101 protein-coding genes (2 of these 101 only partly in view) are annotated in these 111,442 nt (G+C 74.3%); 47 read left to right on the top strand and 54 right to left on the bottom strand.

Going from position 1 to position 111,442, the window contains the following annotated elements; all coding sequences use genetic code 11:
- The 4 genes in view from ACFYXU_RS15815 to ACFYXU_RS15800 are tightly spaced (at most 7 nt apart) and all read left to right on the top strand, a layout consistent with a single transcriptional unit that may run on beyond the window.
- On the top strand, window positions 1–595 hold the 3' portion of the coding sequence (locus tag ACFYXU_RS15815; RefSeq protein WP_329852963.1) for a glycosyltransferase family 2 protein. Its footprint begins 353 nt before the window's first position; 595 of the gene's 948 nt are visible here — the last part of the coding sequence; the start codon falls outside the window, past its left edge; its stop codon occupies window positions 593–595.
- Window positions 592–1,815 (top strand): polysaccharide pyruvyl transferase family protein, encoded by a 1,224-nt coding sequence (locus ACFYXU_RS15810; protein ID WP_376509348.1) that lies wholly within the window; start codon window positions 592–594, stop codon window positions 1,813–1,815. The genes ACFYXU_RS15815 and ACFYXU_RS15810 overlap by 4 nt, the downstream gene beginning before the upstream one ends.
- The gene (gene rfbC, locus ACFYXU_RS15805; RefSeq protein WP_376509350.1) at window positions 1,812–2,363 is read left to right on the top strand and encodes a dTDP-4-dehydrorhamnose 3,5-epimerase; all 552 of its coding nucleotides are present in this window, start codon (window positions 1,812–1,814) and stop codon (window positions 2,361–2,363) included. The genes ACFYXU_RS15810 and rfbC overlap by 4 nt, the downstream gene beginning before the upstream one ends.
- 7 nt (window positions 2,364–2,370) lie before the next feature.
- On the top strand, window positions 2,371–3,696 hold the full coding sequence (locus tag ACFYXU_RS15800) for a glutamate-1-semialdehyde 2,1-aminomutase (protein WP_389406694.1): 1,326 nt from the start codon (window positions 2,371–2,373) through the stop codon (window positions 3,694–3,696).
- Between the two features lie 34 nt (window positions 3,697–3,730).
- Here the strand turns inward: ACFYXU_RS15800 and ACFYXU_RS15795 are convergent, their stop codons facing one another.
- A complete protein-coding gene (locus tag ACFYXU_RS15795; RefSeq protein WP_389407036.1) occupies window positions 3,731–4,420 on the bottom strand; it encodes a phosphatase PAP2 family protein in 690 nt (229 codons plus the stop codon).
- A 120-nt stretch (window positions 4,421–4,540) separates the two neighbouring features.
- Here ACFYXU_RS15795 and ACFYXU_RS15790 point away from each other — a divergent pair, with 120 nt between their 5' ends.
- Complete coding sequence (locus ACFYXU_RS15790) at window positions 4,541–5,308, top strand: class I SAM-dependent methyltransferase (RefSeq protein ID WP_389406693.1); 768 nt, start codon at window positions 4,541–4,543, stop codon at window positions 5,306–5,308.
- 58 nt (window positions 5,309–5,366) lie between these two features.
- Here the strand turns inward: ACFYXU_RS15790 and ACFYXU_RS15785 are convergent, their stop codons facing one another.
- The 3 genes from ACFYXU_RS15785 to ACFYXU_RS15775 all read right to left on the bottom strand — a co-directional run bounded on the left by ACFYXU_RS15785 (window position 5,367) and on the right by ACFYXU_RS15775 (window position 8,778).
- Window positions 5,367–5,903 carry a GNAT family N-acetyltransferase gene (locus ACFYXU_RS15785; RefSeq protein ID WP_376509355.1) on the bottom strand — a complete coding sequence of 179 codons (537 nt, stop codon included), beginning with the start codon at window positions 5,901–5,903 and terminating at the stop codon, window positions 5,367–5,369.
- On the bottom strand, window positions 5,900–7,945 hold the full coding sequence (locus tag ACFYXU_RS15780) for an NAD-binding lipoprotein (protein WP_389406692.1): 2,046 nt from the start codon (window positions 7,943–7,945) through the stop codon (window positions 5,900–5,902). The genes ACFYXU_RS15785 and ACFYXU_RS15780 overlap by 4 nt, the downstream gene beginning before the upstream one ends.
- A 65-nt stretch (window positions 7,946–8,010) precedes the next feature.
- Window positions 8,011–8,778 carry an NPP1 family protein gene (locus tag ACFYXU_RS15775; protein WP_389406691.1) on the bottom strand — a complete coding sequence of 256 codons (768 nt, stop codon included), beginning with the start codon at window positions 8,776–8,778 and terminating at the stop codon, window positions 8,011–8,013.
- A gap of 213 nt (window positions 8,779–8,991) precedes the next feature.
- Here ACFYXU_RS15775 and mgt point away from each other — a divergent pair, with 213 nt between their 5' ends.
- Entirely contained in the window at window positions 8,992–10,194 is a 1,203-nt protein-coding gene (mgt, locus tag ACFYXU_RS15770; protein WP_389406690.1) for a macrolide-inactivating glycosyltransferase, read from the top strand.
- A 163-nt stretch (window positions 10,195–10,357) separates the two neighbouring features.
- Here the strand turns inward: mgt and secD are convergent, their stop codons facing one another.
- Entirely contained in the window at window positions 10,358–12,646 is a 2,289-nt protein-coding gene (gene secD, locus ACFYXU_RS15765; RefSeq protein ID WP_389406689.1) for a protein translocase subunit SecD, read from the bottom strand.
- Between the two features lie 145 nt (window positions 12,647–12,791).
- Window positions 12,792–13,319: a hypothetical protein gene (locus tag ACFYXU_RS15760; protein WP_389406688.1), complete on the bottom strand. Its 528-nt coding sequence runs from the start codon at window positions 13,317–13,319 to the stop codon at window positions 12,792–12,794.
- 172 nt (window positions 13,320–13,491) lie between these two features.
- Here ACFYXU_RS15760 and ACFYXU_RS15755 point away from each other — a divergent pair, with 172 nt between their 5' ends.
- A complete protein-coding gene (locus tag ACFYXU_RS15755) occupies window positions 13,492–14,184 on the top strand; it encodes a lysophospholipid acyltransferase family protein (RefSeq protein WP_376517661.1) in 693 nt (230 codons plus the stop codon).
- 82 nt (window positions 14,185–14,266) lie between these two features.
- Here ACFYXU_RS15755 and ACFYXU_RS15750 read toward each other — a convergent pair whose 3' ends face one another.
- The 6 genes from ACFYXU_RS15750 to ACFYXU_RS15725 form a co-directional block, all read right to left on the bottom strand.
- Complete coding sequence (locus tag ACFYXU_RS15750) at window positions 14,267–15,190, bottom strand: glutaminase (protein WP_329852944.1); 924 nt, start codon at window positions 15,188–15,190, stop codon at window positions 14,267–14,269.
- Window positions 15,187–16,293, bottom strand: coding sequence for an enoyl-CoA hydratase/isomerase family protein (locus ACFYXU_RS15745; RefSeq protein ID WP_389406687.1), 1,107 nt, complete (start codon window positions 16,291–16,293; stop codon window positions 15,187–15,189). The genes ACFYXU_RS15750 and ACFYXU_RS15745 overlap by 4 nt, the downstream gene beginning before the upstream one ends.
- A 305-nt stretch (window positions 16,294–16,598) precedes the next feature.
- A complete protein-coding gene (locus ACFYXU_RS15740; RefSeq protein ID WP_329852940.1) occupies window positions 16,599–17,282 on the bottom strand; it encodes a GNAT family protein in 684 nt (227 codons plus the stop codon).
- A gap of 288 nt (window positions 17,283–17,570) precedes the next feature.
- On the bottom strand, window positions 17,571–18,272 hold the full coding sequence (locus tag ACFYXU_RS15735; RefSeq protein WP_389406686.1) for a ribonuclease H: 702 nt from the start codon (window positions 18,270–18,272) through the stop codon (window positions 17,571–17,573).
- 67 nt (window positions 18,273–18,339) lie between these two features.
- Window positions 18,340–19,257 carry an AAA family ATPase gene (locus ACFYXU_RS15730; RefSeq protein WP_376517496.1) on the bottom strand — a complete coding sequence of 306 codons (918 nt, stop codon included), beginning with the start codon at window positions 19,255–19,257 and terminating at the stop codon, window positions 18,340–18,342.
- A 2-nt stretch (window positions 19,258–19,259) separates the two neighbouring features.
- Entirely contained in the window at window positions 19,260–20,468 is a 1,209-nt protein-coding gene (locus ACFYXU_RS15725; RefSeq protein ID WP_389406685.1) for an RNA ligase, read from the bottom strand.
- A 190-nt stretch (window positions 20,469–20,658) separates the two neighbouring features.
- Between ACFYXU_RS15725 and ACFYXU_RS15720 the strand changes: the two genes are divergently transcribed.
- From ACFYXU_RS15720 to ACFYXU_RS15710, 3 genes are all read left to right on the top strand, one after another.
- The gene (locus ACFYXU_RS15720) at window positions 20,659–20,949 is read left to right on the top strand and encodes a hypothetical protein (protein ID WP_376517501.1); all 291 of its coding nucleotides are present in this window, start codon (window positions 20,659–20,661) and stop codon (window positions 20,947–20,949) included.
- 123 nt (window positions 20,950–21,072) lie between these two features.
- The gene (locus tag ACFYXU_RS15715; RefSeq protein ID WP_376517503.1) at window positions 21,073–21,654 is read left to right on the top strand and encodes a dienelactone hydrolase family protein; all 582 of its coding nucleotides are present in this window, start codon (window positions 21,073–21,075) and stop codon (window positions 21,652–21,654) included.
- A 185-nt stretch (window positions 21,655–21,839) separates the two neighbouring features.
- On the top strand, window positions 21,840–23,036 hold the full coding sequence (locus tag ACFYXU_RS15710; RefSeq protein ID WP_389406684.1) for a hypothetical protein: 1,197 nt from the start codon (window positions 21,840–21,842) through the stop codon (window positions 23,034–23,036).
- Between the two features lie 46 nt (window positions 23,037–23,082).
- On the opposite strand, the gene ACFYXU_RS15705 is transcribed toward ACFYXU_RS15710, so the two are convergent.
- Window positions 23,083–24,663 (bottom strand): aspartate:alanine exchanger family transporter, encoded by a 1,581-nt coding sequence (locus ACFYXU_RS15705; RefSeq protein ID WP_389406683.1) that lies wholly within the window; start codon window positions 24,661–24,663, stop codon window positions 23,083–23,085.
- Between the two features lie 58 nt (window positions 24,664–24,721).
- On the opposite strand from ACFYXU_RS15705, the gene ACFYXU_RS15700 reads away from it, so the two are divergent.
- Entirely contained in the window at window positions 24,722–26,095 is a 1,374-nt protein-coding gene (locus tag ACFYXU_RS15700; RefSeq protein ID WP_376517510.1) for an NAD(P)/FAD-dependent oxidoreductase, read from the top strand.
- 42 nt (window positions 26,096–26,137) lie between these two features.
- On the opposite strand, the gene ACFYXU_RS15695 is transcribed toward ACFYXU_RS15700, so the two are convergent.
- Window positions 26,138–26,932 carry a hypothetical protein gene (locus ACFYXU_RS15695; protein ID WP_389406682.1) on the bottom strand — a complete coding sequence of 265 codons (795 nt, stop codon included), beginning with the start codon at window positions 26,930–26,932 and terminating at the stop codon, window positions 26,138–26,140.
- Window positions 26,933–27,086: 154 nt separating this feature from the next.
- Between ACFYXU_RS15695 and ACFYXU_RS15690 the strand changes: the two genes are divergently transcribed.
- From ACFYXU_RS15690 to ACFYXU_RS15680, 3 genes are all read left to right on the top strand, one after another.
- Entirely contained in the window at window positions 27,087–27,527 is a 441-nt protein-coding gene (locus ACFYXU_RS15690; protein WP_376517764.1) for a GNAT family N-acetyltransferase, read from the top strand.
- Between the two features lie 90 nt (window positions 27,528–27,617).
- Complete coding sequence (locus ACFYXU_RS15685) at window positions 27,618–28,697, top strand: dihydrodipicolinate reductase (RefSeq protein WP_389406681.1); 1,080 nt, start codon at window positions 27,618–27,620, stop codon at window positions 28,695–28,697.
- Entirely contained in the window at window positions 28,694–29,182 is a 489-nt protein-coding gene (locus tag ACFYXU_RS15680; protein WP_376517759.1) for a carboxymuconolactone decarboxylase family protein, read from the top strand. The genes ACFYXU_RS15685 and ACFYXU_RS15680 overlap by 4 nt, the downstream gene beginning before the upstream one ends.
- A gap of 57 nt (window positions 29,183–29,239) precedes the next feature.
- Here the strand turns inward: ACFYXU_RS15680 and ACFYXU_RS15675 are convergent, their stop codons facing one another.
- The 3 genes from ACFYXU_RS15675 to ACFYXU_RS15665 form a co-directional block, all read right to left on the bottom strand.
- The gene (locus ACFYXU_RS15675) at window positions 29,240–30,889 is read right to left on the bottom strand and encodes a GMC oxidoreductase (protein ID WP_389406680.1); all 1,650 of its coding nucleotides are present in this window, start codon (window positions 30,887–30,889) and stop codon (window positions 29,240–29,242) included.
- A 133-nt stretch (window positions 30,890–31,022) separates the two neighbouring features.
- Window positions 31,023–32,456 (bottom strand): aspartate ammonia-lyase, encoded by a 1,434-nt coding sequence (locus ACFYXU_RS15670; RefSeq protein WP_376517227.1) that lies wholly within the window; start codon window positions 32,454–32,456, stop codon window positions 31,023–31,025.
- Window positions 32,457–32,776: 320 nt separating this feature from the next.
- Window positions 32,777–33,898, bottom strand: coding sequence for an asparaginase (locus tag ACFYXU_RS15665; RefSeq protein WP_389406679.1), 1,122 nt, complete (start codon window positions 33,896–33,898; stop codon window positions 32,777–32,779).
- Window positions 33,899–34,016: 118 nt separating this feature from the next.
- Here ACFYXU_RS15665 and ACFYXU_RS15660 point away from each other — a divergent pair, with 118 nt between their 5' ends.
- From ACFYXU_RS15660 to ACFYXU_RS15630, 7 genes are all read left to right on the top strand, one after another.
- Complete coding sequence (locus ACFYXU_RS15660) at window positions 34,017–34,481, top strand: Lrp/AsnC family transcriptional regulator (protein WP_367826392.1); 465 nt, start codon at window positions 34,017–34,019, stop codon at window positions 34,479–34,481.
- A gap of 396 nt (window positions 34,482–34,877) precedes the next feature.
- Window positions 34,878–35,681: an endonuclease I family protein gene (locus ACFYXU_RS15655; protein WP_389406678.1), complete on the top strand. Its 804-nt coding sequence runs from the start codon at window positions 34,878–34,880 to the stop codon at window positions 35,679–35,681.
- Between the two features lie 334 nt (window positions 35,682–36,015).
- On the top strand, window positions 36,016–36,561 hold the full coding sequence (gene ectA, locus ACFYXU_RS15650; RefSeq protein ID WP_329852922.1) for a diaminobutyrate acetyltransferase: 546 nt from the start codon (window positions 36,016–36,018) through the stop codon (window positions 36,559–36,561).
- A 55-nt stretch (window positions 36,562–36,616) separates the two neighbouring features.
- The gene (ectB, locus tag ACFYXU_RS15645; protein ID WP_376517218.1) at window positions 36,617–37,903 is read left to right on the top strand and encodes a diaminobutyrate--2-oxoglutarate transaminase; all 1,287 of its coding nucleotides are present in this window, start codon (window positions 36,617–36,619) and stop codon (window positions 37,901–37,903) included.
- 26 nt (window positions 37,904–37,929) lie between these two features.
- Window positions 37,930–38,334, top strand: a complete 405-nt coding sequence (locus ACFYXU_RS15640; RefSeq protein ID WP_361402871.1) for an ectoine synthase — start codon at window positions 37,930–37,932, stop codon at window positions 38,332–38,334.
- A 49-nt stretch (window positions 38,335–38,383) separates the two neighbouring features.
- Window positions 38,384–39,280: an ectoine hydroxylase gene (gene thpD / locus ACFYXU_RS15635; protein WP_361402874.1), complete on the top strand. Its 897-nt coding sequence runs from the start codon at window positions 38,384–38,386 to the stop codon at window positions 39,278–39,280.
- A gap of 170 nt (window positions 39,281–39,450) precedes the next feature.
- A complete protein-coding gene (locus tag ACFYXU_RS15630; RefSeq protein ID WP_389406677.1) occupies window positions 39,451–39,879 on the top strand; it encodes an ATP-binding protein in 429 nt (142 codons plus the stop codon).
- Window positions 39,880–39,904: 25 nt separating this feature from the next.
- On the opposite strand, the gene ACFYXU_RS15625 is transcribed toward ACFYXU_RS15630, so the two are convergent.
- The gene (locus ACFYXU_RS15625) at window positions 39,905–40,459 is read right to left on the bottom strand and encodes an HPP family protein (protein ID WP_376517212.1); all 555 of its coding nucleotides are present in this window, start codon (window positions 40,457–40,459) and stop codon (window positions 39,905–39,907) included.
- 193 nt (window positions 40,460–40,652) lie between these two features.
- On the opposite strand from ACFYXU_RS15625, the gene ACFYXU_RS15620 reads away from it, so the two are divergent.
- The 5 genes from ACFYXU_RS15620 (at window position 40,653) to ACFYXU_RS15600 (ending at window position 45,128) form a co-directional block, all read left to right on the top strand.
- Complete coding sequence (locus ACFYXU_RS15620; protein WP_389406676.1) at window positions 40,653–41,447, top strand: N-formylglutamate amidohydrolase; 795 nt, start codon at window positions 40,653–40,655, stop codon at window positions 41,445–41,447.
- A gap of 56 nt (window positions 41,448–41,503) precedes the next feature.
- Window positions 41,504–41,758 carry a DUF6296 family protein gene (locus tag ACFYXU_RS15615; RefSeq protein WP_389406675.1) on the top strand — a complete coding sequence of 85 codons (255 nt, stop codon included), beginning with the start codon at window positions 41,504–41,506 and terminating at the stop codon, window positions 41,756–41,758.
- A 169-nt stretch (window positions 41,759–41,927) separates the two neighbouring features.
- Window positions 41,928–42,644, top strand: a complete 717-nt coding sequence (locus tag ACFYXU_RS15610; protein WP_389406674.1) for a flavodoxin family protein — start codon at window positions 41,928–41,930, stop codon at window positions 42,642–42,644.
- Window positions 42,645–43,026: 382 nt separating this feature from the next.
- Window positions 43,027–44,301 carry a VWA domain-containing protein gene (locus ACFYXU_RS15605; RefSeq protein ID WP_329852913.1) on the top strand — a complete coding sequence of 425 codons (1,275 nt, stop codon included), beginning with the start codon at window positions 43,027–43,029 and terminating at the stop codon, window positions 44,299–44,301.
- Window positions 44,301–45,128, top strand: a complete 828-nt coding sequence (locus ACFYXU_RS15600) for a hypothetical protein (protein ID WP_389406673.1) — start codon at window positions 44,301–44,303, stop codon at window positions 45,126–45,128. The genes ACFYXU_RS15605 and ACFYXU_RS15600 overlap by 1 nt, the downstream gene beginning before the upstream one ends.
- An 80-nt stretch (window positions 45,129–45,208) precedes the next feature.
- On the opposite strand, the gene ACFYXU_RS15595 is transcribed toward ACFYXU_RS15600, so the two are convergent.
- Window positions 45,209–46,495 carry an MFS transporter gene (locus ACFYXU_RS15595; protein ID WP_389457979.1) on the bottom strand — a complete coding sequence of 429 codons (1,287 nt, stop codon included), beginning with the start codon at window positions 46,493–46,495 and terminating at the stop codon, window positions 45,209–45,211.
- A gap of 63 nt (window positions 46,496–46,558) precedes the next feature.
- Between ACFYXU_RS15595 and ACFYXU_RS15590 the strand changes: the two genes are divergently transcribed.
- The gene (locus tag ACFYXU_RS15590; RefSeq protein WP_329852911.1) at window positions 46,559–46,939 is read left to right on the top strand and encodes a MerR family transcriptional regulator; all 381 of its coding nucleotides are present in this window, start codon (window positions 46,559–46,561) and stop codon (window positions 46,937–46,939) included.
- Here ACFYXU_RS15590 and ACFYXU_RS15585 read toward each other — a convergent pair.
- Both ACFYXU_RS15585 and leuA read right to left on the bottom strand, forming a co-directional pair.
- Window positions 46,905–47,750: an ABC transporter ATP-binding protein gene (locus ACFYXU_RS15585; RefSeq protein ID WP_376517322.1), complete on the bottom strand. Its 846-nt coding sequence runs from the start codon at window positions 47,748–47,750 to the stop codon at window positions 46,905–46,907. The genes ACFYXU_RS15590 and ACFYXU_RS15585 overlap by 35 nt on opposite strands.
- A 143-nt stretch (window positions 47,751–47,893) precedes the next feature.
- The gene (gene leuA, locus ACFYXU_RS15580; RefSeq protein ID WP_389406671.1) at window positions 47,894–49,627 is read right to left on the bottom strand and encodes a 2-isopropylmalate synthase; all 1,734 of its coding nucleotides are present in this window, start codon (window positions 49,625–49,627) and stop codon (window positions 47,894–47,896) included.
- A gap of 165 nt (window positions 49,628–49,792) precedes the next feature.
- Between leuA and ACFYXU_RS15575 the strand changes: the two genes are divergently transcribed.
- A complete protein-coding gene (locus tag ACFYXU_RS15575) occupies window positions 49,793–50,485 on the top strand; it encodes an FCD domain-containing protein (RefSeq protein ID WP_329852910.1) in 693 nt (230 codons plus the stop codon).
- A gap of 193 nt (window positions 50,486–50,678) precedes the next feature.
- Here ACFYXU_RS15575 and ACFYXU_RS15570 read toward each other — a convergent pair whose 3' ends face one another.
- The gene (locus tag ACFYXU_RS15570) at window positions 50,679–51,002 is read right to left on the bottom strand and encodes a hypothetical protein (protein WP_389406670.1); all 324 of its coding nucleotides are present in this window, start codon (window positions 51,000–51,002) and stop codon (window positions 50,679–50,681) included.
- A 182-nt stretch (window positions 51,003–51,184) separates the two neighbouring features.
- Between ACFYXU_RS15570 and ACFYXU_RS15565 the strand changes: the two genes are divergently transcribed.
- Together ACFYXU_RS15565 and ACFYXU_RS15560 are read left to right on the top strand one after the other, a co-directional pair.
- Window positions 51,185–51,964, top strand: coding sequence for a type 1 glutamine amidotransferase (locus ACFYXU_RS15565; RefSeq protein ID WP_389406669.1), 780 nt, complete (start codon window positions 51,185–51,187; stop codon window positions 51,962–51,964).
- A gap of 60 nt (window positions 51,965–52,024) precedes the next feature.
- On the top strand, window positions 52,025–52,462 hold the full coding sequence (locus ACFYXU_RS15560; protein WP_056564110.1) for an OsmC family protein: 438 nt from the start codon (window positions 52,025–52,027) through the stop codon (window positions 52,460–52,462).
- A 21-nt stretch (window positions 52,463–52,483) separates the two neighbouring features.
- Here ACFYXU_RS15560 and ACFYXU_RS15555 read toward each other — a convergent pair whose 3' ends face one another.
- Window positions 52,484–53,176, bottom strand: coding sequence for an RraA family protein (locus ACFYXU_RS15555; RefSeq protein ID WP_389457977.1), 693 nt, complete (start codon window positions 53,174–53,176; stop codon window positions 52,484–52,486).
- A 163-nt stretch (window positions 53,177–53,339) separates the two neighbouring features.
- Between ACFYXU_RS15555 and ACFYXU_RS15550 the strand changes: the two genes are divergently transcribed.
- Window positions 53,340–53,888 carry a DinB family protein gene (locus tag ACFYXU_RS15550; RefSeq protein WP_389457974.1) on the top strand — a complete coding sequence of 183 codons (549 nt, stop codon included), beginning with the start codon at window positions 53,340–53,342 and terminating at the stop codon, window positions 53,886–53,888.
- Here the strand turns inward: ACFYXU_RS15550 and ACFYXU_RS15545 are convergent.
- The 3 genes from ACFYXU_RS15545 to ACFYXU_RS15535 all read right to left on the bottom strand — a co-directional run bounded on the left by ACFYXU_RS15545 (window position 53,851) and on the right by ACFYXU_RS15535 (window position 58,546).
- A complete protein-coding gene (locus tag ACFYXU_RS15545) occupies window positions 53,851–54,507 on the bottom strand; it encodes a hypothetical protein (RefSeq protein ID WP_389406667.1) in 657 nt (218 codons plus the stop codon). The genes ACFYXU_RS15550 and ACFYXU_RS15545 overlap by 38 nt on opposite strands.
- Window positions 54,508–54,557: 50 nt before the next feature.
- On the bottom strand, window positions 54,558–56,789 hold the full coding sequence (locus ACFYXU_RS15540; RefSeq protein ID WP_389406666.1) for a sulfatase-like hydrolase/transferase: 2,232 nt from the start codon (window positions 56,787–56,789) through the stop codon (window positions 54,558–54,560).
- A gap of 314 nt (window positions 56,790–57,103) precedes the next feature.
- Window positions 57,104–58,546 (bottom strand): carboxylesterase/lipase family protein, encoded by a 1,443-nt coding sequence (locus ACFYXU_RS15535; protein ID WP_389406665.1) that lies wholly within the window; start codon window positions 58,544–58,546, stop codon window positions 57,104–57,106.
- Window positions 58,547–58,699: 153 nt separating this feature from the next.
- Between ACFYXU_RS15535 and ACFYXU_RS15530 the strand changes: the two genes are divergently transcribed.
- Complete coding sequence (locus ACFYXU_RS15530) at window positions 58,700–59,068, top strand: hypothetical protein (RefSeq protein WP_329852902.1); 369 nt, start codon at window positions 58,700–58,702, stop codon at window positions 59,066–59,068.
- Window positions 59,069–59,285: 217 nt separating this feature from the next.
- On the opposite strand, the gene ACFYXU_RS15525 is transcribed toward ACFYXU_RS15530, so the two are convergent.
- From ACFYXU_RS15525 to ACFYXU_RS15490, 8 genes are all read right to left on the bottom strand, one after another.
- A complete protein-coding gene (locus tag ACFYXU_RS15525) occupies window positions 59,286–61,601 on the bottom strand; it encodes an arylsulfatase (RefSeq protein ID WP_389457972.1) in 2,316 nt (771 codons plus the stop codon).
- A complete protein-coding gene (locus ACFYXU_RS15520) occupies window positions 61,598–62,533 on the bottom strand; it encodes a formylglycine-generating enzyme family protein (protein ID WP_389406663.1) in 936 nt (311 codons plus the stop codon). Before ACFYXU_RS15520 ends, ACFYXU_RS15525 begins: the two co-directional genes overlap by 4 nt.
- Entirely contained in the window at window positions 62,530–64,380 is a 1,851-nt protein-coding gene (locus ACFYXU_RS15515) for an ABC transporter ATP-binding protein (RefSeq protein WP_389406662.1), read from the bottom strand. The genes ACFYXU_RS15520 and ACFYXU_RS15515 overlap by 4 nt, the downstream gene beginning before the upstream one ends.
- Window positions 64,377–65,255 carry an ABC transporter permease gene (locus tag ACFYXU_RS15510; RefSeq protein WP_389406661.1) on the bottom strand — a complete coding sequence of 293 codons (879 nt, stop codon included), beginning with the start codon at window positions 65,253–65,255 and terminating at the stop codon, window positions 64,377–64,379. Before ACFYXU_RS15510 ends, ACFYXU_RS15515 begins: the two co-directional genes overlap by 4 nt.
- 5 nt (window positions 65,256–65,260) lie before the next feature.
- On the bottom strand, window positions 65,261–66,205 hold the full coding sequence (locus tag ACFYXU_RS15505) for an ABC transporter permease (RefSeq protein ID WP_389406660.1): 945 nt from the start codon (window positions 66,203–66,205) through the stop codon (window positions 65,261–65,263).
- A 1-nt stretch (window position 66,206) separates the two neighbouring features.
- Complete coding sequence (locus ACFYXU_RS15500; RefSeq protein ID WP_389406659.1) at window positions 66,207–67,799, bottom strand: ABC transporter substrate-binding protein; 1,593 nt, start codon at window positions 67,797–67,799, stop codon at window positions 66,207–66,209.
- Between the two features lie 304 nt (window positions 67,800–68,103).
- Window positions 68,104–68,175, bottom strand: coding sequence for a putative leader peptide (locus ACFYXU_RS15495; protein ID WP_313896399.1), 72 nt, complete (start codon window positions 68,173–68,175; stop codon window positions 68,104–68,106).
- A 76-nt stretch (window positions 68,176–68,251) separates the two neighbouring features.
- The gene (locus ACFYXU_RS15490; protein ID WP_389406658.1) at window positions 68,252–69,484 is read right to left on the bottom strand and encodes an ROK family protein; all 1,233 of its coding nucleotides are present in this window, start codon (window positions 69,482–69,484) and stop codon (window positions 68,252–68,254) included.
- A gap of 748 nt (window positions 69,485–70,232) precedes the next feature.
- On the opposite strand from ACFYXU_RS15490, the gene ACFYXU_RS15485 reads away from it, so the two are divergent.
- The 3 genes from ACFYXU_RS15485 to ACFYXU_RS15475 all read left to right on the top strand — a co-directional run bounded on the left by ACFYXU_RS15485 (window position 70,233) and on the right by ACFYXU_RS15475 (window position 73,453).
- Complete coding sequence (locus tag ACFYXU_RS15485) at window positions 70,233–71,186, top strand: TauD/TfdA dioxygenase family protein (RefSeq protein ID WP_389406657.1); 954 nt, start codon at window positions 70,233–70,235, stop codon at window positions 71,184–71,186.
- Window positions 71,187–71,499: 313 nt separating this feature from the next.
- Entirely contained in the window at window positions 71,500–71,940 is a 441-nt protein-coding gene (locus ACFYXU_RS15480; protein WP_329852894.1) for an SPW repeat protein, read from the top strand.
- 223 nt (window positions 71,941–72,163) lie between these two features.
- Window positions 72,164–73,453 carry an ATP-binding protein gene (locus tag ACFYXU_RS15475; RefSeq protein ID WP_389406656.1) on the top strand — a complete coding sequence of 430 codons (1,290 nt, stop codon included), beginning with the start codon at window positions 72,164–72,166 and terminating at the stop codon, window positions 73,451–73,453.
- Here the strand turns inward: ACFYXU_RS15475 and ACFYXU_RS15470 are convergent.
- From ACFYXU_RS15470 to ACFYXU_RS15460, 3 genes are all read right to left on the bottom strand, one after another.
- Entirely contained in the window at window positions 73,431–74,363 is a 933-nt protein-coding gene (locus ACFYXU_RS15470) for a carbohydrate kinase (protein WP_389406655.1), read from the bottom strand. The two genes, ACFYXU_RS15475 and ACFYXU_RS15470, sit on opposite strands and share 23 nt — an antisense overlap.
- Window positions 74,364–74,406: 43 nt before the next feature.
- Window positions 74,407–74,928, bottom strand: a complete 522-nt coding sequence (locus ACFYXU_RS15465) for a GNAT family N-acetyltransferase (RefSeq protein WP_376515081.1) — start codon at window positions 74,926–74,928, stop codon at window positions 74,407–74,409.
- A gap of 112 nt (window positions 74,929–75,040) precedes the next feature.
- Window positions 75,041–76,363 (bottom strand): hypothetical protein, encoded by a 1,323-nt coding sequence (locus ACFYXU_RS15460; protein WP_376515084.1) that lies wholly within the window; start codon window positions 76,361–76,363, stop codon window positions 75,041–75,043.
- Between the two features lie 455 nt (window positions 76,364–76,818).
- Here ACFYXU_RS15460 and ACFYXU_RS15455 point away from each other — a divergent pair, with 455 nt between their 5' ends.
- The gene (locus ACFYXU_RS15455) at window positions 76,819–78,303 is read left to right on the top strand and encodes a PP2C family protein-serine/threonine phosphatase (protein ID WP_389406654.1); all 1,485 of its coding nucleotides are present in this window, start codon (window positions 76,819–76,821) and stop codon (window positions 78,301–78,303) included.
- Between the two features lie 283 nt (window positions 78,304–78,586).
- Here ACFYXU_RS15455 and ACFYXU_RS15450 read toward each other — a convergent pair whose 3' ends face one another.
- Entirely contained in the window at window positions 78,587–80,080 is a 1,494-nt protein-coding gene (locus tag ACFYXU_RS15450; protein WP_389406653.1) for a hypothetical protein, read from the bottom strand.
- 231 nt (window positions 80,081–80,311) lie between these two features.
- Between ACFYXU_RS15450 and ACFYXU_RS15445 the strand changes: the two genes are divergently transcribed.
- From ACFYXU_RS15445 to ACFYXU_RS15435, 3 genes are all read left to right on the top strand, one after another.
- Window positions 80,312–81,439 (top strand): aminoglycoside phosphotransferase family protein, encoded by a 1,128-nt coding sequence (locus tag ACFYXU_RS15445; RefSeq protein ID WP_376515089.1) that lies wholly within the window; start codon window positions 80,312–80,314, stop codon window positions 81,437–81,439.
- Between the two features lie 365 nt (window positions 81,440–81,804).
- Window positions 81,805–83,730 carry an N-acetylmuramoyl-L-alanine amidase gene (locus ACFYXU_RS15440; RefSeq protein ID WP_389457970.1) on the top strand — a complete coding sequence of 642 codons (1,926 nt, stop codon included), beginning with the start codon at window positions 81,805–81,807 and terminating at the stop codon, window positions 83,728–83,730.
- A gap of 158 nt (window positions 83,731–83,888) precedes the next feature.
- Window positions 83,889–86,087, top strand: a complete 2,199-nt coding sequence (locus tag ACFYXU_RS15435; protein ID WP_389406651.1) for a germacradienol/geosmin synthase — start codon at window positions 83,889–83,891, stop codon at window positions 86,085–86,087.
- A gap of 120 nt (window positions 86,088–86,207) precedes the next feature.
- Here ACFYXU_RS15435 and ACFYXU_RS15430 read toward each other — a convergent pair whose 3' ends face one another.
- From ACFYXU_RS15430 to ACFYXU_RS15400, 7 genes are all read right to left on the bottom strand, one after another.
- Window positions 86,208–86,573, bottom strand: coding sequence for an RNA-binding S4 domain-containing protein (locus ACFYXU_RS15430; RefSeq protein ID WP_329852885.1), 366 nt, complete (start codon window positions 86,571–86,573; stop codon window positions 86,208–86,210).
- 16 nt (window positions 86,574–86,589) lie between these two features.
- Window positions 86,590–87,090: a hypothetical protein gene (locus ACFYXU_RS15425; protein ID WP_329852884.1), complete on the bottom strand. Its 501-nt coding sequence runs from the start codon at window positions 87,088–87,090 to the stop codon at window positions 86,590–86,592.
- Between the two features lie 208 nt (window positions 87,091–87,298).
- Window positions 87,299–87,718 (bottom strand): ACT domain-containing protein, encoded by a 420-nt coding sequence (locus ACFYXU_RS15420; protein WP_376515896.1) that lies wholly within the window; start codon window positions 87,716–87,718, stop codon window positions 87,299–87,301.
- An 83-nt stretch (window positions 87,719–87,801) separates the two neighbouring features.
- Window positions 87,802–88,983, bottom strand: a complete 1,182-nt coding sequence (locus tag ACFYXU_RS15415) for a thiolase domain-containing protein (RefSeq protein WP_389406650.1) — start codon at window positions 88,981–88,983, stop codon at window positions 87,802–87,804.
- Window positions 88,976–90,034 (bottom strand): thiolase domain-containing protein, encoded by a 1,059-nt coding sequence (locus ACFYXU_RS15410; protein ID WP_389406649.1) that lies wholly within the window; start codon window positions 90,032–90,034, stop codon window positions 88,976–88,978. Before ACFYXU_RS15410 ends, ACFYXU_RS15415 begins: the two co-directional genes overlap by 8 nt.
- Complete coding sequence (locus ACFYXU_RS15405) at window positions 90,031–90,993, bottom strand: Zn-ribbon domain-containing OB-fold protein (RefSeq protein WP_384571337.1); 963 nt, start codon at window positions 90,991–90,993, stop codon at window positions 90,031–90,033. The genes ACFYXU_RS15410 and ACFYXU_RS15405 overlap by 4 nt, the downstream gene beginning before the upstream one ends.
- A gap of 51 nt (window positions 90,994–91,044) precedes the next feature.
- On the bottom strand, window positions 91,045–91,845 hold the full coding sequence (locus ACFYXU_RS15400; RefSeq protein WP_389406648.1) for a crotonase/enoyl-CoA hydratase family protein: 801 nt from the start codon (window positions 91,843–91,845) through the stop codon (window positions 91,045–91,047).
- A gap of 174 nt (window positions 91,846–92,019) precedes the next feature.
- Between ACFYXU_RS15400 and ACFYXU_RS15395 the strand changes: the two genes are divergently transcribed.
- The gene (locus tag ACFYXU_RS15395) at window positions 92,020–93,642 is read left to right on the top strand and encodes an acyl-CoA synthetase (RefSeq protein ID WP_376515885.1); all 1,623 of its coding nucleotides are present in this window, start codon (window positions 92,020–92,022) and stop codon (window positions 93,640–93,642) included.
- A 15-nt stretch (window positions 93,643–93,657) separates the two neighbouring features.
- On the opposite strand, the gene ACFYXU_RS15390 is transcribed toward ACFYXU_RS15395, so the two are convergent.
- Window positions 93,658–95,178 carry an alpha/beta fold hydrolase gene (locus tag ACFYXU_RS15390; RefSeq protein ID WP_389406647.1) on the bottom strand — a complete coding sequence of 507 codons (1,521 nt, stop codon included), beginning with the start codon at window positions 95,176–95,178 and terminating at the stop codon, window positions 93,658–93,660.
- Window positions 95,179–95,320: 142 nt separating this feature from the next.
- On the opposite strand from ACFYXU_RS15390, the gene ACFYXU_RS15385 reads away from it, so the two are divergent.
- Window positions 95,321–96,136: a pentapeptide repeat-containing protein gene (locus tag ACFYXU_RS15385; RefSeq protein ID WP_389406646.1), complete on the top strand. Its 816-nt coding sequence runs from the start codon at window positions 95,321–95,323 to the stop codon at window positions 96,134–96,136.
- An 88-nt stretch (window positions 96,137–96,224) separates the two neighbouring features.
- On the opposite strand, the gene ACFYXU_RS15380 is transcribed toward ACFYXU_RS15385, so the two are convergent.
- Window positions 96,225–97,229: a zinc-dependent alcohol dehydrogenase family protein gene (locus ACFYXU_RS15380; protein WP_389406645.1), complete on the bottom strand. Its 1,005-nt coding sequence runs from the start codon at window positions 97,227–97,229 to the stop codon at window positions 96,225–96,227.
- 150 nt (window positions 97,230–97,379) lie between these two features.
- On the opposite strand from ACFYXU_RS15380, the gene ACFYXU_RS15375 reads away from it, so the two are divergent.
- A complete protein-coding gene (locus ACFYXU_RS15375) occupies window positions 97,380–97,721 on the top strand; it encodes an ArsR/SmtB family transcription factor (RefSeq protein ID WP_389407035.1) in 342 nt (113 codons plus the stop codon).
- 10 nt (window positions 97,722–97,731) lie between these two features.
- On the opposite strand, the gene ACFYXU_RS15370 is transcribed toward ACFYXU_RS15375, so the two are convergent.
- Entirely contained in the window at window positions 97,732–98,508 is a 777-nt protein-coding gene (locus ACFYXU_RS15370; protein ID WP_389457968.1) for a GNAT family N-acetyltransferase, read from the bottom strand.
- A gap of 200 nt (window positions 98,509–98,708) precedes the next feature.
- On the opposite strand from ACFYXU_RS15370, the gene paaK reads away from it, so the two are divergent.
- Window positions 98,709–99,995, top strand: a complete 1,287-nt coding sequence (gene paaK, locus ACFYXU_RS15365; RefSeq protein WP_376515878.1) for a phenylacetate--CoA ligase PaaK — start codon at window positions 98,709–98,711, stop codon at window positions 99,993–99,995.
- A 23-nt stretch (window positions 99,996–100,018) separates the two neighbouring features.
- The gene (locus ACFYXU_RS15360; protein WP_376515876.1) at window positions 100,019–100,399 is read left to right on the top strand and encodes a VOC family protein; all 381 of its coding nucleotides are present in this window, start codon (window positions 100,019–100,021) and stop codon (window positions 100,397–100,399) included.
- A gap of 31 nt (window positions 100,400–100,430) precedes the next feature.
- On the opposite strand, the gene ACFYXU_RS15355 is transcribed toward ACFYXU_RS15360, so the two are convergent.
- The gene (locus ACFYXU_RS15355) at window positions 100,431–101,939 is read right to left on the bottom strand and encodes a fatty acyl-CoA synthetase (protein ID WP_389406644.1); all 1,509 of its coding nucleotides are present in this window, start codon (window positions 101,937–101,939) and stop codon (window positions 100,431–100,433) included.
- A 156-nt stretch (window positions 101,940–102,095) separates the two neighbouring features.
- On the opposite strand from ACFYXU_RS15355, the gene ACFYXU_RS15350 reads away from it, so the two are divergent.
- Window positions 102,096–104,510, top strand: a complete 2,415-nt coding sequence (locus ACFYXU_RS15350) for a penicillin acylase family protein (RefSeq protein ID WP_389406643.1) — start codon at window positions 102,096–102,098, stop codon at window positions 104,508–104,510.
- A 66-nt stretch (window positions 104,511–104,576) separates the two neighbouring features.
- Here the strand turns inward: ACFYXU_RS15350 and ACFYXU_RS15345 are convergent, their stop codons facing one another.
- Window positions 104,577–105,674 (bottom strand): ionic transporter y4hA, encoded by a 1,098-nt coding sequence (locus tag ACFYXU_RS15345; protein ID WP_329852869.1) that lies wholly within the window; start codon window positions 105,672–105,674, stop codon window positions 104,577–104,579.
- A 52-nt stretch (window positions 105,675–105,726) separates the two neighbouring features.
- Window positions 105,727–106,131: a MarR family winged helix-turn-helix transcriptional regulator gene (locus tag ACFYXU_RS15340; RefSeq protein WP_384571388.1), complete on the bottom strand. Its 405-nt coding sequence runs from the start codon at window positions 106,129–106,131 to the stop codon at window positions 105,727–105,729.
- 153 nt (window positions 106,132–106,284) lie between these two features.
- On the opposite strand from ACFYXU_RS15340, the gene ACFYXU_RS15335 reads away from it, so the two are divergent.
- Entirely contained in the window at window positions 106,285–107,136 is an 852-nt protein-coding gene (locus tag ACFYXU_RS15335; RefSeq protein ID WP_389406642.1) for a nitroreductase/quinone reductase family protein, read from the top strand.
- Here the strand turns inward: ACFYXU_RS15335 and ACFYXU_RS15330 are convergent, their stop codons facing one another.
- The 3 genes from ACFYXU_RS15330 to ACFYXU_RS15320 all read right to left on the bottom strand — a co-directional run bounded on the left by ACFYXU_RS15330 (window position 107,137) and on the right by ACFYXU_RS15320 (window position 110,626).
- Window positions 107,137–107,790, bottom strand: a complete 654-nt coding sequence (locus ACFYXU_RS15330) for a hypothetical protein (protein WP_389406641.1) — start codon at window positions 107,788–107,790, stop codon at window positions 107,137–107,139.
- A gap of 176 nt (window positions 107,791–107,966) precedes the next feature.
- Complete coding sequence (locus tag ACFYXU_RS15325; protein ID WP_376515866.1) at window positions 107,967–109,517, bottom strand: acyl-CoA synthetase; 1,551 nt, start codon at window positions 109,515–109,517, stop codon at window positions 107,967–107,969.
- Window positions 109,514–110,626 (bottom strand): NAD(P)H-dependent flavin oxidoreductase, encoded by a 1,113-nt coding sequence (locus ACFYXU_RS15320; protein ID WP_389406640.1) that lies wholly within the window; start codon window positions 110,624–110,626, stop codon window positions 109,514–109,516. Before ACFYXU_RS15320 ends, ACFYXU_RS15325 begins: the two co-directional genes overlap by 4 nt.
- A gap of 115 nt (window positions 110,627–110,741) precedes the next feature.
- Here ACFYXU_RS15320 and ACFYXU_RS15315 point away from each other — a divergent pair, with 115 nt between their 5' ends.
- A protein-coding gene (locus tag ACFYXU_RS15315) for a serine hydrolase (protein WP_389457965.1) crosses the window boundary here: on the top strand, window positions 110,742–111,442 show its start. The gene runs 1,123 nt beyond the window's last position; 701 of the gene's 1,824 nt are visible here — the first part of the coding sequence; the start codon lies at window positions 110,742–110,744; its stop codon lies off the right edge, out of view.

Below are 111,442 nucleotides of genomic sequence, written 5' to 3'. Positions count from 1 at the left end.
CGCCCACGCCGACCAGGCGGTCATCGACGAGCACGGCCAGGTGAAGGTCCCGTACGAGTACACGCTGGCGACGGCCTCCCCGTCGGCGCCCGAGCGGTTCCGCAGCATGCTGTTCGAGCCCGGCGGCGACGACTTCTACGGGGTCGTGCGGGCGGACGTGCTGCGCCGGGTGAAGCCGCACGACAGCTACCACCACGCGGACCGCACGTTCGTCTCGGAGATCGGCCTGCACGGGCCGTTCCACCAGGTGCCGGAGCTGCTGTACTTCCGCCGCGACCACCCGACCCGCGCCGAGCGGGCCAACCCGTCCAAGCGGTCGCGGTGCGTCAATCTGGATCCGCGCCGCTCGGGGCTGCTGCACCCGACGCCCCGTCTGCTCGCCGAGTACGTCTGGGGCTTCGTCTCGGCGATCCGGCGGGCGCCGCTGTCCGCCGCCGACCGCCGCGCCTGCTACGGCCACCTCGCCGCGTGGGCGACCAGCCGGTCCAGGCCCGGCGCGGGCGAGCGGGTCGAGGACCGCACGCCGGTCGACCCGGCGCGGCTCGGCGTCTCCGTCGACGACCTGGTGGCGGGGCGGGAGGGGAGGACGGCGTGACTCCGGTACGGGTCGGGGTGTTCGGGCTGCTCGGCTCCGGGAACCTCGGCAACGACGGGTCGCTGGAGGCCGTGCTCGGCCATCTGCGGGCCACGCACCCCGAGGCGGTCGTGGACGCGCTCTGCGGCGGACCGGAGGTCGTGACGGCCCGGTACGGGATCCCCGCGACCCGCCTGCACTGGTACCGCGGGGAGTACCGGACCGCGTCCCGGGCGGGCGCGATCGCCGGGAAGGGCCTGGGCAAGGTCGTCGACGTCTTCCGCACCGCCGCCTGGGTGCGGCGCCACGAGGTCGTGATCGTCCCGGGGATGGGCGTCCTGGAGGCCACGCTGCCGCTGCGGCCGTGGGGCTTCCCGTACGCGCTGTTCCTGCTGTGCGCGTCCGGGCGGCTCTTCGGCACCCGGGTCGCGCTGGCGGGCGTCGGCGCGGGGCCGATCCGGGACCGGGCGACCCGGGCCCTGGTGCGCTGGTCGGCGCGGCTCGCCGCGTACCGCTCGTACCGGGACGTCCAGTCCCGCGACGCGATGCGGGAGATGGGGGTGGACACGGCGCGCGACGAGGTCCACCCGGACCTCGCCTTCGCGCTGCCGGCCCCGGCCCCCGCCGGGCACGCGGCCGCCCCCGGCCTGGTGTGCGTCGGGGTGATGGACTTCCACGGCGGCAACGACGACCGACACCGGGCGGAGGAGATCCACCGGCGGTACCTCGACGGGACGACCCGGTTCGTCCGCGCGCTCGTCGAGGAGGGCAGGCCGGTCCGGCTGCTCACCGGCGACGCGTGCGACGCGCCGGTGGTCGCCGCGATCCTCGACGCGGTGGACTCGCCGCTGGTCGGCGCCGCGGAGGCGGCCTCCCTCGCCGACCTGATGGAGGAGACGGCGGCCGCAGGGACGGTGGTGGCGACCCGCTACCACAATCTCGTCTGCGCCCTGAAGGCCGGCACGCCGACGCTCGCGCTCAGCTACGCGGCGAAGAGCGACGCGCTCATGGCCGGGATGGGTCTCGCCGCGTACTGCCACCCGGCCCGGGAGGTCGATCCCGACCGCCTGATGGAGCAGTTCCGGGAGCTGGAGAAGAACGCCGAGGACCTGCGGCGGACCCTCGCCGAGCGGAACGCGGCCACCGCACGGCTCCTGGAGCACCACCTCACCGCCCTGACCGCCGCGCTGTTCCCGGCGACCACCCCCGCTCACGCCCCCACCCCTCGGGAGACTCCATGAAAGCGACCGAAGTCCCGGAGATCTCCGGCGCCTACCTGTTCGAACCGACGCCGTACGCCGACGAGCGCGGCTTCTTCTGCCGCACCTTCGACGCCGACGTGGTCCGCTCGGTGGGGCTCGACCCGGACTCCTTCGTCCAGGACAGCGTGTCCCGCTCGGTCCGGGGCGTGCTGCGCGGCATGCACCTGCGCTCCGGCGCGGGAGAGGCCAAACTGGTGCGCTGCTCGTACGGGAGGATCTTCGACGTCGTCGTGGACCTGCGGAAGGACTCGCCGACCTACCGGAACGTGGCCACGTTCGAACTGTCCGGCGAGACGCAGGCGACGCTGTACATCCCGGCCGGGTGCGCGCACGGCTTCCAGGCGCTGACCGAGACCGCCGACACCTCGTACCGGATCGACCGCCCGCACGATCCGGCCGAGGACGTGACGATCGCGTTCGACGACCCGGAACTCTCCATTCCCTGGCCGCTGCCGGCCACCTCGATGTCCCAGCGGGACCGGGAGGCGCCGCGCCTCGCCGAGGCCCTGAAGCAAGCGGAGAAGTGAGATCAGCGTGAACACCGAAGACCTCCACCTGCCCCGGTCGCGCGAGGCGAACGAGCGGCTGCACGCCCTGGTCCCCGGGGGCGCGCACACCTACGCCAAGGGCGACGACCAGTATCCCGAGCACCTGGCCCCGGTCATCAGCCACGGCCGGGGCGCCCACGTGTGGGACGTCGACGGCAACGAGTACATCGAGTACGGCTCCGGCCTGCGGTCGGTCAGCCTCGGCCACGCCCACCCGCGCGTGGTCGAGGCGGTGCGCCGGGAGATCGACCGGGGCGGCAACTTCGTCCGGCCGTCCGTCCTGGAGGTCGCGGCCGCCGAGCGCTTCCTGGCGACGGTGCCGACGGCCGACATGGTGAAGTTCACGAAGAACGGCTCGGACGCCACCACCGCCGCCGTCCGGCTCGCCCGCGCGGTCACCGGACGGTCGCGCGTGGCGGTCTGCGGCGACCATCCCTTCTTCTCGGTCGACGACTGGTTCATCGGCACCACGCCGATGTCCGCGGGCATACCCGCCTCGACCACCGAGCTCACCGTGTCGTTCCCCTACGGGGACCTGGCGGCCACGGCGGAGCTGCTCGACCGGTACGCGGGGGAGGTCGCCTGCCTGATCCTCGAACCGGCCGGACACACCGAGCCGCCGGCGGGGTACCTCGCCGGGCTGCGGGAGCTGGCCGACCGGCACGGCTGCGTCCTGGTCTTCGACGAGATGATCTCCGGCTTCCGCTGGTCGGAGGCGGGCGCCCAGGGCCTGTACGGGGTCGTCCCCGACCTCTCCACGTTCGGCAAGGCGCTGGGCAACGGCTTCGCGGTCTCCGCGCTGGCCGGGCGCCGCGAACTGATGGAGCGGGGCGGGCTGCGGCACTCGGGCGACCGGGTGTTCCTGCTGTCGACCACGCACGGGGCCGAGACGCACGCGCTGGCCGCCGCGATGGCCGTGCAGACCACCTATGTCGAGGAGGGCGTCACCGCCCGGCTGCACGCCCTCGGCGAGCGGCTGGCCGCCGGAGTCCGGGAGGCCGCGGCCGGCGCCGGGGTCGGCGACCACGTCCTCGTACGGGGCCGGGCCAGCAACCTGGTCTTCGCGACCCTCGACGAGCACGGGCGGCCCTCGCAGGAGTACCGCACGCTGTTCCTCCGGCAGCTCCTGGCGGGCGGGATCCTCGCCCCGTCGTTCGTGGTGTCCAGCGCGCTCGACGACGCCGACGTCGACCGCACCGTCGACGTCGTGGCCGAGGCGTGCGGGGTGTACCGGAAGGCGCTGGACGCCGGGGATCCGACGCCGTGGCTGGGCGGGAGGCCGGTGAAGCCCGTGTTCCGCCGACTGGCCTGAGGCGAGGCGGGACCGCCCCCGGCGTGACGCGACGTCAGGGGCGGCCCGTACGCGCGGCGACGCGGTCGACGAGCCAGGCGGTCGCCGGTACCGCCGCGAGGGCCGTGCACCAGCCGCCGACGGTGTCCGTCGGGTAGTGCGCGCCCAGGACGACCTGCGCCCAGCCCATCACGGCGCCGGCGGCGAGCGCCGCGGCGAGCAGCAGGGCCGTACCGGACGCCCTGCCCAGGCCGAGCCGGCCCGCCACGAGCAGCGCCACCGCGAGTGCGAAGGCGGTGAGGAAGGCGGTGTGGCCGCTCGGGAAGGACAGGAAGCCGCCGTGGATGGTGCGTCCCACCACCCGTTTGAGCAGGGTCGCCGTGACCACGGCCAGACCCACGGCGGCGACGACGAACACCGCCGCGCGAGGGCGCCGCAGCATCAGGCAGACTGCCGCGGTGGCCGCGACCAGGAGCGCCGCCCCGGCCGGTTCTCCGAGGAAGTCCACGGCGTGCGCGAGGTCGTACCGCCAGGGTCCCGCCCCGTCGGCCGCCGTCTGGAGCCGCGTGTCCACCGCGCCGGGCCCGCCGTGGCCCGCGTACCGGAGCCCCAGCAGGCCGAGCGCGAGCGCGGCGAGCGCCGCGAGCACTCCGCACCAGGCGCGCAGCGCCGCCGGCAGCACCGGCCGCCCCGGGCCCCCGGTCGTCCGCCGGGCCGGGCCCGGTTCCACGTCCGCTTCGGCCAGGCGATCCACCGTGAGCCCCCCGTCATGTCACTGCTCCCCCGTGTCCCGTCACCCTAGCCAACCCCGGGTCGCGGCACGCCGAAGTCGCTCCGGACGGGGACACTCCGCGATCATGAGGGGATGACACGTACCTTCGAAGAGCTCGTCGCCGAAGCGGCCGGCGCCTCGGTCGACGGCTGGGACTTCTCCTGGCTCGACGGCCGGGCGAGCGAGGAGCGGCCCTCCTGGGGCTACCAGCGGCTCCTCGGCGAGCGGCTGGCGACCGTCTCGGCCGGGCTCGACATCCAGACGGGCGGCGGGGAGGTGCTGGGCGGGGTCCCGGTGCTCCCGCCCGCCATGGCGGCGACCGAGTCGTGGCCGCCGAACGTCGCTCGGGCGACCGCGCGGCTCCATCCGCGCGGGGTGGTCGTCGTCGCCGATCCCGACGAGCCGCCGCTCCCCTTCGGCGACGGCGCCTTCGACCTCGTGAGCAGCAGGCACCCGGCGACCGTGTGGTGGGCGGAGATCGCCCGTGTCCTGCGGCCGGGCGGCGCCTACCTCGCCCAGCACGTCGGGCCCGCCAGCGTCTGGGAGCTGGTCGAGTGGTTCCTCGGGCCGCAGCCGGAGGCGGCCCTGCAGCGCCATCCGGACGACGAGACCTCGGCGGCCCGGGCGGCCGGTCTCGACGTCGTGGACGTGCGCACGGAGCGGCTGCGGATGGAGTTCCACGACATCGGCGCGGTCGTCTGGTTCCTGCGCAAGGTGATCTGGATCGTGCCCGGGTTCACGGTCGAGGGCCAGCTGCCCCGGCTGCGCGACCTGGACGCGCGGATCCGGGCGGAGGGGCCGTTCGTGGCCCACTCCGCGCGGACCCTGATCGAGGCACGGAAGCCGGATATCCGGGTCTAGGAGGTGTCGGACCGGCCGGCCGGGTCCAGGGGTGTCGGGTCGGGTGCCCCCAGCGGTGTCAGGCCGGGTGGCGGGCGCCGAACCACTGCTCGGCGCCGTACTCCTCGAACCGTTCCAGCTCGGTGAAGCCGAGCTTCACCGCCAGGCGCACGGCCCGCTCGTTGGCCGTCCGGGTGGTGAGGACCACGGGCTCACCGGGGCGCGCCCCGGCGCACCAGTCGAGGGCCGCCGCGCACGCCTCCGCGGCGTACCCGTGTCCCCACGCCTCCGGCAGGAGCAGGTAGCCGAGTTCGGTCTCGCCGCCCTCCGGGCGGACGTGCCCGCGCCGCTCCGGGGCTCGGCGGTCGAGGGTGATCACGCCGATCATCGCCCCGTCGCGCTCGATCACGAAGAGTCCGGGGCGCCGTCCGGGCACCTCGGGCATGGCCCGTTCGAGTTCCTCGCGCGGCCGGGCCCCGCCGGTGTGGGTGCCGACCTCCGGCGAGGAGAACAGGTCGAGGAACGCGGCGCGGTCCTCGGCGGCGGACGCGCGGAGCACGAGCCGTCCGGTCCGTATCGGGTCGGGCGGCCAGGTCTCGGTCACGGGTCGGTTCATGGCGGCGAACCTACCGCAGGACCGAGCGGCCGGTCGGTCCTGTCGATCACCACGACCCGGTCCTCCTCGTGCCAGTGACGGACGTGCGCCTTCGGCGGGTTGAGGCGCACGCCGTGGCCCGCGACGGTCCGGGCGTGGGAGCGGTAGCCGATGGCGCAGGCGCCCTGGCGGGCGGCCGACGCGACGACGGAGGCGAAGGAGGCGGCGCGTCCGGTCCTGACGTAGTGGGCCGCGGGGCGGAGATGGAGGGAGTTGCCGCCGGGGGCGAGGAGTTCCTCGAAGACGGCGCCGAGGTGGGGGTTCTGGGAGATCTGGGTCATGAGGAGTCCGATGAGCCTGCCGCTGACGACGAAGTCGTCGCCGGGGGCGCGCGGTGCGATGAGCCGGCTGCGGTCGTCGGTCATCTCGGTGACGACCGGGATCCGGTGACCGCTCGTCCGCTCCCGGGCCCTGAGGTGGAGGAGCGTGACGAGGGTCCGGTCGTCGGGGTCGGGGTGGCCCGGCCGGTGGTCGGGGCCGAGCACGATCACGGCGTCGTAGTCGGCGGGTTCGGGGATCCGCGCGGTCCCGGTGAGCGTGGGGTCGCCCGGCCGGTGGAGGACCGTGAGGTGCGGGGCGGCAGCCGTCGCGACGGCGCGGATGTCGGACAGCGTGGCGCCGCGGGGCTCGGCCAGGACGTCGAGGGCCGACCCGGGCGGTGTGCGGCGGGCGAGGTGGGCGGCGATCCGGGGTGCGCGGCGGTTCCAGCCGAGGAGGAGGAAGCGCTCGGGCCGTTCGGGGAGTCGGGGCGGTTCGTGCGGGAACGCCGTCGGGTCGTGGGGTGCGGGGATGACCGAGAGCCGGGTCGACCGTTCGTCCTCGGCGATCACGAGGAGGGCGTCGTCGGCGAGGAGCGGGAGGGCGCGCGGAGGGTTCAGCGCGATCGTGCCGTCGCCGTGGACGATGCCGACGGCGGTCGAGACCGGGCAGGAGCGGGCGGCCTCGGCGAAGGTGCGGCCGGGTGGCGAGGGGGGCCCGACGGTGTGGAACTCGTGCCCGGCGAAGTCGAGGAGTTCCTGGTGGACATGGGAGAGTCCGGGCTGCCGCGCGCAGTCGACGAGGAGCCGCGCGGCGATGTCGTCCATGTCGAGGACGGTGGCCCGGGGTCCTCCGGCGAGCCGGGCCGCGGTCAGGTAGCGGTCGTCGCGCACGGCGGCGACGACCCGCACGGGGTCCTGGTCCCCCACGGCGGCCGAGAGGGACAGCAGGGTCTTGACGACCTCGGCGTCGTGGCGGGGGTCGTCCCGGGGCAGGACGAGGACGCAGTCGGCCGTCGTCGGGCTCACCCGGCCGAGCGCGGCGGGATCGGTGGGGCGGCCGGTGCGGCAGAGGACCCTGGTGCGGCCCGTGGCCCCGACGGTGGCGTGGAGGTCCTCCTCCATGGCGGGCTTCTCCCGGTCGGCGAGGATCGCGACGACCCGGCGGCGCCGGTCGGTGCGGGCGGCGACGAGCTCGGAGACGACCGTCGGGATCTGTTCGGACCAGCCCAGCACGACGGTGTGCCCGCGCTCCAGGAGCCTGGCACGGCCCCGGTTGAGGGCGATGAGGTGGTCGGTGAGGCCTGTGGTGATGAGGCTGACCAGGGTGGAGACGTAGAAGAGCGCGATGAGGGCGAGGAGCACGGTCAGGGCGACGCGGAGCGGCGGGCCGACCTCGCCGCCCAGGCGCATGGTCTGGCCGGTGTTCCGCCAGACCGCCGCGATCCTGGAGCCGAGGGAGGCGGGGGTGCGCTGGTCGGTCCAGGCGAGGGCCGTGCTGACGGGGACGACGAGGGCCAGGCAGACGAGGGCCAGCCAGCCGCAGAGAGCGGCCGTGCCCCGGGTGAGGGTGGTGTCGAACCAGTAGCGGAGGCGTTCCTCCGCGGTGTGGCTCAGGTGCCGGGGGAGGGGAGTCCGGTCCCCCGGTGCGCTCCCGGGGGGCGGGGTGTCCCGGGACCCGACGGGTACGGGGCCCGGTGCGGCCTCGCGCTGCCCGGGAACGACCTTTTTGTCTTCTTTTCGCACGTCAGCAGGGTGCCGCCCCGCCGTCGGCGACGGGGCGGCATCGGGACAGGTTCATCCCTTCGTGATCACGCGTACGGGTCGAAGGGGAGGCCGGCCGGCTCGGCCTTGGCCAGGTGCGCGGCGAAGCTTCCGTCCTTGAGGCCGAAGGTCGCGCTGCCGAAGTCGGCCTGGGTGAGCTTCTCGCGGATGCCCGCGGGGTAGCCCTCCCAGCCGACCAGGCTGGGGAACTGCCAGGTGTGCTGGTGGTTCTCGGGCGGCTCGTCGTTGGTGTTCGCCGGGCGGAAGCAGTGGGTGCCGATGCCGTCCTTGTGGTAGACGACCTTCGGGTGGGTGCCGTCCCAGCGGATCCGGTCGCGGCCGTAGGTGTTGAAGTTGCCGTGGGCGGAGGTGGAGACGTACTGGGCCTGGTCGTTCTGCACCCAGACCACGATGTGCTCCCAGTCGTGCCGGTGCCCGCCGAGGCCGCTGCCGGCGACCGCCTGGTCCTTCTCGAAGTAGAGGCCGTAGAGGATGGCGCACCAGCCGTTGTTGCACTTCGCGCGTGCGTATCCGTTGGTGTTGGCGAGGTCGGGGGCGTCACGGCACTGGCCGTTGAGGGCGCCGGAGGGCTTGAGGCCGCCGTTGAGCGTCCCGTCGGGGCCGATGGCGGGGGTGGGGTAGCAGCCGTCCGTGTCGTAGTCGAACGCCGGCTGGAAGGTCTGTTCCAGGCCGTCGGCGCGAGCGGGCAGGGCGGTGGGCGGTGCGGCGAGCGCGCTGCTCGGCAGGGCGATGATCAGCGCGAGGGCGCCGGCGAGGGCGAGCGCGCCCCTGGTGGCGTACGCGGGTGTCTTCACTGCGTCCCCTGGGTCGGTGGGCGTGGGCCGAAGCACATGGTCGGTGGACGTGGACCGACGCAAATATTGGCATGTACACCTCCGGCACGCGAGGGCCCCGCGCGTCGTCCTGCGCGAACGGGCCACTCCCCCATCGGCCTTCACATCCCCCGCAGGTCGTCAGGACTCGCGAAATCATTAGACGATACGTATCGTCTCGCTTAACCTGACGTCATGACCACCGCCGCATCCCCCGCGCACATCGCCATGTTCTCCATCGCCGCCCACGGCCACGTGAACCCGAGCCTCGAGGTCATCCGCGAGCTCGTCGCCCGGGGCCACCGGGTCAGCTACGCCGTCCCCGCGTCCTTCGCCGAGAAGGTCGCGGCGACGGGGGCGACACCCGTCGTCTACACCTCGACGCTGCCGACCGACGAAGACCCGGACGCCTGGGGGACCGAACTGATCGACCACCTCGAACCGTTCCTCGCCGACGCCACGCAGGCGCTGCCCCAGCTCGCGCGGGCCTTCGAGGAGGACCGGCCGGACCTCGTGCTCCACGACGTCACCTCGTATCCCGCCCCCGTCCTCGCCCACACCTGGGGCGTGCCCGCCGTCTCGCTGTGGCCGAACCTGGTGCCGTGGGAGGGGTACGAGGAGGAGGTCGGCGCGCCGATGACCGCCGGGCTCAGGGCCTCGGCGCGCGGCCGGGCCTACTACGCGCGCTTCACCGACTGGCTCGCCGCCCACGGGATCGACACCGACCCCGACCGGTTCGTCGCCCGGCCGCGCCGCGCGGTCGTGCTCATCCCCCGCGCCCTCCAGCCGCACGCCGACCGGGTCGACGAGTCCGTGTACACCTTCGTCGGCTCCTGCCAGGGCGACCGCGCCGAACAGGGCACGTGGCGGCGGCCGGAGGGGGCGGAGAAGGTGGTCCTGGTCTCGCTGGGCTCCTCCTTCACCAAGCAGCCCGGCTTCTACCGGGACTGCGTGTCGGCCTTCGCCGGACTGCCCGGCTGGCACGTCGTCCTCCAGATCGGCAGGTTCGTCGACCCGGCCGAGCTCGGGGAGCTCCCGCCGAACGTCGAAGCGCACGCCTGGGTCCCCCAGTTGGCGATCCTGCGGCAGGCCGACGTCTTCGTGACCCACGCGGGCGCGGGCGGCAGCCAGGAGGGGCTCGCCACGGCGACCCCGATGGTCGCCGTGCCGCTGGCCACCGACCAGTTCGGCAACGCCGCCATGCTCCAGTCGCTGGGCGTGGCGCGCCAGTTGCCCCTGGACGAGGCCACCCCCGAGCGCCTGCGGGAGGCCGCGCTCGGACTGCTGGGAGACCCGGAAGCGGCGCGCCGCGCGCGGGAGGTCCAGGAGGCGATGGCCCGCGAGGGCGGCACCCCGCGCGCCGCCGACCTGATCGAGGCGGAGCTCGCGAAGGCCTGAGCCGTCCGGGGTCCGCGACGGGGAGCCGTTCGCGGGCGAGGCATCGAGCCGATCCAGCTCGTCCGCCCGCCGGACGGCGACGGCGCATCCCGGCGCTCTCCTGGTCCGACCACGCCCGGTCCGTCGCCCTCCCCCGCTCGGGCGGGCGACGGACCGGCCCCGGTCAGACCACCGCTCCGGCCCCCGCACGCCGGCGCGGCGCGGCGGCCGCCGGGGCCGGGTGGCGGGTCTCCAGCGCCACGGCCAGCGGCATCGCCGTGAACACCGTCGACGCCATACCGAGGACGACGCCCGCGAGCAGCGCCACCGAGAAGTCCGTGAGCGAGTCCCCTCCCAGGACCGCGAGCGCCACCAGGACGAACAGCGCGCCCATGCCGGTGTTGACCGTACGGGGCAGGGTCTGGGCGACGGCCCGGTCGGCGAGCTCGGCGAGCGGCACGCCCCCGCCCCGGCGGCGCAGTTCGCGCAGCCGGTCGAGGACGACCACGGAGTCGTTCACCGAGTACCCGACGACGGTGAGCAGCGCCGCGAGGAAGACGCTGTCCACCGGCTTGCCCAGCCAGGCGAACAGACCGACGACCAGCAGCACGTCCTGCGCCATCGCGGCCACGGCGGCCGTCGCGTACGTCCAGCGGAACCGCACCGTCAGGTACAGGAGCTGTGCGGCCACGGCCAGGCCGAGCGCGAGGAGGGCGTGGGTGCGCAGCTCCCCGCCGAGGCTCGGGCCGATCAGGTCGTCGCGCTCGACCGTCACCGGCCCCGCGACCCGGGTGAGTTCCTCGGCGATCCCCCGCTGTGCGCCGTCCCCCGTCTCCCGGACGCGCACCGAGACGTCGCCGTCCCCGGTCGACTGCACGACGGCGTCGGGGAAGCCGGCCGCGGCGACGGCCGTACGGGCCGCGTCGGCGTCCACGGGGCGCTCGGCCGCGTACTGGACGACCCGGCCTCCGGTGAACTCGACGCCGAACTCCACGCCCCGCACGCCGATTCCGGCCAGCGCCACGAGCAGCAGCCCGGCGCAGGCCGTCAGCCAGCGGCGCCGGTGGGCCATGAGGCGCGGCACCCGCCGGGTGAGACGGGTGCGCAGACGGCCGGGCGTGGCCATGCCGGTGACCGCGGGGCGCCTGCGGACGGCGGGCAGCCGGAGGGTCAGGTCGGCGAGGAGCCGGGTGATGACCATGGCGGTGATCAGCGAGGTGAGGACGCCGGTCGCGAGCGTCACGCCGAAGCCCTTGACGGGGCCCGTGGCGAAGACGAACAGCAGTCCGGCCGCGAGCAGGGTGGTGACGTGGGAGTCCGCGACGGCGCTCCACACCTTGCCGAACGCCGTCGTGACGGGCCTGCGCAGGTCCCGCCCGGCACTCCGGCCGAGCAGGGCGTACTCCTCCCGGGCCCGTTCGAAGACGAGGACGTTGGCGTCGACGGCGATGCCGACGGCGAGGACGAAGCCGGCGAGGCCGGGCAGCGTGAGGGTGGCGCCGAGGGCGACGATCACGGCGTACGAGATCAGTCCGTACAGCAGGAGCGCGACGGTCGCGAGGACTCCGAGGAGCCGGTAGACCGCCATCACGAACAGGCCCGTGCACGCCAGGCCGATGAGGGCGGCGAGGGCACTGGCCCGGATCGCCTCGGCGCCGAGCGTCGGGCCCACGGTGCTCTGTTCGACCGTCGTCACCGGGACGGGCAGCGCGCCGCCCTCGACGAGCGCCGCGAGGTCGCGCGCCTCCGGTCCGGAGAATCCGCCGGTGATCTGCGCGGAGCCGCCGCCGATGCCGGCCCCGCAGGGGACCCCGGCCTCCATGCCGGGAGCGGAGACGACACGGTCGTCGAGGACGATCGCGACGCGCCGCGCCGGGTCCCCCGGGGCGGCGCAGGCCGCGGCGCCGGTGAGCTCGGCCCAGCCGTCCGCGGCGCGGTCGCGGAAGGTCAGGTCGACGGTCCAGCCGCGGACGGTGGTGGTGTCGAGGGCCGCCCGGGCGCCCTTGACGCCGTCTCCGGTGAGGGCGGGCGCGGCGAGGGCGAGGAAGCCGCCGGGGGTGTCGGGGTCCGCCAGGACGCGCGTCCCGTCGGCGGCGGCCGGGCCTGCGGGTCCCGGGGAGGCGCCGGTGACGGCGTGGAAGGTGAGCTGCGCGGTGCGGCCGATCGTCTCGGCCGCCCGGCGGGGATCGCGCAGGCCGGGCAGTTCGACGACGATGCGGCGCTCGCCGGAGCGGGCGAGGGACGGTTCCGTGACGCCGAGTCCGTCCACGCGCTTGCGGAGGACCTCCAGGGCACGGTCGGTGGCCGCGGCGTCGGCGCGGTTGGTGGGTCCGTCCTCGGTCTGGAGGACGATGCGGGTGCCGCCGCGCAGGTCGAGTCCCAGGCGCGGCGGGGTGGTCAGGGTGATCCAGAGGGAGAGCGCGACGACGGCGAGCGCGAGGAGCGCGCGCGTGAGCGAGGCACGAGAGGACATGGGTTCTCCACGGGCGGGCGCACGGGTCCGCGGGCGCCGCCTCCGGGAGGCGGGCGCCCGCGGTCCGTGCGGGAGGTGCGGTCGGATGCGCGTCGGGGACCGGTCCGTGGACATGCCGAGGGCCCGGACGGCGACGCGGTGGACGTCAGCTGTGCCGGGTGGAGGGAGGGCCGCGCGGGACGCGGGGGCCGTGGGCGGCGGCGGGCGGCGCGCGCTCGCGGCGCGGGTCGCCCGCGAGGAGGCCGCGCGCGGGCACGGTGAGGTCGGCGGGCGCGGCGGGCGGGGCCGCGGGCGCGGCCGGGAACCGCGCGGGGTTCTCGACGGCGGCCGGGAGACCGACGGCGGCGGTGGCCGCGAAGTGTGGCTCCGGCGAGGCCGCGCGGGGGACCGTGTGGGATCCGGCCGCGGAGGGAGCGCCCCCGGGCCCGTACCACCGGCCCGAGTCGCTCGGGATCGGGACGGCCGGGCTCTCGGAGCCTCCTGTCCGGAGAGTGACGGCCGGACTCCCGGGCTCTGCCGGGAGGAGAGCGCGGAGCACCGGGTCCGCCCGGACGGCGGCCGCCGCGCGGACGTCCTGCGGCGGTGCCGTGGCGGGCGGGAGGGCCAGCAGGGACCAGAGGGCGCACAGGAGCGCGGGGACCAGGGCGGCGAGACGCCGGGGCGAACTGCCCACCGTGTCCCTCCCCGTCACCTCGTGATCTCGCGTGCGGCCTCAGCCTATGCCGGTGGCGTGCGGGCCAGGCACCGGGGACGCACGACGGTTGAGTACGGATGCTCATGTCCCGGCGGCGGGGCCGCCGGACGATGGTCCCGTCACCGTTCCGCTCGGTTCCTGGGGGTCCTCCGTGCTCAGCCGCATCGCCGCCCGTGTCGTCCCGTTCTTCGGACGGCTGACCGTCACGTCGGACCCCGGGGCCCGGGTCGAGCCGGGCAGCATCCTCGTCGTGAACCACACGTCGCTGGCCGATCCGGCGCTCGTCCTGGCCGCGCTCCGCGGGCGGCTGGCCGTCGAGCCGGTCCTGCTGGCCACCTCCGGTCTCTGGCGGATCCCGGTCCTCGGCCGTGCGCTGACCCGCGAGGGCCACGTGCCGGTCCACCGCGGTTCGGCGCGGGCCGCGGCGGCGCTGGACCACGCGGCGGTCGCGCTCGCCTCCGGTCGGCACGTGATGCTGTACGCGGAGGGGCGCATCCCGCCGCGCCGGGACGCCGCCGAGAACCCGCCGGAGACGTTCCGCACCGGCCTCGCCCGGCTCGCCCGTGCGACGGGTGCGCCGGTCGTGCCGATCGGACAGGCCGGGGCGCGGCGGATCACCTCGGGCGGCCGGGCGAAGCAGCTCGCGGGCGTGCTCACCGCGCCGGTCCGCAGGCCGGGCCTGCACGTGCACATCGGGACGCCGCTGCGGCTGCCCGACGACCTGACCGCCGCGACGGAGCTGGCGCACCGCGCCGTGACCGAGGCGTGGCGGCGGGCGGCCGGGGCGCTGGGCGAGCCGGCCGCGCTCGGCGGCGGGAGCCGGACGGCCGGTCCGCGGGACTGAGCGCCGGAGACTCCGTAAGGCGGGGCCGTCCCACCACGACCGGGGAAGGGGGCTCTCCCGAGCGCTCCCGTGGGAACACGGCTCAGAAGATCGACAGGCCCGTGATGGTCGTGAAGCGGTCGAGGGCGGTCACGCCCGCCACCGAGTTGCCCCGGGTGTCCAGGCCGGGACTCCACACGCACAGGGTGCAGCGGCCCGGGACGACGGCGACGACCGCTCCGCCCACGCCGCTCTTGCCGGGGAGCCCGACCCGGTAGGCGAAGTCACCGGCCGCGTCGTACGTGCCGCAGGTGAGCATCACGGCGTTGACCTGCTTGGCCTGACTGCGGGTCAGCAGACGGCTGCCGTCGGCGCGCAGCCCGTGCCGGGCCAGGAAGCCGGTGGCGAGGGCGAGGTCGGCGCAGGAGGCCTCCACGGAGCACTGCCGGAAGTACTCGGTCAGGAGCGCGGGCACCGGTCCCGTGATGTTGCCGTAGGAGGCCATGAAGTGGGCCAGGGCGGCGTTGCGGTCGCCGTGGGCCGCCTCGGACGCGGCCACCCCGGCGTCGAAGGCGAGGTCCGGGTTGCCGCTCTCGGCGCGCAGGAAGGAGAGCAGGGTGCCGGAGGCGTCGCCGGTCAGACGGTGCAGTCGGTCGGTGACGACCAGGGCGCCGGCGTTGATGAACGGGTTGCGGGGGATGCCGTGCTCGTACTCCAGCTGGACCAGGGAGTTGAACGGGTCGCCGGACGGCTCCCGGCCGACGCGCGCCCACAGCGCGTCGCCCTCCCCGGCGAGGGCGAGGGCCAGGGTGAAGACCTTGGTGACCGACTGCGTGGAGAAGGGGCGGCGCCAGTCCCCCACGCCGTACACGGTGCCGTCGAGCTCCGCCACGGCCATGCCGAAGTCGCGCGGGTCGCCCGCCGCGAGCGCCGGGATGTAGTCGGCCGGTGTGCCCCGGTCGGTGAGCTCCGCGAGCTCCTCGGCGATGCGGTCGAGGACGGGCTGGAAGGAGGTGTTCGTGGTCACGCGCCGCCTCGCGCTCCGTGACCGGCGGGCGCGGGGGACGAGGTGGGCGCGGGGGAACCGGCGGCCAGGCCGAGGTCCCCGCCGTCCGGGACCGCGAAGTAGCGGGCGACGTCGGCCTCCGTGACCTCGGTGAGGGTGGCCGGGGTCCAGTGGGGGTCGCGGTCCTTGTCGACGACCTGGGCCCGGATGCCCTCGACCAGGTCGGGGGTGGTGAGGGCAGCGCAGGAGACCCGGTACTCCAGGTCGAGGACGGCCTCCAGGGAGCCGAGGGCGCGCGAGCGGCGGAGGGTGGCCAGGGTCGCCTTGAGGGCGGCCGGGGAGCGCCCGAGGAGGGTCTCCGCCGTCTCCTTCGCGGCGGACACACCGCTCCCGAAGAGGCGCTCGACGATCTCCTCGACGGTCGGGGCGGTGTAGCAGGCGTCGATCCACGCGCGCTGCTCGGCGAGGACGCAGGCCGGCGGGGCGGCGGTGTGCCGGGCGAGGGCCTCCTCGGGGGCCAGGTCCGTCAGGTCACGGGACAGGGCGGGCAGTTCGGCCGAGGGGACGAAGGCGTCGGCGAGGCCCGTGAGGATGGCGTCGGCGGCGCCGACGACGGCACCGGTGAGGGCCATGTGGGTGCCGAGCTCGCCGGGGGCTTGGCCGAGGAGGTGGGTGCCGCCGACGTCGGGGACGAAGCCGATGCCGGTCTCGGGCATGGCGACCCGGGAGCGTTCGGTGACGACGCGGACGGAGCCGTGGGCGGAGACGCCGACGCCGCCGCCCATCACGATGCCGTCCATGAGGGCGACATAGGGCTTGGGGTAGCGGGAGATGCGGGCGTTGAGGCGGTATTCGTCGCGCCAGAAGGCCGCGGACGCGGTGCCCCGGGCGCGGGCGTCGTCGTGGATGGCGCGGATGTCGCCGCCGGCGCAGAGGCCCCGCTCCCCGGCGCCCTCGACGACGACGGTGGTGACGGCCGGGTCGTGCTCCCAGTCGGTGAGCGCGCCGTCGACGGCGCGGACCATGGCGTGGGTGAGCGCGTTGATGGCGCGGGGCCGGTTGAGGGTGATGAACCCGGCGCGGCCCTCCGTCCGGAGGAGCACGTCGGGAGTTCCGGTCGGCACGATCACTCGGTCCCTTCGGGTGGCACGGCTGTGTGTCCCGGTCACCGTACCGGGGCATGCCGCGTCTCCCGGGACAGGGTGCCGGGGCTCGGGGGGGGCGGGGCGCGGAAGGGCGCGGTGCTACGGGGGCGCGGTGCGGGACGGGCGGGAAGGACCCACCCGCTTCTCGCGGATCCTGATGGCGCGGTGCGCGGTCCGGTGACGGCCGCTCCTCCGCGTCCCGACGCCGAGTCCTTCCCGTCACCTCCATGGAACCACCGGCGGGACGGGGCGCGAACGCCGCCGTCCCGCCGGTCCGCACGCGCTCAGGCGGGCAGCAGGTCCTGGGGGATCCGGACCTGCCGGGGGGTGGAGAGGCGCAGCTCGATGATGTCCCGGACGGTGGGCCACTCCTCGTCGAGGATCGAGTAGAACGCCGTGTCGCGGACGGCGCCGTCGAGGCCGCGCGCGTGGGCCCGGCGGATGCCCTCGCAGGTCGCCCCGAGACGTTCGATGGCGATTCTGGACCGGGTGTTGCGGGCGTCGGCGCGCATCGTGATCCGGCGGACGCCCCAGGCGTCGAAGGCGTGCCGGAGCATGAGGAGCTTGGCCTCGGTGTTGATCCCGGTGCCCCGGGCGTCGCCGGCGATCCAGGTGTTGCCGATCTCGGCGGCGTCCGGGACGGCGGTCAGCGGATCCCCGTGGGGCAGGCCGGGGACGGGCGGCCAGACCAGCGGACCGCGCCAGTAGTCGAGTTCGAGGAAACGGGTCGAGCCGATGACTCGCCCGTCGGCCGTACTGACCAGGGCGAAGGGCAGGCAACGGCCTGCCGCCTGATCGGAGAGGGCACGGGCGATGTAGTCGAGGGCCGATTCGAGGCCGTCGGGTACGGGGGTGAAGGCGTAGGCCGATCGGTCCGCCCCGCCGGCCCGGGCGAGGGCTTCGGCGTGCCGCATCGCCAGCGGCTCCAGGCGCACGGAGCGCCCGGTCAGGAGAACAGGTACTGGCACGGGTCCTCGGGTCTTTCACGGGCAGGGACGACCACCACCGAGGAGAGGCCGCGGCGGCAGTCAGGAGGGGGTTCTCGTCCGGTGCCGACAGCGTCGTGAGAACGACAAATGAGCAGGTAAAACGGTTCGCCACCGGGTGCGAGGAGGATCAGTATGCAGCCACAACCGCTCCGAGAACAGAACCCCGGGACAACCCGTGCCCACGCGTGGGTGAAGCCTGCCGAAAGCCCGGCCCGGACGGTCTCACGGGCCGGACGGGGCCGCCCGCCAGTCGGACGGCCCGTGGGCTCAGACGCAGGTGGGATGGCCCCAGCCGTCGGAGTTCTTGGCGATGGTCTCGCCCTTGTCGTAGGCACGACCACAGCGGCAGCGGCCCGGGAATTTGGCGTTCAGGGTGCCGCCGGACGGGCGACTCCGGCGGGCCCGGCCCTCCCCGGCGCTCGTGGAGCCCGAGCGGGGCGCAGAGGAGCGCGTCCGGGGCGTGGAGGGGCGTGCGGAAGGCTCGGCCGGGGGCAGTTCGGCGCCCTCCCCGGAGACCAGGGGCTCCTGGGTCCGGGCCGAGTGGCTGGCGGCGCGGTCGGCGGCGTCGTTGAGGGGGTCGCCGTCGACCTGGTGCGCGGGGACGTACACGAAGTCGACGTCCCGGCCGGTGAGCAGGGCGTCGATCCGTACGACCAGGTCCTTGTTGGCGACCGGGGTGCCCGCGGCGGTCTTCCAGCCCTTGCGGCGCCAGCCGGGGAGCCAGGTCGTGACGGCCTTCATGGCGTACTGCGAGTCCATGCGGACCTCGGCGGGCACGCCGGGGTCGAGGGCCTCCAGGAGCCGCTCCAGGGCCGTGAGTTCGGCCACGTTGTTGGTCGCCCGGCCGAGCGGGCCCGCCTCCCAGCGGTCGATCGTTCCGTCGTCGTCGCCGATGACCCATGCCCAGGCCGCGGGGCCGGGGTTTCCCTTCGACGCGCCGTCGCACGCCGCGATGATCTTGTTCGCCATCCCACGATCCTGACACGGCGGCGGGGGTGGGCCGTCCCACCCCCGCCGCCGGCCGGCCGGGGCCGGATCAGAAGGCGCCGTAGTTGACCTGCCAGGTGGGCAGGCCCATCCGGCGCCACAGGGCGACGACCCGGTCGCGGTCGTCCAGGGAGACCCGGACCGCGTACCGGTGGCGCACATGGGCCTCGAAGAGCTCCGCCTTCACGAGGTCGTCGCCCCGGCCGTCGCCGGAGGCCCGCATCCACAGCTCGTCGTACGGCACCTCGTGCTGGGCGAGCCAGCTCTCGGTGAGGGCCCGGTGGTCCTCGCTGCGCCCGGAGAGCAGGACGATCCGGTCCCGCTCGGTGTGCCGGAAGGCCCGCAGGGCGTCGCGCACGGACACGTTGAGGAGGTCGCGGTCGCAGCGGCTGAAGTCGTACGGGCCCCGGTCGACGCGCAGCGCGAGGGTGCCGTCGATGTCGCACATGACGGCGGTGGGGAGCGCCGGGTCGGGGACGTAGGGCTCGCCGACGGTCGGGCGGTCGTTGAGCCAGTCCGCGGTGAGCCGCCAGCCGCCCCGGGTGGCCTTGGTGTGCTTCTGGGCGAGGATGCGGATGATCTCCTCGCCGACGGGCCGGTCGCGGGCGGCGTCGCGGCGGACGCACTCGTCGGCGGTGACGTCGGTGAAGTCGTGGACGGCGAAGGTGGCCAGGCCGCCCACGGCGTCCTTCAGCCGCTTGGGGATGTACGGCGTGAGGTGCGTGTTGTCGACGACGACGTCGAAGCCGTCGTCGACGGCGGCGCGGACCGCCGCGTCCTGGATGCCGAGCACGGTCTGCTCGTGCTGGTGGGACCGGCCCCGGTCCGGGGCGGGCACGTCCAGCATGGCGCGGAGGTCGTCGAGGTTGACGCGGCGCATCCGGCCCTCGGCGGCGGCCTGCAGGGCGCGGGCCGCCGTCGTCTTTCCGGAGGCCGGGAGGCCGGTCATGAGGTGGACGACGGGCACGGTCAGTTCTCCTCGTCGTGGGCGAAGGGGTCGGTGGCCTCGGGGCGCAGCTGCCGCCATACGAGGAGGTCGGTCGGGCGGCCGTCGAGGCGCAGGAAGAGCAGGGCGCGCAGGGCGGGGTCGGTGAGGCCCGCGGCGGCTCGGGCGAAGGCCGCCCGGTCGCCGGCGAGGTGGGCGAGGCGGGCGTAGGCCTCGTCGACGGCGCGCTCGCGGTCCGCCGCGGCCGTCTCCAGCCGGGCGATCACCTCGCGCACCCAGGCGTCGAACTCGTCCGGGACCTGTTCGAGGAGGGCGTCCAGGGGCTTGCCGCCGGAGGCCTCGACGTCGGTGACGGCGCAGCCGAGGCCCTTGGCCAGCTCGCCGGCCGGGAGGCCGGCGAAGCGCTGGATGCCGTGGCCGCGCCAGATGTCCCGCTCGGTGACGCCGGTGAGGACCTTGTGGAGGCGCACGTACTCGCTGAGCTTGGCCTTGGCGCGCAGGCCGGAGGCGAAGCGCAGGACGAAGCCCTCGGCGTCGGTGCCGGTGGCCCGCTCGCCGCCGGGGAGCGTGTTGGACTCGGTCAGGGCGACGAGTTCCGCCACGCCCATGGCGGGCCAGGTGCGGACGACGGAGCCGAGCGGCTGCCAGCCCTCGGCGGCCTGCGCGAGGGGCAGTTCGGTGCCGTCCGCGCGGAAGGCGGCGAGCAGCACGAGGTCGCGGCGCTCGCCGTAGTTCACGACGATGCGGTTGCCCGGGTAGAGCATCTCGGCGAGGTAGGTGACGCCGGGCGTCAGGCCCGAGGTGTCGGCGGCGTCGAGCCTGCGCCGGGCCCAGGCGGCCTGGCCGCTGGTGAAGGAGCCCTTGGAGGCGACGTGCCAGCGGTCGGCGTAGTGGAAGACCACGGCGAGGCTGCCGTCGACCTTGTCGTACACCTCGAAGGGCTCGTCGGGGAGCGGCGGCGCGTAGGGGCGGCCGCCGGAGTGTTCGGAGAGGTTGAAGAACTTGGGGAGGGGGAGCGCCACGATCCGCCCGGTGGTGTCGTCGGCGACGAGCCCGCGGCAGCGGGTGGTGGCCCGGTTCCAGATCTGGGCGTACTGGCACGCGCGCGTGTACGTGTAGATCGACAGCGGCAGCTCGGGGTGGCGCTTGCGCGTGACGTGCCCGTCGGCGAGTGCCGCCGCGAGCTCGTCGGGCGGTATCAGGTCGTGCAGAGTCAGGGTCGCCTGGCTCATGGGGTCCCTCCCGTGTGGTCCGATGATCCATTCTGGGGCGCAAGGACGCCGGTGGACAGCCGTTTTCCCGGGAGGGAGCGGGGGCGGGGTGCCGATGCGGCTCCCGAACCCGGGCGTGTCGGTGGTGCCCCGTAGACTCGCCGTCTGCCCGTCGGTGACGGATCCGGCGCAGACAGAGGAAGCGAGCCCCATGAACCACGCGGACGGCACGGCACCGATCTACGCCGAGCTCATACGGGAGCGGGGGGACGTTCCCGGTGACGTTCGTCAGGTCGCCGAGGAGGTCATGCGCGATCTGAGCCGCGTCATCCAGATGCCTCCGCAGGGGATCCCCGGCCCGCAGGGCGCCGTCGCGCACGCCGGTGCGCCGCACCCCGGCGTCGGCGGCACGATGGGCGTCGGCGGTCCCATGGGCGTCGGCGGTCCCGCGGGCATGGTGGGCCAGGCGGGCGCCGTCGTCCCGCACCGCCCCATGCGCTGAGCCCGTCGCGCGTCTCCGGCGGGATCGCCGGGCCGTTGTCGGTGGCGTACGGCATGCTGCCTCCCGAGGTGGCCCGGGCCGCGCGGCGGCCGGGTCTCGGACGGCGAGGCAGGGGATGACGACATGGCCGAGGTAGTGCTCTTCCACCATGTGCTGGGGCTGACGGAGGGCGTCGTCGCGTTCGCCGACGGGCTGCGGCGGGCCGGGCACACGGTGCACCTGCCCGATCTGTACGAGGGCCGGACGTTCCGGGATCTCGAGGCCGGCGCCGGGTACGCGCAGGAGGTCGGATTCGGCACGATCGTCGCGCGGGGCGAGGAGGCGGCCGGAGGCCTGCCCGGGGCCGTCGTGTACGCGGGGTTCTCGCTGGGTGTGCTGCCCGCCCAGAAGCTGGCGCAGACCCGGCCCGGAGCCCTCGGAGCGCTGTTGTTCAGCGCCTGTGTGCCGCCGGGCGAGTTCGGCGCGGCCTGGCCGGAGGGGGTTCCCGCCCAGGTGCACGCCATGGACGCCGATCCGTTCTTCGTCGGCGACGGGGACCTGGAGGCGGCGCGCGCCCTGGTGGCGGATGCCCCGGACCGCGAGCTGTTCCTGTATCCGGGGACGGCCCATCTGTTCGCGGAGGCCGGCACGGCCGACCACGTGCCGGAGGCGACGGCGCTGTGCGCCGAGCGGGTCCTCCGCTTCCTGGACGCCGTCGACCGCTGAGGCGCGCACGCGGGTCCGCGCGGCGGGCCGGGGTCAGCCGATCGGTGGACCCCGGGGTCGGCCGTCCCGCCGTGCGGGAGGCGCCGGGCGGCGGACCCGGACGAGCGGGGCGCGGGCGGAGGATCGGGGCAGGGCGCGGGCCCGCTCGGGGCGGTCCGCGCGGTCGCCGCAGCGAGGAGTGCGTCATGCCGAGGTTCCACCGTCCGTCCCGTGCCGTCCGGGTGCTGCTGCCCGGCGCGGTGGCCGTGGTCCTGCTCGCGGGCTGTGCCCAGGGCTCCGGAGGGACCGCGTCGGCCCCCGGCGCGACGGCGTCCGCCGGGGTCTCCCCCGGCGCGGGCTCGCCGTCCCCCGGCTCCCCCGCCACCGGGACGCCCGCACCGGACGGACGGGCCGCAGCGGACGGCAGGCCCGCGCCGGGCACGCTGCTCGTCACCGACTTCGGCTCCGACACGGTCACCTTCGTGGACCCGGCGCGCGGCGCCACCGGTTCCGTGCGGGTCGGCACCGCTCCGTACGGTCTGGCCGTCGGCCGGGACGGACGGGCCTGGGTCGCGACCGCCGAGGGCGTGGCCGTCGTGGACACGGCGAGCCGCGAGCGGCTCGCGCTGATCCCGTACCGGACGGACAGCGGGCCGGTGACCACGGGCGAGTACCGGGGCGGCGGCATGGGCATCGCGCTCGCCCCGGACGGGCGGCGGGTGTACGTGGGGGTCAACGTGCCCGGCGGGAAGGGCTCCCTGGAGGTCGTCGACACGGCGGCGCTGGAGGTCACGGACGTCGTCCCGGTCGGCCGGCGCCCGTTCGACGTGGACGTGTCCCGGGACGGCTCGGAGGTGTACGCGACGAACCACGACTCCTTCGACGTGACGGTCGTCGCGGCGGGGACGCTGGAACCGCGCCGGATCGAGGTCGCCCCGTACGGCACGGAGGGCGGGCTCGGCTCCTGGCTCAAGCCGCACTACACCGCCGTGCGCCCCTCGGACGGAAAGCTGCTGCTGCCCTTCGAGGGCGAGCGGCTCGCGGTGGTCGACCCCCGGACGGGCCGGACGACGGTCGAGCGGATGACCGCGAACACCCATCAGCACGGCACCACCGTGACCGCCGACGGCACGCTGCTCACGGTGGGCACCGGACCGATCGACCCAGACGCGGACGCGGGACCGTCCCTGACGGTGCGCGCGCCCGGCGGGACCGAGCGGGTCCACCCGCTGGAGGGCCCGCACGAGAGCGTGGCGGTCTCCGCGGACGGCCGCACCGCCTATGTGACGGGCGGTTTCACCCGGGACGGGTACTGGGACGGGCTGAGCGTCGTCGACCTCGCCACGGGCGACACCCGCCGGCTTCCGGCGGGCTCGCGACCGCTGGGCATCGCGGTGCTCTGACGCCCGCCTCCCCGCGTCGCCCCGCGACCGGGGTCCGGCCGGGCCGTCAGAGGCCCACGATCAGCTGGATGCAGACGATCTTGACGAGGATCGCGAGGGCGAACAGGGTGGCGTAGCCGGTGTTGACCCGGCTGTCGGAGACACGGCTGTTGGCGTACGCGGTGATGGCGGGGTTTCCCACGTACCCCGCGAGGAGCCCCATCGTGCGCGGCCTGCTCTGCCCGAGCAGCCGGGCGACGAGGACCATCAGGGCGTAGCTGAGGACGGCGGAGACGAGGAGCACGGCGAGGAGCTTCAGGCCGAAGAGGGAGAAGGCCTCACGGCGGAACGCGTAGCCCGAGCCGAGGCCGACGCAGGCGAGGAAGAGCAGCAGGCCGATCTGGCGCAGTGTGAGGTTGGCGCGGGTCGGCAGGACCCACACCAGCGGCCCGGTGCGCCGCAGCCGGCCGAGGACCATCGCCGTCACGAGCGGTCCGGCGGCGGTGCCGAGGGACAGCACCGTGGAGCCGATCGTCACCTTGGGGATGCCGATGAGGAAGCCGGCCGCGAGGCCGAGGCCCATGGACACGGCGCTGACCTCGCTGACCCTGGCCTCGGTGTCGCCGAGGAAACGCGTCACCTCGGCGGTGCGGTCCCGGGGCATGACGACCCGGACCCGGTCGTCGAGCTGGAGCAGCAGGTCGTCGTGGGCCAGGAGGTCCCGGTCGCCGCGGCGGACCCGGGTGGCCTTGGCCCCGTAGCGGTCCCCCAGGCCCAGCTCGGCGACGGTGCGGCCGGCCAGGTCGGGGTTGGTGAGGAGGATGCGGCGGTAGTCGACCACGTCACGCCGGTCGAGGAGGTGGACGGGCGCCAGGCCGCCGAGTGCCGCCGTCCCGGCGGCGACGGCCTCGGGGCCGCCGACGAGCACGACCTCGTCGCCGGGGGCGAGGGCGTCGAGGCCGAGGGCGACGCGGGGCCGGCCGTCGGCGGTCCGGTGCACGCTGGCGAGGAGCTGCCCGTCCGCGGCCCCGGGCACCTCGGACCAGACCGCCGGGCGGGTGACGTCGACGGTGCGGGTGACGAGTGCGTCGGGGAGTCCGGTGCCGGGGTCGCGGCGGCCGGGCCAGTTCCGGGCGGCGGCGACCGCGGCGACGAAGAGGATCGTGAGGACGACGGCGAGGGGGTAGCCGATCGCGTAGCCGGTGGCGGCCTGGGCGGGGTCCTCCGAGGCCGCCTGGGCGGCGGCGAGGCCGGGGGTGGTGGTGCCGATGCCCGCGTACCCGCCCGCGAGGTAGGTGCCGTCGATGCCGAGGACGGTGTTGCCGAGCAGGCCGACGGCGAGGGCGGTGAGGACGAGCGCGACGACCGCGCCGGTCATCACGGCCAGCTGGGGGCGGAGTTCGCGGAAGAAGGCCGGGCCCGCTTCGAGGCCGACGGTGTACACGTAGAGCGCGAGGCCGAGGACGGGGAGCCCGGCGGGGACCGCGGGGCCGATGTCCGGGTCGAGCGCGCCGAGCAGCAGTCCGACGAAGAGGACTCCGGCGGCGCCGAGCCTCACGGGACCGAAGCGGACCATGCCGAAGAGCGATCCGGCGGCAATGACGATAAAAAGGGTGAACCACGGATAGTCAGCGAAAAATTGCCACATGGGCTTACTGAGCCACACCTGGTGGCTCCTTGCACGCTCATACGGAAGGGCGGACAGCGTGACGCGACCGAGGATCCTCGTGGTGGGCGCCGGTTTCGCCGGAGTGGGCTGTGTCCGGCGGCTCGAACGGCGGCTCACGGAGCGGGAGGCACTGATCACGCTCCTCTCGCCCTTCTCGTACCAGCTCTATCTGCCGCTGCTCCCCCAGGTGGCGGCGGGCGTGCTGACCCCGCAGTCGGTGGCCCTGTCGCTGCGGCGCAGCCAGCGGCACCGGACCAGGATCGTCCCGGGCGGTGTGGTCGGGATCGACACGGCGGCGAAGGTCTGCGTGGTGCGGACGATCTCCGGCGAGTACGTGACGGAGCCCTACGACCATCTGGTGCTCGCGCCCGGCAGCGTGACCCGCAGCTTCGACATCCCGGGACTCGCCGAGCACGCGCGCGGGATGAAGACGCTCGCGGAGGCCGTGTACATCCGGGACCACGTCATCGCCCAGCTCGACCTGGCGGACGCCAGCAACGACGACGAGGAGCGGGCCGCGCGGCTGCGGTTCGTCGTGGTCGGCGGCGGTTACGCGGGGACGGAGACGGCGGCCTGCCTCCAGCTGCTCACGTACAACGCGGTCAAGCGGTACCCCCGGCTCGACCCCTCCCTCATCAAGTGGCACCTGGTGGACATCGCGCCGAGGCTCATGCCCGAGCTGGGCGACAAGCTGGGCGCGGCCGCCCTGGAGATCCTCACGAAGCGCGGCATCGAGGTGTCGCTGGGCGTGTCGGTCGCCTCGGTCGACGACGAGAACGTGACGCTCACGGACGGGCGGGTGCTGCCCAGCCGGACGCTGATCTGGACGGCCGGGGTGGCCGCGAGCCCGCTGATCGGGACCCTCGGCGCCGAGACCGTGCGGGGCCGGCTGGCGGTCTCGGCCGAGATGGACGTGCCGGGGCTCGACGGGGTGTGGGCGCTGGGCGACGCGGCGGCGGTCCCCGACCTGGCCAAGGGCGAGGAGGGGGCGATCTGCCCGCCGACCGCGCAGCACGCGATGCGGCAGGGCAAGGCCGTCGCCGACAACCTGGTCTCGCGGCTGCGGGGCGAGCCGACCCACCCGTACACGCACAAGGACCTGGGGCTCGTGGTGGACCTGGGCGGGATGGACGGCGTGTCGAAGCCGCTCGGCGTGGAGCTGCACGGGGCGCCCGCCCAGGCGGTGGCGCGCGGCTACCACTGGGCGGCGCTGCGGACCAATGTGGCCAAGACCCGGGTGATGACGAACTGGCTGCTGAACGCGGTCGCGGGTGACGACTACGTACGGACCGGCTTCCTGGCCTCGAAGGCGGGGACGCTGCGGGACTTCGAGTACACCGACGCCTATCTGACCCCGGAGCAGGTCCGCGAGCACACGGGCTCGTTCCGCGGGGCGGTCGGCGGGAAGTGACCGCGCGGCGCCGGGGTCACGGCCCCGGCGCCGCGGAGCCGGTCACCGCGCCAGCACTCCCGCCGGGCCCATGACGATGACGGGGCCCGCGGCCGGGTCGAGGGCGCGCAGGAGCGTGCGCAGGGCCTCACGGTCCAGGGCCACGCAGGCCTGCGTGGGGCCGCCGTGGTCGGCGTGGATCCAGACGCCGCCGCCCTTCTCCTCGCCGAGGGGGCGTTCCCTGTCGAGCGGGGTGCGGCCGGGCACCCGGTTGTAGTCGATGGCGATCACGTGGTCGAAGGAGCCTTCGAGCGGTTCGCCGGAGAGGCCGGTGCCGCTGATGGCGAAGTCCACGTCCTCGTCGTACGGGAGCCGGGTGCCGGGGTCGGGCAGCAGGCCGCCCGCGTCGCCGAGGCCGAAGACCCCGATGGGGCTGCGCAGGTCGCCGGCGTAGTGGTCGTCGGTCCAGCCCTCCAGCGCGTTGTGCGCGGGCCAGGGCCCCGCGGCCTCGGTCCACCGGCCGGAGGGGTCGCGCCGGTAGAGGGTGGCGGTGGCCCTGCTGGAGTCGGCGGTGGCGCCGGTGACGACGAAGGCCTGGGTGGTGCCGTCGGGCAGGAGGGCCTGGGTGGCGGGGCCGAGGCCGGGGATCCGGGGTGCGGGGACCGGGGCGGAGGCGAGGTCGTTGGCGCCCGCAGCCGGCGGGGCCGGGACGGGAGCGCCGCCGCGCTGGCCGGGCGCGTGCGTGGGGGTGGGTGCGGCGGGCGTGGGTGCGGTGGGGCTCGCGCAGCCGGTGAGCAACAGGGCCGCGCACAGTGTGCCGGCGGTCAGCAGCGCGGGGGCGCCCTTGCGGACGGGCATGGGACGGCATCCTCCTGGCCGGGGGCAGTGGCAGGCGATCCGTACCCGTTCGGCGCGCGGTGCTGCCCTCGCGCCCCCGCCCTCACCCGGACGGACGCGTTTCCCCGGAGGGAAAGCGGTTGACCGGGCGGTCGGGGCGGGATTTCCTGCGGGAATGAGTGATCTTCGTATCGAACAGGCCCGGACCGAGGAGCAGCTCGCCGACTGGCGGGCCGTGCACAACTTGATCATCCCCACGGCGGTGCTCTCCCCCGAGGACGTGCGGGAGCGCGCGGGCCGGAACCGGCTGGACGTGGCGTACCTCGGGGACGTGGTGGTGGGGTGTTCGACGGTGCGCCCGCCGGACGAGGAGACCCCGGCGGCGACGGTGATCGCGCGGACGCTGCCCGGGTACCGGGGGCGGGGTTTCGGGACGGCGCTGTACGAGCGGGGCCTGGAGCACGCGCGGACGCTGAGCGACGAGGGCGTGGAGACGGTGGTGCTCGCCTCGAACGAGGAGGGGCTGCGGTTCGCGCTCGCGCGCGGCTTCGTGGAGGTGGAGCGGTACGTGCTGCCGGGTGACACGATTGCGTTCGTGGCGCTGCGCCTGGGGTGAGGCGGCCTGACACGGAAGCGTCCTGACGCTTCGTCAGAACATCGCGTCGCGGGTCTGGGAACCTCCGGCGCCCGGCGCTACCCTCCGCGCATGATTCGGACGGTGGTGTGGGGTACCGGAAATGTCGGGCGCGCGGCCCTTCGGGCCGTGGACGCCCATCCGCGGCTGGAGCTCGCGGCCGTGCTCGTGTCCGACCCGGCCAAGGTGGGCCGTGACGCGGGGCGGCTCGCGGGGCTCGGACGCGATCTCGGGGTGGCGGCCGTCGACGACGTCGGCGCCGTGCTGGACGGGCGGCCGGGGGCGGTGGTGTACGCGGGCTCCGGCGACACCCGGCCCGACGGGGCGCTCGCCGACGTGGCCCGGGCGGTGGCGGCGGGCGCGGTGGTGGTGACGCCCGCCCTGTATCCGCTCTACGACCAGCGCAACGCGCCGCCCGAGTTCCGGAATCCGGTGCTCGCGGCGGTCGCCTCGGGCGGTGGTTCGCTCTTCGTGTCGGGCGTCGACCCGGGCTGGGGCAACGACGTGCTGCCGCTCCTGGTGAGCGGGCTCGCCGCCACGGTGGACGTGATCCGCTGCCAGGAGATCTTCGACTACTCCACGTACGAGCAGGAGGAGTCGGTCCGCGAGCTGGTCGGCATGGGCAAGCCACTGGACTACGACCCGCCGATGCTCTGGCCCTCGGTGCCGACCATGGTCTGGGGCGGGCAGATACGCCTGATGGCCCGGGCGCTCGGGGCCGAACTCGACGAGATCCGGGAGACCCTGGAGCGCCGTCCCCTGGAGTCCACGGTGAAGACGCGCACGATGGGCGTCTTCGAGGAGGGCACGCAGGGCGCGGTCCGCTTCGAGGTGCAGGGGATCGTCGGCGGGGAGCCCCGCATCGTGATCGAGCACGTCACCCGGATCCATCCCTCGTGCGCGCCGGACTGGCCGGTGCCGCCGGACGGGGTGGGCGCGCACCGCGTGATCGTCGAGGGCACACCCCGCATCGAGGTGACGGTGGCGGCGACCGACGAGGGCGAGAACCGGTCGGCGGGCGGGAACGCCACGGCGGTGGGGCGGCTCGTCGGGGCGATCGAGTGGCTGGCGGCCGCGGAGCCGGGACTGTACGACGCACTGGACGTACCGCTGCTGCCGGCGGTCGGGAAGCTGGGAAGGAGAGCAGGATGATCATCGACATTCCCGAGGGCCAGGAGCCGATCGGGTACGTGTGGGGCGACATGGTCCCGGAGATCGGCACGGCGGCGGCGAACTTCTCGCTGTCGGTGTACGCGCACACGACCCTGGGGCTGCGCGAGTTCGAGGCCGCCCGGCTGAGGATCGCGCAGATCAACGGCTGCGGCTTCTGCCTGGACTGGCGCACCGACCGGGACGGGGTGAAGGTCGAGGAGGGGTTCGACGCGCTCGTCGCGGCGTGGCGGGAGACGGAGGTCTCGGAGGCCTTCGACGAGCGGACGCGGCTCGCGGCCGAGTACGCGGAGCGGTACGCGCTCGACCACCACGGTCTCGACGAGGAGTTCTGGGCGCGGATGACGGCGCGGTACAGCCAGGCGGAGATCGTGGAGCTGACGATGAGCCTGGGGTCGTGGCTGGCGTTCGGGCGGCTCAACCGGGTGCTCGGGCTCGACGCGGTGTGCGTGCTGCCGACGCACTGACGCGCGCGAGGAGGGGCCGGCCGGATCTTCGGCCGGCCCCTCCTCGCGCGCGGGCGCTCAGAAGTCCTCGGCGAGGATCGTCTCGATGTTGCGTTCGGCGAGGGCCGTGATGGTGACGAAGGGGTTGACGCTGGTGTTCCCGGGGATCAGGGAGCCGTCCATGACGTAGAGGCCCTGGTAGCCGCGGAGGCGTCCGTGGTTGTCGGTGGCCCGGTCGAGGACGGCGCCGCCGAGCGGGTGGTAGGTGAGGTGGTCGCCCCAGATCTTGTAGGCGCCGAAGAGGTCGGTCCGGTAGATCGTCCCCTCCTTGCTGTTGATCCTGTCGAAGATGGACTTGGCCATGTCGATGGACGTCTGCTTCCAGGCGCGGTCCCAGCTCAGGTCGACCTTGCCGGTGGCCGGGTTCCAGGTGAACTCGGCGCGGCGCGGGGTGCGCGTGATGGAGAGGTAGAAGGAGGCGTAGGTCTCGATGCCGGTGGGCAGCGGGGCGACCTCGGCGAAGGCGCCGCCGGCGTCCCAGTTGTCGATGCCCGCGGTGGGCATGGAGGACTGGAGCTTTCCGGTGGGGTCCCACAGGTGGTTGGCGCGCCCGCACATGACGTTGCCGTTGTCACCCCAGCCCTTGCCGATGTGCTCGTTCAGGGCGGGCAGGGCGCCGGTCGCCTTGAGGCGGGTGAGCAGCTTGCTGGTGCCGACGCTGCCCGCGGCGAAGAAGACCCGGTCGGCGCGGACGGTCTTGGTGACGAGGGTGGCGCCGGTGGTGTCGATCTGGTCGATGACGACGGTGTAGCCGCCGGCGGCGGCGGGGCTGACGGAGGTCACCCGGTGGAGGGGCGAGACGTTCACCCGGCCGGTGGCGGCGGCCTGGGCGAGGTAGGTCTTCTGGAGGCTCTTCTTGCCGACGTTGTTGCCGTAGATGACCTCGCCCGCCAGGGCGGACTTCTGGACGGTCCCGGCGGCCTCCTGCTTCATGTAGTCCCAGTCGTAGACGTTGGGCACGAAGACGAAGGGGAAGCCGGAGCGCTGGGCGTGCTTGCGGCCGACCCTGGCGTACTGGTAGCAGTCCTGGCTCTCCCACCAGTTGACGTCCACCGAACTGACGCCCAGGCCCGCGTTGGCGCGCGGGTAGTAGGTGGAGTACATCTCGGCCGGGTCGACGGTGGGCAGGATCGCCGGGAAGCGCTCCCGGAGCGGGGTGACGGCCATGCCGCCGTTGACGAGGGAGCCGCCGCCGACGCCACGGCCCTGGTAGACGGTGATGCCGGCGAAGTCCTCGGCGTCGAGGATGCCGGTGTGGACCGGTACGTCTTTGTCGAGGGGGAAGCCGAGGAACTGGCTGAGCGGCTGCTTGGTCCGGGTGCGCAGCCAGAAGGACCGGTAGTCGGGCTTGGTGGTGTTGGCGAAGATCTTGCCGTCCGGGCCGGGGGCGTCCCAGGCCATGCCCATCTCGATCATGTGGACGTCGACTCCGGCGCGGGCGAGCCGCAGGGCGGCCACGGAGCCGCCGTAGCCGGTGCCGATGACGAGGGCCCGCACCTGGGAACCGTCCGGGATGGGGGTGCAGTTCAGGCCGGGGACCTCGGCGCGGGCCGGGGCCGTGACCGTACCGGCCAGGGCGGCGGCGCCGAGAACAGAACCTGTTCCTGCGAGGAATCTACGGCGGCTGACACCATGATCTCCCTGGGCGGACAGGGGATTTACGCTCATGTGATCCTCCTCACTCGCGAGTGAATGGGAACACGTTCTACGACCGCCCGCCGAGGAAGTCACGAGAAACTCCCGGGTAACTTCAGGCCGGAGAGGCCCTCTTGATCGCCTGTGCTACGCCCCGGACGCCCTGTCAGGCGAGGGCCGGGCCGGGGGCGCCGGTGAGGCGCTCGGGGGTGAGCAGTTCGGCCAGCCGCTCGGCGGGCAGCAGGCCCTTCTCCACGGTGAGCTCCACCACCCCCCGGCCGGTGGCGAGCGCCTCCTGCGCGATGGCGGTGGCGGCGGTGTAGCCGAGGTGGGGGTTGAGCGCGGTGGCGAGGCCGATGGAGTTCTCCACGGCGGCCCGGAGCGCCTCGGTGTTGGCGGTGATGCCGCTGACGCAGCGCTCGGCGAGGGTCACGCAGGCCGCGCGGAGGGAGAGGAGGCTCTTCGACAGGGCGTGGAAGATGATCGGCTCGAAGGCGTTGAGCTGTAGCTGTCCCGCCTCGGCGGCCATGGTGATGGTGATGTCGTTGCCGATCACCTCGAAGGCCACCTGGTTGACGACCTCGGGGATCACCGGGTTCACCTTGCCGGGCATGATGCTGGAACCGGCCTGCACCGGCGGCAGGTTGATCTCGCCGAGCCCGGCCCTCGGCCCGGAGGAGAGCAGCCGCAGGTCGTTGCAGGTCTTGGACAGCTTGACCGCGATGCGCTTGAGGACGCCGGAGAGCTGGACGAAGGCGCCGCAGTCCTGGGTGGCCTCGATCAGGTTGGCGGAGGTCACCAGCGGCAGGCCGGTCAGGCCCGCCAGGTGGCGGCGGGCTGTCTCGGCGTAGCCGGGGGCGGCGTTGAGGCCGGTGCCGATCGCGGTGGCCCCGAGGTTGATCTCGTGGATGAGCTCGATCGCCTCGGCGAGCCGGCCCCGGTCCTCCTCCAGCATCACGGCGTACGTGGAGAACTCCTGCCCCAGTGTCATGGGCACCGCGTCCTGGAGCTGGGTGCGGCCCATCTTCACGACCTCGCGGAACTCCAGGGCCTTGGCCGCGAAGGCGTCCTGGAGGACGGCCATGGCCTTCAGGAGCTCGCGGGCGGCGCCGATCGCCGCGATGCGGATCGCGGTGGGGTAGACGTCGTTCGTGGACTGGCCGAGGTTGACGTCCTCGTTGGGGTGGAGGCGGCCGTAGTCGCCCTTCGCGTGACCGAGGAGCTCCAGCCCCCGGTTGGCGACGACCTCGTTGGCGTTCATGTTGGTGGAGGTGCCCGCCCCGCCCTGGACGACGTCCACCACGAACTGGTCGTGGAGTCGTCCCGTACGGATCTCCCGGCAGGCCTCCGCGATGGCGGCGGCCTTGTCGGCGGGGAGGAGGCCGAGCTCCTCGTTGGCCCGGGCGGCGGCCTCCTTCACGGCGGCGAGCGCGTCGATCAGGAGGGGGTAGACCGAGAGGGGCGTGCCGGTGATGGCGAAGTTCTCGGTGGCGCGCAGGGTGTGGACGCCCCAGTAGGCGTCTGCGGGAACGTCCCGGTCGCCGAGCAGGTCGTGCTCGGTGCGGACGGGGACGTCGTACGGGGCCGGTGCGGGAACCATGAGGGGCCGTCCTTGGGGAGGGGAGGGAGGGGTGTGCCGAGGGAGGGCGGTGGTACGGGGGAGGCCCAGGGGCGCGCGGGACGGCCGCGCACGCGGTATTCCGTACGCGGGCGCGCGGGAGGGGCCGTGCACGGCGACGGGCCTGCGGGCGCTGGGGCCGGACGGGAGGGCCGACGCTCCGGCGCCGGCTTGCGGCCGACGGCGGGCACGGCGGAGCGGCCGGGCAGGCGCGGGACGCCGACGAGGGGGTGGAGTCCGGCTCGCGGGCAGGAGGGGGGGGGTTCCGCCCGCGAGCCGGGGTTCTGGGGGTGCCGCGGGCGCTACGCGCGGGCGGCGACCGCCGAGGCGGACCGGGAGCCGCCGGTCGCGAGGGCCGGCTCGACGCGGACCGGTCCCTCGAGGAGGCGCCGCAGCAGCGCGGTGGCGCGGGCCGGGTCGCCCGCGCCGACGGAGTCCTCGGCGAGGAGCGTGGCGAGGAGGGCGACGCGGGCCTGTCCGGCGCGGAGGGTGCCGGTGAGCAGGGCCCCGGAGGCGACGAGGTCGACCGCGCCGCCACCGGTGTAGATCTCGGCCAGCGGTCCCGAGGGGACGCGGGTCGTCACGGCGACGAGGACGCCCCGGGCGACCGCTCCGGCGACGGCGTCGGCGATCTCGGGGGTGGCGTTGCCCGCTCCGGTGGCGACGAGGACGATGCCCCGGGCGCCGGCGGCGACGGCGGCGTTCAGGAGCAGCGGGTCGCCGTCGGAGTGGTGCGTGACGATGTCGACCCGGGGCAGCGGGGCGGCGTCGGGGCCGGTGGCGCCGGGGTTCGCGGTCCGCGCGGCGGCGGGCAGGGGCAGCGGGGCGGGGCGCTCCGGCTGCCGCTCGATGGTGACACGGGAGAACCCGACGCGGCCGAGGCGATCGGCTGAGGGGTCGGAGAAGGCGTCGGCGGCGAGCGTCCGGGTCTTCACGGTGCCGCGCGCCGCGTGCACCCGGCCGTCGAAGACGACGAGGACGCCGAGGTCGCGGACGGAGGCGGCGACCTGGAGCGCGTCGTAGAGATTCCCGGGTCCGTCGCCGTCGCCGGTGCCGAAGGGCCGCTGGGCACCGGTGAGGACGACGGGGCGGGAGTCGGCGTGGTGCAGGTCCAGGAGGAAGGCGGTCTCCTCCAGGGTGTCCGTGCCGTGGGTGACGACGATGCCGTCGACGCCGGGGTCGGCGAGGGTCTCGTGGACGGTGCGCAGCAGGGCGAGCTGATGGGCCGAGGTCATGCGCGAGCTGTTCACGTTGAACAGGTCGACGACCTCGACGGAGACGCCCTCGGGAAGGGGCGCGGTGGCCAGCACGTCGTCGCCTGAGGCGTCGGCCGCGTAGCCGGTGCCCTGCCAGCGGCTGGCGATCGTGCCGCCGGTGCTGATGACGACGATCCGGCGCGCTCCCCCGTCGTTGGTCCGCTTCATGCCTGCCGTCCTCACTCCGTACTCATGTCTGCTGCGGTCGCAACGATAGGACAGGGGGCGCGCAAGGCGATTGCGAAATCAGCCGCTGGTTTGTTTCATCGTGGTAGATAATTGCGCCATGGACCGGATTGATCTCCACATCTTGCGCGAGCTTCAGAACGACGGCCGGCTGAGCAACCAGGAGCTGGCCCAGCGGGTCGGGCTCAGCCCCTCCCCCTGCCTGCGCCGGGTGCGCCAGCTGGAGCAGGACGGGGTGATCCAGGGCTACCGGGCGATCATCGATCCGGCGGCGGTGGGGCGCGGCTTCGAGGTCCTCGTCTCGGTGGAGGTGCGGCGGGACCGGGAGACGGTGGAGGCCTTCGAGGAGGCGCTCCAGGACGTGCCGGACGTCATCGAGGCGTACCGGCTGTTCGGGAGCCCCGGCTGCCTGCTGCGGATCGCGGTGGCGGACCTCGCGGCGTACGAGCGGCTGTGGATCGAGCGGCTGACGACCCTGGCCGGGGTGACCGAGGTCAACTCGCAGATCATCATGAAGCGGATCAAGGAGCCGAAGGGGATGCCGGTGGACGTCCGGGGCACCTGAGGCACCGGGCCGCGCGGCGGGGGCGGTGGACGCGACCGCGTGTCGGAGGCGGGCATGGCTGCTCGTCGGGGCGGACACGATCCCACGTCCGGGCCGCGCGGCAGGGCGGGGGCGACTGCGCGTCGGGGGCGGACGCGATCGCACGTCCGGCGCGGACACGACTGGACGGGCGGGGCGGACACGGCTGGACGTGTGGCGCGGACACCGCCGGACGTGCGGGGCGGGCGCGGTTGCGCCCTATGCCAGAACGTCATGGAACAGCCTTCTCCTCGTTACATGACAGGTACCTGACGTGTGCCACCCTCCCGGTGACACGAAGTCAACACGCGTAGACAGCAGCGGTGTCGAGCCGCCGCCCGCCGTCCCGCGCGTGCCGTCCCCGGGAAAGGGCCCCCCATGTCCGTTGTGCGGATCGGCAGATGGAAGGTGTGGGCGGCGGCGGTCGCCGCCACCCTCGTCGGCATCACGCTCCCCGCGGTCACCGCGACTCCCGCGAGCGCCACGACCACCGCGTACGACGCCACGTACTACAAGAACGCGATGGGCAAGACCGGCACGAGCCTCAAGTCCTCGCTGCACACCATCATCAGCAGCCAGAGCAAGATCTCGTACGACGCCGTCTGGAACGCGCTCAAGAACACCGACCAGGACCCGAACAACACCAACAACGTGATCCTGCTCTACAGCGGCACCTCCCGCAGCAAGTCCCTGAACGGGGGCGCCGTGGGCGACTGGAACCGCGAGCACACCTGGGCCCAGTCGCACGGCAACTTCGGCACCTCGGCCGGCCCCGGCACCGACCTGCACCACCTGCGCGCCTGCGACGTCCAGGTCAACAGCACCCGCGGCAACAAGGACTGGGACAAGGGCGGCAGCGCGGTGAGCGGCGCGCCCGGCAGCTACACCGACAGCGACTCCTTCGAGCCGCGCGACGCCGACAAGGGCGACGTGGCCCGCATGATCCTCTACATGGCGGTCCGCTACGAGGGCGGCGACGGCTTCCCCGACCTGGAGCCCAACGAGTCGTCCACCAACGGCAGCGTCGCCTTCCACGGGCGCCTGTCGGTCCTGAAGCAGTGGAACGAGCAGGACCCGCCGAGCGCCTTCGAGGAGCGCCGCAACGACGTCATCTACTCCACCTACCAGGGCAACCGGAACCCCTTCATCGACCACCCCGAGTGGGTCGAGGCGATCTGGTAGCCACCGCGCGGCGGACGTGACGGAACCGGGCCGGATGCGACGCATCCGGCCCGGCCCCGTCCGTGCGACAGGCCGCTACGCCTGACCGCTTCAGGCACCTTCAAACGCAAAATCGGGGATCGTCTCACGTTTCTGACAGGCCCGTCAGGCGAACGCGAAGCCGTTATCCGTCCGTTATAAACGGTCACTTTGGGGCTCTATGCCCCCCTTTTCCGCACCCCGAGCGACGCTTTCTCGCCACAGAACACGTCGGTGCACCTATCACACCTCCCGGGCGCCGATCAAGATCCCTGACCGAGGAAGTTCCGCGATCCGGTCGGTAACTTCGGCGCCCATGACCACTGCCTCCCTGACAACCACGACCAGGACAACCACGACCAGCGGCGTCTCCGTCGGACCCGCCGAGATCGCGGACGGCGCCGACCTCTGGCGGATCGCCCGCGGTTCGGGAGACCTCGACCTCAACTCGCCGTACAGCTACCTGCTGTGGTGCCGCGACTTCGCCGACACGACCGCCGTCGCCCGTGACGACTCCGGACGGCCCGTCGGCTTCGTCACCGGCTACCTGCGACCCGACGCGCCGGGGACGCTCTTCGTCTGGCAGGTCGCCGTGCAGGATTCGCACCGCGGAAGCGGGGTAGCCGGGACCCTGCTCGACGCTCTGTCCGCCCGAGTGGCGGCCGAGCACGGACTCGACCGGGTGGAGGCGACCGTCACTCCGGGGAACGAGGCGTCCGACCGGCTCTTCCGGTCGTACGCCCGACGGCACGGGGCGGACCTGACACGCGAGGTCCTCTTCCCCGCCACCGCCTTCCCCGGATCAGGCCACGAGGCAGAGGTGCTCTACGGCATCGGCCCCCTCGCGCCTCCGGCGTCCTGAGCCGCCCCCACCCCCTCGTCACTCCACCCGCACCGCATCCAGGAGAAGAGACTTCGTGACCCTGACCGACATCGCCGCCCCCTCCGTCTTCGAGACCGTCGAATCCGAGGTCCGCAGCTACTGCCGCGCCTGGCCCGTCGTCTTCGAACGCGCCTCCGGAAGCCGCCTCTACGACGAGGACGGCCGCCCGTACCTGGACTTCTTCGCCGGAGCCGGCTCGCTCAACTACGGTCACAACAACCCGGCGCTCAAGCGCGCCCTCCTCGACTACCTCGCCGACGACGGCATCACCCACGGCCTCGACATGTCGACGACGGCCAAACGCGACTTCCTGGAGACCTTCCGCAGCACCGTCCTGGAGCCCCGCGCCCTGCCCTACAAGGTGATGTTCCCCGGCCCCACGGGGACCAACGCGGTGGAGGCGGCCCTCAAACTGGCCCGCAAGGTCACCGGACGCCAGACGGTCGTCTCCTTCACCAACGCCTTCCACGGCATGTCCCTCGGCTCGCTGGCCGTCACCGGCAACGCCGCCAAGCGCGCCGGAGCGGGCGTCCCGCTGCACCACGCCGCCCGGATGCCCTTCGACGACTACCTGGACGGCCAGGTCACCGACTTCCTCTGGTTCGAGCGGCTCCTGGACGACGCCGGATCCGGCCTCGACCAGCCGGCGGCCGTGATCGTCGAGACCGTCCAGGGCGAGGGCGGCATCAACGTCGCGCGGGCCGAGTGGCTGCGCGGCCTGGCGGAACTCTGCCGCCGGCACGGGATGCTCCTCATCGTCGACGACATCCAGATGGGCTGCGGACGCACCGGCGACTTCTTCTCCTTCGAGGAGGCGGGCATCACGCCCGACATCGTCACGCTGTCCAAGTCGATCAGCGGCTACGGACTGCCCATGTCCCTCTGCCTCTTCCGGCCGGAGCTCGACGTGTGGGAGCCCGGCGAGCACAACGGCACCTTCCGCGGGAACAACCCCGCCTTCGTGACCGCCACCGCGGCCCTCGACACCTACTGGCGCGACGACGCCCTGCGGCGGCGCACCCTCGACCGCGCCGAGCGGGTGGAGCGCGCCCTGCTCGACCTGTGCGGCGGCGACGAGGACACCGGCCTGACCGTGCGCGGCCGGGGCCTCGTCTGGGGGCTGGAGTTCGCCGACGGGGAGCGCGCCGGAGCCGTGTGCCGGCGGGCCTTCGAGACCGGCCTGCTGCTGGAGACCTCCGGGCCGCGCAGCGAGGTGGTCAAGCTGCTGCCGCCGCTGACCGCGACCGACGACGAGCTGGACGAGGGCCTCGGCATCCTGGCCCGGGCCGTCCGCCACGCCGCCCTCCGCCGCGCCGCCTGATCACCCTCACGGAAAGGTCACCGAACATGATCGTCCGCTCCTTCGACGAACTCGAGAACACCGACCGGCACGTGAAGTCCGCGTCCGGGACCTGGGAGAGCAAGCGCATCGTCCTCGCCCGCGAGCAGGTCGGCTTCTCCCTCCACGAAACCGTGCTCTACGCCGGGACAGAGACCTCCATGTGGTACGCCCACCACGTCGAGGCGGTCGTCTGCACCGCCGGCGAGGCCGAGCTCACCGACCACGAGTCAGGACGCACGTACACGATCCTGCCCGGAACGATGTACCTGCTCGACGGACACGAACGCCACACGCTCAAGGTCAAGCAGGACTTCCGCTGCCTGTGCGTCTTCAATCCGCCCGTCACCGGCCGCGAGGACCACGACGAGAACGGCGTCTACCCGCTCCTGACGGAACCCGGTCAGGCCTGACGGCCGGCTCCCCACCCGATCCGTACGCGCAAGAAAGGCATCCCACCGCATGGTCTCCGCACCCACCCGTCCCGTCGACCTCTACCCCACCCGTGGCGCCCGCGAGGAGCTCATCGGCCGCAAGGACCCCGTGGTGTGGTCCGAGCCCGGCACTCCAGGCCCCTTCTGGGCCCGGGAGCTGGAGGAGTACGACCGCGACGGCTTCGTCACGGTGGACGAGCTCGTCACCCCGGACGAGGTCGACGCGCTCCGCGCCGAGCTGGACCGGCTCGTCGCGGACCCGGCCGTACGGGCGGACGAGCGGGCCGTCGTCGAGCCCCGCTCGCAGGAGATACGTTCCGTCTTCGAGGTGCACCGGATGAGCGAGGTCTTCGCCCGGCTGGCCGAGGACCCCCGGATCGCCGGGCGGGCCCGCCAGATCCTCGGCTCCGACGTCTACGTCCACCAGTCACGGGTCAACGTCAAGCCCGGCTTCGGCGCCAGCGGGTTCTACTGGCACTCCGACTTCGAGACCTGGCACGCCGAGGACGGCCTGCCCCGGATGCGGACCGTCTCGGTCTCGATCGCGCTGACCCCGAACCACACCACCAACGGCAGCCTCATGATCATGCCGGGCTCGCACCGCACCTTCCTGGGCTGCGCCGGCGAGACGCCCGACGACAACTACAAGAAGTCGCTGCGGATGCAGGACGCCGGGACGCCGTCCCAGGAGGCGCTCACCACCTTCGCCGACGCCTGTGGCATCCGGCACTTCACGGGTCCGGCGGGATCGGCCACCTGGTTCGACTGCAACGCCCTGCACGGTTCGGGCGACAACATCACCCCGTACCCCCGGAGCAACGTCTTCCTGGTCTTCAACAGCGTCGAGAACGCGCCGGAGGCGCCCTTCGCCGCCCCGGTCCGCCGCCCCTCCTTCGTCGCCGCGCGCCCGGGTGACCTGGACTGACCGGCGACGGCGCCCACGGGCGCACCCGCTCCGGGCTTCGGCTCCGGAGCCCGTACCCCGATGCCTGTACCCCGGAGCCGACACCGGCTCCGGGGTACAGGCATCACTGCGCCCTGACCGGGCAGGTGAATCCCATCACCCCAGACACATCGGGAAGAAAGGGACTCGTGATGAACCACCCGAGCGAAACCAGGACCCGCACGTCCGTCGCGGTCCCCCGCATCATCGAGAGGCACCCCGGACCTGCGCGGCTGCTCACTCCGGCCCAGGCCCGGCAGCTGGTCCGCCGCACGCTCGCGGCCCTCGGCTCCCTGCGGACCTCCCAGGTCGAGGACCTGCTGCTGGTCACGTCCGAGCTGGTCACGAACGCGCACCGGCACGGCGGCGGACTCACCTCGTTCGGGATAGCCGTCGGCCGCGACCGGGTGACCGTCTCCGTGGCCGACGCCAGCGACGAGCCGCCGAGCCACGACCTCAGTGACGCCCTGCGGCCGGGCGGCTTCGGCTGGCCGATCGTGCTGCGCCTGTGCCGAGAGGTGACGGTGGACACCCGGCCGGACGGCAAGACGGTGCACGCGGCGGTGGCGGTCGACCGCTGAGCGGCACGGCCGGACGCCGGCGCGCTCACCACCAGTAGGCGGGGTACCTCGGTGCCGCGCGGCGGATGCGGGAGGCGGCGTACGCGGTGAGGACGAGCAGCACCGTGGCGCCGAAGAGCAGGGGGACGAACCGGCCGGGCGCGGGGGCCTGGAGCACGATCACGACGGAGGTCGCGCAGGCCGGCGAGTGCGGGGTGCGGGCCAGGGTCGTCAGGGCCAGGGTGACCCCGGCGGCGACCGCCGCGGCCCAGGCGCTGCCGTGGGAGGCGACGGCCGCCACGGTGTACCCGGCGGCGGCGCCCAGGAGATGGCCGATGATCACGCTGCGGGGCTGGGCCAGGGGCAGCGCGGGGGCGCAGTGCACGAGCGCGGCGCTGGCGGCCAGCGGCGGTATGAGCACCGGCTCGTGGATGAGGGCCCCGAGGGCGACGAGCCCGAGCAGGGCGGCGGTCGCGGCGCTGACGCTGTGGAAGGCGGCGCCGGGCGTGGGCCGGGCCGGGGCGCGCCCGGCGATCCAGGGCGGGCGCGGCCCCCGGGAGGCGGGGGCGGTGTCGGGGCGCGGTGCGGCGTCGGTGCTCATGGGGGCGCGATTTTCCGGGGCGGGCGGCCGTGGGCCGGGCGGGACAGGGACGGGAAGGAGGCGGCCGTTCGGGTCCCTGTGGTCGACAGTCGGCCCGTTCTCACGCCTGGTCCTGGTGCGGCGGCGCGACCTCGCACCACTTTAACCAGCGGTTTCGCCACGGGGACGGCGGGGTCGGGGGCAGGATCGACCCATGACCGACACCACGCCACCGTTCCGTCTGCTGCCCGGGGCGCCGGACTCCCCCGTCCTGCTGCACGTCCCGCACTCCTCGCGCGAGATACCTCGGGACGTCCGCGAGGGGATCCTCCTCGACGACGGGGAGCTGGCCCGCGAGCTGGACCACCTCACGGACGCCCACACGGCGGAGATCGCCGCCGTGGCCTCGGCGGCGGCCGGCTCGACACCCTGGCGGTTCGTGAACCGGCTCTCCCGGCTCGTGGTCGACCCGGAGCGGTTCCCGGACGAGCGCGAGGAGATGCTGTCCGTGGGGATGGGCGCGGTGTACACCCGCACCGCGCACCGGGCGCCGCTGCGGCCCGAGGGCTTCGATCCGGGCCCGCTGCTCGACCGGTACTTCGCGCCGTACGCGCGGGCCATGACCGACGTCGTGGCGGAGCGCCTGGCCGTCGCGGGACGGGTGGTGATCGTCGACGTCCATTCGTATCCGAGCGGGCGGCTGCCGTACGAGCTGCACGGCGACGGCCCGCGGCCGCCCGTCTGTCTCGGCACGGACGCGTTCCACACGCCGCCCGCGCTGCTCGAAGCGGCCCGGCGGGCGTTCGGCGGCTTCGGCGGTGTCGGGACGGACAGCCCCTTCGCCGGGACGTACGTGCCGCTGGAGCACTACGGCCGGGACCCCCGGGTGAGCGCCCTGATGGTGGAGATCCGCCGCGACCTGTACATGGGCGAGCCCGGCGGCCCCGCGGGTCCGGGCGCCGAGGCCCTGGGGCTGGCCCTGGCGGCTCTGGTCGACGCGGTGGCCTGAGCGGGCCCGCCCGGCCCGAAAAGGTATGGATGCCCGATCAGCGTAAAATAGGCCAGATGAACCCACTCCGTTACGAACTGGTGTTCTCCGGCGGCACGGATTCGGCCGAGGACGTCGTGATCGTGGAGCGCACCCAGCTCAAGGGGTCCGGTGGCCATCCGGTCTACTCCGACGCCACCGGCATCATCCGGGCCGAGATCAGCGACCGGGACGAGGTGCGCGTGCTCGCCTCGGGCGGCCACCAGCAGCCCTCCCAGAGCGTACGGGCCCGCCCGCTCCCCGAGGCGGGCCCGGAGGAGCCGGCGGGCTGAGGCCGCGCGGGCCCCCACGGACCGGTCGGACGGTCCCGGCGCTCCGGGACCGTCCGACCGGTCCGTCAGGCGACCGGCCCAGCTCCACGAGCGCCCGGGGCCCGGTCCTGCTGAGCTGTCCCGGAGGCCTCCGGTGCGCCCGTGTCCGGAGCGTAGCGAGGAGGATTCCGTGCCGGACCCGACGACGTCGTACGCCGACCTGCGCGCGCTGGTGATCAACTGCACCCTGAAGCGCTCTCCGGAACGCAGCCACACCCAGGGGCTGATCGACATCAGCACCGGGATCATGGAGCGCCAGGGCGTGCGGGTCGAGGTGCTCAGGGCGGTGGACCTGGACATCGCGACCGGTGTCTGGCCAGACATGACGGAGCACGGGTGGGAGACGGACGAGTGGCCGGTGATCTACTCGCAGGTGATGGCCGCCGACATCCTGACCCTGGCGGGACCCGTCTGGCTGGGCGACAACTCCTCGGTGATGAAGAAGGTGATCGAGCGGCTGTACGCCTGCTCGTCGATCCTGAACGAGCAGGGCCAGTACGCCTATTACGGCCGCGTGGGCGGCTGCCTGATCACCGGCAACGAGGACGGCGCGAAGCACTGCGCGATGAACGTCCTCTACAGCCTCCAGCACCTCGGCTACGTGATCCCACCGCAGGCCGACGCCGGCTGGGTGGGCCCGGCCGGCCCCGGGCCGTCGTATCTGGACCCCGGCTCCGGCGGCCCGGACAACGACTTCACCAACCGCAACACCACCTTCATGACCTGGAACCAGCTCCACCTGGCGAGGATGCTCAAGGACGCCGGCGGCGTCCCGGCCCACGGCAACCAGCGCTCCGAATGGGACGCCGGCTGCCGCTTCGACTTCGAGAACCCCGAGCACCGCTAGACACGCACCGGAGCGGACGAACCACCCCGGCGCCCGCGCGTCGCCGGCCCCCGACGGTGGGTGGATGACGTGCGTCCCCGATCCGCTCCCCGCTGACCCTGGTCAAGAGGGGCCTCGTCGTCGCCGTCACCCTCAACGGCCTCTGGGCGCACCGTCTCGGCCGGCTCCTGGAACCCCACCGCGGCGGCGCCGTCCCACGGCGGCTGCTCGTCCTCTCGGGCGTGGCCGCGACGGTGAGCCAGACCGGCTGGTGGGGCGCCTGTCTCATCGGTTTCGTCAACAGCCGGGGGGCGTGACCCGGCCCGTCCTCGCCGACCCTCCCTCAGGTCCCGGCCCCCACCCCCGTTTTGGTTTGTCGCACGATCATCAATACGATCCGGCGATGATCACGAGAAAACGGCTGGCGACCGGGGCCTGCGCGCTGCTCGCCGCCCTGAGCGTCGCGCTCCTGCCGACGGGCGCGGCCGCCGACGAGCCGGCGGCGAAGGAATCCCCCAAGGTCGAGCTGGTCCTCGACGTCAGCGGCTCCATGCGGGCCAAGGACATCGACGGCAAGTCCCGCATGAGCGCCGCCAAGCAGGCCTTCAACGAGGTCCTGGACGCGGTGCCCGAGGAGGTGCGGCTCGGCATCCGCACGCTCGGCGCCGACTACCCCGGCAACGACCGCAAGCGCGGCTGCAAGGACACCCGCTCGCTGTACCCGGTCGGGCCGCTCGACCGGACCGAGGCCAAGACCGCCGTCGCCACCCTCGCCCCGACCGGCTGGACGCCGATCGGCCCGGCGCTGCTCGGCGCCGCCGACGACCTCGGCGAGGACGGGGCGACCAAGCGGATCGTCCTCATCACCGACGGCGAGGACACCTGCGCCCCGCTCGACCCGTGCCAGGTGGCGCGGGAGATCGCGGCCAAGGGCATCCACCTCGTGATCGACACCCTGGGTCTGGTGCCGGACGCCAAGACCCGGCAGCAGCTGACCTGCATCGCGGAGGCCACCGGAGGCACGTACACCTCCGTCCACCGCACCGAGGAACTCTCCCGCAGGGTCAAGCAGTTGGTGGACCGTGCGGCCGACCCGGTCGTCACCCCCGTGGCCACCCGGGGCGCGGAGCGCTGTGAGAAGGCTCCGCAGCTGAAGCCCGGCCTGTACACGGACCGCGAGTCCTTCGGCGAGCACCGCTGGTACCGGGTGGACCTTCTGCCCGGCCAGGAACTCCGCGCCTCCGTCAGCGTGTCGGCCGACCGCGCCGTCAACGACGACTACGGCGTGCTGCTGCGCGCCGTCACGCTCCACGGCCGGGAGATCGTCCGCGGCTCCGAGGCCGGCGACGGACGCACGGACGTCATATCGACCGGGCTGCGCTACCCCAAGCCTGAGCTCGACGACGGCCCCGGGGACGCCAAGCCGGCGGCCGAGACCGTCTGCCTCCAGGTCAGCAACTCCTTCTCCGCGCCCCCGTCGGTCAAGACGACGCCGGGCATGCCGGTCGAGCTGACGGTGGACGTCGTCGACGGCCCCTCCTCGGCCTCGGACATCGCCTCCTTCGGTCTCGGCCGCGGCTGGTGGCTGCTCGGGACGCTGGTGCTCGTGGGCTTCCTGGCCGGTCTGCTCTGGGGCTGGCTGTCCCGCTGGCGCTTCGCTGTCTGGAGGACCCACTGATGCGTACTGTTCGGATGCTCGCCACGGCCGCGCTCGCCGGCGCCGCCCTGCTCGGTCTCGCCGCCCCGGCCGCCCTGGCCGACTCCCCCAGCGCCTCGGCCTCCCCCTCCGAGGGAGCGGGCCCCACCGAGGCCGGCACCACCTTCCGTACCGCCGCCCGCTTCCTCCCCGGGCAGCAGGCCACCGCGCAGGCCGCCGCGGGCGACTACCTGTACTGGGTGTTCCCCGCGGACACCGGGGAGCGGCCGACGGTCAGGGCCACGGTCACGCTGCCCGACGCGGCGCTGCGGCACGGTCCCGCCACCTGGCGCGTCGACGTGTACGACGGACTGCGGCGGCGCCAGCCCTGCATGTACGGGATGCAGTCCCGTACGGCGGCGAAGGAGGCCGCGACCGTGGAGCTGGCCTGTGTGCTGCGCCCGGTCCGCGCCTCGGCCGACGCCTGGGCGAACGACCCGCTGCCCGGCAGCTACTACGTCCGGCTGACCGTCTCCGGGCTTCCGGAGGAGGACCTCGGCCAGCCGTTCACCGCGCGGATCGGTGCCGACGTCCTCGACAAGGGCGGCGCCTACGCCACGGACGGCTCGCTCGCCGCGCCGCTGGTGCCGGGGGCGACCACCGCCGATCAGGCGAAGGCCGACGAGGACGCGGGCCGGACCACGGCCGTCAAGGCGGCGGCCCCGGAGGACGGCTGGTCCTCCGGCTGGTGGTCCGACCGCTGGGTCTGGACCCTGGCCGGCGGCGTCCTGGCGGCGCTCGCCGGCATCGGTGGCTACGTCCTGACGCGCGGCTCCGGCCGCCCGTCCCGGGTGCCGCCGACCGTCTGACCCGCTAGCGCCCCGAGACGTACGGAGGCCCCCACCGCGCGCGGTGGGGGCCTCGGTGCGTCCGGCGGGACAGGCGGGGGTCATCCCCGGGCCGGGAAGCCGTGGGCGCGCGCTCCGGTCACCAGGGCCACGACCGGGACGAGCAGCAGGAGGACGCTCCAGGGCAGGGCCCCGGCACCGAGCCCGTCGAGGAGCAGGCCGCCGGCGACGCCGCCCGCCGCCATGGCCGCGTTCCAGAGGCTGACCAGCATCGTCTGCGCGGTGTCCGCGTCGTCCCCGCCCGCCTCGGCGACGGCCGTCTGGAGCAGGGTGGGCGCGCCGCCCCAGCCGAAGCCCCAGAGGGCGGCCGCGACGAGCACCGGTGCGGTGCCCGCCGCGGGGACGGCGAGCACGGCGACGGCGACCGCGAAGAGGAGCGATCCGGCGAGGGTCAGCGTCCGCAGCCTGCGGTCGATGTGACGGCCCGTGAACCAGATGCCCACGAGCGAGGCCCCGCCGAAGACCAGCAGCACGAGGCCGGTGGCGCCGCCGAGCCCGCGGTGGTCCAGGTAGGCGGCGACGTAGGTGTAGAGCACCGTGTGCGCGAGCACCAGGGTGAAGGTGACGGCGAGGACCGGGAGGACCCCGGGGACCCTCAAGGTGCGGGCGACCGGGGCGCGTCCGCCGCGCGGCTCGCCCGGCAGGTCGGGGACGGCGACCGCGATCCAGCCGAGGAGCACGACGGCGATCACGGTCATGGCGGTGAAGGCCGTCCGCCAGCCGGCGGCCTCGCCGAGGAAGGTGCCGGCCGGGACGCCGAGGGAGAGCGCGAGCGGGATGCCCGTCATCGCCACGGCGACGGCGCGGCCCTGGAGATGCGGCGGAGCGAGGCGGCGGGCGTAACCGGCGAGCAGGGCCCAGGCGACGCCCGCGGCGACGCCGGCGAGGAACCGGGCGCCCATGGTGAGGGCGTACGAGGAGGAGACGGCGGTCACGGTGTTGGCGGCGGCGAAGCCGGCCATGGAGGTGAGCAGCAGCCGCTTGCGGGGCCAGGCCGCGGTGCGGGCGGCCAGCGGGACGGCGGTGAGGGCCGTCCCGAGGGCGTAGCCGGTGACGGACTGCCCCATGGCGGCCTCGCCGACGCCGAGGTCGGCGCTCATGGCGGGCAGGACCCCCGCGGGGAGGGTCTCGGTGAGGCTGGTGACGAAGACGGCGGTGGCGAGGGCGAGGAGCGCGGGGAGGGGCAACCGCCCGGAGGCGGGGCGGGGTTCGGAGTGCGCGGGCGTCGAGGCGGGGTGGGGTTCGGGGTGATCGGCTGTCGCGGCGGCGCGGGATTCGGGGTGTGCGGGGGTGGCGGGACCGGCCGCCCCTGTCGGGTCGTGGGTCATGTCCGTATGCTCGAACCCTCACATTGGTGTGAGGGTCAAGCGATTCCCTGGAGGGGGCTTTCCATGCGGATCGGCGAGCTGTCCGAGCGCACCGGAACACCGCGCAGGCTGCTGCGCTACTACGAGGAGCAGGCTCTCATCGTCGCGGACCGGCTGCCCAACGGCTACCGGGTCTACGACGAGTCGAACGTGGACCGGGTGATGCAGATCCGGGGCCTGCTCGACGCGGGTCTGCCGACCCGGATCATCAAGCAGATCCTGCCGTGTCTGAACAAGCCCCGGACGATCCACTTCCCCGACGCGACCCCGGAGATGCTGGCCACTCTGGAGGGCGAGCGGGACCGGATGACCGACCGGATCCGGTGTCTGACCCGGAACCGGGACGCGGTGGCGGAGTATCTGGACGCGGTCAGGGAGAAGCCGGCGGCGGGGACGCCGGCGTAGCCCGCCGGGGGCGTACGGTCCGTACGGCGTACCGGCCGCCGTGCCGCTCCACGGCGAGCGGGAGGCCGAAGCAGGCGCCGAGGAGCTCCCCGGTGAGCACCTCGTCGACGGCCCCCCGCGCCAGGGCCCGGCCCCCGCGCAGGAGCAGGGCGTGGGTGGTGCCGGAGGGCAGCTCCTCCAGGTGATGGGTGACCAGGACCGTGGCGAGGTCGGGGTGTTCCTCGCCCAGCGTGTCGAGTGCGTCGAGGAGCTGTTCGCGGCCGGGCAGGTCGAGTCCGGTGGCGGGCTCGTCGAGCAGCAGGAGCCTCGGCTCGGGCATCAGGGCGCGGGCGATCAGGGCCCGGCCGCGCTCGCCCTGCGAGAGCGTGGGCCAGCGGGCGGTGCTCCGCCCGGCGAGCCCGAGGGTGGCGATCAGCCGGTCCGCCCGCGCCTCCTGGGCGGGGCTCGGCGTCCAGCGGGGCGGCCGTTCGACGGAACCGACGGCTCCGGTGAGGACGACGTCGCGGACGGCGAGGGCGGAGCGCAGCGGGTGGCGGGGCGTGACGTGACCGAGGGCGGTGCGCAGTTCCCGCAGGTCCACGCTGCCGAGCCGGCGACCCAGGACCTCCACCCGGCCGCGCGTCGGATGGGTCTGCGCGCCGAGCAGCCCCAGGAGCGTGGTCTTCCCGGCGCCGTTGGCCCCGAGGAGCGCCCAGTGCTCGCCGGGCCGGACGGTGAGCGTGATGTCGCTCAGGAGGGGGTTCCCCTCACGGACGACGGTGACGGACTCGGCATGGAGCACGGGCGGCGCGAGCGGGCGCGGGGGCTCCACCACGTACTCCGCGGCGCGCGGGGGCTGCACGGCGAGCGGCGCCTCACCGGCGTACAGTGCCTCCTCGGCGCGCGGAGGCTCCACCGCGCCCAGGGCGGTTCGTACGGACGTGGGCGTCGGCGCGGGCGTGCGCGGGGGCCGGCTCACGTCTCGTACACCCGGTTCACGGCGGAGAGCACGGCCTGCACGGAGGCGGTGAGGACGGAGGTGTCCACGCCCGCGCCCCAGGCGGTGCGGTCCCCCACCCGGCACTCGGCGTAGGCGGCGGCCTCGCCCGCGCTGCCCGTGGTGACCGCGTGCTCGGCGAAGTCGACCACGTCGACGGGGACGTCGGCGCGCGTGAGGGCGTCGGCCAGGGCGGAGAGGGGTCCGTTGCCCCGGCCCTCCGCCGGAGCGGTGCGGTCGCCGACGCGCAGGACGCAGCTGAAGCGGTGGCCGCCGTCCGCGTCGCGGTCGGTGCTCCAGGACTCCAGGGCGACGGGGCCGGCGCCCCGGCCGGGCGCGAGGTAGACCGCGCGGAACAGGGCGTGGAGGTCGTCGGGCGTGGCCTCGCGGCCGCTGCCGTCGGTGACCGCCTGGACGGCGCGGGAGACGTCCGGGCGCATCCGCTCCGGCAGGTCCAGACCGTGGTGGGTGCGCAGCAGGTGGGCGACACCGCCCTTGCCGGACTGAGAGTTGACCCGGATGACGGCCTCGTAGCCACGGCCGAGGTCGGCGGGGTCGAGCGGCAGGTAGGGGACGTTCCAGGGGGCGAGCTCCGGGGGGATCCCCGCCTCGGCGGCGTCCTTGGCGTGCCGGGCGAGGCCCTTGCTGATGGCGTCCTGGTGGGTGCCGGAGAAAGCCGTGTGGACGAGGTCGCCCGCGTAGGGGTGGCGGGGGTGCACGGGCAGCCGGTTGCAGTGCTCGACGACGTCGCGGACGGCGTCGATGTCGGAGAGGTCGAGCATGGGGTCGACGCCCTGGGCGTAGAGGTTGAGGGCGAGGGTCACCAGGTCGACGTTGCCGGTGCGTTCGCCGTTGCCGAAGAGGCAGCCCTCGACGCGCTGGGCGCCGGCGAGGACGGCGAGTTCCGCGCAGGCCACGCCGGTGCCCCGGTCGTTGTGGGGGTGGACGGAGAGGATCACGGAGTCGCGGCGGGCCAGGTGACGGTGCATGTACTCGATCTGGTCGGCGTACACGTTGGGGGTGGCGATCTCGACGGTCGCGGGCAGGTTGTGGGTGACGGGCCGGTCGGGGCTCGCGTCCCAGAGGGCGGTGAGGCCGTCGCAGAGCTCCAGGACGTAGTCCGGCTCGGTCAGGTTGAAGGTCTCCGGGGAGAACTGGAAGCGGATGTCGGCGCCCGGTCGGGCCTCGGCGAGCCGGGCCATGAGCGTGGCGGCCTCGTGGACGGTGCGGCGGACCTCGGCGCGGTCGCGGCCGAGGACGGTCTCGCGCCAGACGGGCGAGGTCGCGATGTAGAGGTGGACGACGGCGCGGGGCAGGCCGTCGACGGCCTCGAAGGTGCGCTCGATGAGATCGGGCCTGGCCGGGGTGAAGACGACCGGGGTGACGTCCTCGGGGACGGCGCCGGAGGCGACGAGCCCGGCGAGGTGGCGGACGAAGTCGAAGTCGGTGCGGCTGGCGGAGGGGTATCCGACCTCGATCTCCTTGAAGCCCGTGCGGACGAGCAGGTCGAAGAAGCGGTGCTTGCGGTCGGTGTCCATGGGCTCGGCGAGGGCCTGGTTGCCGTCGCGGAGGTCGACGGGCACCCACAGCGGGGCGCGCTCCAGGCGGGCGGACGGCCAGCGGCGGTCGAACTCGGGGACGTGGACGCGGTCCTGGTAGGGGCGGTAGCGGTGGTACGGCATGGGTCCGGGGCGCTGTGGATTGCGGATCATGGCCGGTACCGTATCCACTCCTCAGCTCCTCAGACAAGTGCTCCTCAGACAAGTTCGGGTAGATTCCCCCCGCGGAGTTCCCCGCCGCGTTCCCGTGATCCGGAGGACGCGCCCCCGCTCCGGACCGGCCACGACGCTCCGGACATCAGAGAATCAGGTGACCCCATGCCGCTCGGTGCCCTGCGCCCCAGCCCCCTGGTCGAACAGGCCGCCGAGCGGCTGCGCGAACAGATCGTCGGGGGTCACTGGCCGGTCGGCACCAGGCTCCCCGGCGAGACCACGCTCGCCAAGGAGCTGGGCGTGGGCCGCTCCACGGTCCGCGAGGCGCTGCGGGCCCTGGCGGGCGCGGGGCTCGTCCAGCCCCGGCAGGGGGCCGGCGTCTTCGTGATCGCGACCCGCCCGACGGAGGACTGGCCGGCCCGGCTGCGCAGGGCGGCCGTGACGGACGTGTACGAGGTGCGGATGCTGGTCGAGGTGGAGGCGGCGCGGCTGGCGGCGCGGCGCCGTACCGAGGAGGACGTGACGGCGATGCGCGAGGCGCTGGCCGGGCGGCGGGCGGCGGCCGCGCTCGACGACGCCGGTTTCGTCGACGCCGACATCGCCCTGCACGCGACGATCGTCGCCTCGGCGCGCAACCCCGTCCTGACCGACCTGTTCGGGGAGTTCGCGCCGGTGCTCCGTGAGGGCCTGATCGAGCTGCTCGACCTGCTGGGGCTGCGCGGCACCGACCTCCGGCACGGCGAGGACGCCCACGCCGACGTGGTGCGCGCGGTGGAGGCGGGCGACGCGGACGAGGCCGCCCGGCTGACCCGCCAGGAGCTGGAGTCCACGCTCGCCCTGCTCCAGTCGGCGCCGTGATGCGCGACCGCCGAAGTCCCTGAGGCGGGGCCGCCGCCCAGCCCGTCGCTCCGCCGCGTCTCGGGCCATCCGGCGGGCGCCCTCCAGGACGGCCTGCCGGATGCGGTGGCAGGTGTCGCACCGGCAGATGTTGCGGAGGGCCCGTGCAGCCGGGCCGTTACTCCCGGGTACTCCCAGTGGCGATGATCATCACTCATGTGCGGGGCGTGCGGGAGCCGTTCGCCGGGGACATCTCGCGGCGACGGACCACCCGCAGACGGCCGCGGCCGCGCGGCCGGGCGCCGGGCCGCAGCCGGGCGCCGGGGCTCAGTCGGGCGCCCGAGCGGAGGTGTGCGCGGGAGATCCGGGCGCGCTGGCCGCCGCCCGCGATCAGGGCGTTGACGGAGACCATCGGGTCCCCGCCGACCGACCGGGCGATCAGCGCGCCGACGACCAGCGGGCCGAGGGCCACCGCGAGGGCCGTGCCGGTGGCGGTGACGTGCTGGAGACGGCGGGCGCGCCGGGCGTCGAAGGTCATGACCCCATTCCACCGGCGGGCGGCGGCGGGCGCATCGGTCGGCGTACTCATGACTCCGTCGCGCGCTACTCAGATGTGATCGGGAACCGGTCCCCGAGGGCTCCCGCACCCGCTCCCCTTCGGAGATCCTCGGGGGGTGCGAACGCGCCTGTGCGTTCCCGGGGCGGAATGGGGAGGCGGGGGTGACCGTGACGACGGAGCCGAGCAGGACCGGTACGGCGGCGGGCGGCGGGCTCGCCGTCCTCGTGGTGCAGCACGAGGAGGACGCGGGACCCGGGCTGGTCGGCGAGCATCTCGCGCGGGTCGGGCTCCGTCTCGACGTCAGGCGCGCCTGGGAGGGCGCACCGCTCCCGGAGACCCTGGGCGGCCACGCGGGGCTGCTGGTCCTCGGCGGGTCCGTCAACTGCGAGGAGGACGGGGCCGCGCCCTGGCTGCCCCGGGTCCGCGCGCTCGTCCGCGAGGCCGTGGCCGGTGAGGTGCCGCTGCTCGGGATATGCCTGGGCGGCCAGCTCATCGCCCACGCCCTGGGCGGTGCGGTGGCACGGCGGACGCGGGGGCCCGAGGTGGGCGCCGTACCGCTGCGCAGGCTGCCGGCCGCCGAAGGCGATCCGGTGCTCGGCGGGGTGCCGGAGGGCACCCCCGCGGCGCAGTGGCACTGGGACGAGGTGGACCGTCTCCCGGCGGGCGCCGTTCCGCTGCTGGGCGGCGACGACTGCCCGTACCAGGCCTTCCGGGTCGGGTCCGCCTGCTGGGCGGTGCAGTTCCATCCGGAGGCGGACGGGGACACGGTCGCCGGCTGGGCGGCCGGCGACGCCGAGGCCCTGCGCACGGCGGGCGTCGACGCCGGGGCGACGGTCGCGTCGGTGCGGAGGGCCGAGCCGGAGCTCCGCGCCGTCTGGGGGGCGGTGTCCGAGGCCTGGGGCGCGGTCGTCCGTGCCCACGCGGGCGCGCGCGGCGTCTGAGCCGGGGCCCCGGCGCGTACGGTACGGGGACACGCACGTGACCGAAGGAGCCTCACCGTCATGGCCGACTACCGGATCGAGACCGTCCGCACCGGGTACCGGAACTGGACCGCCCGCAACGACCGGGGCGCGGAGGTCCGGATGGCCGCCGCCGACGACGCGGACGCGCAGCCGTCGTTCACCCCGGTCGAGCTGCTGCTCGCGGCGATGGGCGGCTGTGGCGGCCTCGTCGTCGACCGGACGGCCCGCGCGGTGGACCACGACGACCTGCGGATCGTGGTGGAGTCGGTGTCCGGGCCCGAGGACGACGGCCGGGTGGGCCGGATCCGGGTGAGCTACGAGTTCGAGCTGCCCGACAACAACCCCAAGGCGGCGGAGGTGTTCGCCCGGGGGGTGCGCCTGACGCACGAGAAGTTCTGCACGGTCAGCCGGACCGTGGAGCACGGCGCGCGCGTGGAGGCGATCCTGCCGGACGGCACGGTCGGCTTCGAGGGCTGACCGCCCGGCGGGGCGTCCCGGTCACTCCTCGATCGCGCCGCCGATCGTCCGCAGGTGGCGGCGGAAGGTGTACGAGGGGTCCTCGGCCCGGGCCGCGAGGTAGTCGTCGAAGCGGGTCTGGGCGCGCAGGGTCTCCCCCGCCCTGATCCGGCGCGCCTGGTCCCGCTCGGCGCGGAGGAGGGCCCGGGCGGTCTCCAGGACGGCGTCGGCGCGGTCGGCGGCCACGAAGACCACGCCGTCGTCGTCGCCGAACACCACGTCGGCGGCGGTCACCCGGTGGTCGCCGCACCGCGCGGCGGTCAGCGCGTCGCCGTCCCGCTCGTCGACGCGCACGGGGCCGGGCGCGTGGCGTCCGTACGAGAAGACGGGCAGGCCGATGTCGACCAGGTCCGGGGTGTCCCGGTGCAGCCCCCAGACGACGACCCCGGCGATGCCCGCCGCCCGCGCCTCCAGGACGGCGAGGTCGCCGACGCAGGCCTCGTCGCGGCGGCCCGCGTTGTCGACGACGAGGACGTCACCGGGCGCGGCGTGGGTGAAGGCCTCCAGGAAGACGTCGACGCTCCCGTAGTGCCGGGCGGGCAGCACCCGCCCGGCGACCCGCTGCCCGGCGACGACGGGCAGGATCCCGGCGGGCGCCGCCCGCAGCGGTTCCCCGAGCCGTACGCAGGCGTCGGCGACGAGCGGGGTGGAGAGGTCGGCGAAGTCCTTGAGCATCCGGCGGGTCCGTTCCGTCCGTGGCGGGGGCGACGGGACCGATGCTAGGGGGCGGTGGCGCCCGGACCGGGCGGATCGACGAGACACGTGCCGTCCGTGGCTGCCCCGCGCGGCGCCCTAAATGCCTCGACACCGGGCGTGGTGATCGGGGACGCTTCGCGCGATGACCAGAACCGAAGACACACCGCCCGCGTGGGACGAGCGCACCCAGCTCACCACGTTCCTCGACTACGCCCGTGACACCGCCCGCGCCAAGTGCGAGGGCGTCTCCGCCGAGAACGCCCGCAGGTCGCTGCTGCCGGGCTCGCCGCTGATGACCCTGAGCGGACTGATCAACCATCTGCGCTGGGTCGAGTATTACTGGTTCCAGGTGATCTTCCTCGGCGAGGAGGACCAGGGGCCCTGGACCGACGAGGATCCCGACCGCGAGATGCGCGTCGCCGTCGACTTCCCGCTCCCCCAACTGCTCGACGAGTACGCCGAACAGAGCGCCCGGCACCGCGAGCTGGTCGCCGCACACGACCTGGACACCAAGGCCGAGCGCCCGGTCCGCGACGGCCTCCACGTCGACCTGCGCTGGATCCTCCTCCACCTCACCGAGGAGATCTCCCGCCACAACGGCCACCTGGACATCCTGCGCGAGCTGCTGGACGACACGCCCTGGAGGACACCCCTCAGGGCCGGGGCGTGCTGTCCGAGCGCCACGTGGTGAGACGCGGGTGCCCCGGCAGTTCGCCCCGGCCGGTGGCCCACAGCAGGGTGGGCCATGGGTCGGCGCCCGTAGGAGCCTCCGGGAACAGGCGGGCGAGCACCCGCGCGCAGAGGGCGGCAGGAGGGGCCCAGGCGAGTCCGAGGCCCTCCGCCAGGTCGTGCGTGTGCACCAGGGTCTCCTGAAGCGCCAGGGCCGCGAAGCCCTCGGGGTCCGACACTCCTGCGGCGTGGTGGGCGCGGACCCCGGGCGGTGTCGTCCGCACCATGGCGACCAGCAGCGCGCCGCACGCCTCCAGCACCTGCATCAGGCCGGCGGGACCCGCGTCGCGCTCCGCGTGGACGAAGACCGGGGGCGCCTCCGGCCTCTTCTTGATCAGCGCGAAGGGCACATGGGTGTCCAGCGGCGGGCTCTGCGGTCCCAGCTGCACGGCGTAGTAGAGCAGGTCGTTGGCGAGGTGCTCGGCGGTCTCCCAGCAGTCCCACTCCAGCGAACCGGCCCTGGCGCCCCACCCTTCCGCGGGCGCGCCGCGGAGGACGCCGACGGCGAGCCGCACGGCGAGGTCGACGTCGTCGGCGGTGACGGGGGCCCGCGCTGATCCTGCTTCGGCCGATCGGGACATGGCGGCACCGTATCGCGCGGTGCCGGAGGGGTCCGTTGCTTCGGGGAGGGTTAGGCGACCGTGACCCGCGCCAGGGCCCAGGAGGTGTGGTCGAAGGACGTTCTCGCGTTGGCGTCCGTGACCTCCAGGCGCAGGACGCGTACGCCGCGCACGTCGACGTCCACCGGGACGGGTCCGCCGGCGGCGGTCAGGGTGGGGGTGGCGAGGAGGACGCGGTCGTCGCCGTAGACCGTGGCGCGGGTGGCGCCCAGGGAGCTCTGGCGGGCCGAGAAGTCGTCGATGCCCACCAGGGCGGTGAACCGGTTCGCCGCGCCGCCGAGGTGGAAGGCGATGTCGCTGTACGCGTGGACGCCGAGCCCCTTGGGATACGTGGCCCCGCCGAAGGCGATCGGGGTGCCGTCCCCGGCCGCGTTCTTGCCGTTGGAGGTGTCGCGCTCGACTGGTCCCCAGCCGTTGACGGCGCTGATCCACGGGAGGTCGGAGAGGTAGCTGTCCCGGACGGGCGCCGGGGGCGGGGTGGTGACCGTGCCGTCGGCGGCGTACCGCACCGGGCCGCCGGGCGCGAGGGCGGTGCCCTCGGCGGTCAGCGTCCACGGGGTGGCGGCGGGGGCACCGGCCGGCGGGGTGACCTGCCAGGCGGCGGTGAGCCGCGCACCGGGCGCGAGCTGCCCGGTCCCGGTGGCCGTGGTGGCACGCACGGTCCAGCCCGCCGGGGCCCGCAGCGCCAGCGAGGCGGAACTCCACGCCCTGGAGGCCCCGTTGGCGAGCGTGGCGGTCGCGGTGAACGGCTGCCCCGGCACGGCGAGCGACGGCACCGTCAGGCCGGCCCCGAAGGCGGCCCTCGGATAGGTGTCCCGCCACGAGGAGCGCATCAGGGCCACCAGCTCGGCGACCCGGGCGGGGTGGCGCGCGGCGAGGTCGGAGGTCTCACCGAGGTCGGCCGCCAGGTCGTACAGCTCGACCTGCCATTGGTCGTCGGGCAGGGCGTGGTCACGGACGGGGGCGAACCTGACCGCCTTCCACCGGTCCTTGCGGAGCGCCTCGGCGAGCCAGGTGGAGCGCTGCCGGTCCTGCGCGTCGGCGCGGGACGTGACGCCCCGCTCGTCCCGGAACCAGTACAGGTGGTCGTGGCGGGCGGCGGCCGCTCCCCCGCCGGTGAGCAGGGGCGCGGCGGACAGTCCGTCCACGTCCGAGGGGGCGGGCGCGCCGCCGAGTTCGGCGAGGGTGGGGAGGAGGTCGGTGAGCGGGGTCGGGCGGTCGCTGGTGCCGGGCGCGATCCGGCCGGGCCCCCAGGCGAGGAGGGGGACGCGGATCCCGCCCTCGTACAGGTTGCGCTTGTATCCGCGCAGCGGCCCGTTGGCGTCGAACAGGTCGGGGTTCACCCCGCCCTCCTCGTGCGGGCCGTTGTCGCTGGTGACGAGGACGACGGTGTCGTCCGCCAGGCCGAGGGCGCGGAGCCGGTCGACGACGTCGCCGACGAGGGCGTCGAAGAGGCTGACCTGCGCGGCGTGGCCCTTGTTGGCGGTGCTCCAGCTCCGCGACGCGTAGGCCCCGGTGTCGGGGATGTCGCTGGGGGCGTGCGGCACGGTGGGGGTGAGCAGCAGCAGGAACGGTTCCGCCGCGTGCCGGTCCAGGAAGTCGAGCGCCCGCTGCCGCAGCAGGTCCGGCGCGTAGACGCCCTTGGCGCCGCCGGCGTTGGCGGGGATCGGCTCCTTGACGCCGTTGTGCCACAGGTACGCCGGGTAGTACTCGTGGGCGTGGCCGTGGTCGATGTACCCGTGGAACTCCTCGAAGCCCCGGGCGTTGGGGTGGCTTTCCTGGCCGGCGGCCTCCGGCCCGAAGCCCCACTTGCCGATGACGCCGGTGCGGTAGCCGCGCGCCCGGAGCACCTGGGCGAAGGTGGTGTCGGTGGCCGTGAGCGAGCCCTGCGCCCCGGACGGGTTGGCGCGCACGGTCGCGTGGCCGGTGTGCAGGCCGGTGAGGAGCGAGCAGCGGGACGGGGCGCAGACGGCCGCCGTCGAGTAGGCGTCGGTGAACCGCAGTCCCTCCGCGGCGAGTCCGTCGATGCGCGGGGTGGAGATGAGCTTCTGGCCGTACGCGCCGAGCTCGCCGTATCCGAGGTCGTCGGCGAGCACGACGACCAGGTTCGGCGGGCGGGTGGTGTCCTCCGGTACGAGCTCCGCCGCCGACGCGGCCGGAGCGCCGACGGCGCCGGTCGCGGGCAGGGCTCCGAGGCCGAGCGTGGCGGCCGACCCGGCGAGGAAGGTGCGGCGGCTGGACATGGCGGGGCTCCTCGGGGGCGACGGGCACGGGGGCGTGCGACGCCCGGAGAGCGGCCCCGGTCGGGGCCCTCGGACGTCCGTCGATCATCGGCGCACCCGCCCCGGGGAACCATGCACGGCGCATGAAGAACGTGTGACACGGCCCGAAGGCCGCCCCGGCGGCATGGCGCCCGGGGGGGCGGCGTGGCGCGGGGCGGCTTGGCCCGGGGCCGCACGGCACGGAGCCTCACCACGCGAAGCCGTACAGCACGGAGCCGTACAGCTCGGCACGGGCAGCACGGCACGGGCGGCACGGCGCCGGGCGGCCCGCCGACTCAGTCGAGCCAGAGCTCGCGGACCCGGCGCACCGGGTCCGCGGCGACCGAGGCCTCGGCGTCCCAGATCTTGGTGGCGCGGCCCTCGGAGGTGTAGCGCGGCCAGTCGGCGCCCGGGTCCTGGTCGGTGACGAAGGCGACCCACGCCCGGTGCATCGCGTCGGCGAGCGCACGCGGCGGCTCGGACCCGGCGACGGCCGTCACGCCCTCGGCGTCGAGGAGGTCGAACGCGAAGGGCAGGTCCAGGCAGTGGAAGGCGAGGCCGAGTGCGGGCGACGGCCAGCGGAACTCGTAGAACCAGGTGGGGCGGCCGAGGGCGGCGCGGGCGTCCGCGACGGCGAGGTTGGGGGCGCGGAAGACGGTGTCGGTCAGCGCCTGGCCGAAGTACCGGTCCTCCCCGGCGGCCGCGTAGGCCTCGGTGAAGGCCCCCGCCCTGGCCGGGTCCAGCCCGAGCCCGCCGAGGAGGGCGGGCAGCGGCGGGCCGTCGGGGCCGGGCGCGGGGAACATCGAGAACTCGTCCTCGGTGAAGCCGAGCATCAGCGGGACGTCGGCGCCCGCGTCGCCCTTCGTGAGGGCGTCCAGGACGGGCACCGGGATCAGCTCGCCGTCGGCGAAGGGGGCGAGGGCCAGCATCGGCGGCAGGCCCTCGCGGTCGGGGCCCGGCGCGGCCATCCGGTCCTGGAGGTCGAGGAGTTCGTCGTCGGTGAGGTCGCGGAGCGCGTCGACGGTCGCCGGCACCCCGGTGCGGGAGGTGAGGAGCCGGGCCGCGGCGCGGGCGACCTCGGGGCCGTCGGGCCGCAGGACGGCGCCGGAGACGGAGAGCGCGCCCCGGAACAGGCCCCGCGCCGACGGCACCGCGAGCAGCGTCTGCACGGCGCCGCCGCCCGCCGACTGACCCGCGACCGTGACCTTCGCCGGGTCGCCGCCGAAGGCCGCGATGTTGTCCCGCACCCACTCCAGGGCCGCGATCCAGTCCCGCACGCCTCGGTTGTCCGGAGCGCCCTCGACGTGCAGGAAGCCCTCGATCCCCAGCCGGTAGCCGACCGAGACCAGGACCACCCCGTCCCGGTTGAACGCGGCCCCGTCGTACCACGGGCTGGCCGCCGACCCCGCCACGTACCCGCCTCCGTGGATCCAGACGAGGACCGGCAGACCGGCCGCCGGGGCGGTGTCGGGGGTGAACACGTTCAGGTTCAGCACCCCGTCCCCGGGGACCGACGGCTCCGGGATCGTCGTGACCTCCGCGAAGGGCCGTCGCTGGGCCGTCGGCCCGTACGCCGTCGCGTCCAGCGGCTCCGACCACGCCGCGGGCGGCACGGGCGCGGCGAACCGCAGCTCCCCCACCGGCGGCTGCGCGTACGGAATGCCGAGGAATCGCAGGCTGCCGTCCGCACGGCGCTCGCCGCGCACGGGTCCTCGGGCGGTGGTGACGATGGTACTCATGGGGTGCTGCTCCTTCTGCGCGGGCACGGGGGGCCGGAGACCGAGCCTGCCACCGCTTACTTACACGTGTCAACGCTGTCGACGACGGGCCTCCGGGCCCTAGACTCGGAGGCTCGTGCAGGACCCGCGGGTCCCGGGGGAAGGCGGCAGGCCATGAGCTGGGGAGCCGATGCCGCGGTGGGCGCGCTCGTCGCCCTGCTCGGCCTGGGACTGGTGATCGCCGGGCTGGTGTGGCGGGGCCGCGCGGTCCGGCCCTTCGCCCCCTCGCGGGCCCGCTCCGCCGCCCAGCGCGCGTACGCCCGGGACCTCCTGCGCGCGGCCGATCACGTGATCGCGGCGGCACGCGGCTCCGCGGGCGAGGGCGAGCCCGCGATCGTCACCGTCGAGGCGGTGCGGCGGACGACCGAGGAGCGGTACGGCTACGCAGGGGTGGAGCGGCGGCACGCGGCGGCGGCGCTCCGCCGCCGCTTCGAGCACGGGCGGTGCGCCGCCGACTGCGTGACCGACGCCTTCGGCCGGTGACCCGGCCGGGCGCCCGCACCGGTTCCGGTGCTCCCGTGCCCCCGCTTCTCCGTGACCCGTGACCCGGTGACCCGGCCGGACGCGCCCGCACCGGTTCCAGCGCTGCGGTGCCCCGTGCCTCCGTGACCGCGTCCCCCGGGCTTCCGCGCCCCCACTCCCCCGGCACACCACTGCGGTCACCGCACCGGAGCCCCGGGCTTCGCGCCCGCCCCCGGTGTCACTCGAAGGCCGCCGCGGCCTCCTTCAGCGCGGCGGCGACCGCTTCCGGCGCGTCGGGGCCGGGGGCTCCGGGGCGGTAGGTGACCGAGTGGAGCCGGCCGGTGAAGCGGAAGGAGCGGTGGCGCTCGTAGAGGGGCCAGGACACCGGGGACTTGCGGTCGACGCCCACGCTGATGCCCTGGAAGGGCGCCATCCCGATGAGCTGGTGGACGCTGTCCGGCGCGGCCCGCCGCTCGCCGTCCACGGTCACGGTGAACCGCCAGCGCAGCCCCTCCTCCGCCGTCGCGGCGAGCAGGATCTCGTGGGGGCCCGGTGCGAGGGGCCCGGCGTCGGTCTCGTGGAGGTCTCCGTACTCGTTGTAGGCGAAGGTCAGCCGGCCGTCCTCCACGTACAGGCTGTAGCCGCCGCCCTGGTCCCCGTGGGAGACGAGCACGCCGTCGCCGCTCTCCTCGACGGCCACGGCGACCTCGAAGGAGCGCAGCGCGACGAGCCGGGAGGAGCGGTAGCGCTCCAGTTCCGGGGTGCCGGGAAGCAGGGTGAGCGGGCGGGAGTAGCGCTCCTCGGCGGGGTTGCGGCGGGCCAGGGCCCCGCTGTGGTCGGGGAGCGGGAAGACCCCGTTGCGCCAGGCGGCCCGCTCCCAGGCGGCCGAGAGTTCCTTGACGAGTCCCGGGTTCCCGGCGGCGAGGTCGTGGATCTCGGTGGGGTCGGTCCTGATGTCGTACAGGGCCCACTCGGAGTCGTCGTACGGGGTCCCGGGCCGGTGCAGGGTGACGAGCTTGTGGCCGTCGCGGTAGTGGCTCCGGTTGCCCGTCATCTCGCAGTACTGCTCGGGGTGGGTGGAGTCGTGGGCGGGGTCGGCGAGGACCGCGGTGAAGCTGGAGCCGTCCGGTTCCTGGAGCGGCACGCCCCGGCGGGTCTCGGGGCGGGTGAGGCCCGCGAGTTCGAGCAGGGTGGGCGCGATGTCGGTGACGTACTGGTACTGGGCGCGGTGTCCGGCGGTGAGCCTGCCGTCCCTCGCGCCGTCGGGCCAGGACAGGACGAAGGGGACGCGGACGCCGCCCGCGTAGGTGTGGCCCTTGTAGAGGCGGAAGGGGGTGTTGGAGGCCATGCCCCAGCCCCGGGGGTAGTGGACGAGGCTGCGGGGGCCGCCGATGAGCTCGGGGTCGCGGTCGACGTCGGGGTCCCAGTCGCCGGGGAGGCCGGGGTGGTGGACGAAGCGGCTGAAGTAGGAGCGGGTCCCTTCGAGTCCGCCCTCGCCCGTGCCGCCGTTGTCGGAGGTGAAGACGATGACGGTGTTGTCGAGTTCGCCGAGGGCGGCGAGGGTGTCGGTGAGCCGGCCGAGGTTCTGGTCGATGTTGTCGACGAGGGCCGCGTACACCTCCATGTAGCGGGCGTAGAGCCGCTGTTGGTCCTTGGTCAGGGAGTCCCAGGCGGGGACGTCGAGCCCGGCCTCGCTGTTGCGCTCGGGCAGTTCGGTGCCGGGCGGGAAGAGTCCGGCGGCGAGCTGCGCGGCGAAGCGGCGCTCGCGCAGGACGTCCCAGCCCTCGTCGTAGCGGCCCCGGTGGCGGGCGATGTCCTCGGCCTTGGCCTGGAGGGGGCCGTGGACGGCGTTGTGCGCGAGGTAGAGGAAGAAGGGCTTGTCGGGGTCGTGGGCGCGCAGCGACTTGACCATGGAGAGGGCCTGGTCGGTGATGTCGTCCGTGTAGTAGTAGTCGTCGGGGAACTCGTCGATGTCGAGGGGGCTGTTGTCCCGGACGAGCTGGTGCGGGTGGAAGAGGCTGGTGAGGCCCTCCAGGACGCCGTAGTACTGGTCGAAGCCCTTCTGGAGCGGCCAGTTGCCCCGGTGGTCGGCGGCGTTGGAGGCGGAGTCGCGGACGAGGTGCCACTTGCCGACGGCGTACGTGGCGTAGCCGGCGTCGTGCAGGAGTTCGGCGAGGGTGGGGACGTCCTCGGCGACCTCCATGCCGTAACCGGGGAAGCCGGGGTCGGAGTTGGCGACCATGGCGTAGCCGACGCGGTGCGGGTTGAGGCCGGTCAGGAGGGCGGCGCGGGCCGGGGAGCAGAGCGGCATGGTGTGGTAGTTGCCGAGCTTGACGCCTCCGTCCGCGAGGCCGTCGAGGACCGGGGTGGGGATCTCGGAGCCGAAGGGGCCGATGTCGCTGAATCCCATGTCGTCGACGAGGACGACGACGATGTTCGGCGCCTGGGCGGGCGGGGTGGTACGGGCGGGCCAGGCGGGTTCGGACTCGGCGAAGGTGCGGCCGACGCGGCCGGCGACGCCCTCGTACGGGTCGCGTCGCGGGGCGGTGCTCATGCGGGGGTGGGTCCTTCCGGGGGGAGGGTGCGGGCGCAGCGGAAGCCGCCGTGGCCGGTCGAGGAGTCGGGCGTGTTGTGGGAGCGGGCGGCGACCCGGTAGCGGTTGCAGTACGAGGCGTGGCAGAGGTACGACCCGCCGCGGATGACGCGTTCGCGGCCGTCCGGGTCCCAGGCGTCGGCGCACCACTCCCAGACGTTGCCGGAGGTGTTGTGGAGGCCGTACCCGTTGGGTGCGTACGCCGTGACGGGGACGGTGCCGACGTATCCGCCGGGCCGGTCGGAGCGGTGCGGGAAGTCGCCGGTCCAGGTGTTGCAGCGTTCCTCGCCGCCGGGGGTGAGTTCGTCGCCCCAGGGGTAGCGGGCGCCGTCGAGGCCGCCGCGGGCCGCGTACTCCCATTCGGTCTCGGTGGGCAGCCGGAGGCCGGCCCAGGCGCAGTAGGCGAGGGCGTCGTCGTGGGAGATGTGGACGACGGGATGGTCGGCGCGCCCTTCGAGGTCCGAGCCGGGGCCCTCGGGGCTGTGCCAGGCGGCCCCGGCGACGCCGAGCCACCAGGGGGCCTGCGGGACGCGGCCGAGGACGTGCGGCTCGGCGGCGGGGTGGAGCAGGAGGTGGAAGACGAAGGAGGAGCCGAAGCGTTCGGCGTCGGTGCGGTGTCCGGTGGCCTCGACGAAAGCGGCGTACCGCGCGTTGGTGACGGCGGTGGCGTCGATCGCGAAGGGGGCCACGGTGACTTCCCGTGCGGGTCCCTCGTGGTCGTCGGGGTAGCCCTCGCCGAAGGCGTCGCCCCTGCGGAAGGTGCCGCCGGGCAGCTCCACCAGGGGGTGGGCCGGCGGCGCGGTCCGTACCCTCGGCATCGGGAGCGGTGCCGGGGCGGCCGGGTGTCCGGCGGGGCCCGCGCAGGCGCGGCCCGGGGTGCAGCAGGCGCTCACGCGGACACCGCCTCGGGGACGCGGCGTACGGGTACGGGTTCGGGGGCGGCGGCGAGCAGCGCCCGGGTGTACGGGTCGCGGGGACGCTCGCACAGGTCGTCGGCGCCGCCGGTCTCCACGATGCGGCCGCCGTGCATGACGGCGATGCGGTGACTGACCTGGCGGACGACGGCCAGGTCGTGGGCGATGAAGACGAGGGCGAGGCCGAGGTCGCGCTGGAGGTCGGTGAGCAGGCCGACGATCTGGGCCTGGACGGAGACGTCGAGGGCCGAGACGGGTTCGTCGCAGATCAGGACGGCGGGTTCGGGGGCGAGAGCGCGGGCGATGCCGATGCGCTGGCGCTGGCCGCCGGAGAAGGAGCGCGGGTGCCGGTCGGCGGCGGCCGGGTCGAGGCCGACGAGGCGCAGGAGCGCGGCGACGCGGTCGGCGCGCTCCCGCGGGGTGCCGATGCCGAAGGCGCGCAGCGGTTCGGCGAGGGTCTCGCCGACGGTCATGCGGGGGTTGAGGGAGGCGTAGGGGTCCTGGAAGACCATCTGGACGCGGCGGCGCACGGCGCGCAGCTCGGCGCGGCCGGGGCGGGTGACGTCCCGGCCGTCCAGGAGGACGCGGCCGCCGTCGGCGGGGTGGGCGTGGGCGAGGACCCGGGCCAGGGTGGACTTGCCGGAGCCGGACTCGCCGACGATGCCGAGGGTCTCGCCGGCCGCGAGGGTGAGCGAGACGCCGTCGAGGGCGGTGAGGGAGCGTCGGCCCCGGCTCCGGTACGTCTTGGTGAGTCCTTCGGCGCGGAGGACGACGGCGCCGGGCGCGGGCCGGTCGACCCGGGCGGGCGGTGGGGGCGGGGGCAGCGGTTCGTCGCGTTCGGCGGCCGGGTGGCAGGCGGCGCGGACGGTTGGTGTGACGGTGGTCAGCGGGGGCGCGGCGGTGTGGCAGCGGTCCTCGGCGAGGGCGCAGCGGGCGGCGAAGGCGCAGCCGGCGAGCGGGAGGCTCAGGTCGGGCGGGGTGCCGGGGATGCCGGTGAGGCGCGTGCCGGAGGGGGCGGAGAGCCGGGGCACGGCGGCGAGGAGGCCGGCGGTGTAGGGGTGGCGCGGTCGGGTGAGGACCTCGGCGGTGGGGCCGTCCTCGACGACGGTGCCGCCGTACAGGACGAGGACGCGCGCGCAGGCGCGGGCGACGACGCCCATGTTGTGGGTGATGAGGACGAGCGCGGTGCCGGTGGTGCGGGTGAGGTCGCCGAGGAGGGTGAGGATCTGTTCCTGGACGGTGGAGTCGAGGGCGGTGGTGGGTTCGTCGGCGAGGAGGACGTCGGGCTCGCCCGCCAAGGCCATGGCGATGAGGATCCGCTGGCGCTGTCCGCCGGAGAACTGGTGCGGGTGGTCGTCGAGCCGGCGTGCGGCGTCGGGAATGCCGACGAGGCCCAGGAGTTCGACGGCGCGGGCCCGGCGGGAGGCCTTGTCCCGGGCGCCGCTCGTGCGCCCCTGGTGGGCGCGGAGCACCTCGTCGAGGTGGTGGCCGACGGTGAGGACGGGGTTGAGGGCGGTCATCGGGTCCTGGAAGACCATGCCGATCCGGGCGCCGCGCACGGCCCGCAGCCGGTCCTCGGCGGCGGTGACGAGGTCCTCGCCGTCCAGGCGCACGGAGCCGCCGGTGATCCTTCCGGTGCCGGGGAGCATCCGGAGCAGGGCGAGCGCGGTGGTGGACTTCCCGGAGCCGGACTCCCCCACGACGGCGAGGGTCTCGCCCCGCCGGAGCGTGAAGGACACGTCCCGCACGGCGTGCAGGGTGCCGCCGTCGGGGGTGGGGAACTCCACGTCCAGGTGCTGCACTTCGAGGAGCGGTGGGGTGGTCATCGGCGTATCTCCCGGTTCAGTGCCTCGGCGGTCAGGGAGAGGCCGAGGACGAGCGCGGTCACGGTCACGAGGGGGCCGGCGGCGAAGTGCGGGGCCTGGGCGAGGTAGGGCATGGACTGGCTGAGGACGGCCCCGAGGGTGGGCTCGGGGGGCCGGACGCCGACGCCGAGGAAGCTCATGGCGCCCTCGACGAAGACGGCGACGGTGAGGGAGACGGCGATCTGGACGACGAGCGGGTCGGCGGCGTTGGGCAGGATGTGCCGGGTGAGGATCCGGCCGCCGGAGGTGCCGCCGACGCGGGCGGCCGTCACGTACTCCCGGCCGCGCTGCACGAGGATGCCGGTGCGCAGGAGCCGGCCGAAGACGGGGATCTCGGCGAGGGCGATGACCAGGATCACCGGCAGCCGGCCCGGTCCGAGGATCGCGGTGACGGCGAGGGCGAGGATCAGCCCGGGGAAGGCGAGGATCAGGTCGAAGGTCCGCTGGACGACGGTGTCCAGGACGGGGTGCGCGGCGGCGGCCAGGGCGAGGAGGCAGCCGAGGGCGGCTCCGAGGGGCACGGCGGCGGCGATGATGCCGAGGTCGGCCCGGATCCCGTAGAGGAGGCGGGCGAGGAGGTCGCGGCCGAGGTCGTCGGTGCCGAGCGGGTGACCTGGGGTGCCGGGCGCGGCGAGCGACAGGCCGCTCTGGTCGGTGGGGCCGTGGCCGGTGAGGAGCGGGGCGAGGAGCCCCGCGAGGACGACGGCGCCGACGAGGACGAGACCGGTGCGGCCGCGGGCGGTGGCGAGGGCGGCGCGGTGGGCGTGGCGACGGCGGGACGGCGTGGTCTTCGCGGGGGCGGGTTCCGTGCCCGCGGGGCGGGTGGACGTGGTCATGGCGGTCACTCCCACCTGATCCGGGGGTCGAGCCGGGCGTGGACGAGGTCGGTGAGGAGCTGGACGAGGACGAAGACGGTGACGAGGAGCAGCAGCAGGTCCTGGACGACCGGGTAGTCGCGGCGGATCAGGGCCTGTTCGGCGAGCTGTCCGAGGCCGGGCCACGCGAAGATCGCCTCGACCAGGACCGCGCCGCCGAGGAGGTGTCCGGTCTGCATGCCGAGGAGGGTGACCACGGGCGGGAGGGCGTTCGGGAGGGCGTGCCGCCACAGCAGGCGGCGGGGGGCGATGCCGGCGGCGGTGGCGGTCCGGACGTAGTCCTCGGCGAGGGCGTGTTCGATGCCGTCCTTGAGGTAGCGGCCGAGGACGGCGGCGCTGGGCAGGGCGAGGCAGAGCGAGGGCAGCAGGAGGTACTGGGCGCCGAGGTCGGGTGCGGTGAGGAGGGGGACGCGGCCGCCCGGGGGCAGGACGCCGAGGAGGACGGAGAAGAGCAGGACGAGGAGGACGCCGGTGACGAACGGCGGGACGGCGAGGGCGCCGGTGGTGAGGACGCGGACGGTGCCGCGGACCCAGCGGTTGCGGGCGGTCGCGCCGAGGATGCCGAAGGCGCCGCCGAGGACGACGACGAACAGCAGGGCCCCGAGGGTGAGTTCGGTGGTGGCGCCGAGTCCGTCGCCGATGAGGTCGGCGGTCTGGCCGCCGATCGCGTAGGACGATCCGAGGTCGCCGGTGAGGAGGTCGCCGATCCACCGCGCGTACTGGGTGGGCAGGGGGGCGTCGAGGCCGAGCCCGGCGCGGATGGCGGCCTCGGTCTCGGGGCTCGCGTCGGGTCCCGCGAGGACCGCGGCGGGATCGCCGGGGACCAGGCGGAGGACGGCGAAGGCGAGGAAGGAGGCGGCGAGGAGGACGAGGAGGGCGGAGGGGATCCTCCGCAGGAGGTAGCCGCGCATCTCAGCCCGCCAGGTGGGCGTCGTCGAGGTTGAGGTAGGCGAACTTGTTGAGGGTGACGCCGCGCAGCTTCTTGGCGGCGACCTGGACGGAGCCCCGGATGACGAGGTCGATGATGAAGGCCTCGTCGAGGAGGGTGTCGGTGATCTGCTGCCGCAGGGCGTTGGCGCGGGCGCCGGTCCCGGGAGTGGTCCAGGCCTCGCGGACGACCTTGGTGTAGGCGGCGGAGCGGAACCGCGAGGTGTTCTTGGCCTCGTTGAAGGGGTAGGCGCTGACGGCCAGGGTGGAGGGCTGGACCTGTGCGAACCCGTGGCTCATGGTCCACAGGCCGGGCATCTTCTGGGAGATGAGGTTCTTCTGCGCGGTGGCCGGGTCGGTGGGCTCCAGGGTGACCTGGACGCCGATCTGCCGGAGGTCGTACTGGATCGCCTCGGCCACCGCGGTGTCGCCGGGCAGGTTGATGTGGAGGAGCGGCAGGTCGAGCCGGGAGTGGCCGGCGGACCGGAGCAGTTCGCGGGCCTTGCCGGGGTCGTAGGTGTAGTGGGTGCGGCCGGACTCGGTGTAGGCGGGCGAGGACTTGGGCCAGGGGGTGGCGGAGGCCAGTCCGTAGCCGCCGAGGACCTGCTGGAGGATGCGCTCGCGGTCGACGCCCCAGGCGAGGGCCTGCCGGACGGTCTTGTCGTCGAGCGGCGCGACGGTGGTGTTGACGCCCAGGTAGTAGGCGCCGCCGCCGGTGGTGTACTCGCTGATGGCGAGGTCGGGCTGGGCGGCGACGACCGCGAGGTTCTTGCCGGGGACGCCGTAGGACAGCTGGGACTGGCCGGTGCGGAGGGAGGAGAGGAGGGCGTCGGCCTGGGGCACCACGCGGAACTCGACGGCGTCCAGGTAGGGGCGGCCGGGCTGCCAGTACGTCTCGTTGCGGGTGAAGGAGAGGCCGGCGCCGGGGCTCCACTTGGTGAGCCGGAAGGGGCCGGTGCCGATCAGCTTCCGGCCCGTGACGGCGTCCTCGACGCTGTGCCGGTCGGTGAGGATCATGAACTCGAAGAGGTCGAACAGGTTGTTCACCGGGTGGGCGAGTCTGAGGACCAGCTCGTGGTCGCCGCGCTTCTCGAAACCGGTGACGGCGGCCGCCGTCGCCCTCAACTGCGCGGCGCGCAGCGGGTTCTGGAGGTTCTTCACCGCGAAGATCACGTCGTCGGCGGTGAAGGGCCGGCCGTCGTGGTAGGTGACGCCGGTGCGGAGCCTGAGGGTGATGCTGCGGCCGTCCTTCGCGTACTCCCAGGAGGTGGCCAGTTCGGGCTGGGGGGTCAGCCGGTCGTCGTAGCGGGTGAGGGTGTTGTAGATCAGCCGGTGCTGGAACGACTGGCCGCTCTGGGCGAAGAGCAGGCTCGGGGTGAAGTCCGAGTTGATGGCGACGGTGAGGGTGCCGCCGCGCCGGGGCGCCTCGGCCGCCTTCCCGACGGGCGCCTCGGTCTCGGAGACCGCCGAGCGGCAGCCGGTGAGGCCGAGTCCCAGCAGCAGGGTGCCGCCGCCCGCGGCGCGCAAGGTGGTGCGCCGGGTGAGGGCGGTGGGCGTGGAGGGGGACAGCTCGGTCATCGATGCCTGCCTGGGGAGGAGGAGGTGGGGCCGCAGGGCGCGCGGATTCGTTCCGCTGCGGAAGGAAGAGGGCGCGGAGGGAGACCCGTACCGTCCGCGAGGTGCGCGGGAGCGCACGGAAAGCACGGAGGGCGCGGAGGTACGGGGACGGGCTACGCGGACACGCCGGAGGCACGCGGGCACGCGGTGGTGCGTGGAGCGGGAGGGATCCGTGCGGCCGGCTCAGTGCGGGGACGGTGAGCGACCCGCGTGCGGCGTTGCCGGGGCGGGAGTGGCGGGGCCGGTGCGGCGACCGGCGCCGGGATCAGGCGCGGACGGCACAGACCGCGCTGGCCTGTCGACAGAGGTCGACGTGCCTGCGGGAGATGAGGCGCATGTCCGGATTCACGGGAGCAATATGACAGCGGCTCCGCGCAGCGGTCAACCGGCGTTGACCGGATTCTGAGACGAGATCAGCGTTCGGTCACCGCGGGGAGGAGCTGGGTGGCGGTCTCAAGAGGCCTTCTGAACAGGGAGTTCAGCAGCACGGTGCCCGCCGCGACGGGGAGCGTGGCCGGTCCGGCATGTGGACTGACGATGCGTTCGGGGTCGTCGCAGACGTGCGAGAGGTCGATCGCGGCCCCTCGGATCTCTTCCAGATAGTCGGGTTCGAGGACGCTGGACTGCTCGGTCACGACGACCAGGTCGGGGTTGAGGACGTCGAGGAGCAGCGCGACGGCGCGTCCGACGGCGCGGGCCCGTTCGCGCAGCAGCCGGTCGGCGCGCCGGTCCCCGGCCGCCGCCGCGTCCACCACGAGGGAGGTGTCGGGCTCGGGCACGATGCCGCGGCGGACGGCGGTGGCCCCGAGCGCCGTGTTCGAGGCGGTGGCCTCCAGACAGCCGGAACGGCCGCACGGGCAGGGCACCGTGGAGTCGGGCACCGGCAGGTGGGCCACGTCCCCGGCCGCCGCGCCGGGTCCCTGGTGCACGACGCCCGCGAGGCCGACGGCCGCGTCGACGACGTTGCCGACGAAGAGGTGGACCAGGCTGCGGCGGGCGGCGGGCCGCCCGAAGAGGATCTCCGACTGGGCGATGGAGCGGGCGTGGTTGTCCAGGCGTACGGTGCGTCCGCCGAGGCCGCGGGCGAGTTCGGCGGCGAGCGGGCGGCGGCGCCAGCCGAGGGCGTCCTGCCGGACGACCACCCCCTCGGCGGGGTCCACCCAGCCGCCGACGGCGGCGCCGACCCCGAGCAGGGGCCGCCCCCGCGTGTGGGCGTCGAGGAAGTCGCGCAGCGCGCGGGCGACGACGCCGGGCAGGGCGTCGGGCGCGATGCCGTCGTGCGGGTGGGTGTGGCGCGCGAGCACCTGTCCGCGCAGGTCGACGACGGCGAACGTCGAGCCGGGGACGCCCAGATGGACGCCGCCGGCGACGGGGCCTCCGGCGGCTCCGACGTGCAGGTCGACGGGGATCTGCGGCCGTCCCACTCCCCCGCCCCCGGCGAGTTCGGGCAGCTCGCGCAGGAGGCCGAGCCGGGTGAGGTCGGTGGCCTGGCGCGAGACGGCGGCGGGGCTGAGTCCGGAGAGCCGGGCGACGGCGCCACGGGCCACCGGGCCGTGGTCGAGCACGGTCCTGAGCACGGTGGCGGCGTTGGCCTCGCGCCGCCCGTCGCCCGCCATGCGGGGAGCGTGCGGGGTGGTGGTCGTCATGGGTGCCTCTCTGGTCGCTGATGGAGCGGGGGGTGCCGGTGGAGCGTGGTCTGCGGTGCGGAGTGATCGCTGGTCGAGCGTGGCCACTCCTGCGGCGCGGTCCTGGGTGGAGCGCCACTCTTCCGGCGCGGTCTTGGGTGGAGCGCTGTCATCGGTGGAGCGTGGTCGCTGTCCCGGCGTGGTCCCCGTGGCGGCCCGGTCACCGTCGCGGCGGGATCACTGTTGCGGCGGTGTGAAATCCCCGGAGCGCCGGGGGTGGGCCCGCCGGCTGCGCCTCCCGCACCGGCCGGCTCTCCCGGCGGCGGGGTGTCGCCGCTGGTCAAGTGTGGTTCCGCCGAGTTTCCCCGGGCGGTTCCGCGGGGCCGGGCAGGCGCCGATTCAACCACCACGTGCGGGGGTTCGGGGCCCGGACGGTCGCTTGACGCGCGGCGACGGCCGCTGCCAGTCTCCGGGACATGTTCGCGACCTCCTCCTGTTCCGCCGCCCACGGCGCCTGACCCTCGCGACCCCGGCGCGTGGCCGGTCCGCCGGACCCGCCGCCCCCCTCGTACACCGTCTCCTCGGGTACGCCGCTCCCGCTCGGTTCCCCCTTCCGTACGTCCCCGGACGTCCCCCCGTCCCGTACGCCGGGCCGACGGGGCCGCCCGGCCCCACTTCCCGACGGCCGTGCGGGATTCCCCGTATCCGCATTACTTCCGCTCCGAGAATAATTGCTCCGGGCCTTCCCGGAACTCCGAAAGGATCCTCCATGTCGACCGCCACCGCCTCCGTCACCGTCCAGAAGGTCGGCGGCCGCCTCGGCGCCGTCATCTCCGGCGTCCGCCTCGGCGGCGACCTCCCCGCCGAGACCGTCGCCGAGATCCGCGCCGCGCTCCTGGCGCACAAGGTCGTCTTCTTCCGGGACCAGGACCACCTGGACGAGGAGGCCCACGAGGCCTTCGGCCGGCTGCTCGGGACGCCCGTGGCCCACCCCACCGTGCCCTCGGCCGACGGCCGCTACTCGTTCCCGATCGACTCCGACTACGGCGGCCGGGCCAACCAGTGGCACAGCGACGTGACCTTCGTCCCGGCCTACCCCGCCTTCTCGGTCCTGCGCGCGGTCGTCATCCCGCCGTACGGCGGCAACACCCTGTGGGCGAACACGGCGACGGCGTACGAGAAGCTGCCCGAGCCGCTGCGCGCCCTGGCCGACGGCCTGCGCGCGGTGCACTCCAACGACTACGACTACGCGGCCCTGCGCCCGGGGGCGCTGCCGGAGCAGCTGCTCCGCTTCCGCGAGGTCTTCGCCTCTACGAAGTTCCTCACCGAGCACCCGGTCGTGCGGGTCCACCCGGAGACCGGCGAGCGGACCCTCCTCCTGGGCAACTTCGTCCAGCGGATCAGCGGTCTGACGGGCACCGACTCCCGCGCCCTGCTGGACCTCTTCCAGGGTCACATCGAGCGGCCGGAGAACACCGTGCGCTGGCAGTGGCGGGTCGGCGACGTCGCCATCTGGGACAACCGGGCCACCCAGCACTACGGCGTCGACGACTCCGACGACCACGAGCGCAAGCTGCGCCGGGTGACCATCGACGGCGACGTCCCGGTGGGCGTGGACGGCCGCTCCTCGGTGCTGCTCGCGCCCGAGTCGGTGCCGGACCCGGCGTTCGGCATCGCGTCGGGCGACTCGACTACGCCGAATGCGGAGCCCGCGACGGTGTGACACGGGACGCGGAGCCCGGGGCGGGCGGCGCGGGCCGCCCCGGACCGTGCGGCGCGCCGATCCCGGGTGTCAGGAGGGCAGGCACAGGCCACAGGAATGCCGGGACCGGCCCACCCCTGCGAGGAGGTCTCGGAGAATCCGCCGAAGCGGCACATCCCTTTGGCGGGTCCCCGCACAGAGAGGGGAGTATTTCTGTCCGCTTCTCCTACCGGACAGACCTACACATAAAGGCCAGATAAGCGCACAATGGAGCAGCGGCGCAAGAGCCGCCAGAGCGGCCTGACACGCAAGACGCCAGAAGGAGGCGAGTCACATGGCCGACGTCTCTCACCGCCACGGTGACATCGCGGGACACCCGGACGCACCGGAAATGCGGGACCGCTACGCCCGCATGCTCCAGACCCGAGGGGTCGCTGCCGTCGAGGAACTGGTGATCCTCGCCGGCGTGTGGGCCGCGATCTCGGCATGGACGGTCCACTTCGCGGCCGCTCGGCCGGAGCTCGCGCTCACCAACCTGATCGTCGGCATCTCCCTCGCCGTGCTGGGCTTGTGCATGTCGATGGTCCCCGAGAGGTCGCAGGACCTGAACTTCGTCGTCCTGCTCCTGGGCGCATGGCTGATCGTCGCCCCGTGGATCGTCACCAGGAACCCCGACACGGGCATGATCCTCAGCAACGTGATCACCGGCGCGTGTGTCTGCCTGTTCTCCCTCACGGCCGGCGGACTGCTCATGAGCAAGCGCGGGACGACGTGACGCTCTGATCCCCCGGACCGTCGTCGATCCTCTCCAGGAACGGCGGCACCTCCCCCAGCGGAGGTGCCGCCGTTCACGCGCGCCTCGGGCCGACGGCAATCGCCCTGCATAGAGCCGCCACGGAGCGTTTGACCGCGCCGCCTTGTGCGCGATGGCGCACGACCCGCTCCCACCGCCCCGCCTAGCCTCGCCGGAACAGCACGAACGAGGGGCGGAACCACCGGTGAACTGGCACATCCACGACTACCGCGAGAGCGATCTCGCCGCCGTCGTCCATCTGATCGACACCACCGCCGAGCTCGGGCAGGAGTCCGTCTTCTCCCTCGCCGAGTGCATCGGCGCCCTCACCACGCGCCAGCCGGCCGTGGTCGCCGTGCACCAGGGGGTCCCCATCGGGGCGGCGCTGGCGTGCGTCTCCGGCGAGCGGGCCTGGGTCATGCGCGTCGCGATCTCCTCCGCGTGGCGGGGCCGCGGCCTGGCCAGCGCCCTGCTCGTGGAGCTGGAGCGGCGGCTGGTCGCGGCCCGGGTCGGGCGCATCGCGTACGTCCTGCCGGAGGAGGAGCTGCTCGGCGAGGGCCTGCTGAACGCCGGGTACACGCGCCAGCCGGCCGTCGCGTACTTCGAGAAGGTGGAACCGCTGCACGGCCCCGCCGCCGGACTCCTCGACGACCTCGGCGGCCGGCTGCTCCCGGGCGACCTGTGGGCGAAGGTCGCGGGCATGGAGCGGGAGAAGGACCTCATCGAACGCCGGGTGGTCCTGCCCCTGGCGGAACCGGAGCGCGCCACCCGCCACGGGGTGCGGCCGCCGCGCGCGGTGTGCCTGTTCGGCCCGCCCGGCACCGGCAAGACGACGTTCGCCCGGGGCATCGCCTCGCGGCTCGGCTGGCCCTTCGTGGAGATCCTGCCCTCGCGCCTCGCCGACGAGGGGAACCTCGCCGCCGCCCTGCGGTCCGCCTTCGCCCGGATCGGCGAGCTGGAGCGGGTGCTGGTCTTCATCGACGAGGTCGAGGAGATCGCCCCGGTGCGCTCCGAGCCCGCCCAGCCCGGCGGCATGCACGGCGTGACGAACGAACTCCTCAAGCTCATACCCGGTTTCCGTGAGGGGGACGAGCGCCTGCTCGTCTGCGCCACCAACTCGATCCGGTCCCTCGACCCGGCCTTCCTCCGGCCCGGCCGCTTCGACTACCTGATCCCGATCGGTACGCCGGACAAGGCGGCCAGGGCGGCGATCTGGTCCCGCTACACCGACGGGCGGCCGGACGTCGACATCGACGAACTGGTGCTGGCGAGCGAGCTGTTCACCCCCGCCGACATCGAGCACGCGGCCCGGATCGCCGCCCAGGCCTCCTTCGAGCGGGACCTGCTCGCCGTCGGCGGACGCGGCGGCGACACCCCGGCGCCCGGCGCGAGCACGACGGACTACCTGGAGGCCATCGCCGAGTGCCGCCCGACGGTCACCGCGGAGATGATCGAGCAGTTCGCGTCGGACATCACGACGCACGCCCGGACCTGAGGGCGAACCGCTCCCCGGCCGCGTCCAGTTCGGCCCGGTCGGGGGGCTGGGCACCGGCCCGGGAGACGGTGACGGCCGCGGCGGCGCCCGCCCTCGCCAGCAGCCCCGCGAGGTCCGCGGCGCCGAGCGCGGAGAGGGCCTCCCGCCCCCTCCCGGCGAGGGTGTCGAGGACGGCGGACATGAAGGAGTCGCCCGCCCCGACCGTGTCCACGACGGTGACCGCCGGGGCCTGCGCGAGGGCCGTCTCCCGCCCGGTGCGGGCGAGCGAGCCGGCCGCGCCCCGGGTGACCAGGACGAGGGCCGGGCCGAGCGCCAGCCAGCGGGCGGCGACCGTCTCCGGCGCCTCGCCGGGGTACAGCCAGGCCAGGTCCTCGTCGCTCGCCTTCACCAGGTCGCTGAGCGCGACGCAGCGCTCGACGCGCGCGACCGCCTCGGCGCGCTCGCCCATCAGCGCGGGCCGCACGTTGGGGTCGTAGCTGACCGTGGCGCCGTCGCGGAGCCGCTCGACCTCGGCGAGGACGGCGGCCGCGCCCGGAGCGGTGACCGCCGCGATCGAGCCGATGTGCACATGACCGGGCCGTTCCGCGCGCGGGAGCCCGCCGGTCTCCAGGGTCCACGCGATGTCGAAGGCGTACGTGGCGTGCCCGTGCGCGTCGAGCGCGACGACCGCCGACGGGGTACGGACCGGGGCGCCGCCGCTCTCGACCCGTACGCCCGCGCCCTTCAGGTGGTCCGCGATCAGCCGTCCGGTCGGGTCGTCGGCGAGCTGGGTGAGCAGGGTGACGTCCCGGCCGAGACGGCCGAGGCCGAGGGCGACGTTGGCGGGGCTGCCGCCCGGGTGGATCCGCTCGGTGCCGTCGGCACCGCGCACGACGTCGGCGACGCACTCGCCGATCACCAGGAAGGACATGGGGCGGGGCTCCTTGGCGTGGGGGCCGGGAATCGGCGGGCCGTCATCGGGAGAGGCGGTAGAGGACCTGGCGGGCGTCCCACTCGACGAAGGACTCGGCGTGCTCCAGGCCGACGGCCTCAAGGAGCCGGCGGGACCTGTGGTTGGCCTCCTGGGTGACCGCGACGACGCTCGGCGCGCTCGCCAGGGCCCGCGACACGGCCGCGGCGACCGCCTCGCGCGCGTAGCCGTGGCCCCAGTGCTCGGGCAGGAACTGGTACGAGACCTCCGTCTCGCCGCCCCGTCCGGCGGCCTCCACCGTGACGAGCCCGAGCAGGACGCCGTCCTCGGCCCGGACCACCGCGTGGAAGCCGGGCGCCCCCACGATCCGCCGCTGCCGGATCCGGACGACCGATTCGATCACGGGACCGCCCAGGTGGCGCCGCACCTCCGGATCGGTCCACAGCCTCGTCACGGCCGGCAGGTCGGCGCTCCGGACGGCACGCAGCACCAGCCGCTCGGTGACGAGCGGGCCGACGGGAGACTCGGACTCCGGGAGGGGAGCGGAGTGCGGCGGGACGGTCACACCCCCGATCATCTCAGGCCGGGGGCGCGGGCGGGGACGGGACCGGTCGGGTGGCGTTCCACGGCAGCGGGCGGCGGCAGGGGCGTCCGCCGCTCGAGCCGGCCCGTACGGCTCAGCCCATGCGGCGGGTGAGCGCGGCGAGGGCGCCCGGGCGGCGGCCGGGGACCCGGCGGCGGAGGTCGACCAGGGTCGGGCCCAGGGCGCGGGCGCGGACGGGATCCTCGATGTGCTCCCACTGGTGGTGGGCCCGGTCGACGGCCCCCTCCACGTCGGGGTCGTCCGCGCGCTGGAGCATGCCGAGCCGGGCCTCGGCGGCGGCGAGCCAGAGTTCGCAGCTGCGGGCCGGTTCTCCGGCGAGACGGGCGAGGTCGGCCCGTACCTCCGTCCAGTGCACGGCCTCCACCGACCGGGGTCCGTGGCGGCGCAGGGCGTCGTGCTCCCAGGCCGCCGCCACCGCCGCCGCCTCCCCGTGCCGCCCGGCCCGTGCGGCGGCGAGGATCGCGGGGTGCGGGTCCACGGGCTCCGCACCGGCGGGCGCCGGGGCCGGAGGGGTCGCCGGGGCGTACGCCGGGGGGATCGCGGGCACCGGCGCGGGCCGTCGGGGCACGGCGCCGACCGCCGGAGCGGACCCCGTGACGGACGCGCGCGGGGGCCGGGGCGCGGAGACGGGCACGGCCACGGACGCGGTACGGATCGGGGGAACGGGCGGGGCGGCGGTACGGGTCGGGGGGAGGGGCGGGGCGGTGTCGGTCGCGGCCGGGGCAGGTACGGGCGTGGGCGTGAGGAACACCGGTTCCGGCCGGGGTGCCACCGTCACCGCGCGCGCGGCGGCCTCCGCGTGCGCCGCGGCCGGGCTCAACCGGGCCCCGGAGCGCCAGAGTTCGGCCCGGGCCCGGAGGTATTCCGGGGTCGTGGGCTCGCCCCTGCGCGGCGCGGGCACCACGCGCGCGTGGAGCAGGGTGCCGGGCCCCAGGTGCAGCAGGCCCGGCACGTCGGCGAGACGCTGCCACACCTCCGGGTCGGCCGCGAGGTCCGCGACGACGGTCGTGCTCCCCGGGCTGCGCACGCCGAGTTCACCGGCGAGCCAGTGCCAGGGCAGCGCCGTGTAGCGGAGCGTCGCCGGGGTGGTGCGGGCGAGCGCGAGATGAGGCAGCTGCTGGCGGCGGTCGAGGTGGAGCTGGCCCGCCAGGCACACGACCAGGGGGCCGGGGCTAGCCGCCGCCGCGCGGAGGCGGGTGAGGACGGTCTGCGGGTCCAGCGGATCGGCGAGTTCGACGACCGTGGCAGCGGCGGTGCCGGTGAGGACCCCCGGCGGGACGGCGGCGAGCGCCGGCAGGACGGAGGCGGCGTCCATCGCACGGCCGCGTCCGGCGGGCGCGGCGGCGAGGATCACCGCGGTGCCGACCGCGCTCGCGGTCGACGCACCCTCGGCCACACCCGCACCCGCACCCGCACCCGCACCCGCACCCGGCGCAGCAGAGGCACCCGCACCCGCGGCATCGCCGCCCACGCCTGCCACAGGAGCCCGCCAAGCACCTTGAGCCCCCTGGACCGCCTGGGCACCCCCCGCACCGTCCGCACCCGCGGCCCCCGGTGAGCCGTCCTCCGGTGTCACCGCACCCACCCCCGTACGCATGTCCGACTCCCCCGCGACCGGGCCGCCCGTGAGCCTCGCACCCGCGCCCACCGTGCCGTTACCGTCGTCGTTCACCACCCGAGCACCGTAACGCGTCGCGCACTGTCCGATAATCGCCGGGCCTTTGACATATGCCAGAAGCACCACCGGATCGAGTGTTGCCAAATCCCTTACAGGCCGCGGCGGCCTGTGCCACAGTCGTCTCCGGGCCAGCTTCCACACCTGGCCGCGCCGCGCCTGTATCGGAGTACGACATGCCGTCCCATCTGTTCGCGGACCGCCCCGCCCCACCGCCGGAGCCGGGCGCGCTGGACGCGCTGATCACGCAGACCCGTCGGCTGCGCGGCGAAGTGGACGCCGTGCGCAGGGACTCCGCGGTGGACGACGACGATCCCCAGCAGCGCTGGCAGCGCGCCCTGTGCGACCTGGCCGTGAACCAACTCGACGATCTCGGTGCCCAGTTGGGCCAGCTTCGGGCCGGCGTACCGGCGACCGCGATCCCTCCGGAGGAGGCCGGGGCCGAGGAGGGCGAGGCCGTCGCCGACACCGCGCTCGCGACCGCCCCCGGCACGGCGTACGGCGTCGCGGCCCCGCCCCGGACGGGCTCCCTGCTCTCGCGGGTCGGCAGCGCCGAGTGGAACCTGCTGACCGACGAGGTCAGCTGGTCCGAGGAGCTGTTCCAGATCTTCGGACGGCAGCCCGAGAGCGGCCCGATGTCCCTGGACGAGATGCCCACGATGGTCCTCGCCGAGGACCAGGCCGTCCTGCAGTCGATGGTGACGGACTGCCTGATCGACGGGAAGCCGATCGACGGCGAGTTCCGGATCGTGCGCACCGACGGCCGTCTGCGCACCGTGCACATGACCGGTGAGCCCGTGCTCGACACCGACGGCTGCACGGCCTCGATGTGGGCCGTCCTCCGGGACGTCAGCGAACTGCGGCGCAGCGAGCGGGCCGTCCGCGAGAGCCGGGACAGCCTGGAGCGCAGCCGCCACATCGAGCTCACCGAGCGCCGGGTCGCCGTCGAGCTCCAGGAGGCGGTGCTCCCGCCCTGGCGCGGCTCGCTCCGCTTCGCCCACGGCGGCGCCGCCCCGCTCGACGTGGCCGCGCACTACCTCCCGGCCGCCAGCACCGGTCTGATCGGCGGGGACTGGTACGACGCCCTCGTCCTGCCCGACGGAGACGCGCTGCTGACCGTCGGCGACCTGACGGGGCACGGGGTCGCGGCGACCTCCTCCATGGCGATGCTCCTCGGGGCGCTGCGCGGCATGGCCTTCGCCGGCATCCGGCCCGCCGCGCTGCTGAGCCACCTCAACCAGCTCCTGGAGACCTCCGTGCAGCCCGCGCTGGGCAGCGCGATGTGCTGCCGGTACGACCCGGTGGCCCGGACCCTGGTGTGGGCGCAGGCCGGCCACCCCGCCCCGCTGCTCTTCCGAGACGGGACGGGGCAGGCGCTCCGGCGGCCCGAGGGCGTGCTGCTCGGGGCGACGACCGGCGCCGTCTACGGCGAGGCCGAGAACCGGCTGCTCCCGGGTGACGTGCTCGTTCTGCACACCGACGGGCTGACCCGTGGCGGTGGGCCGGACGACGACGCGGGCGCACGACGGCTGCTCGCCCTCGGCCCCCGGCTCGCGGAGGCGCGGGACGCACAGGACGGCGTGCGCGCGGTGAGGGAGGAGTTCGGCGAGGAGTCACGCGAGGACGACGCCTGCGTGATGGTGGTCCGGGTCACCGGCTGACACCGGAGGAGGATGCCTCCGTGATGCGGTCACCGGCTGACACCGGCAGGACGGCGTGCCTGCGTGACGCCGGTCCTGGACCGGCCGGCACCGGAGGACGGCGCCCGTGACACGTGTCCGGGTCCCTCCCGGACACCGGCTCGCCGCGACCCTGCCGAAATCCCCGGACGCCCGCCGTCACCCGGCCGCGTCCGTGGCACCCGTGGCACCCGTGGAGCCGTCGGACGCGCCCCGGAACCCCGGCTCCGCATTCCGCCGCGCCCCGCCCGAACCTCCCCGCGCCTCAGGCCTGTCCCGCCGGCCTGGGGCGGTTGACGGGAGACCTGGGCAGGGCGAGCTCGATCTCCTCGCGCAGGCTCTCGATCCGCGAGTAGCCCGCGTACTGCCCGGTCAGCCGGTACATCTCCCGCAGCCGGTCCCAGGTCCGGTGGGAGGAGGTCTCCCCCATGGACATCAGCGCCAGCCGCGCGTAGCGGTCGGCCTGCTCCGGGTCGTCGGCGATGAAGCAGGCCGAGGCGAGGGAGATGTGGTCGAAGAGCTTCGAGCGGTCGTGGCCGCCGCGCCGCAGTTCGAGCGCCAGCTTGGCGTGGCGCTGTGCGGGGACCGCCGCCGACGGTTCGTGCTCGGCGAGGGTGCGGTAGGCGAGGGCCTGCATGCCGTGCATGTCCGCCTCGTCGAAGTTCTGCATCCAGCTCGGCTTCTCGTCCCGCCGGTCGGACACGAACAACTCCTCGGCCTCGCCGAGCGTGCGCCGCATGGCCTGTCCCCGGCCCATCGAGGCCTGTGCCCATGCCTCGATCGTGTGGAACATGGCCTGGGTGCGCGGCAGCACCCGCTCGCCCGAGCCCTCCTTGGCGAGCTTCATCAGGTCGAGCGCGTCGTCGGGACGCCCCAGGTGCACCATCTGGCGGGCCGCCCGGGAGAGCGCCTCGCCGGCCCTCGGCCGGTCGCCGCCCTCGCGCGCCGCGTGGGCGGCGATGACGAAGTACTTCTGTGCCGTCGGTTCGAGGCCGACGTCGTGGGACATCCAGCCCGCGAGGACCGCCAGGTTCGCGGCGACGCCCCACAGACGGCGCTGGAGGTGGTCGGCGTGGCGGTAGGCGAGCATGCCGCCCACCTCGTTGAGCTGGCCCACGACCGCCTTGCGCTGGAGGCCGCCGCCCCGGGAGGCGTCCCAGGCACGGAACACCTCCACCGAGTGCTCCAGGGCCTCGATCTCCTCCGACCCGATGGGGGCGGCCTCGTAGCGGTCGAACCCGGCGGGGTCGGCGTGGAGGGGATCGGTGGCCCGCGGGGCGGCGCCCTTGCGTGCGGGGTCGGTCTGGAGCCAGTCGTGCATGGCCTTGCTGAGTACGGAGCCGGCGGCAAGCGCGGCACCCGCGCCCACCAGGCCGCGTCGGTTGAGCATGAGGTCCATTCCCGTGAATTCGGTGAGGACCGCCGCCGTACGATCGGGTGCCCAGGGCAGCCCGTCAGGGTTCTCCGTCGTCCTGACGTCCTGCTTCTTTCCGGCGCGCCCGTGTCGTACGAACCCGAGGTCCTCGATGGTCACGACACGGCCGAGTCGCTCGGTGAACAAGGCTGCCAGCACCCGGGGGACCGGATCGCGCGGGATCTCGCCCCGGTCGATCCACCTCCGCACCCGCGAGGTGTCGGTCGCCAGCTGGGGGTGGCCCATGGCCGCCGCCTGCCGGTTGACCAGTCTCGCGAGTTCGCCCTTGGACCAGCCGGCCAGGCCGAAGAGGTCTGCCAGGCGGGTGTTGGTCTGCTCGGTCACGTCTAAGCCCCCAGGTTCTCGGCTGAGTTGACACTAGCCCGCTGTCATAGGCCTGGCGACAATTCGCCAGGCTTCGCCAGGGTGCGCGAGATGTTCCGCCACCCGCGCCCGGGTGTCAGGTAGGAACGCGCCACCCCGCCCCGCCGACCGGCCCTCATTCCCCAGGGTGCGGACCGGGGGCGGGCGGGGCGACGCACGCAACTCGTCGGCACACGAAGGGATCTGTCCTCCATGTACACAGCATCGTCCTCCGTGTCCGCCCCGCCCCGGCCGCAGCACCGGATCATCCCCGCCGGCGCCGGACCGTACCTCGCCCCCGCCCCTCAGGCCGTCAGGCCGAGGCGCTGGGCGGGCGGCACCGGCACCCAGCCCGTGAGCGGAAGAATCGATCTGTCGGGCCCCCAGGGGGCGCAGTTGAAGATGGCGATCGCGTCGGTCCACCGGATCTGCCCGGAGTTCAACCCCGTGCAGGTGCTGCGGCGCAGCGGCCGTTCCGTACTGATCGTCGGGACGACCGGGCGGACCACGGCGGTCGCGAAGTGTTTACTGGACCACTCCCCCGCGTGGGTCGAGCGGTTCCGGCACGAGATAGCTTCCTACCGCTCCTTCGTCCGTCACCGTCCTCCGGTGCGCGCGCCGCGGCTGATCGCCGCGGACCCGGAGAACTGCACGCTGGTGATCGAGCGGATGCCCGGACGGGCGGCGGCGCTGTCGCGCCACCCCGTCGAGGCTCCGCCCCGGGCCGACGTGCGGGCCGCGCTCGGCGCGATCGCCCGTCTCAACGCCTGGCGGCCGCCGGCCGGGACCTTCGACGCCCCGCTGGACTACGGCACCCGGATCGCGCGCTACCACGAGCTCGGTCTCTTCACGGACCGGGACCGGGACGACCTCCAGAAGCTGCTGCACGGTCTGGCGCAGGCGGGCGGACGCCAGGGCATGGGCCAGTTCTGTCACGGCGACGCCCTGCTCTCCAACATCCTGCTCTCCCCCGCCGGGCCGGTCCTCGTCGACTGGGAGCACGCGGGCTGGTACCTGCCGGGCTACGACCTGGCGACGCTGTGGGCGGTGCTCGGTGACGCGCCGCTGGCCCGCCGCCAGATCAGTCAGCTCGCCCAGCAGGCCGGAGCGGCCTCCCGGGACGCCTTCCTGGTGAACCTGATGATCGTGCTGACGCGGGAGATCCGCACGTACGAGACGGCGGTGCAGCGCACCATGAAGGAGGCTCCGCCGGCCGGTTCCGTGCCGGTGCCCTCGGGGGGGCTCGCCCCCGGTGAGGAACAGCGGCTGCTGCTGAGGCGGCTGCACGACGACTGCGCCATGGCACGGCGGGCCGTGCGCGCGGCGGTCGGGACGCGCTGAAGGCGCGGGTCCGGCCGACCACACGGGGGCGGTGCGCCGTGAGCCCGGTGCCGACACACCGGGACACGGCGCATCGGCTTGTCCGGGCCGCCCTCCGGCCACAGGGACTCCTCCATTGGTCCACGCCAGTGACGCGCCCCAGGCCCGGGACCCGTCGTCGCGAAACTCCGCCGTCCGGCCCTGCATTCCCGCCCTGACGTGGGAACTTCAGGGTGCGCAGGCGTGATTGACGGGACGTCCGGGAGCCGATACCCCTGTACGGGTTCGGCCCCGCACGCCCCCCGTGTCACCCCCTGCCTCTGGAGGCCGCCTTGCTGCGTTCCGCGTCGCGCAGACATCCGTCACCGTTCCGGGTGCCGGGGGCGGTGGGCGCCCTGGCGTCCGCCGCCCTGCTGGTCCCCCTGCTGTCCGCCGCCCCGCCGGCCGGCGCCGAGGTGCCCGAGGCGGGTGTCCTCCAGGGGCAGTTCGCCCGGGCGGCCGCGCGTCAGGGCGTCCCCGAGAGCCTGCTGCTCGCCGTCTCCTACCTTCAGTCGCGGTGGGACGCCCACGGCGGTGCGCCCAGTGTCACCGGCGGCTACGGGCCGATGCACCTGACGGACGCCGTGACGGCGCTCGCCCGGAGCGCCCCGCACCACTCCGACGGCGCGGAGGACGCCCGGGGCGACGCCTCGCGGCCGATCCGCGACGGCGACCGCGGCGACGGCCCGGTGGCGGCGTCCGCCGGGCCGTCCGGGCGGCTGCGGACCCTGGAGCGGGCGTCCGAGCTGTCCGGGATCCCCGCCGAGGAGCTGCGCACCGTCCCGGCGGCGAACATCGAGGGCGGTGCGGCGCTGCTCGCGGCGGCGCAGCGCGAGGCCGGACTCCCGGCGAGCGCGGACCCGGCCGACTGGTACGGGGCGGTGGCGCGGTACTCCGGCGCGGACGACTCGGCGACGGCGGCGGCGTACGCGAACGACGTGTTCGACGTGATCCGCACCGGGGAGACGCGGACGACCGACAGCGGGCAGGTGGTGACGCTCCCGGCCGCTCCGGCGGTCGCGCCCGCCACCGGCCAGGTGGCGGCGCTGGGGCTGCGCCGGCCCGCCGCGGGTCCGGTGGAGTGCCCGGCCTCGGTGCCCTGCGAGTGGGTGCCGGCACCGTACGAGGAGTTCGGTGACGGGGACTACGGCAACCACGACAAGGCGGACCGGCCGGTCTCGCAGTCGATCGACTACATCGTGATCCACGACACCGAGGCCGACTGGGACACCACGCTGAAGCTGGTGCAGGACCCGACGTACGTGTCCTGGCAGTACTCGCTGCGCTCCTCCGACGGGCACGTCGCCCAGCACGTGCCGCTGAAGGACGTGGCCTGGCACGCGGGCAACTGGTTCGTGAACGCCAAGTCGGTGGGCCTGGAGCACGAGGGCTTCCTGACCTCTCCGGACTCCTGGTACACGGAGGCGATGTACCGGTCGTCGGCGCGCCTGGTGCGCTACCTCGCCGCCCGGTACCGCATTCCGCTGGACCGGCAGCACATCCTGGGGCACGACAACGTGCCGGGCACGGTGACCTCCACGATCAAGGGCATGCACACGGACCCGGGGCCCTACTGGGACTGGGCGCACTACTTCCGGCTGCTCGGCCGCCCGATCACGCCGAGCGCCGGTCCGCGCGCGGGCGTGGTGACGATCCGTCCCGACTACGACGCGAACCGGCCGGTCTACACGGACTGCGCGACGGCCGGACAGGCCTGCGCGCCGCACGGCAGCGGGGCGGTGCGCCTGCACACGGCGCCGAGCTCCGACGCGCCCCTGGTGAAGGACGTCGGCCTGCGGCCGGGCGGGCAGGACTCCACGACCGGCGTCAACGACACCGGGGCGCGGGCCTCCACCGGGCAGAGCTTCGCCGTGGCGGAGCGCCGGGGTGACTGGACGGCCGTCTGGTACCTGGGGCAGAAGGCGTGGTTCTCGAACCCGGTGAAGGAACCGTCGGCGGTGAACGCGCGGGGTCTCGTCCTGACGCCCCGGGAGGGCCTGGCGAAGGTGCCGGTGTACGGGCGGGCGTATCCGGAGGCCTCGGCCTATCCGGCGGGCGTGCCGGTGCAGGCGGTGTCGCCGCTGCCGTACGAGCTGCTCGCCGGTCAGCGGTACGTGGTCGGGGGGCGCACCCCGGGCGAGTACTACTTCGCGCCGGTGTTCGACCCGAGCGGTCACACGGTGGTCCGGGGCCAGGAGGAGTACTACCAGATCCAGTTCGGCCATCGGGTCGCCTTCGTGAAGGCCGCCGACGTGCGGGTTTCCCTGGGCTGACAGGGGTCTGGCCGAAAGGCGGGGGGTGGTGCCGGGCGTGGGGTCCGGCGCCACCCCTCCGGCGTTCATACGACTATTCGCGAGATCGTGTGGGCCGTCCGGGCGACGGGTAAGGCTGGGCCGGTCAGCGCCCCAGCCACCGGAAGGCCCACCCGCACATGCCTCAGCCCTTCGTCATGCCGGATTTCTATGTCCCGTATCCGGCCCGGCTCAACCCCCATGTGGAGGCCGCCCGCACGCACACGCGTGACTGGGCGCGAGCGAGGGGGATGCTGGAGGGCTCGGGGGTCTGGGAGGAGCACGACCTCGACTCCCACGACTACGCGCTGCTCTGCGCGTACACGCACCCGGACTGCGACGAGGACGTCCTGAACCTCGTCACCGACTGGTACACCTGGGTCTTCTTCTTCGACGACCACTTCCTGGAGGTCTTCAAGCGCACCCAGGACCGGGCGGGCAGCAAGGCCTATCTGGACCGGCTGCCGCTGTTCATGCCGGCGGACCCCGCGACCGGCATGCCGGAACCGGCCAACCCCGTCGAGGCGGGACTGGCGGACCTCTGGCGGCGGACCGTCCCCGCGATGTCCGAGGGCTGGCGGGTGCGGTTCGCGGAGGCGACGGAGCACCTGCTGAACGAGTCGCTGTGGGAGCTCGACAACATCAACGAGGGGCGGATCGCGAACCCCCTGGAGTACATCGAGATGCGCCGCAAGGTCGGCGGCGCGCCCTGGTCCGCCGGGCTCGTCGAGTACGCGGCGGGGGCCGAGGTCCCGGCGGCCGTGGCGTACTCCCGGCCGCTGCGGGTGCTCCGGGACTCCTTCTCGGACGCGGTGCACCTGCGCAACGACCTCTTCTCGTACCAGCGCGAGGTGGAGGAGGAGGGCGAGAACAGCAACGGCGTCCTGGTCCTGGAGCGGTTCCTCGGCTGCACGACCCAGGAGGCGGCGAACGCCGTCAACGACCTGCTGACCTCACGGGTGCAGCAGTTCGAGAACACGGCGCTCACCGAGGTGCCGCTGCTCGCCGCCGAGAAGGGCCTGACCCCGCAGGAGTGCGCGGCCGTCACGGCGTACGCGAAGGGGCTCCAGGACTGGCAGTCCGGCGGGCACGAGTGGCACATGCGCTCCAGCCGCTACATGAACGAGGGCATGGTCGGCGCGCCCTCGCGCCTGGACGGGATCATCGGCACCTCCGCCCTCGACGTCCGGTCCCTCTTCGGCCGGCCGGCGGCGGCCCGGCACCGGGCGTTCACGCACGCGCCGCACGAGCGGGTGGGACCGTCGCTGCTGCCGGAGTTCGACCTGCCCTACCCGCTCACGCTCAACCCCGGTCACGCGGAGGCGGCGCGGCACACGGTCGACTGGGCGGAGCGGATGGGACTCCTCGACGACCTGTGGGACCGGCGGGCGGCGGAGGGCTTCGACCTGGCGCTGTGCGCGGCCGGCCTCGACCCGGACGCCTCCGCCGAGGAGCTGGCGCTCGGCGCCGACTGGCTGACCTGGGGGACCTACGCGGACGACTACTATCCGGCGGCCTTCGGGCGGACGGGCGCCCTGGGCGCCGCGAAGGAGCAGACCGACCGGCTCAAGGCCTGCATGCCGTTCGACGATCCGGCCGCCGGCGCGGCGGTCGCGGTGAACCCGCTGGAGCGGGCGCTCGCCGACGTCTGGGCGCGGACCGCGGTGCCGATGACGTCCCCGGCCCGGGCGGAGCTGCGGCGCGCGCTCGACCTGATGCTCGACAGCTGGCTGTGGGAGCTGCACAACGTGGCGCAGCACCGGGTGCCCGACCCGGTCGACTACATCGAGATGCGCCGCAGCACCTTCGGCTCGGAACTGACCACGCTGCTGTGCCGGCTGCGTCAGGAGACGGCGCTGCCGCCCGAGGTCTTCCGGTCGGGCACGGTCCGCAGCCTGGAGAACGCGGTGATGGACTACGGCGCCCTCGTCAACGACCTCTTCTCGTACCAGAAGGAGATCGAGGTCGAGGGCGAGGTGCACAACGGTGTGCTGGTGCTACAGAAGTTCTTCGACTGCGACTACCCGACCGCCGTGTCGATGGTCGACGACCTGATGCGGGGCCGGCTGCGCCAGTACGAGACCCTGAAGCAGCGCGAGGTGCCCCTGCTCTTCGAGGACTTGGGGCTGGACGGGGCGGGGCGGGAGGCCTTCGCCTCGTACCTGCGGGGCCTGGAGGACTGGCTCGCGGGAGTCCTCAACTGGCACCGGAACGTGCGGCGTTACGGCCCCGACGACGTGCGGGCGGGTAGTGGCGCCGCGCTGCTGCGGGGCGGCCCGAGGGGGCTGGGGACCTCGGCGGCGCGGATCACGGAGCTGCTCGGCACGGGACCGCGCTGAGGACGCCTAGGGCGTGTCGTCACACTCCCGTCGTCGCCCTCGGGGCAGACGGGAGTGTGACGACACGCCCGAAGGCCTCCGGGGCGGTCCCCGGAGGCCTTCGGGCGGTCGTGCGTGCGGTCAGGAGCGCCGGCCGCGCAGGTCGTCGAGCTCCCGGCGCTCGCGCTTGGTGGGACGCCCCGCGCCCCGGTCCCGGACGGCGGCGACGGCCACGTGCTCGCGGGGCGGCGGGGGCGGGCTGTTGTCCACGTACGCCTCGGCGGCGACGGGCGGGCCGACCCGCTTGACGTGCAGCTCCTTGACCTCGACGATCCGCTCCCGGCCGCCGTGGTAGATCCGGACCTCGTCGCCGGGCTTCACGGCCTGGGCGGGCTTCACCCGCTCGCCGTTCACCTTGACGTGTCCGGCCCGGCAGGCGGCCGCGGCCTGCGAGCGGGTCTTGGTCAGGCGGACCGCCCAGATCCAGGCGTCGACGCGCGCGCTCATCGGCCGCCGCTCCCCGTCAGCCCTGCTGGAACAGCTCGGCGGGCAGGGGCTTGAGCAGGGCGTACAGGTCGTCGGTGATCGGCCGGTCCCAACTGGCGATCGTCACGAGGACGTTGTCGCTGCGGTCGAACTGGACGCAGGAGATGCGGCTCTCGGAGAGCTTGAGGCGGCGCACGATGAGGAGGTTGTCGCCCTGCATGACGGGGATGTCCTCGGTGTCGAGGACCTCGACCGGCTCGTCGTTCTCCAGGGCCGCGAGGAGCTGCGCCACCTCGAAGGGGATCTGGCCGTCGCCGAGCTCGCGCGCCGGGGAGCCCTCGGGGAGGTTGCCGATGATCATCGCGGGGCCCCGGCCGCCGAACAGGTCGTAGCGGAGGAACACGCCCTGGCAGGAGCCGTCGGGGGCGGGCAGCAGACCGGCGCCGAGGTTGCCGGGCCAGTCGCCCGGATCCATGGCCAGGACGTCGAAGTCCGGGCCCGCGGGTGTGGCGGCGCTGCGGCGGCGGAGGAAGGACATACGGCCATGGTACGTGCCCCGGCGCGCTGCGCGACGCGCCGGGCGCCCGCCTCGGGGCGGCCCGGCCCGCCGGGGCCTCCGGTGGTCCGCGGGGTGCGTGCGGGACCCGCTCGTGGGCGGGTCCGGAGCACGGAGCGTCACCCGGAGGCTCCGGCCGGTGGCGGAGTGCGCACGGCTCGTGGCCCCGGGCCGGGACGGCCCGCGACCCTCAGGCGGCCGGGTCCGCCGCGTCGGCCGACCGCCGCGAGAGGGCGTCCAGGACGGCCAACGCCTCGTCCGCGCGGTCGTGTTCGACGAAGAGGTGGTCATGGTGGAATCCGGCCACCACGTTGCAGCTCATGCCGGCCGAGGCGAGCTCGACGGCGACGGCCGCCGTGAGCCCGACGGCGTCGAGGGCGGAGTGCACCCGGAGCGTGATCCGGCCCGCCACGTAGTCGTACGCCAGCCCGGCGGCGTCCGCCTCCTCCTGCCGTACGACGAGGGTGAGGCCCTCCGCCTCGGCGACGGTGACGACGGGGGCGAGCCCGGCCGGGGCGGGGCCGTCCACCGTGGTGAAGACGTAGCGGCCGGGGTCGAGCTCCGGGCGCATCCCGGCGAGGAGCCTGGTCAGGTCACGTTCCGCGTTCATGGGGCCAGCGTAGGGGGCGTCTTGTCGATCAGGCCGCAATCGATCGGCTGGACACCCCCTGGGCGCCCCGGCCGGGCGGCGGCTCAGCCGGTGGGCGGGGTGTCCCCGACCAGCCACATGGCGAAGAACTGGGCGCCGCCGCCGTAGGCGTGCCCGAGCGCCCGGCGCGCCCCCTCGACCTGGTGGGCGCCGGCCTCGCCGCGCACCTGGAGGGCCGCCTCGGCGAAGCGGATCATCCCGGAGGCTCCGATGGGGTTGGTGGAGAGCACCCCTCCCGAGGGGTTCACGGGCAGGTCGCCGTCGAGTTCGGTCACCCCGGCCTCGGTGAGCTTCCAGCCCTCGCCCTCCTCGGCGAAGCCGAGGTTCTCCAGCCACATGGGTTCGTACCAGGAGAACGGCACGTACATCTCGACGGCGTCGATCTCCCGTCGCGGGTCGGTGATGCCGGCCTGCCGGTAGACGTCGGCGGCGCAGTCGCGGCCGGCCCGCGGGGAGACGAAGTCCTTGCCCGCGAAGAGGGTCGGCTCGCTGCGCATCGCCCCGCCGTGCACCCAGGCGGGCGGGCGCGGCGCGCGGGCGGCTCCGGCGCGGTCGGTGAGGATCATGGCGCAGGCGCCGTCGGAGGAGGGGCAGGTCTCGGAGTAGCGGATCGGGTCCCAGAGCATCGGGGAGGCCTGGACCTTCTCCAGGGTGAGGTCGTGCTCGTGGAGGTGGGCGTAGGGGTTCAGGAGCGCGTTGCGGCGGTCCTTGTACGCGACGAGGGAGCCGATCGTGTCGGGGGCTCCGGTGCGGCGCATGTAGGCCCGGACGTGCGGGGCGAAGAAGCCTCCGGCGCCGGCGAGCAGCGGCTGCTGGAAGGGGACGGGCAGGGACAGGCCCCACATGGCGTTGGACTCGGACTGCTTCTCGAAGGCGAGGGTGAGGACGGTCCGGTGCACGCGCGCGGAGACCAGGTTGGCGGCGACGAGCGCGGTGGAGCCGCCGACGGATCCGGCGGTGTGCACCCGGAGCATGGGCTTGCCGACCGCGCCGAGCGCGTCGGCGAGGTACAGCTCCGGCATCATGACGCCCTCGAAGAAGTCGGGGGCCTTGCCGATGACGACGGCGTCGATGTCCGCCCAGGTCAGCTCCGCGTCCTCCAGGGCGCGGACGGCGGCCTCGCGGACGAGTCCCGCGATCGAGACGTCCCCGCGGGCGGCGACGTGCTTGGTCTGGCCGACGCCGACGACGGCCACGCACTCCTTCGATGTCACGGCCTCAGGCACGGTTCTCTCCTTCCAGGACCGCGACCAGGTTCTGCTGGAGGCAGGGTCCCGAGGTCGCGTGGGCGAGGGCGCGGTCGGACTCCCCGCGGTGGATGCGGGCGGCGGCCTCGCCCAGTCGGACGAGTCCCGCGGCCATGACGGGGTTGGCGGCGAGGGCTCCGCCGGAGGGGTTGACCTTCACGCTCGCGTCGAGGGCGAGGGCCTTGCGCAGGACGACCTCCTGGGAGGTGAAGGGCGCGTGGAGCTCGGCGGTGTCGACGGGCCGGTCGAAGGCTCCGGCCCGTTCGGCGGCGAGGCGGGTGGAGGGCGAGTCGGTGAGGTCGCGGACGCCGAGGGAGTGGGCCTCGATGCGGTGGTCCATGCCCCGGATCCAGGCGGGGCGCCCGCACAGCGCGCGGGCCCGGTCGCCGACGGCCAGGATCACGGCGGCGGCGCCGTCGCCGACGGGCGGGCAGTCGCCCGTGCGCAGCGGCCGGACGGCGTAACCGCCCTGCGGGCGGGCGCCGGGCAGCTGGGCGTGGGGGTTGGTCCGGGCGTCCTCGCGGCTGCGGGCGGCGATCGCGGCGAGGGCCGGTTCGTCGGTGTCCCCGGCGTCGAGGAGGGCCTGGGCCTGGAGCGCGGCGAGGGCGACCGAGTCGGGCCAGAGCGGGGCGAGGTAGTAGGGGTCGAGCTGGCGGGTGAGGACGTCGCGGACGGAGCCCGCGGAGGATTTGCCGTAGGAGTAGACGAGGGCCGTGTCGGCCTCTCCCGTGAGCAGCTTCACCCATGCCTCGTAGAGGGCCCAGGCGCCGTCGGTCTCGACGTGGGACTCGGAGATCGGCGGCCAGGCGCCGACGCCGTCGAGGGCCATCGTGAACGAGAAGGCGCGTCCGGCCAGGTAGTCGGAGGAGCCGGAGCAGGTGAAGCCGATGTCGGCGGCCTTCAGGCCGGTCTGCCGCTGCACCTCGTGCAGCACGGGCATCACCATCTCGACCTCGGAGAGGTCGTCGGTGCGCCGCCGGTGGTCGCTCTGGGCGAAGGCGACGATCGCCACCTCTCGGTCCGGCGTCACAGCAGCTCCTTGTAGGTGTCGTAGTCGGCGTCGGGCTCGCCGGTGGGCCGGTAGTGGTCGGGGTAGCGGCCGTCCTCGCTCCACACGGGTTCGACGCGCAGGCCCATGCGGACCTCGTCGTAGGGGATGCCGCCGATCCGTCCGTGGAGGGCGAGTCCGGCGCCGTCCAGGGCGATGTGGGCGTAGACGTAGGGAACCTCGATGTCGAGGTTCTTCGCCTTGATGTTGACGATGCAGTAGGTGGTGACGGTGCCGCGGGGGCCGACCTCGACCCGGTCGGTGGTGGCGACGCCGCAGGTGGGGCAGGCGCCGCGGGGCGGCACGTACACCTTGGCGCAGGAGGGGCAGCGCTCGCCGACGGTGCGGCGCTCGCCGAGCCCGTGCAGATAGCGGGTCTGGGCGCGGCCGGGGCTGTACGTGTAGTCGAGGCGGGCCGGGGCGACGATGCCGGTCACCGGTGCGTCGAACCGGCCGTCGTGCGGTGCGGGTTCGTGGTCCGGGGCGCCCTCGTACGGTTCGAAGCAGGCGATGTCCGTGATGGCGCCGGAGCGTTCGGCGGCCCAGCGGATCCGCACGCGCATGCCGGTGCGGACGGCTTCGGGTCCGGGGGCGTCGAGGGCGTGGAGGAGGGCGGTGCCGGCGCCGTCGAGGCGTACGAGGACCCAGGCGAAGGGGGTCGCGAGGGGCTGTCCCCGGCGGGGCTCGGGGTTCCAGGCCCAGGTGGTGACGGTGCCGGTGGGGGCGACCTCGACGAGTTCGCGGAGTTCGGCGGCGGTGACGGGGTCGTACTCGACGGGCGGGACGAGCACCTCGCCCGCCTCGGTGCGGACGCCCAGGACGGTGCGCTCGCGCAGTCCGGTGAGGAAGGCGGACTGGACGGGGCCGAGGGAGCGGGTGAAGGGGAACTCGACGACGAGGGGGGCGCGGAGGGCCTCGGGCGGTGGGGTGACGGCTGTCATGGGACGGCTCCTTGGTGGGGTGGTGTGCGCGCGGGGCGGGTGGACGGGAGGTCACTCCCGCCGGTACACCGGCGCCCGCTTCTCGGCGAACGCCCTGGTCCCTTCCTTCGCGTCGGCGGTGTCGAAGACCGGCCAGCCGCGCGCGAGTTCGGCGGCGAGGCCCTCCGTCTCGGTCAGCTCGGCCGTCTCGTACACGGAGGCCTTGACGGCCTCGACGGCGAGCGGGCCGCAGGCGTTGACGCGTTCGGCGAGGTCGAGGGCGGCGTCCAGGGCGGTGCCGTCGGGGACCACGCGTCCGACGAGGCCGATGGCGGCGGCCTCCTGTGCGCTGTAAGGGCGGCCGGTGAGGAGCATTTCGAGGGCGTGGGTGCGGGCGATCTGCCGGGGCAGGCGGACGGTGGAGCCGCCGATGGGGAAGAGCCCTCGGCGCACCTCGAAGAGGCCGAAGGTGGCGGAGGCGGCGGCGACGCGGATGTCGGTGCCCTGGAGGATCTCGGTGCCGCCGGCGACGCAGGGGCCCTCGACGGCGGCGATGACCGGCTTGCGGGGGCGGTGGTGACGGAGCATCGCCTTCCAGTGCAGGTCGGGGTCGGCCTTGAGCCGGTCGCGGTACTGCTCGCCCTCCATGCCCTGGCCGGCGAGGGCCTTGAGGTCCATGCCGGCGCAGAAGGAACCGCCCGCGCCGGTGAGGACGACGGAGCGGACGCCGTCGTCGGCGTCGGCCTCCAGCCAGCCGTCGTACAGGCCGACGAGCATCGGCAGCGAGAGGGCGTTCTTGGCCTCGGGCCGGTTCAAGGTGAGGACGAGCGTGGCGCCTTCGCGCCGGACGCTGAGGTGTTCGGTGCCGCCCATGGGGGTCTCCCGTCTCCAGTTCTGGAACAGGTTGCAGGAGCTCGGGGTCCAGTTCAATAGTTTTCTGACACTCAGTCAGATTCTTCTGCGCACCCCCTTCCCCCGGTGACCGGTCGGCGCTCTAATGACCGCCACGTCCACATCGGTCAGCGCGAACCGGGGTCAGGAGGAACGGTGGAGTACAACCTTGCCGACCTGTTCGAATCGGTCGTCGACGTGGTTCCCGACCGCGAAGCGCTGGTGTACGTCGACCATCCGGGCACCGGCACGGAGCGGCGGCTCACCTACGCCGCGCTCGACGCCGCCGCCAACCGGATCGCGCACCACCTGATCGACGCGGGCCTGCGGCCCGGCGAACACCTCGGCCTCCACCTGTACAACGGCGTCGAGTACCTCCAGACCGTCCTCGCCTGCCTCAAGGCGCGGATCGTGCCGGTCAACGTGAACTACCGGTACGTGGAGGAGGAGCTCGTCTACCTCTACCGGGACGCCGACCTGGCCGCGCTGGTCTTCGACGCGGAGTTCACCGGACGGGTCGCGGCGGCGCTGCCGCAGACGGAGAAGCTGCGGCACCTCGTGAGGGTGGGGACCCCTCCCGAGGACGCCCCGGCGCTCGACTGCGTGCCCTTCGCCGAGGCCGAGGCCGCCGGGTCGCCCGGCCGGGGCTTCGGGACGCGCTCGCCCGACGACCTGTTCGTCATCTACACCGGCGGCACGACCGGCATGCCCAAGGGCGTCCTGTGGCGCCAGGAGGACCTGTTCTTCGCCGGGCTCTTCGGCGGCGACCCCTCGGGCGAGCCGGTGAAGCGCCCCGAGGAGCTGGCGGAGCGGGTCGCGGCCGGCGGCGCCGGGATCACCTTCTTCCCCGCGCCGCCCCTGATGCACGGCACCTCCACCCTGACGGCGTTCATCGCGCTCAACTACGGGCAGCGGGTGGTCCTGCACCGCAAGTACGTGCCCGAGGAGGTGCTGCGCACGCTGGAGAAGGAGAGGGTGTCCAGCATTTCCCTCGTCGGGGACGCGATGCTGCGGCCGCTCGTGGACGCGCTGCGCGGACCGCTCAGGGGCACGGACCTCTCCGCGCTGTTCAGCCTCTCCTCGTCCGGGGCGATCATGTCCGAAACCGTGCGGGCCCAGCTCCAGGAGCTCATGCCGAACGTGCTCCTCCTGAACAACTTCGGCTCCACCGAGTCCGGTTCCAACGGCCGCGCCACCGACGACTCCGGTCCGGCGAAGGGCTTCCGGCTCCACGTCAACGAGCGCACGCAGGTCGTCGACCCGGCGACCCGGGTGCCCGTCGCCCCGGGCGAGACCGGGCGCCTCGCCCAGCGGGGCCACGTCCCGCTGGGCTACTACAACGACCCGGCGAAGACGGCCGAGACGTTCTTCGAGCGGGACGGGGTGCGGTGGGTGCTCCTCGGGGACATGGCGACCGTGGACGCGAGCGGGGTGGTCACCGTCCTGGGCCGTGGCTCGCAGTGCATCAACACGGGGGGCGAGAAGGTGTACCCCGAGGAGGTCGAGCAGGCCCTGAAGTCCCACCCCGACGTGTACGACGCGCTGGTCGCGGGGGTGCCGGACACGCGGTGGGGCAACCACGTCGCCGCCGTCGTCCAGCTCCGGGACGGGGCGGCGGCGCTGGACCTGGAGTCGCTCCAGGTCCACTGCCGGCGGCAGCTCGCGGGGTACAAGGTCCCGCGCCAGCTGGTCCTCACCGAGCGCATCCAGCGCTCCCCCAGCGGCAAGGCGGACTACCGCTGGGCGCGCGCGGTGGCGGTGGAGGCGGACTCGGCGTGAGCGGCGCGGCGCCGCTCAGAGGCCGAACTCCCTGATCGCGGCCAGGAACGCGGCCGGACGGGTCTCGTGGATCAGGTGCCCGGCGTCGATGCCGACGAGCCGGGCACCGGGGATGTCCCCGGCGAGGCGGGCCAGCCGGTCCTGGGGGATGTGACTGGACGGGCCGCCGGCCAGGACCAGCGTGGGGGCCTTGATCGTGGCCGCGTCCGCGCGCCAGGCCGGGTCGGGGGCGTTCAGCTGGGCGTCGGTGGCGGGCACGATCGCCCAGTCGAAGGCGAGCGGGCCCTCCGGCCGCTGGGCGACCGGGCGCGGCGGGTCGAGCGGGTCGAAGGCCGGGGCCTCCTCCAGGACGAGACGGCCGACGAGACCGGGTTCGCGCTGGGCGAGGAGGTACGCGGCGCCCGCGCCCATCGAGTGGGCGACGACGGTGGCGCCGGTGAGGCCGAGGGCCTTCAGGAAGCCGCCGAGCTCGTCGCGGAAGTCGTCGAAGCCGTACCGTCCGGGCCGGTCGCTCAGTCCGTGGCCGCGCAGGTCGACCGCGTACACCCGGTGGTCGGCCGCCAGGTCGGCCGCGACCTCCGACCAGGTCGCGGCGGACTCGCCCCGGCCGTGGACGAGGACGACCGGCGGGGCGCCCTCGGGTCCCGTGACGCGGTGGGCGAGGCGTACGCCGTCCACGGTGACGGTGCGGACCGCCGGGTCCAGGAAGGCGGCGACCGGGCGGACGAAGGCCTCCGCGTCGTCGACCCAGGGGAAGTGTCCGGCGCCCGGCAGGACGACGACCTCGGCCGTCGGGAAGTGGGCCGCGGCCTCGGCCGCCTTGGCGGGCGTCGGACCGGCGTCGTAGGCCCCGGCCAGGACCAGGACCGGCGCGTCGAGCGCGACGAGCGCGCGGCGGGTCGTGTCCGGGTCGTAGGCTCCCGGGCCGTGGTAGACGGGCGCCGCCGCCCAGTTCGTCTCCCGGTCACTGCCCGCCGCGTGCTCCTGCGCCGCGGTGTCCCAGCGGCCGTACGCGAAGGGGGCGGTGATCTCGTGGACGCGCCGCAGCGGGGTGTCGTCGGCGAGCGCGTCCACCGCGGCCCTCGCCCCGGGGTACCAGGGCTCTCCGGCGAAGACCTCGGCGGCCTCGTCCCACTCCTCGTCGGTGGTCTCCACGCCGAGGGCGCGTCCGGCGGAGGTGACGAGGACCAGGGAGCGGATCCGCTCGGGGTGGGCGGCGGCGTACAGGACGGCGAGGTTGCCGCCGGCCGAGTGCCCGAGGAGGTCGATCCGCTCCAGGCCGAGGTGGGCCCGGAGGGCCTCGACGTCGCCGACCTGCCGGTCGCAGCGGTAGGTGCCGGGGTCGGCGGGGACGGCGCTCGCGCCGGTGCCCCGGGCGTCGAGCAGGACGAGGGCACGGTGGGCGGCGAGCCCGCCGAGGTCCCCGAGGTAACGGGCGTCCCGCATCGGCCCGCCCGCCAGGCAGACGAGCGGCTCGCCCTCCCCCTGGACGCGGTAGGCGAGTTCGGTCCCGTCATACGTCGTGAACGTCGGCATGCCGACGATCCTCACCGCAACCGGTGGATCATGGCAACGGGTTTCACCGCGAGCGGGACCGGGGCTTCGCCGCGAGCAGGACCGGGGCTTCGCCGCGATACCGTGGAGGACCGTCCCCGCACCGCGAAGGAATCGTCTCACCGTGCCCGACACCCGGGATTCCGCCCTCCGCGGCGACTGCGCCAGCTGCTTCGGCCTGTGCTGTGTGGCGCTGCCCTTCGCCCGGTCGGCCGACTTCGCCGTGGACAAGTCCTCGGGCGATCCCTGCCGGAACCTCCAGGAGGACTTCCGGTGCGGGATCCACACCCGGCTGCGGCCGAGCGGTTTCCAGGGCTGCACGGTGTACGACTGCTTCGGCGCCGGCCAGCGGGTCTCCCAGGTGACCTTCGGCGGGGTGTCCTGGCGGGAGGCTCCGGAGACGGCCCGGCAGATGTACGAGGTGTTCCCGGTGGTGCGCCAGCTGCACGAGCTGCTGCGCCACCTCACGGAGGCCCTGGCCCTGGAGACGGCGCGCCCCGTGCACGACGGGCTGCGGGCCGCGCTGGCGCGCGTGGAGGAGCTCGCCGCCGGGACGCCGGACGCCCTGGAGAAGCTGGACGTGGGACCGGTGCGCGCCGAGGTCAACCCGCTGCTGCTGCGGACGAGCGAGCTGGTCCGCGCCACGGCCGGCGGACGGCCGAAGAGCCGGCGCGGGGCGGACCTGATCGGCAAGCGGCTGCGCGGGGCGAAGCTGCGGGGCACGGACCTGCGCGGGGCGCTGCTCATCGCGGCGGACCTGACCGGGGCCGACCTGACGTGCACGGACCTGATCGGCGCCGATCTGCGCGACGCCGACCTGTCGGGCGCGGATCTCACGGGGGCCCTGTTCCTGACGCAGCCGCAGCTGAACTCGGCCCGGGGGAACGCGGCGACCCGCCTCCCGGAGGGCTTCGCCCGCCCGGCGCACTGGACGGCCTGACGCCCCCGGTTCCCCGGAGGCGCACGGCGGCTCAGTGGGCCGGCGCGGCGCCTCGGAGGAGCACGGCGGCTCGGAGCAGCGCAGTGCCTCAGTGGGGCACCGTGACGACGATCTTCCCGACCTGGTGGCCCGCCTCCATGGCGCGGTGCGCGGCGACGATGTCGTCGAGCGCGAAGGTGCGGTCGACGGCCGCCTCGAAGAACCCGGTGCGCAGCCCCGACTCGACGAAGGCACGGGCCCGGCGCAGCCGCTCGGGGTCCCGGGTGGTCTCCAGCATCGTGTAGGTGCGCAGGGAGACGGCGGGCATCCCGAGGTCGAAGCCGGGGTACGGGGTGGGGAGCCCGCTCACGGCCCCGTAGAGCAGGACCGTGCCGCCGGGGGCGACGGACCGGACGAGGTCGCTCACGCCGGGACCCGCGACGCCGTCGAAGGCGAGGTCGGCGCCGCGGCCGCCGGTGAGGTCCCGGATCCGCCCGGCGACGTCCTCCTCCTCGGTGACGATCACCTCGGCCGCGCCCGCCTTGAGGAGGGCGTCCCGCTTGGCCCGGGTGCGGGTGGTGGCGAGGGGCGTCGCCCCGATCCGGTGGGCGGTCCTGATCGCGGCGAGGCCGACGCTGCTGGATGCGCCGGTCAGGACGACGGTGTCGCCCGCGCGCAGCCCGCCGACCTCGACGAGGCCGCCGTACGCCGTGACGTACGGCATCCACACGGCGGCGCCCTCGACGGGGCCGAGGCCCTCGGGCCGGGGCACGAGGGAGGACGCGGGGACGATCGCGCGCTCGGCGTAGACGCCGTGGTCGTTCATGGAGAACGAGGGCACGACGCCGACCGGCTGCCCGGCGGCGAACCCGGCCACCCCGTCCCCCACGGCCTCGACGACACCCGCCGCCTCCAGGCCGATCCGCGCGGGGAAGCTTCGGGCCGGCTCGATGTAGTGGCCGGCGCGGAAGAGCGCCTCGGCGCGGTTGAGGCCGACGGCCTCCACCCGGAGGAGGACCTCGCCGGGGCCCGGCTCGCCGATCTCGACGTCGTCGAGCCGGAGCACCTCCGGACCGCCGTACTCGTGGAACCGCACCGTCCTGGCCTTGCTCATCGGGCTTCCCCTCCCCGCTCGGTGAAGGCGCCGCGCGGACCGCCGCGTCGCCGTGCCCCAGCCAAGCGCAAGGTTCGACCACTGTCAAACTTCGACCTTCATGAAACTTCCATGGCTGTCGTACGATGCCTGCCGGAGGTCGACACGACGATGACAGCAGCGGCACGCACCAGCCGGCGGGACCGCGTCCCGCCCCACCCCGAGATGGGCGAGATCGGCCTTCAGCAGGTCCTGGAAGCCCTGGTCGACCCGGTCAGGCGGCGGATCGTCGCCGAGCTGTACGCGGCGGACCAGGACCTGGCCTGCGGGACGATCGAGCTTCCGGTCAGCAAGTCCACGACCACCCACCACTTCCACGTGCTGCGCGAGGCCGGTCTGATCCGCCAGCACTACGCCGGCACCTCCCGCATGAACGCGCTGCGCCGCGAGGAGTTCGAGGAGCGCTTCCCGGGCCTCCTGCGGGCCGTGGTGGAGGCCCACGACCGCACCTAGAGCGTCAGCCTCAGACCTCGTACCCGTACGGCGTCGTGGTCGTCAGCGCGAGGAAGCCCAGGCGCTGGAGGATGGGGCGGCTGGTGTCCGCCGCGTCGACCTGGACGTACCGGTGGCCGCGCTCCGCCGCGATGCGGGCGCGGTGCGACACGACGGCGCGGTAGAGGCCCCGGCCGCGCCAGCCCTCGACGGTGCCGCCGCCCCAGAGGCCCGCGAAGTCCGTCCCCGGGCAGAGCTCCATGCGGGCGGCGCTGACGGGTTCACCGGCGGCGAGGGCGACCACCGCGGTGACCGTGCCGGGGTCGGCGGCGAGCCGCTCCAGGAGCTGCCGGCCGAGGCGGGAGCTGTCGGTGCCGAAGGCCCGCTCGTGGACCTCGACGACCTGGCGGACCCCGGCCTCGTCGGTGACCGGGCGCAGCTCGACCCCCTCGGGGAGCGGCACGTCCGGGGGCAGGGCCGCGGCCTCGGCGACCATCAGGGTCTCGGGTTCCTCGGCGGTGAAGCCCGCCGCGCGGAGCCGGTCGCCGAGGTCCGCGGGGGTGTCGTGCGCGTACAGCTTCCACTCGAAGGAGACGCCCTCGGCGCGGTAGTGGCCGATCTGCGCGGCGATGGCGGCGTCGGCGGCGGACGCGTCGAGCCCGGACCAGAGCACGCCGTTCCAGGCGTGGGCGGGGCCCGTCTGGCGGACGACGGCGCCGACGCGCTCGACGCGGCAGCCGGGCCCGTCGGGCCGGGCCCCGCGGCGCAGCTGGAGGTCGTACAGGTCACGGAGGTACGGGGATTCCATGGCGGCCACTCCAGCACCGCGCCCGGCTTCGGGCAACGGGATATGCGCGGGCCGTGCCCGCCCCGCCGTCCGGGACGCCGCGCCGGCGGAAAAAGTCGGTCGACCCCCTTGCCAACCCCCGGGTACCTCCGGTTTTACTGACCCGGAACGGATCGACCGAATGATCGGTCGTCCGTTTTACGACGGCGGAGGAGTGGCGCATGACGGAACTGCTGGACAGCGGCGAACGGCTCGGGCGCGAGGAGCTCGCGGCCCTCCAGCTGGAACGGCTGCGCTCGACCCTGCGCCACGCGTACGAGAACGTGGAGTTCTACCGGCGCTCCTTCGACGCGGCCGGGCTGACCCCGGACGACTGCCGGTCGCTCGCGGACCTGGCCCGGTTCCCCTTCACCGCCAAGTCGGACCTGCGCGACCACTACCCCTTCGGCATGTTCGCCGTCGACCAGTCCCGGATCCGGCGCGTCCACGCCTCCAGCGGCACCACCGGCCGGCCGACCGTCGTGGGCTACACCGAGGCCGATCTGGACATGTGGGCCGACGTGGTGGCCCGCTCGCTGCGCGCCGCGGGCGCGCGGCCCGGACACAAGGTCCATGTGGCGTACGGATACGGCCTGTTCACCGGCGGACTCGGTGCCCACTACGGCGCGGAGCGCCTCGGGTGCACGGTGATCCCCGCGTCCGGCGGCATGACGGCCCGACAGGTGCAGCTCATCCAGGACTTCCGCCCCGAGATCATCATGGTGACCCCCTCGTACATGCTCACGCTGCTCGACGAGTTCGAACGGCAGGGCGTGGACCCCCGGTCGACCTCCCTGAAGGTGGGCGTCTTCGGCGCGGAGCCGTGGACGGAGGAGATGCGCAAGGAGATCGAGGAGCGGTTCGCGATCGACGCGGTCGACATCTACGGCCTGTCGGAGGTCATCGGGCCCGGCGTGGCGCAGGAGTGCGTGGAGACCAAGGACGGCCTGCACATCTGGGAGGACCACTTCTACCCGGAGGTCGTGGACCCGTTCACCGGTGAGGTGCTGCCCGACGGGGAGGAGGGGGAGCTCGTCTTCACCTCGCTCACGAAGGAAGCGATGCCGGTGATCCGCTACCGGACCCGTGACCTCACCCGGCTCCTGCCGGGGACCGCGCGGGTGTTCCGCCGGATGGAGAAGGTGACCGGCCGCACCGACGACATGATCATCCTGCGCGGGGTGAACCTCTTCCCCACCCAGGTCGAGGAGATCGTGCTGCGCACCCCGGGCGTCGCTCCGCACTTCCAGCTGCGGCTGACCCGGGAGGGCCGGCTCGACTCCCTCACCGTGCGGGCCGAGGCCCGTCCGGACGCGACCCCGCAGGAGCGCGCGGAGGCGGCGCGGGCCGTCGCGGCGGCGGTGAAGGACGGGATCGGGGTCTCGGTCGGTGTGGAGGTGGTCGACCCGGAGACGCTGGAGCGCTCCCTGGGCAAGATCAGGCGGATCGTCGACCTGCGGGGCGCGTAGCCTGGAGGGAGGAGGTGGTTGCGATGCTGTCGGACTCCCCCATAGCCGCGATCATTCCGGTCAGCGACATGAGCCGCGCCAAGCGCTTCTACACGGAGACCCTGGGCCTGACCCTCACGAGGGACACGGCCGAGGACACCAGGTTCGAGACCGGCGGGACGACGATCGGCCTCTATGAGACGCCGTACGGCGGCAAGGCCGAGCACACCCTGGCCAGCTGGAAGGTCGACGACCTCGACGGCGAGATGAAGGAGCTGCGCTCCAGGGGCGTGACGTTCGAGGAGTACGACCTGCCGGGCCTCAGGACGGTCGACGGCGTGGTCGAGTCGGACACCATGCGGGGCGCCTGGTTCAAGGACAGCGAGGGGAACATCCTCTGCGTGGTGGAGGAGCGCGGGGCCTGAGGCGACGGCCCCGCGCGGTCGCCCCGCGGGCTCAGGAGGCGCCGAAGCGGTCCCTCAGCTCGCGCTTGAGGATCTTGCCACTGGCGTTGCGGGGAAGCGCGTCCACCAGGAAGACGCGCTTCGGCGCCTTGAAGCGGGCGAGCTTCTCCCGCGCGTGGTCGAGGAGTTCGGCCTCGGTGACCTCCCCGCGCGGGACGACGACGGCCGTGACCGCCTCGATCCAGCGCTCGTCGGGGAGACCGACGACGGCGACCTCGGCGACTCCCGGGTGGGTGTAGAGCGCGTCCTCGACCTGCCGGGAGGCGACCAGCACGCCGCCGGAGTTGATGACGTCCTTCACCCGGTCGACGATCGTCAGGAAGCCCTCGGCGTCGCGGACCGCGAGGTCTCCGGAGTGGAACCAGCCGCCCCGGAAGGCCTCCTCGGTCTCGTCGGGCTTGCCCCAGTATCCGGAGCACAGCTGCGGGGAGCGGTAGACGATCTCGCCGGGGGTCCCGTCGGGGACGTCCTCCCCGTCCTCGCCGACGACGCGGGCCTCGACGTGGCGGACCGGGCGGCCGCAGGAGTCCATCCGGCCCTCGTGCTCGTCCGGGCCGAGGACGGTGGCGAGGGGTCCGATCTCCGACTGGCCGAAGCAGTTGTAGAAGGCGAGCTCCGGGAGCCGGGCGCGCAGCCGCTCCAGGACGGGCACGGGCATGATCGAGGCCCCGTAGTAGGCCTTGCGCAGCGCGGACAGGTCGCGGGAGGCGAAGTCGGGGTGGTTGGCCAGGCCGATCCAGACGGTGGGCGGCGCGAAGAGGCTGTCGGCGCGCCCCGCCTCGACCAGGTCGAACAGGACGGCCGGGTCGGGACCGTCGACGATCGTGTTCTCGGCACCGACGGCGAGGTAGGGCAGCAGGAAGACGTGCATCTGGGCCGAGTGGTAGAGCGGCAGCGCGTGCACCGGCCGGTCGTCCTCGCTCAGGTCGAGCGCCTCGATCGCGCTCGCGTACTCGTGGGAGAGCGCGAGGTGGGTCATCATCGCGCCCTTGGGGAGCGCGGTGGTGCCCGAGGTGTACAGCAGTTGGGCGAGGTCGCGGGCGTCGCGGTCGGTGTGGTGCTCCTCGGACTCGGCGAGCGCTTCGAGCAGTGAACCGGGCGCGTCCCGCAGCGCCTTGACCGCGAAGCCCGCGGGGATCCGGTCGGCGAGCGCGGGGTCGGCGAGGACGAGCGCGGTGTCCGACTGCTCCAGGACGTACGCGAGGTCCCCGCCGGTCAGATGGTGGTTGACGGGCACGTGGACCAGGCCGGACCGGGCGCAGGCGAGGAAGGCGATGAGGTACGCGTCGGAGTTGTGGCCGTAGGTGGCGACCCGGGCGTACTCCGGCAGGCCGAGGCCGTGGTGCGGCTCGCGCAGGACGGCGGCGGCGGTGGAGACGGCCGCGTCCAGCTCCGCGTAGGTCCAGGTCCGGTCGGCGTAGCGGACGGCGATCCGGTCGGGCACGCGCCGCGCGCTCGCGCGCAGGTGACCGTCGACGGTGCGGCTGAGGAGTCGGTCCATGAGGTGATCCTCGGCGGGGAACGGACGGAAGGTCAAGTACCGCGCGCCGCGCCGAACCCGCCCCGACCTCGGATACCGAACGGGATGTTGACAAGGGGCCGCGGGCCTGCGTGCATGGTCCGGTCCGCAGTGCGCATCAGCCCGTCGGGAGTCGTCTTGCACCTCCGTACCCGTCTGAAACGTCTCGCGCTCACCGGCGCGGCCCTCGCCGTCGTCACGGCCTCGCTGCCCGGCGCGGCGGCCGCCGACCCCGGCGGCCGGGAACACCACCCGTCCGACCGGGGTCTGTCGGCCGTCATCCGCTACACCGAGTACGGCATTCCGCACATCGTGGCCGGGGACTACGCGGACCTCGGCTTCGGTACGGGCTGGGCCCAGGCCGCCGACCAGGTCTGCGTGCTGGCCGACGGCTTCCTGACCGTGAACGGCGAACGCTCCCGGTACTTCGGGCCGGACGCCGCTCCCGACGGCTCGCTGTCCTCCGCCACGACGAACCTCTCCAGCGACCTGTACTTCCGGGGCGTCAAGGACGCGGGCACCGTCGAGGGTCTGCTCCGGACCCCGGCGCCGGCCGGGCCGAGCCGGGACCTCAAGGAGCTGATGCGCGGCTGGGCGGCCGGTTACAACGCCTGGCTGCGGAAGAACCGCGTCACCGATCCGGCCTGCGCGAAGGCCGACTGGGTCCGCCCGGTGACCGCGCTCGACGTGGCCCGGCGGGGCTTCGCCGTCTCCGTGCTCGGCGGACAGGGCCGGGCCGTGGACGGCATCACCGCCGCCCGGCCGCCGGCCACGGGCCCGGCGGGGTCCTCCGCGGCCGCGCGGTCCGGCGCCGCGCCGGAGGCGCCCGACCCGGCCCGTACGGCCGAGGCGGCGCGCGCGCTGTTCGCTCCCGAGAACGCCACCATGGGCTCGAACGCGGTCGCGTTCTCCGGGGCCACCACGGCGAACGGCCGCGGGCTGCTCCTCGGGAACCCGCACTACCCCTGGCAGGGCGGCCGCCGGTTCTGGCAGTCGCAGCAGACCATCCCCGGCGAGCTGAACGTCTCCGGCGCCTCGCTCCTCGGCACCCCCGTCGTGAACATCGGCTTCAACGACCGGGTCGCCTGGAGCCACACCGTCGCCACCGGCGTCCCGCTCAACCTGCACCAGCTGGCCCTGGTGCCGGGCGACCCGACGGCGTACCTGGTGGACGGGAGGCCCGAGCGGATGACCCCGCGCGAGGTGACCGTCGGCGTCAAGGACGGCTCCCCCGTCACCCGTACCCAGTGGTGGACCCGGTACGGACCGGTCGTCGGCGGCCTCGGGGCGCAGCTGCCGCTGCCGTGGACCGCGACCGCCGCCTACGCCCTGAACGACCCGAACGCCGCGAACCTGCGCGGCTCGGACACCGCCCTCGCCTTCGCGAAGGCCCGGTCCACGCGGGACGTCGCCGACGCCCTGCGGCGCACCCAGGGGCTGCCCTGGGTGAACACGGTCGCGGCGGACTCGGCGGGCCACTCGCTCTTCACCCAGTCCCAGGTGCTCCCCCGGATCACCGACGAGCTCGCCGCGCGCTGCTCGACCCCGCTCGGCCGGGCGACCTACCCGGCCTCGGGGGTCGCCGTGCTCGACGGTTCGCGCGCGGACTGCGCGCTCGGCTCCGACCCGGACGCGGTGCAGCCGGGCGTCTTCGGGCCCGCGCGGATGCCGGTCCTGCGGGACGCGCCGTACGTGGAGAACTCCAACGACAGCGCCTGGCTGACCAACGCCGACCGGCCGCTGACCGGGTACGAGCGGGTCTTCGGCACGGTCGCGACCCCGCGCTCGCTGCGCACCCGGGGCGGGGTCGAGGACGTGGCGGCGATGGCGGACCGGGGCCGGCTGACGGTGGCCGACCTCCAGCGCCAGCAGTTCGCGAACCGGGCTCCGGCGGGTGACCTGGTGGCGGCGGACGCGGCGCGGGCCTGCGCGTCGGCGCTGCCGGAGGACCCGGAGGTCTGCCGGGTGATCGGCGCCTGGGACCGGACGGTGAACACCGACAGCCGGGGCGCGCTGCTCTTCGACCGGTTCTGGCGGAGGTTCACCGCAGCGGTGAAGCCGGCCGACCAGTGGCGGGTGCCGTTCTCGGCGGCCGATCCGGTGCGCACGCCGCACACCCTGAACACCGGGCTCCCCGAGTTCGCGAAGGCGCTCGCGGACGCGGCGGCGGAGCTGCGGGCGGCGGGCATCGCGCTGGACGCGCCGCTCGGCGCCCACCAGTTCGTCGTACGGAACGGGGAGCGGATCCCGGTGAGCGGCGGGACCGAGGCGCTGGGCGTCTGGAACAAGGCCGAGCCCGTGTGGAGCGCGGCGGGCGGCGGCTACGTGGAGGTCGCGCACGGGACGAGCCACGTGCAGGCGGTGGGCTGGGACGGGAGCCGGTGTCCGGTGGCCCGCACCCTGCTGTCGTACTCCCAGTCCTCGAACCCGGCGTCGCCGCACTACGACGACCAGACGCGGCTGTTCGCGGGCGAGCGCTGGGTGACCTCCCGGTTCTGCGAGAAGGACATCCTGCGCTCGCCCGCGCTGAGGGTGGTGGTCGTCCGAGGGTGAGCCCCCGTCAAGGGCTGCCCCCGCCGTCAGGGGGTGAGCCCCTCCGACGAAGGTTCAGCCCCTCCGTCAGGGGCTGAACGACAGGAACACGAAGGCGGCGAAGATCGCGAGGTGGACGCCGCCCTGGAGGAGGTTGGCCCGTCCGGGCACCACGGTCAGGGCGCTCACCACACCGGTGAGGACCAGCAGGACCATGTGGAGCGGTCCCAGACCGAGCACCAGGGGCCCGGACAGCCAGATCGAGGCGAGGGCGATCGCCGGGATCGTCAGGCCGATGCTGGCGATCGCGGAGCCGTAGGCGAGGTTGAGGCTGGTCTGCATGCGGTCCCTGCGGGCCGCGCGGACGGCTGCGAGCGTCTCGGGGAGCAGCACCATGAGGGCGATGACGACGCCGACGACCGCCTTGGGCAGGCCCGCCGACTGGACGCCGTCCTCGATGGTGGGCGAGATCAGCTTGGCGTTGCCGACGACCGCGACGAGGGCGAGGAGGAGCAGCCCGAGGCTGGTCCAGGTCTCGCGGGTGCCCGGCGGGTCGGCGTGGTCGTCCTCCGACTCCTGTCCCGGGCGCTCCACGGGGAGGAAGTAGTCGCGGTGCCGGACGGTCTGGACGGCGACGAACACGGCGTACAGACCGAGCGAGGCGACGGCGGCGAAGGCGAGTTGGGCGGAGGAGAACTCCGGGCCCGGATGGCTCGTGGTGAAGGTGGGCAGGACGAGCGTCATCGTCGCGAGGGTGCAGACGGTGGCGAGCGCGCCGCCGGAGCCCTCGGCGTTGAAGACCGCGGTGCGGTTGCGCAGTGCGGCGACGAGCAGCGAGACGCCGACGATGCCGTTGCAGGTGATCATGACGGCGGCGAAGACGGTGTCACGGGCGTAGGTGGAGGTCTTCTCGCCGCCTCCCGCCATCAGGGAGACGATGAGTCCGACCTCGATGACGGTGACCGCCACGGCGAGGACCAGGGAGCCGTAGGGTTCGCCGACGCGGTGGGCGATCACCTCGGCGTGGTGGACGGCCGCGAGGACCGCGGCGATCAGGCAGAGCGCGATGAGGCCGACGGCGAAGCCCGGGAGGTCGCGGCCCCAGGCCACGCCGAGCGCAAGCGCCGCCACCACCGGCCCCCAGGTGGTCCACTGCCGTGCCATTGACGCCGTACTCGAACTCATGATCCGCATCCTGCCACATCGGGGCTTTCGCCCGTTTCGTTCGTCGTCTCGTTCATTCGTCCTGCTCGGCGAGACCGTGCTCGTACGCGGCGAGGGTCTCGACGAACATCCTTCGTTCGGCCGGGCCGAGGGGTGCGAGCGCCGCGCGCCAGGCGCCGGCGCTGCGGCCGAGCCAGCCGTCGATGGCGGGGCGGTGGGCCTCCGCGAGGGAGACGATCTTGCGCCGCCGGTCGACGGGGTCCTCGGCGCGCTCCAGGACCCCCTTCTTCGCGAGGTCCCCGACCATCAGGCTCACGGTGGTCGGGGCGACCTCCAGGCGCGCCGCGAGCTCGTTCACGCCGAGCGGCCCGTCGAAGAGCAGATAGGCGAGGAGGGAGAGGTGGCGCGGGGCCAGGGTGAGCGAGTGCAGCTCGTCGGGGATCCTGATCCGCTTGACCCGTCCGACCATCCGGGGCATGAGCAGCAACAGCGTGCGGACGGCGTCGTCGACGTCCGGTCCGTCGACGCGCCCGCTCCCCTCGTGTGCGGTTGACACCCTGCACCCTCCAATTTAGCTTTGCTTTCAAAGCAAATGGATCTGTCGTGGTCGATGCTACCGAAGGGCACCGTCATGTCCGATTTCAATCAGCGGGTCATCGAGGAGTTCCGGGCCAACGGCGGCCGCGTGGGCGGGATGTTCGAGGGCGCCTCCCTGCTCCTTCTCACCACGACCGGCGCCCGCAGCGGCCGTCCCCACACCACTCCGGCGGTGTGGGGACGCGACGGGTCGCGGCTCCTCGTCTTCGCGTCGAACGCCGGCGGACCGCACCATCCGGCCTGGTTCCACAACCTCCGCGCCGACGCGCACGTCACCGTCGAGCTGGGCTCCCCCGACGGGACCGTCGAACGCTTCGCGGCCCGGGCGGTGGTGACGGAGGGCGAGGAGCGGGACCGGCTCTACGCGGAGCAGAGCGCCCGGGATCCCGCGTTCGCCGCCTACCAGTCCGGCACGGACCGGATCATCCCCGTCGTCGCGCTGCACCGGCTGGACCTCGCGGACCCGGCGCGGCACCGGGCGATCGCCGCCCACCTGGTCACGGTCCACGACGAGCTCCGCGCCGAACTCGCCGGGATCCGCGCGGCCCTGGACTCCCCCGGGTCCTCCGCGGCGCCCGCGCTCGGGCGGCGGCTCGCCCGCCACTGCCTCGCCTTCTGCGGCGCGCTCCACGCCCATCACCATCACGAGGACGGCGTCTTCGACCTCCTGGAGGAGCAGCTCCCGGACCTCGCCGACGCGCTCGACTGGATGCGCCGCGAGCACCGCGGCGTCGCCCGGACGATCGCCGAGCTGGAGGCCCTGCTGACCTCCGGCGCCGCCCCGGAGGCCCTGCGCGCCGAGGTCGACCGCCTGGCGACCGGCCTGGAGGAGCACTTCGCGTACGAGGAGTCCCAGTTGCTCCCGGCCCTGGCACCGGAGCGCTGATCAGACGCGCCAGTCCTCGCTGTACTGGAGGTGCAGGACGCCCGGCACGTGGCGGCGGGTCCGGGGCCGGCTCCACGGTCCCGCGCTGAACTCCACGCAGTGGTGCCCCGCGTCCGGGTGGCGGCGGTGGGAGGCCGCCTCGTCGACGAGCCCGCGCAGCGCGGTTCCGTGCTCGCGGAAGGCGGTGGCGCTGCCCACGACGAAGAGGGTGTGGGCGGCGATGTCGAAGCCCAGGTGGTCCCGGTGGGCCGCGTGGTGCGGCCGCTCGTGGTCGATGTCATCCGGCTCGGGGAAGTCCCGGTCCGGAGTGGCGCCGGTGTGCCGGCGTCCGGCGCCCAGCCGGGCCCTCACCCGCTTCCAGGAGGCGGCGGGGAACTGCAGGCTGTGGTGCACCAGGACGAGGTCGAGCGCGACCGGTTCCCCCTCCGTCACGATCCCGTCGGGGACCGGGTTGGCCCGGATCGGGAGATGGATCAGGGACCGGGCCGACCGGGCGGCCAGCGCCCACAGCGCGGTGAGCCGCTCGGCACCCTCCCGGTCCGCGTACAGCGACAGCCAGTGCCCGTCGTCGCGGAGGGCGAGCCGCGCCGGGACCGGGTCCGGCCGGACCACCCTGACCCCGCCCGCCTCGTACACCCTCACCCGCTGTTCCACGCGCCTCCTCGCACACCCGTCGGACGGTTCGTCCGGCCGCACCCTAACCCGGCGCGCGTGCGAGCGCGGAACGGATTTCCCGCGCCGGACGAGGGCGGACGGCGGGGCGCGTCGCTGGGGTCCGCCGTCACCGTCCCGTCGTCGCCCGGGGCGGACGGGCGTGTGACGGCCACGTCCTAGAGCGGGCGCTCGTGGCCCTCCCAGTACGGGTCGCGGAGGCGTCGCTTGTAGAGCTTGCCGTTGGGGTCGCGGGGCATCGCCGCGACGAAGTCGACCGACTTCGGGCGCTTGAAGCCGGCGAGGCGGTCGCCGCAGTGGGCGAGGATCTCGGCGGCGAGCGCGGGCCCCGGCTCGTGTCCCTCGGCCGCCTCGACGACGGCCTTGACCTCCTCGCCCCAGTCGGCGTGCGGGATGCCGAAGGCGGCGGCGTCCGCGACGGCGGGGTGGGCGAGCAGCGCCGCCTCGATCTCGGCGGGGTAGATGTTGACCCCGCCGGAGATGATCATGTCGATCTTGCGGTCGCGGAGGAAGAGGTAGCCGTCCTCGTCGAGGATCCCGAGGTCGCCGACGGTGAAGAAGTCCCCGATGCGGTTCTTCGCGGTCTTCGCCTCGTCCTTGTGGTACTGGAAGCCGCCGGTGTTCATCTTGAGGTAGACCGTGCCGAGTTCGCCCGGCGGCAGCCGCTTGCCGTCGTCGTCGAAGACGGCGAGTTCGCTGATGGGCCAGGCCCTGCCGACCGTCCCCGGCCGCTTGAGCCACTCCTCGGCGGTGGCGAAGGCGCCGCCGCCCTCGCTCGCTGCGTAGTACTCCTCGACGCACCGCCCCCACCAGTCGATCATCGCCCGCTTGACGTGCTCGGGGCAGGGCGCGGCGCCGTGGATGGCGTGGCGCATGGAGGAGACGTCGTACCGCTCGCGCACTCCCGCGGGGAGGGCGAGCAGCCGGTGGAACTGGGTGGGGACCATGTGCGTGTGGGTGCAGTCGTAGCGGTCGATCAGCCGCAGCATCTCCTCGGGGGTCCACCGGTCCATCAGGACCAGGGGATGCCCGAGGTGCAGGGCGGCGGCGGCGAACTGGAGCACGGCCGTGTGGTAGAGCGGCGAGCAGACCAGGTGGACGTTCCCGTCGTCCGGCCGGATGCCGAAGATGCCGAGGAAGCCGCCGAGATGGGTCTCCTCGGGGAGCCGTCCGGGGAGCGGGCGGCGGATGCCCCGGGGCCGGCCGGTGGTGCCCGAGGTGTAGTTCATGACCCAGCCGAGGGTGCGGTCGGCGGGGGCCGCCCCGTCCTGACCGTCGAGCAGTTCGGCGTACGGGCGGAAGCCGGGGACCGTGCCGACGGCGTACCGGTGGGTGGGGGCGAGGCCGGCCTCGTCGGCGGCGAGGGTCACGGCCTCGGCGAACCGCTCGTGGGCGACGAGGACCTTGGCGCCGGAGTCGGCGACGATCCAGGCGATCTCGGGGCCGACGAAGTGGTGGTTGACCGGGACGAGGTAGAAGCCGGCCTGGGTGGCGGCGAGATGGGCGGTGAAGAACTCGGGACCGTTGGGCAGGACGACGGCGAACGCGTCGCCGCGTTCGAGTCCGGCGGCGCGCAGCCCGTGCACGAGACGGTTCGCCTCGGCGTGCAGCCGCCCGGCGCTCCACTCCTCGCCGTCGGGTGCGACGAGGACCGTGCGGGCGGGGTCGGCGGCGGCCTGGGCCCAGAATCCGGTGGGGCCTTGAGTCACGGGGTGCTCCGTCCGGCGATGCGGTTGATGCGGTCGACGGCCTTCTCGAAGCCGCGGGTGAGCTCGTCCACGACCTGCTGGACGCTGCGCTCGGAGTTCATCCGGCCGACGATCTGCCCGACGGGGGTGCCGAGGAGCGGTTCGACCTCGTGGCGCTGGATGCGGGAGACCGCCTCGGCGACCAGGAGCCCCTGGAGCGGCATGGGGAGCGGGCCGGGTCCGGCCGGGTCGTCCCAGGCGTCGGTCCACGCGGTGCGGAGCTGGCGGGCGGGTTTGCCGGTCAGGGCGCGGGAGCGGACCGTGTCGCCGGAGCCGGCGGTGAGGAGCTTGGCGGTGAGGGCGCGGGAGTGCAGTTCGGCCTCGGTGGTGGTGAGCCAGAGGGAGCCGAGCCAGACGCCCTGCGCTCCGAGGGCGAGTCCGGCGGCGATCTGTTCGCCGCTGCCGATGCCGCCGGCGGCGAGCACCGGCAGGGGGGAGACGGCTTCGACGACCTCGGGGGTGAGGACCATGGAGGCGATCTCGCCGGTGTGGCCGCCCGCCTCGTACCCCTGGGCGACGACAACGTCGATGCCGGCGTCGGCGTGGTGCCGGGCGTGCCGGGCGCTGCCCGCGAGGGCGGCGACGAGCACGCCGTGCGCGTGGGCGCGGGCGACGACGTCGGGCGGGGGTGAGCCGAGGGCGTTGGCCAGGAGTCTGATCGGGTAGTCGAAGGCCACGTCGAGCTGGCTGCGGGCGACCTGCTCCATCCAGCCCGTGATCCGCCAGCCGGAGGCCTCGCCCTCGGCCAGTTCGGGGACTCCGTGCCGGGCGAGGGTGGCGTGGACGAACGCGCGGTGCTCCTCGGGGATCATGGCCTCGATCTCGGCCTCGGTGACGCCCTCGACGGCCTTCTTCGCGGGCATCACCACGTCGAGTCCGTAGGGCAGGCCGTCGGTGTGCTCCTGCATCCAGTCGAGGTCCCGGGCGAGGTCGTCGGGCGCGGTGTAGCGGACCGCGCCGAGGACGCCGAACCCGCCTGCTCGGGTGAGGGCGGCGGCCACCGCCGGGAAGGGGGTGAAGCCGAAGATGGCGTGCTCGATCCCCAGGGTGCGACTCAGCTCCGTCTCCATGGGCGGCAGGATGCCGCAGCGGCCCGACGGAGGGAAGACCTTTTCTGATGCATCGTCAGATTCTTTGGGGCGGCACGTCGGCGTTCCGCCGCCGCCCCGGTGGGAGAGGCTGGGCATGGCAGACGACACGGAACGGCACGGAGGGCCGAGCCGTCGCGCGTTCGGCGGCGGCGCACTGGCCCTCGGAGGGGCACTCATGAGCGGTGCGGTGCCGGGGGCGGCGGCGTCCCCGGAGCGGGGCGCGGGGTCCGGCGGCCTCGCGGGCGCGGCGGCGGGCCCCGGCGGCCTCCCCCCGGGCGCGCCGGCCGCGCGGCGGACCACCCTGCGGCACGGCCCGGCGGAGCGGGCCGGGCTGCTCGCCCCGCACCTGGAAGCCCTGGTCACGGAGGCGGAACGCTTCCTCGCCCCCTCCCCCGCGCACCCCTGGTACGCGGGCGCCGTCCTCCTCGCCGGGCGGGGCGGGACGGTCGCCCTGCACCGGGCCATCGGCTCGGCCGTGCGGTACGCGGCCTACGACGAGACCACCGACACCGGGGTCGAGCTGCCACCGGACCGGCAGCTGCCCATGACCGAGGGGACGGTCTTCGACCTGGCGTCGGTCTCCAAGCTGTTCACCTCGATCCTGGCGGTGCAGCAGATCGAGCGCGGGGCGCTGGAGCTGGAGGCGAAGGTCACCGCCTACCTGCCGGAGTTCGGCGGCGGGGGGAAGCAGGACGTCACCGTGCGCCAACTGCTCACCCACACCTCGGGATTCCGGTCCTGGCTCCCGCTGCACCGGGAGCCGACGCGCGAGGGGAGGCTGCGGCTGCTGTGGGC

Source organism: Streptomyces sp. NPDC002232, from assembly GCF_042890295.1.
Classification (GTDB): Bacteria; Actinomycetota; Actinomycetes; order Streptomycetales; family Streptomycetaceae; genus Streptomyces.
The sequence above is the reverse complement of the archived record's forward strand: the minus strand, read 5'-3'. Positions and strand labels throughout refer to the sequence as shown.

Coding starts and splice junctions, on each gene's coding strand:
- rfbC (WP_376509350.1), top strand. CDS start 1,812: ATGAAAGCGACCGAAGTCCCGGAGATCTCCGGCGCCTACCTGTTCGAA.
- ACFYXU_RS15790 (WP_389406693.1), top strand. CDS start 4,541: ATGACACGTACCTTCGAAGAGCTCGTCGCCGAAGCGGCCGGCGCCTCG.
- ACFYXU_RS15785 (WP_376509355.1), bottom strand. CDS start 5,903: ATGAACCGACCCGTGACCGAGACCTGGCCGCCCGACCCGATACGGACC.
- mgt (WP_389406690.1), top strand. CDS start 8,992: ATGACCACCGCCGCATCCCCCGCGCACATCGCCATGTTCTCCATCGCC.
- secD (WP_389406689.1), bottom strand. CDS start 12,646: ATGTCCTCTCGTGCCTCGCTCACGCGCGCGCTCCTCGCGCTCGCCGTC.
- ACFYXU_RS15735 (WP_389406686.1), bottom strand. CDS start 18,272: ATGGCGAACAAGATCATCGCGGCGTGCGACGGCGCGTCGAAGGGAAAC.
- ACFYXU_RS15725 (WP_389406685.1), bottom strand. CDS start 20,468: ATGAGCCAGGCGACCCTGACTCTGCACGACCTGATACCGCCCGACGAG.
- ACFYXU_RS15720 (WP_376517501.1), top strand. CDS start 20,659: ATGAACCACGCGGACGGCACGGCACCGATCTACGCCGAGCTCATACGG.
- ACFYXU_RS15715 (WP_376517503.1), top strand. CDS start 21,073: ATGGCCGAGGTAGTGCTCTTCCACCATGTGCTGGGGCTGACGGAGGGC.
- ACFYXU_RS15710 (WP_389406684.1), top strand. CDS start 21,840: ATGCCGAGGTTCCACCGTCCGTCCCGTGCCGTCCGGGTGCTGCTGCCC.
- ACFYXU_RS15705 (WP_389406683.1), bottom strand. CDS start 24,663: ATGTGGCAATTTTTCGCTGACTATCCGTGGTTCACCCTTTTTATCGTC.
- ACFYXU_RS15695 (WP_389406682.1), bottom strand. CDS start 26,932: ATGCCCGTCCGCAAGGGCGCCCCCGCGCTGCTGACCGCCGGCACACTG.
- ACFYXU_RS15690 (WP_376517764.1), top strand. CDS start 27,087: ATGAGTGATCTTCGTATCGAACAGGCCCGGACCGAGGAGCAGCTCGCC.
- ACFYXU_RS15685 (WP_389406681.1), top strand. CDS start 27,618: ATGATTCGGACGGTGGTGTGGGGTACCGGAAATGTCGGGCGCGCGGCC.
- ACFYXU_RS15680 (WP_376517759.1), top strand. CDS start 28,694: ATGATCATCGACATTCCCGAGGGCCAGGAGCCGATCGGGTACGTGTGG.
- ACFYXU_RS15675 (WP_389406680.1), bottom strand. CDS start 30,889: ATGAGCGTAAATCCCCTGTCCGCCCAGGGAGATCATGGTGTCAGCCGC.
- ACFYXU_RS15670 (WP_376517227.1), bottom strand. CDS start 32,456: ATGGTTCCCGCACCGGCCCCGTACGACGTCCCCGTCCGCACCGAGCAC.
- ACFYXU_RS15665 (WP_389406679.1), bottom strand. CDS start 33,898: ATGAAGCGGACCAACGACGGGGGAGCGCGCCGGATCGTCGTCATCAGC.
- ACFYXU_RS15660 (WP_367826392.1), top strand. CDS start 34,017: ATGGACCGGATTGATCTCCACATCTTGCGCGAGCTTCAGAACGACGGC.
- ACFYXU_RS15655 (WP_389406678.1), top strand. CDS start 34,878: ATGTCCGTTGTGCGGATCGGCAGATGGAAGGTGTGGGCGGCGGCGGTC.
- ectA (WP_329852922.1), top strand. CDS start 36,016: ATGACCACTGCCTCCCTGACAACCACGACCAGGACAACCACGACCAGC.
- ACFYXU_RS15640 (WP_361402871.1), top strand. CDS start 37,930: ATGATCGTCCGCTCCTTCGACGAACTCGAGAACACCGACCGGCACGTG.
- thpD (WP_361402874.1), top strand. CDS start 38,384: ATGGTCTCCGCACCCACCCGTCCCGTCGACCTCTACCCCACCCGTGGC.
- ACFYXU_RS15630 (WP_389406677.1), top strand. CDS start 39,451: ATGAACCACCCGAGCGAAACCAGGACCCGCACGTCCGTCGCGGTCCCC.
- ACFYXU_RS15625 (WP_376517212.1), bottom strand. CDS start 40,459: ATGAGCACCGACGCCGCACCGCGCCCCGACACCGCCCCCGCCTCCCGG.
- ACFYXU_RS15620 (WP_389406676.1), top strand. CDS start 40,653: ATGACCGACACCACGCCACCGTTCCGTCTGCTGCCCGGGGCGCCGGAC.
- ACFYXU_RS15615 (WP_389406675.1), top strand. CDS start 41,504: ATGAACCCACTCCGTTACGAACTGGTGTTCTCCGGCGGCACGGATTCG.
- ACFYXU_RS15605 (WP_329852913.1), top strand. CDS start 43,027: ATGATCACGAGAAAACGGCTGGCGACCGGGGCCTGCGCGCTGCTCGCC.
- ACFYXU_RS15600 (WP_389406673.1), top strand. CDS start 44,301: ATGCGTACTGTTCGGATGCTCGCCACGGCCGCGCTCGCCGGCGCCGCC.
- ACFYXU_RS15595 (WP_389457979.1), bottom strand. CDS start 46,495: ATGACCCACGACCCGACAGGGGCGGCCGGTCCCGCCACCCCCGCACAC.
- ACFYXU_RS15590 (WP_329852911.1), top strand. CDS start 46,559: ATGCGGATCGGCGAGCTGTCCGAGCGCACCGGAACACCGCGCAGGCTG.
- leuA (WP_389406671.1), bottom strand. CDS start 49,627: ATGATCCGCAATCCACAGCGCCCCGGACCCATGCCGTACCACCGCTAC.
- ACFYXU_RS15575 (WP_329852910.1), top strand. CDS start 49,793: ATGCCGCTCGGTGCCCTGCGCCCCAGCCCCCTGGTCGAACAGGCCGCC.
- ACFYXU_RS15570 (WP_389406670.1), bottom strand. CDS start 51,002: ATGACCTTCGACGCCCGGCGCGCCCGCCGTCTCCAGCACGTCACCGCC.
- ACFYXU_RS15560 (WP_056564110.1), top strand. CDS start 52,025: ATGGCCGACTACCGGATCGAGACCGTCCGCACCGGGTACCGGAACTGG.
- ACFYXU_RS15555 (WP_389457977.1), bottom strand. CDS start 53,176: ATGCTCAAGGACTTCGCCGACCTCTCCACCCCGCTCGTCGCCGACGCC.
- ACFYXU_RS15550 (WP_389457974.1), top strand. CDS start 53,340: ATGACCAGAACCGAAGACACACCGCCCGCGTGGGACGAGCGCACCCAG.
- ACFYXU_RS15545 (WP_389406667.1), bottom strand. CDS start 54,507: ATGTCCCGATCGGCCGAAGCAGGATCAGCGCGGGCCCCCGTCACCGCC.
- ACFYXU_RS15540 (WP_389406666.1), bottom strand. CDS start 56,789: ATGTCCAGCCGCCGCACCTTCCTCGCCGGGTCGGCCGCCACGCTCGGC.
- ACFYXU_RS15535 (WP_389406665.1), bottom strand. CDS start 58,546: ATGAGTACCATCGTCACCACCGCCCGAGGACCCGTGCGCGGCGAGCGC.
- ACFYXU_RS15530 (WP_329852902.1), top strand. CDS start 58,700: ATGAGCTGGGGAGCCGATGCCGCGGTGGGCGCGCTCGTCGCCCTGCTC.
- ACFYXU_RS15525 (WP_389457972.1), bottom strand. CDS start 61,601: ATGAGCACCGCCCCGCGACGCGACCCGTACGAGGGCGTCGCCGGCCGC.
- ACFYXU_RS15515 (WP_389406662.1), bottom strand. CDS start 64,380: ATGACCACCCCACCGCTCCTCGAAGTGCAGCACCTGGACGTGGAGTTC.
- ACFYXU_RS15510 (WP_389406661.1), bottom strand. CDS start 65,255: ATGACCACGTCCACCCGCCCCGCGGGCACGGAACCCGCCCCCGCGAAG.
- ACFYXU_RS15505 (WP_389406660.1), bottom strand. CDS start 66,205: ATGCGCGGCTACCTCCTGCGGAGGATCCCCTCCGCCCTCCTCGTCCTC.
- ACFYXU_RS15500 (WP_389406659.1), bottom strand. CDS start 67,799: ATGACCGAGCTGTCCCCCTCCACGCCCACCGCCCTCACCCGGCGCACC.
- ACFYXU_RS15490 (WP_389406658.1), bottom strand. CDS start 69,484: ATGACGACCACCACCCCGCACGCTCCCCGCATGGCGGGCGACGGGCGG.
- ACFYXU_RS15485 (WP_389406657.1), top strand. CDS start 70,233: ATGTCGACCGCCACCGCCTCCGTCACCGTCCAGAAGGTCGGCGGCCGC.
- ACFYXU_RS15480 (WP_329852894.1), top strand. CDS start 71,500: ATGGCCGACGTCTCTCACCGCCACGGTGACATCGCGGGACACCCGGAC.
- ACFYXU_RS15470 (WP_389406655.1), bottom strand. CDS start 74,363: ATGTCCTTCCTGGTGATCGGCGAGTGCGTCGCCGACGTCGTGCGCGGT.
- ACFYXU_RS15455 (WP_389406654.1), top strand. CDS start 76,819: ATGCCGTCCCATCTGTTCGCGGACCGCCCCGCCCCACCGCCGGAGCCG.
- ACFYXU_RS15445 (WP_376515089.1), top strand. CDS start 80,312: ATGTACACAGCATCGTCCTCCGTGTCCGCCCCGCCCCGGCCGCAGCAC.
- ACFYXU_RS15435 (WP_389406651.1), top strand. CDS start 83,889: ATGCCTCAGCCCTTCGTCATGCCGGATTTCTATGTCCCGTATCCGGCC.
- ACFYXU_RS15430 (WP_329852885.1), bottom strand. CDS start 86,573: ATGAGCGCGCGCGTCGACGCCTGGATCTGGGCGGTCCGCCTGACCAAG.
- ACFYXU_RS15425 (WP_329852884.1), bottom strand. CDS start 87,090: ATGTCCTTCCTCCGCCGCCGCAGCGCCGCCACACCCGCGGGCCCGGAC.
- ACFYXU_RS15420 (WP_376515896.1), bottom strand. CDS start 87,718: ATGAACGCGGAACGTGACCTGACCAGGCTCCTCGCCGGGATGCGCCCG.
- ACFYXU_RS15405 (WP_384571337.1), bottom strand. CDS start 90,993: ATGACAGCCGTCACCCCACCGCCCGAGGCCCTCCGCGCCCCCCTCGTC.
- ACFYXU_RS15400 (WP_389406648.1), bottom strand. CDS start 91,845: ATGGGCGGCACCGAACACCTCAGCGTCCGGCGCGAAGGCGCCACGCTC.
- ACFYXU_RS15390 (WP_389406647.1), bottom strand. CDS start 95,178: ATGCCGACGTTCACGACGTATGACGGGACCGAACTCGCCTACCGCGTC.
- ACFYXU_RS15380 (WP_389406645.1), bottom strand. CDS start 97,229: ATGAGCAAGGCCAGGACGGTGCGGTTCCACGAGTACGGCGGTCCGGAG.
- ACFYXU_RS15375 (WP_389407035.1), top strand. CDS start 97,380: ATGACAGCAGCGGCACGCACCAGCCGGCGGGACCGCGTCCCGCCCCAC.
- ACFYXU_RS15370 (WP_389457968.1), bottom strand. CDS start 98,508: ATGGAATCCCCGTACCTCCGTGACCTGTACGACCTCCAGCTGCGCCGC.
- paaK (WP_376515878.1), top strand. CDS start 98,709: ATGACGGAACTGCTGGACAGCGGCGAACGGCTCGGGCGCGAGGAGCTC.
- ACFYXU_RS15360 (WP_376515876.1), top strand. CDS start 100,019: ATGCTGTCGGACTCCCCCATAGCCGCGATCATTCCGGTCAGCGACATG.
- ACFYXU_RS15355 (WP_389406644.1), bottom strand. CDS start 101,939: ATGGACCGACTCCTCAGCCGCACCGTCGACGGTCACCTGCGCGCGAGC.
- ACFYXU_RS15345 (WP_329852869.1), bottom strand. CDS start 105,674: ATGAGTTCGAGTACGGCGTCAATGGCACGGCAGTGGACCACCTGGGGG.
- ACFYXU_RS15340 (WP_384571388.1), bottom strand. CDS start 106,131: ATGCCCCGGATGGTCGGACGGGTCAAGCGGATCAGGATCCCCGACGAG.
- ACFYXU_RS15335 (WP_389406642.1), top strand. CDS start 106,285: ATGTCCGATTTCAATCAGCGGGTCATCGAGGAGTTCCGGGCCAACGGC.
- ACFYXU_RS15320 (WP_389406640.1), bottom strand. CDS start 110,626: ATGGAGACGGAGCTGAGTCGCACCCTGGGGATCGAGCACGCCATCTTC.